This is a genomic window from Yinghuangia aomiensis, assembly GCF_039542225.1.
Classification (GTDB): Bacteria; Actinomycetota; Actinomycetes; order Streptomycetales; family Streptomycetaceae; genus Yinghuangia; species Yinghuangia aomiensis.
The window spans coordinates 111,305-215,177 of record NZ_BAABHS010000017.1 but is presented as its reverse complement, the minus strand read 5'-3'; the positions used below and the strand labels follow the sequence as shown (position 1 = coordinate 215,177).

General features: G+C 72.1%; 100 protein-coding genes, 2 pseudogenes and 2 riboswitches (1 of these 104 only partly in view). Of the genes and pseudogenes, 44 read left to right on the top strand and 58 right to left on the bottom strand.

Translation table 11 applies throughout. The features are described from left to right. On the top strand, positions 1 to 307 hold a 307-nt coding region (locus tag ABEA93_RS42170; RefSeq protein WP_425585065.1), incomplete at its 5' end, for a DUF397 domain-containing protein. 130 nt (positions 308 to 437) lie between these two features. On the opposite strand, the gene ABEA93_RS24220 is transcribed toward ABEA93_RS42170, so the two are convergent. From ABEA93_RS24220 to ABEA93_RS24200, 5 genes are read right to left on the bottom strand one after another with little or no spacing between them, the layout of a single operon-like run. After that, positions 438 to 1,931, bottom strand: coding sequence for an FAD/NAD(P)-dependent oxidoreductase (locus ABEA93_RS24220; protein ID WP_345677828.1), 1,494 nt, complete (start codon positions 1,929 to 1,931; stop codon positions 438 to 440). Beyond that, complete coding sequence (locus ABEA93_RS24215) at positions 1,928 to 2,293, bottom strand: (2Fe-2S)-binding protein (RefSeq protein WP_345677827.1); 366 nt, start codon at positions 2,291 to 2,293, stop codon at positions 1,928 to 1,930. The genes ABEA93_RS24220 and ABEA93_RS24215 overlap by 4 nt, the downstream gene beginning before the upstream one ends. Further along, positions 2,286 to 3,464 (bottom strand): NAD(P)/FAD-dependent oxidoreductase, encoded by a 1,179-nt coding sequence (locus tag ABEA93_RS24210; RefSeq protein ID WP_345677826.1) that lies wholly within the window; start codon positions 3,462 to 3,464, stop codon positions 2,286 to 2,288. The genes ABEA93_RS24215 and ABEA93_RS24210 overlap by 8 nt, the downstream gene beginning before the upstream one ends. Beyond that, the gene (locus ABEA93_RS24205) at positions 3,464 to 4,384 is read right to left on the bottom strand and encodes a dihydrodipicolinate synthase family protein (protein ID WP_345677825.1); all 921 of its coding nucleotides are present in this window, start codon (positions 4,382 to 4,384) and stop codon (positions 3,464 to 3,466) included. Before ABEA93_RS24205 ends, ABEA93_RS24210 begins: the two co-directional genes overlap by 1 nt. A 54-nt stretch (positions 4,385 to 4,438) precedes the next feature. Next, positions 4,439 to 5,251 (bottom strand): cupin domain-containing protein, encoded by an 813-nt coding sequence (locus tag ABEA93_RS24200; RefSeq protein ID WP_345677824.1) that lies wholly within the window; start codon positions 5,249 to 5,251, stop codon positions 4,439 to 4,441. A 175-nt stretch (positions 5,252 to 5,426) separates the two neighbouring features. Between ABEA93_RS24200 and ABEA93_RS24195 the strand changes: the two genes are divergently transcribed. The 7 genes from ABEA93_RS24195 to ABEA93_RS24165 are packed head-to-tail and all read left to right on the top strand — an operon-like array spanning position 5,427 to position 12,829. Then, positions 5,427 to 7,058, top strand: a complete 1,632-nt coding sequence (locus ABEA93_RS24195) for an ABC transporter substrate-binding protein (protein WP_345677823.1) — start codon at positions 5,427 to 5,429, stop codon at positions 7,056 to 7,058. After that, positions 7,039 to 8,172, top strand: a complete 1,134-nt coding sequence (locus ABEA93_RS24190) for an ABC transporter permease (RefSeq protein WP_345677822.1) — start codon at positions 7,039 to 7,041, stop codon at positions 8,170 to 8,172. Before ABEA93_RS24195 ends, ABEA93_RS24190 begins: the two co-directional genes overlap by 20 nt. Continuing rightward, positions 8,169 to 9,122 (top strand): ABC transporter permease, encoded by a 954-nt coding sequence (locus ABEA93_RS24185; protein WP_345677821.1) that lies wholly within the window; start codon positions 8,169 to 8,171, stop codon positions 9,120 to 9,122. Before ABEA93_RS24190 ends, ABEA93_RS24185 begins: the two co-directional genes overlap by 4 nt. After that, positions 9,119 to 10,168 (top strand): ABC transporter ATP-binding protein, encoded by a 1,050-nt coding sequence (locus tag ABEA93_RS24180; protein ID WP_425585064.1) that lies wholly within the window; start codon positions 9,119 to 9,121, stop codon positions 10,166 to 10,168. Before ABEA93_RS24185 ends, ABEA93_RS24180 begins: the two co-directional genes overlap by 4 nt. Next, a complete protein-coding gene (locus tag ABEA93_RS24175; RefSeq protein ID WP_345677819.1) occupies positions 10,165 to 11,139 on the top strand; it encodes an oligopeptide/dipeptide ABC transporter ATP-binding protein in 975 nt (324 codons plus the stop codon). Before ABEA93_RS24180 ends, ABEA93_RS24175 begins: the two co-directional genes overlap by 4 nt. Positions 11,140 to 11,147: 8 nt before the next feature. Continuing rightward, positions 11,148 to 12,329: an amidohydrolase family protein gene (locus ABEA93_RS24170; protein ID WP_345677818.1), complete on the top strand. Its 1,182-nt coding sequence runs from the start codon at positions 11,148 to 11,150 to the stop codon at positions 12,327 to 12,329. A gap of 44 nt (positions 12,330 to 12,373) precedes the next feature. Then, positions 12,374 to 12,829: a DUF4440 domain-containing protein gene (locus ABEA93_RS24165; RefSeq protein WP_345677817.1), complete on the top strand. Its 456-nt coding sequence runs from the start codon at positions 12,374 to 12,376 to the stop codon at positions 12,827 to 12,829. Positions 12,830 to 12,867: 38 nt separating this feature from the next. Here ABEA93_RS24165 and ABEA93_RS24160 read toward each other — a convergent pair whose 3' ends face one another. The 11 genes and pseudogenes from ABEA93_RS24160 to ABEA93_RS24110 all read right to left on the bottom strand — a co-directional run bounded on the left by ABEA93_RS24160 (position 12,868) and on the right by ABEA93_RS24110 (position 22,605). Continuing rightward, the gene (locus ABEA93_RS24160; RefSeq protein ID WP_345677816.1) at positions 12,868 to 14,418 is read right to left on the bottom strand and encodes a glycoside hydrolase family 31 protein; all 1,551 of its coding nucleotides are present in this window, start codon (positions 14,416 to 14,418) and stop codon (positions 12,868 to 12,870) included. A gap of 63 nt (positions 14,419 to 14,481) precedes the next feature. Further along, on the bottom strand, positions 14,482 to 15,837 hold the full coding sequence (locus ABEA93_RS24155) for an ABC transporter substrate-binding protein (protein WP_345677815.1): 1,356 nt from the start codon (positions 15,835 to 15,837) through the stop codon (positions 14,482 to 14,484). Positions 15,838 to 15,937: 100 nt separating this feature from the next. After that, entirely contained in the window at positions 15,938 to 16,870 is a 933-nt protein-coding gene (locus ABEA93_RS24150) for a carbohydrate ABC transporter permease (RefSeq protein WP_425585063.1), read from the bottom strand. After that, on the bottom strand, positions 16,867 to 17,751 hold the full coding sequence (locus ABEA93_RS24145; protein ID WP_345677814.1) for a carbohydrate ABC transporter permease: 885 nt from the start codon (positions 17,749 to 17,751) through the stop codon (positions 16,867 to 16,869). The genes ABEA93_RS24150 and ABEA93_RS24145 overlap by 4 nt, the downstream gene beginning before the upstream one ends. After that, positions 17,748 to 19,118, bottom strand: coding sequence for a GH1 family beta-glucosidase (locus ABEA93_RS24140; protein ID WP_345677813.1), 1,371 nt, complete (start codon positions 19,116 to 19,118; stop codon positions 17,748 to 17,750). The genes ABEA93_RS24145 and ABEA93_RS24140 overlap by 4 nt, the downstream gene beginning before the upstream one ends. A 351-nt stretch (positions 19,119 to 19,469) precedes the next feature. Then, positions 19,470 to 20,105: a TetR/AcrR family transcriptional regulator gene (locus ABEA93_RS24135; RefSeq protein ID WP_345677812.1), complete on the bottom strand. Its 636-nt coding sequence runs from the start codon at positions 20,103 to 20,105 to the stop codon at positions 19,470 to 19,472. Positions 20,106 to 20,506: 401 nt separating this feature from the next. Beyond that, positions 20,507 to 20,920: a hypothetical protein gene (locus tag ABEA93_RS24130; protein ID WP_345677811.1), complete on the bottom strand. Its 414-nt coding sequence runs from the start codon at positions 20,918 to 20,920 to the stop codon at positions 20,507 to 20,509. Positions 20,921 to 20,937: 17 nt separating this feature from the next. After that, positions 20,938 to 21,348 (bottom strand): annotated as a pseudogene (locus tag ABEA93_RS24125) (hypothetical protein); the annotation flags it as partial. After that, on the bottom strand, positions 21,345 to 21,689 hold the full coding sequence (locus ABEA93_RS24120) for an ArsR/SmtB family transcription factor (RefSeq protein ID WP_345677810.1): 345 nt from the start codon (positions 21,687 to 21,689) through the stop codon (positions 21,345 to 21,347). The gene ABEA93_RS24120 and the pseudogene ABEA93_RS24125, both read right to left, overlap by 4 nt. Positions 21,690 to 21,691: 2 nt before the next feature. After that, positions 21,692 to 21,922 (bottom strand): hypothetical protein, encoded by a 231-nt coding sequence (locus tag ABEA93_RS24115; protein ID WP_345677809.1) that lies wholly within the window; start codon positions 21,920 to 21,922, stop codon positions 21,692 to 21,694. Positions 21,923 to 22,188: 266 nt separating this feature from the next. Beyond that, entirely contained in the window at positions 22,189 to 22,605 is a 417-nt protein-coding gene (locus ABEA93_RS24110) for a hypothetical protein (RefSeq protein WP_345677808.1), read from the bottom strand. 498 nt (positions 22,606 to 23,103) lie between these two features. Between ABEA93_RS24110 and ABEA93_RS24105 the strand changes: the two genes are divergently transcribed. The 3 genes from ABEA93_RS24105 (at position 23,104) to ABEA93_RS24095 (ending at position 26,390) form a co-directional block, all read left to right on the top strand. After that, a complete protein-coding gene (locus tag ABEA93_RS24105; protein WP_345677807.1) occupies positions 23,104 to 24,342 on the top strand; it encodes a PucR family transcriptional regulator in 1,239 nt (412 codons plus the stop codon). Between the two features lie 96 nt (positions 24,343 to 24,438). Continuing rightward, the gene (locus tag ABEA93_RS24100) at positions 24,439 to 24,795 is read left to right on the top strand and encodes an ArsR/SmtB family transcription factor (RefSeq protein WP_345677806.1); all 357 of its coding nucleotides are present in this window, start codon (positions 24,439 to 24,441) and stop codon (positions 24,793 to 24,795) included. Between the two features lie 356 nt (positions 24,796 to 25,151). Then, a complete protein-coding gene (locus ABEA93_RS24095; protein ID WP_345677805.1) occupies positions 25,152 to 26,390 on the top strand; it encodes an MFS transporter in 1,239 nt (412 codons plus the stop codon). A gap of 32 nt (positions 26,391 to 26,422) precedes the next feature. Here the strand turns inward: ABEA93_RS24095 and ABEA93_RS24090 are convergent, their stop codons facing one another. After that, positions 26,423 to 26,992 (bottom strand): hemerythrin domain-containing protein, encoded by a 570-nt coding sequence (locus ABEA93_RS24090; protein WP_345677804.1) that lies wholly within the window; start codon positions 26,990 to 26,992, stop codon positions 26,423 to 26,425. Between the two features lie 328 nt (positions 26,993 to 27,320). Here ABEA93_RS24090 and ABEA93_RS24085 point away from each other — a divergent pair, with 328 nt between their 5' ends. The 3 genes from ABEA93_RS24085 (at position 27,321) to ABEA93_RS24075 (ending at position 31,888) form a co-directional block, all read left to right on the top strand. Continuing rightward, entirely contained in the window at positions 27,321 to 29,345 is a 2,025-nt protein-coding gene (locus ABEA93_RS24085; protein ID WP_345677803.1) for an ABC transporter ATP-binding protein, read from the top strand. 177 nt (positions 29,346 to 29,522) lie between these two features. Further along, positions 29,523 to 30,131: a dihydrofolate reductase family protein gene (locus ABEA93_RS24080; RefSeq protein WP_345677802.1), complete on the top strand. Its 609-nt coding sequence runs from the start codon at positions 29,523 to 29,525 to the stop codon at positions 30,129 to 30,131. 122 nt (positions 30,132 to 30,253) lie between these two features. After that, a complete protein-coding gene (locus ABEA93_RS24075) occupies positions 30,254 to 31,888 on the top strand; it encodes an MFS transporter (protein WP_345677801.1) in 1,635 nt (544 codons plus the stop codon). Positions 31,889 to 31,915: 27 nt separating this feature from the next. Here ABEA93_RS24075 and ABEA93_RS24070 read toward each other — a convergent pair whose 3' ends face one another. From ABEA93_RS24070 to ABEA93_RS24045, 6 genes are all read right to left on the bottom strand, one after another. Continuing rightward, positions 31,916 to 32,170 (bottom strand): hypothetical protein, encoded by a 255-nt coding sequence (locus ABEA93_RS24070; RefSeq protein ID WP_345677839.1) that lies wholly within the window; start codon positions 32,168 to 32,170, stop codon positions 31,916 to 31,918. 57 nt (positions 32,171 to 32,227) lie between these two features. Beyond that, positions 32,228 to 33,430 carry a Nickel transporter NicT gene (nicT, locus tag ABEA93_RS24065; RefSeq protein ID WP_345677800.1) on the bottom strand — a complete coding sequence of 401 codons (1,203 nt, stop codon included), beginning with the start codon at positions 33,428 to 33,430 and terminating at the stop codon, positions 32,228 to 32,230. A 111-nt stretch (positions 33,431 to 33,541) separates the two neighbouring features. After that, positions 33,542 to 33,667: riboswitch (cobalamin riboswitch) on the bottom strand. A gap of 183 nt (positions 33,668 to 33,850) precedes the next feature. Further along, positions 33,851 to 34,501 carry a 4'-phosphopantetheinyl transferase family protein gene (locus ABEA93_RS24060; protein WP_425585066.1) on the bottom strand — a complete coding sequence of 217 codons (651 nt, stop codon included), beginning with the start codon at positions 34,499 to 34,501 and terminating at the stop codon, positions 33,851 to 33,853. A gap of 122 nt (positions 34,502 to 34,623) precedes the next feature. Next, on the bottom strand, positions 34,624 to 34,773 hold the full coding sequence (locus ABEA93_RS24055) for a hypothetical protein (RefSeq protein ID WP_345677799.1): 150 nt from the start codon (positions 34,771 to 34,773) through the stop codon (positions 34,624 to 34,626). Between the two features lie 126 nt (positions 34,774 to 34,899). Beyond that, positions 34,900 to 35,442, bottom strand: coding sequence for a hypothetical protein (locus tag ABEA93_RS24050; RefSeq protein ID WP_345677798.1), 543 nt, complete (start codon positions 35,440 to 35,442; stop codon positions 34,900 to 34,902). 55 nt (positions 35,443 to 35,497) lie between these two features. Further along, entirely contained in the window at positions 35,498 to 36,523 is a 1,026-nt protein-coding gene (locus ABEA93_RS24045) for a helix-turn-helix transcriptional regulator (RefSeq protein ID WP_345677797.1), read from the bottom strand. 95 nt (positions 36,524 to 36,618) lie between these two features. Here ABEA93_RS24045 and ABEA93_RS24040 point away from each other — a divergent pair, with 95 nt between their 5' ends. Beyond that, positions 36,619 to 37,020, top strand: coding sequence for a RidA family protein (locus ABEA93_RS24040; RefSeq protein ID WP_345677796.1), 402 nt, complete (start codon positions 36,619 to 36,621; stop codon positions 37,018 to 37,020). Positions 37,021 to 37,247: 227 nt separating this feature from the next. Beyond that, entirely contained in the window at positions 37,248 to 37,817 is a 570-nt protein-coding gene (locus ABEA93_RS24035) for an RICIN domain-containing protein (protein ID WP_345677795.1), read from the top strand. Here ABEA93_RS24035 and ABEA93_RS24030 read toward each other — a convergent pair whose 3' ends face one another. After that, positions 37,818 to 38,864 carry an amidohydrolase family protein gene (locus tag ABEA93_RS24030; protein ID WP_345677794.1) on the bottom strand — a complete coding sequence of 349 codons (1,047 nt, stop codon included), beginning with the start codon at positions 38,862 to 38,864 and terminating at the stop codon, positions 37,818 to 37,820. It abuts the gene before it with no gap. A gap of 54 nt (positions 38,865 to 38,918) precedes the next feature. After that, positions 38,919 to 39,647, bottom strand: coding sequence for a hypothetical protein (locus ABEA93_RS24025; protein ID WP_345677793.1), 729 nt, complete (start codon positions 39,645 to 39,647; stop codon positions 38,919 to 38,921). A gap of 258 nt (positions 39,648 to 39,905) precedes the next feature. Between ABEA93_RS24025 and ABEA93_RS24020 the strand changes: the two genes are divergently transcribed. Continuing rightward, positions 39,906 to 40,619: a nitroreductase family protein gene (locus ABEA93_RS24020; protein WP_345677792.1), complete on the top strand. Its 714-nt coding sequence runs from the start codon at positions 39,906 to 39,908 to the stop codon at positions 40,617 to 40,619. Between the two features lie 34 nt (positions 40,620 to 40,653). Continuing rightward, entirely contained in the window at positions 40,654 to 41,874 is a 1,221-nt protein-coding gene (locus tag ABEA93_RS24015; RefSeq protein WP_345677791.1) for a cytochrome P450, read from the top strand. Positions 41,875 to 42,045: 171 nt separating this feature from the next. On the opposite strand, the gene ABEA93_RS24010 is transcribed toward ABEA93_RS24015, so the two are convergent. From ABEA93_RS24010 to ABEA93_RS23985, 6 genes are all read right to left on the bottom strand, one after another. Continuing rightward, a complete protein-coding gene (locus tag ABEA93_RS24010) occupies positions 42,046 to 43,251 on the bottom strand; it encodes a cytochrome P450 (protein ID WP_345677790.1) in 1,206 nt (401 codons plus the stop codon). Positions 43,252 to 43,315: 64 nt separating this feature from the next. Then, positions 43,316 to 43,906 (bottom strand): GTP-binding protein, encoded by a 591-nt coding sequence (locus ABEA93_RS24005; protein WP_345677789.1) that lies wholly within the window; start codon positions 43,904 to 43,906, stop codon positions 43,316 to 43,318. Then, positions 43,890 to 44,270: a DUF742 domain-containing protein gene (locus tag ABEA93_RS24000; RefSeq protein ID WP_345677788.1), complete on the bottom strand. Its 381-nt coding sequence runs from the start codon at positions 44,268 to 44,270 to the stop codon at positions 43,890 to 43,892. The genes ABEA93_RS24005 and ABEA93_RS24000 overlap by 17 nt, the downstream gene beginning before the upstream one ends. Beyond that, positions 44,267 to 44,692, bottom strand: a complete 426-nt coding sequence (locus ABEA93_RS23995; protein WP_345677787.1) for a roadblock/LC7 domain-containing protein — start codon at positions 44,690 to 44,692, stop codon at positions 44,267 to 44,269. Before ABEA93_RS23995 ends, ABEA93_RS24000 begins: the two co-directional genes overlap by 4 nt. Before the next feature lie 14 nt (positions 44,693 to 44,706). Further along, positions 44,707 to 47,139: a sensor histidine kinase gene (locus ABEA93_RS23990; protein ID WP_345677786.1), complete on the bottom strand. Its 2,433-nt coding sequence runs from the start codon at positions 47,137 to 47,139 to the stop codon at positions 44,707 to 44,709. Between the two features lie 270 nt (positions 47,140 to 47,409). Next, positions 47,410 to 48,927: a carboxylesterase/lipase family protein gene (locus ABEA93_RS23985; RefSeq protein WP_345677785.1), complete on the bottom strand. Its 1,518-nt coding sequence runs from the start codon at positions 48,925 to 48,927 to the stop codon at positions 47,410 to 47,412. A 287-nt stretch (positions 48,928 to 49,214) separates the two neighbouring features. Between ABEA93_RS23985 and ABEA93_RS23980 the strand changes: the two genes are divergently transcribed. Continuing rightward, the gene (locus ABEA93_RS23980) at positions 49,215 to 49,583 is read left to right on the top strand and encodes an SHOCT domain-containing protein (protein WP_345677835.1); all 369 of its coding nucleotides are present in this window, start codon (positions 49,215 to 49,217) and stop codon (positions 49,581 to 49,583) included. A gap of 30 nt (positions 49,584 to 49,613) precedes the next feature. On the opposite strand, the gene ABEA93_RS23975 is transcribed toward ABEA93_RS23980, so the two are convergent. Beyond that, a complete protein-coding gene (locus ABEA93_RS23975) occupies positions 49,614 to 50,387 on the bottom strand; it encodes a TIGR01458 family HAD-type hydrolase (RefSeq protein WP_345677784.1) in 774 nt (257 codons plus the stop codon). A gap of 73 nt (positions 50,388 to 50,460) precedes the next feature. Then, positions 50,461 to 50,901: a VOC family protein gene (locus ABEA93_RS23970; protein ID WP_345677783.1), complete on the bottom strand. Its 441-nt coding sequence runs from the start codon at positions 50,899 to 50,901 to the stop codon at positions 50,461 to 50,463. Between the two features lie 86 nt (positions 50,902 to 50,987). Here ABEA93_RS23970 and ABEA93_RS23965 point away from each other — a divergent pair, with 86 nt between their 5' ends. The 3 genes and pseudogenes from ABEA93_RS23965 (at position 50,988) to ABEA93_RS23955 (ending at position 53,985) form a co-directional block, all read left to right on the top strand. After that, positions 50,988 to 52,643 (top strand): flavin-containing monooxygenase, encoded by a 1,656-nt coding sequence (locus ABEA93_RS23965; RefSeq protein WP_345677782.1) that lies wholly within the window; start codon positions 50,988 to 50,990, stop codon positions 52,641 to 52,643. A 10-nt stretch (positions 52,644 to 52,653) separates the two neighbouring features. Next, positions 52,654 to 53,145: pseudogene (locus tag ABEA93_RS23960) on the top strand (cupin domain-containing protein); the annotation flags it as partial. A 57-nt stretch (positions 53,146 to 53,202) separates the two neighbouring features. After that, the gene (locus ABEA93_RS23955; RefSeq protein ID WP_345677834.1) at positions 53,203 to 53,985 is read left to right on the top strand and encodes an SDR family NAD(P)-dependent oxidoreductase; all 783 of its coding nucleotides are present in this window, start codon (positions 53,203 to 53,205) and stop codon (positions 53,983 to 53,985) included. Positions 53,986 to 54,031: 46 nt separating this feature from the next. Here ABEA93_RS23955 and ABEA93_RS23950 read toward each other — a convergent pair whose 3' ends face one another. The 3 genes from ABEA93_RS23950 to ABEA93_RS23940 are packed head-to-tail and all read right to left on the bottom strand — an operon-like array spanning position 54,032 to position 56,738. After that, the gene (locus tag ABEA93_RS23950) at positions 54,032 to 54,574 is read right to left on the bottom strand and encodes a GerMN domain-containing protein (RefSeq protein ID WP_345677781.1); all 543 of its coding nucleotides are present in this window, start codon (positions 54,572 to 54,574) and stop codon (positions 54,032 to 54,034) included. Further along, positions 54,571 to 56,067 (bottom strand): ATP-binding protein, encoded by a 1,497-nt coding sequence (locus ABEA93_RS23945; RefSeq protein ID WP_345677780.1) that lies wholly within the window; start codon positions 56,065 to 56,067, stop codon positions 54,571 to 54,573. Before ABEA93_RS23945 ends, ABEA93_RS23950 begins: the two co-directional genes overlap by 4 nt. Beyond that, complete coding sequence (locus ABEA93_RS23940; protein ID WP_345677779.1) at positions 56,064 to 56,738, bottom strand: response regulator; 675 nt, start codon at positions 56,736 to 56,738, stop codon at positions 56,064 to 56,066. The genes ABEA93_RS23945 and ABEA93_RS23940 overlap by 4 nt, the downstream gene beginning before the upstream one ends. Before the next feature lie 123 nt (positions 56,739 to 56,861). Between ABEA93_RS23940 and ABEA93_RS23935 the strand changes: the two genes are divergently transcribed. Together ABEA93_RS23935 and ABEA93_RS23930 are read left to right on the top strand one after the other, a co-directional pair. Beyond that, positions 56,862 to 57,836, top strand: a complete 975-nt coding sequence (locus tag ABEA93_RS23935; protein WP_345677778.1) for a D-alanyl-D-alanine carboxypeptidase family protein — start codon at positions 56,862 to 56,864, stop codon at positions 57,834 to 57,836. Positions 57,837 to 58,025: 189 nt separating this feature from the next. Continuing rightward, positions 58,026 to 59,888, top strand: coding sequence for a hypothetical protein (locus ABEA93_RS23930; RefSeq protein ID WP_345677777.1), 1,863 nt, complete (start codon positions 58,026 to 58,028; stop codon positions 59,886 to 59,888). On the opposite strand, the gene ABEA93_RS23925 is transcribed toward ABEA93_RS23930, so the two are convergent. Further along, positions 59,885 to 60,295, bottom strand: a complete 411-nt coding sequence (locus ABEA93_RS23925; protein WP_345677776.1) for a hypothetical protein — start codon at positions 60,293 to 60,295, stop codon at positions 59,885 to 59,887. The two genes, ABEA93_RS23930 and ABEA93_RS23925, sit on opposite strands and share 4 nt — an antisense overlap. Continuing rightward, positions 60,295 to 61,965 carry a hypothetical protein gene (locus ABEA93_RS23920; RefSeq protein ID WP_345677775.1) on the bottom strand — a complete coding sequence of 557 codons (1,671 nt, stop codon included), beginning with the start codon at positions 61,963 to 61,965 and terminating at the stop codon, positions 60,295 to 60,297. The genes ABEA93_RS23925 and ABEA93_RS23920 overlap by 1 nt, the downstream gene beginning before the upstream one ends. Before the next feature lie 235 nt (positions 61,966 to 62,200). Here ABEA93_RS23920 and ABEA93_RS23915 point away from each other — a divergent pair, with 235 nt between their 5' ends. Next, positions 62,201 to 63,268 carry a DUF3533 domain-containing protein gene (locus ABEA93_RS23915; RefSeq protein ID WP_345677774.1) on the top strand — a complete coding sequence of 356 codons (1,068 nt, stop codon included), beginning with the start codon at positions 62,201 to 62,203 and terminating at the stop codon, positions 63,266 to 63,268. Between the two features lie 75 nt (positions 63,269 to 63,343). After that, on the top strand, positions 63,344 to 65,242 hold the full coding sequence (locus tag ABEA93_RS23910) for a hypothetical protein (protein WP_345677773.1): 1,899 nt from the start codon (positions 63,344 to 63,346) through the stop codon (positions 65,240 to 65,242). Between the two features lie 176 nt (positions 65,243 to 65,418). Here ABEA93_RS23910 and ABEA93_RS23905 read toward each other — a convergent pair whose 3' ends face one another. Then, the gene (locus ABEA93_RS23905; RefSeq protein ID WP_345677772.1) at positions 65,419 to 66,288 is read right to left on the bottom strand and encodes a hypothetical protein; all 870 of its coding nucleotides are present in this window, start codon (positions 66,286 to 66,288) and stop codon (positions 65,419 to 65,421) included. A gap of 223 nt (positions 66,289 to 66,511) precedes the next feature. Here ABEA93_RS23905 and ABEA93_RS23900 point away from each other — a divergent pair, with 223 nt between their 5' ends. The 5 genes from ABEA93_RS23900 to ABEA93_RS23880 all read left to right on the top strand — a co-directional run bounded on the left by ABEA93_RS23900 (position 66,512) and on the right by ABEA93_RS23880 (position 71,798). Next, complete coding sequence (locus ABEA93_RS23900; protein ID WP_345677771.1) at positions 66,512 to 67,585, top strand: sugar ABC transporter substrate-binding protein; 1,074 nt, start codon at positions 66,512 to 66,514, stop codon at positions 67,583 to 67,585. A gap of 49 nt (positions 67,586 to 67,634) precedes the next feature. Continuing rightward, a complete protein-coding gene (locus ABEA93_RS23895) occupies positions 67,635 to 68,453 on the top strand; it encodes an ATP-binding cassette domain-containing protein (RefSeq protein ID WP_345677770.1) in 819 nt (272 codons plus the stop codon). Next, positions 68,450 to 69,718 carry a sugar ABC transporter permease gene (locus tag ABEA93_RS23890; protein ID WP_345677769.1) on the top strand — a complete coding sequence of 423 codons (1,269 nt, stop codon included), beginning with the start codon at positions 68,450 to 68,452 and terminating at the stop codon, positions 69,716 to 69,718. Before ABEA93_RS23895 ends, ABEA93_RS23890 begins: the two co-directional genes overlap by 4 nt. A gap of 67 nt (positions 69,719 to 69,785) precedes the next feature. Continuing rightward, positions 69,786 to 70,958 (top strand): ROK family protein, encoded by a 1,173-nt coding sequence (locus tag ABEA93_RS23885; RefSeq protein ID WP_345677768.1) that lies wholly within the window; start codon positions 69,786 to 69,788, stop codon positions 70,956 to 70,958. Between the two features lie 282 nt (positions 70,959 to 71,240). After that, positions 71,241 to 71,798: a GNAT family N-acetyltransferase gene (locus tag ABEA93_RS23880; RefSeq protein ID WP_345677767.1), complete on the top strand. Its 558-nt coding sequence runs from the start codon at positions 71,241 to 71,243 to the stop codon at positions 71,796 to 71,798. 51 nt (positions 71,799 to 71,849) lie between these two features. Here the strand turns inward: ABEA93_RS23880 and ABEA93_RS23875 are convergent, their stop codons facing one another. After that, entirely contained in the window at positions 71,850 to 73,169 is a 1,320-nt protein-coding gene (locus tag ABEA93_RS23875; protein WP_345677766.1) for a flavin monoamine oxidase family protein, read from the bottom strand. A gap of 224 nt (positions 73,170 to 73,393) precedes the next feature. Here ABEA93_RS23875 and ABEA93_RS23870 point away from each other — a divergent pair, with 224 nt between their 5' ends. Both ABEA93_RS23870 and ABEA93_RS23865 read left to right on the top strand, forming a co-directional pair. Further along, complete coding sequence (locus ABEA93_RS23870) at positions 73,394 to 74,443, top strand: siderophore-interacting protein (RefSeq protein ID WP_345677765.1); 1,050 nt, start codon at positions 73,394 to 73,396, stop codon at positions 74,441 to 74,443. A 90-nt stretch (positions 74,444 to 74,533) separates the two neighbouring features. Then, complete coding sequence (locus ABEA93_RS23865) at positions 74,534 to 75,490, top strand: hypothetical protein (protein WP_345677764.1); 957 nt, start codon at positions 74,534 to 74,536, stop codon at positions 75,488 to 75,490. 106 nt (positions 75,491 to 75,596) lie between these two features. On the opposite strand, the gene ABEA93_RS23860 is transcribed toward ABEA93_RS23865, so the two are convergent. After that, entirely contained in the window at positions 75,597 to 75,917 is a 321-nt protein-coding gene (locus ABEA93_RS23860) for a putative quinol monooxygenase (RefSeq protein WP_345677763.1), read from the bottom strand. Between the two features lie 97 nt (positions 75,918 to 76,014). On the opposite strand from ABEA93_RS23860, the gene ABEA93_RS23855 reads away from it, so the two are divergent. Beyond that, positions 76,015 to 76,335 carry an ArsR/SmtB family transcription factor gene (locus ABEA93_RS23855; protein WP_345677762.1) on the top strand — a complete coding sequence of 107 codons (321 nt, stop codon included), beginning with the start codon at positions 76,015 to 76,017 and terminating at the stop codon, positions 76,333 to 76,335. Between the two features lie 112 nt (positions 76,336 to 76,447). On the opposite strand, the gene ABEA93_RS23850 is transcribed toward ABEA93_RS23855, so the two are convergent. Genes ABEA93_RS23850 through ABEA93_RS23830 form a run of 5 tightly spaced genes read right to left on the bottom strand, consistent with a single transcriptional unit; the run spans position 76,448 to position 80,309 of the window. Further along, complete coding sequence (locus ABEA93_RS23850; RefSeq protein ID WP_345677761.1) at positions 76,448 to 77,530, bottom strand: serine hydrolase domain-containing protein; 1,083 nt, start codon at positions 77,528 to 77,530, stop codon at positions 76,448 to 76,450. Then, on the bottom strand, positions 77,530 to 78,435 hold the full coding sequence (locus ABEA93_RS23845) for a DUF6895 family protein (protein WP_345677833.1): 906 nt from the start codon (positions 78,433 to 78,435) through the stop codon (positions 77,530 to 77,532). Before ABEA93_RS23845 ends, ABEA93_RS23850 begins: the two co-directional genes overlap by 1 nt. Before the next feature lie 11 nt (positions 78,436 to 78,446). Further along, positions 78,447 to 79,424: a DUF6895 family protein gene (locus ABEA93_RS23840; RefSeq protein ID WP_345677760.1), complete on the bottom strand. Its 978-nt coding sequence runs from the start codon at positions 79,422 to 79,424 to the stop codon at positions 78,447 to 78,449. After that, positions 79,421 to 80,110: a serine/threonine-protein kinase gene (locus tag ABEA93_RS23835; protein WP_345677759.1), complete on the bottom strand. Its 690-nt coding sequence runs from the start codon at positions 80,108 to 80,110 to the stop codon at positions 79,421 to 79,423. The genes ABEA93_RS23840 and ABEA93_RS23835 overlap by 4 nt, the downstream gene beginning before the upstream one ends. 13 nt (positions 80,111 to 80,123) lie before the next feature. Continuing rightward, complete coding sequence (locus ABEA93_RS23830) at positions 80,124 to 80,309, bottom strand: hypothetical protein (RefSeq protein WP_345677757.1); 186 nt, start codon at positions 80,307 to 80,309, stop codon at positions 80,124 to 80,126. Positions 80,310 to 80,665: 356 nt separating this feature from the next. Between ABEA93_RS23830 and ABEA93_RS23825 the strand changes: the two genes are divergently transcribed. The 3 genes from ABEA93_RS23825 to ABEA93_RS23815 all read left to right on the top strand — a co-directional run bounded on the left by ABEA93_RS23825 (position 80,666) and on the right by ABEA93_RS23815 (position 82,972). Continuing rightward, a complete protein-coding gene (locus ABEA93_RS23825; protein ID WP_345677756.1) occupies positions 80,666 to 80,791 on the top strand; it encodes a hypothetical protein in 126 nt (41 codons plus the stop codon). Positions 80,792 to 80,900: 109 nt separating this feature from the next. After that, positions 80,901 to 82,088 (top strand): acyl-CoA dehydrogenase family protein, encoded by a 1,188-nt coding sequence (locus tag ABEA93_RS23820; RefSeq protein WP_345677755.1) that lies wholly within the window; start codon positions 80,901 to 80,903, stop codon positions 82,086 to 82,088. After that, positions 82,085 to 82,972, top strand: coding sequence for an HTD2 family dehydratase (locus tag ABEA93_RS23815; protein ID WP_345677754.1), 888 nt, complete (start codon positions 82,085 to 82,087; stop codon positions 82,970 to 82,972). Before ABEA93_RS23820 ends, ABEA93_RS23815 begins: the two co-directional genes overlap by 4 nt. Positions 82,973 to 82,980: 8 nt before the next feature. On the opposite strand, the gene ABEA93_RS23810 is transcribed toward ABEA93_RS23815, so the two are convergent. Beyond that, positions 82,981 to 83,571, bottom strand: a complete 591-nt coding sequence (locus ABEA93_RS23810; RefSeq protein ID WP_345677753.1) for a hypothetical protein — start codon at positions 83,569 to 83,571, stop codon at positions 82,981 to 82,983. A gap of 152 nt (positions 83,572 to 83,723) precedes the next feature. Here ABEA93_RS23810 and ABEA93_RS23805 point away from each other — a divergent pair, with 152 nt between their 5' ends. Continuing rightward, positions 83,724 to 84,521 (top strand): alpha/beta hydrolase, encoded by a 798-nt coding sequence (locus tag ABEA93_RS23805; RefSeq protein ID WP_345677752.1) that lies wholly within the window; start codon positions 83,724 to 83,726, stop codon positions 84,519 to 84,521. An 87-nt stretch (positions 84,522 to 84,608) separates the two neighbouring features. Here the strand turns inward: ABEA93_RS23805 and ABEA93_RS23800 are convergent, their stop codons facing one another. Together ABEA93_RS23800 and ABEA93_RS23795 are read right to left on the bottom strand one after the other, a co-directional pair. Continuing rightward, on the bottom strand, positions 84,609 to 85,781 hold the full coding sequence (locus tag ABEA93_RS23800) for a M20 family metallopeptidase (protein WP_345677751.1): 1,173 nt from the start codon (positions 85,779 to 85,781) through the stop codon (positions 84,609 to 84,611). Further along, positions 85,778 to 87,322: an MFS transporter gene (locus ABEA93_RS23795; protein ID WP_345677750.1), complete on the bottom strand. Its 1,545-nt coding sequence runs from the start codon at positions 87,320 to 87,322 to the stop codon at positions 85,778 to 85,780. The genes ABEA93_RS23800 and ABEA93_RS23795 overlap by 4 nt, the downstream gene beginning before the upstream one ends. 155 nt (positions 87,323 to 87,477) lie before the next feature. On the opposite strand from ABEA93_RS23795, the gene ABEA93_RS23790 reads away from it, so the two are divergent. After that, positions 87,478 to 88,527 carry an Lrp/AsnC family transcriptional regulator gene (locus ABEA93_RS23790; RefSeq protein WP_345677749.1) on the top strand — a complete coding sequence of 350 codons (1,050 nt, stop codon included), beginning with the start codon at positions 87,478 to 87,480 and terminating at the stop codon, positions 88,525 to 88,527. A gap of 5 nt (positions 88,528 to 88,532) precedes the next feature. Here ABEA93_RS23790 and ABEA93_RS23785 read toward each other — a convergent pair whose 3' ends face one another. Beyond that, the gene (locus tag ABEA93_RS23785) at positions 88,533 to 90,263 is read right to left on the bottom strand and encodes an N-acyl-D-amino-acid deacylase family protein (protein WP_345677748.1); all 1,731 of its coding nucleotides are present in this window, start codon (positions 90,261 to 90,263) and stop codon (positions 88,533 to 88,535) included. A 245-nt stretch (positions 90,264 to 90,508) separates the two neighbouring features. On the opposite strand from ABEA93_RS23785, the gene ABEA93_RS23780 reads away from it, so the two are divergent. Further along, positions 90,509 to 91,339: a carboxypeptidase regulatory-like domain-containing protein gene (locus ABEA93_RS23780; RefSeq protein WP_345677747.1), complete on the top strand. Its 831-nt coding sequence runs from the start codon at positions 90,509 to 90,511 to the stop codon at positions 91,337 to 91,339. Positions 91,340 to 91,348: 9 nt separating this feature from the next. On the opposite strand, the gene ABEA93_RS23775 is transcribed toward ABEA93_RS23780, so the two are convergent. Further along, entirely contained in the window at positions 91,349 to 91,780 is a 432-nt protein-coding gene (locus ABEA93_RS23775; protein WP_345677746.1) for a hypothetical protein, read from the bottom strand. Between the two features lie 84 nt (positions 91,781 to 91,864). On the opposite strand from ABEA93_RS23775, the gene ABEA93_RS23770 reads away from it, so the two are divergent. After that, positions 91,865 to 92,233: a VOC family protein gene (locus tag ABEA93_RS23770; protein ID WP_345677745.1), complete on the top strand. Its 369-nt coding sequence runs from the start codon at positions 91,865 to 91,867 to the stop codon at positions 92,231 to 92,233. 39 nt (positions 92,234 to 92,272) lie between these two features. Here the strand turns inward: ABEA93_RS23770 and ABEA93_RS23765 are convergent, their stop codons facing one another. After that, a complete protein-coding gene (locus ABEA93_RS23765) occupies positions 92,273 to 92,461 on the bottom strand; it encodes a hypothetical protein (RefSeq protein WP_345677744.1) in 189 nt (62 codons plus the stop codon). Positions 92,462 to 92,666: 205 nt separating this feature from the next. Between ABEA93_RS23765 and ABEA93_RS23760 the strand changes: the two genes are divergently transcribed. Continuing rightward, positions 92,667 to 93,767, top strand: a complete 1,101-nt coding sequence (locus tag ABEA93_RS23760) for an acetate/propionate family kinase (RefSeq protein ID WP_345677743.1) — start codon at positions 92,667 to 92,669, stop codon at positions 93,765 to 93,767. Between the two features lie 226 nt (positions 93,768 to 93,993). Then, entirely contained in the window at positions 93,994 to 96,372 is a 2,379-nt protein-coding gene (locus tag ABEA93_RS23755) for a phosphoketolase family protein (protein ID WP_345677742.1), read from the top strand. 149 nt (positions 96,373 to 96,521) lie between these two features. On the opposite strand, the gene ABEA93_RS23750 is transcribed toward ABEA93_RS23755, so the two are convergent. The 4 genes from ABEA93_RS23750 to ABEA93_RS23735 form a co-directional block, all read right to left on the bottom strand. Further along, on the bottom strand, positions 96,522 to 97,832 hold the full coding sequence (locus ABEA93_RS23750; RefSeq protein ID WP_345677741.1) for a transglycosylase family protein: 1,311 nt from the start codon (positions 97,830 to 97,832) through the stop codon (positions 96,522 to 96,524). 3 nt (positions 97,833 to 97,835) lie between these two features. Beyond that, positions 97,836 to 98,039: riboswitch (cyclic di-AMP (ydaO/yuaA leader) on the bottom strand. Positions 98,040 to 98,398: 359 nt separating this feature from the next. Continuing rightward, positions 98,399 to 99,916: an FAD-binding oxidoreductase gene (locus ABEA93_RS23745; RefSeq protein WP_345677740.1), complete on the bottom strand. Its 1,518-nt coding sequence runs from the start codon at positions 99,914 to 99,916 to the stop codon at positions 98,399 to 98,401. Between the two features lie 289 nt (positions 99,917 to 100,205). Then, a complete protein-coding gene (locus ABEA93_RS23740) occupies positions 100,206 to 101,402 on the bottom strand; it encodes a macrolide family glycosyltransferase (protein ID WP_345677739.1) in 1,197 nt (398 codons plus the stop codon). A gap of 58 nt (positions 101,403 to 101,460) precedes the next feature. Then, a complete protein-coding gene (locus ABEA93_RS23735) occupies positions 101,461 to 102,114 on the bottom strand; it encodes a CatB-related O-acetyltransferase (RefSeq protein WP_345677738.1) in 654 nt (217 codons plus the stop codon). A 99-nt stretch (positions 102,115 to 102,213) separates the two neighbouring features. Between ABEA93_RS23735 and ABEA93_RS23730 the strand changes: the two genes are divergently transcribed. Then, positions 102,214 to 102,843 carry a TetR/AcrR family transcriptional regulator gene (locus tag ABEA93_RS23730; protein WP_345677737.1) on the top strand — a complete coding sequence of 210 codons (630 nt, stop codon included), beginning with the start codon at positions 102,214 to 102,216 and terminating at the stop codon, positions 102,841 to 102,843. 72 nt (positions 102,844 to 102,915) lie between these two features. Here ABEA93_RS23730 and ABEA93_RS23725 read toward each other — a convergent pair whose 3' ends face one another. Both ABEA93_RS23725 and ligA read right to left on the bottom strand, forming a co-directional pair. Next, on the bottom strand, positions 102,916 to 103,350 hold the full coding sequence (locus ABEA93_RS23725; RefSeq protein WP_345677736.1) for a hypothetical protein: 435 nt from the start codon (positions 103,348 to 103,350) through the stop codon (positions 102,916 to 102,918). A gap of 73 nt (positions 103,351 to 103,423) precedes the next feature. After that, positions 103,424 to 103,873, bottom strand: partial view of an NAD-dependent DNA ligase LigA gene (gene ligA / locus ABEA93_RS23720; protein ID WP_345677735.1) — the 3' end only. Its footprint extends 1,647 nt past the window's final position; only the last 450 of its 2,097 coding nucleotides appear in the window; its start codon lies beyond the right edge, outside the window; it ends in the stop codon at positions 103,424 to 103,426.

Below are 103,873 nucleotides of genomic sequence, written 5' to 3'. Positions count from 1 at the left end.
GGTTCCTAGCGACCCGCACGACATCTTCGCGGAACTCATCCGGATAGGGCTTCGGCACAACGACATCCTTCCCACCTACCCCACAGGGCAAGCCAGTTCAGATGTCACCCGATCGTGCATCAGACCCGTGAACGTCGAACTTGCCTGGCGTAAATCCAGTTACAGCGACAGCGACGGTGGCAACTGCGTGGAAGTTGCGAGCCTTCCGGGCGTCGTCTTTCTTCGGGACTCGAAGTTCGTCGCCGGTCCTCGGTTGATGGTCGGTGCGGCCGCTTGGCAAGCGCTCGTTTCGTCGGCCCGTAGCTGACTGCGGGTGCGCATCAGGGTCCGGCCCGGCATGTTCGTGCCGGTTCAGGTCCTGCGGCCCAACCCCGGTAGTGGTCGGTGCCGGTGCACCAGTCGGCTGCGCAATCGCGGGTGGGTGCCGCGAACCTCGCTCACGGATGTCTGCACCGGTCGTGGGCCGCGGCAAGCGCCTCCAGCGGTACCGGCTTGACCGGGGGTCGGGCGGTGAACGGCCCGATGGTGGCTTGCGGCAGGGCCTTTTCGCGGTGGAGCAGGTCAGCGAGTGCGGGGCCGCACATTCTGCCCTGGCAGGGGCCCATGCCGACGCGCGTGATCAGCTTGACCGCGTCGGCGGTGGCCAGCGACGGGTTGTCGGCGAGCGTGGCGCGGACCTCGCCGACGGTGACCTCTTCGCAACGGCACAGCAGGGTGTCGTCGTCGGCGAGCGCGCCGAGTGCGGCGCGGATCGGCGCGCACGTCCGGTCGAGCAGCGTCGCCATGCGTCCGGTGGCGGCCAATTCGCGCCGTACGTTCTTGAGTTCCTGGTTGATGACCGGCTTGTCGACGGCACCGAGGGCATCGCATATGTCGAGCGCGGCGCGGCGGCCTTCGGCGACCGCGCGTTCGGCGCCCGCGACGCCGGTGAGTTCGCCCGCGGCCCAGATCTGCGGACGGGTGGTGCGCATGGCCTCGTCGTGCACCAGGATCCAGCCGCCCGACACGTCGTCCCATCGGGCCTCGCATCCGGCCTGGCGGGCGAGTTCCGTGGCGGGGACGAACCCGAACCCGATGCCGACGGTGTCGCAGTCGACGACCCGTGTGGTGCCGGGCAGCGGCCGCCACTGGTCGTCCACCTTGCTGAGGACGGCTCCGGTGACCCGGCCGTCGCCCTCGGCGCGGACCAGCAGGGTGCGCGTGCGGACGGGTACGCCCGCCCGGCGCAGGGTGCGCAGCGCGGTTGCCCCCTCGGTGAGCTTGGCGCGGTTTCCCGGCAGCGCGGCCAAGGCCGGACCGGCGGTGCCGACGCCGGGCAGTCCTTGCGCGAAGGCGACTTCGGCGATGTCGGCGCCGGCGTGCAGCAGTTGGGCGGCGGCGACGAGCAGGAGCGGGTGCGCGCCGGCCAGCACGATGCGTCGGCCGGCGAGTGTCTGCTGGCCCTTGAGCAGGGCCTGGATTCCGCCGACGGTGAGGAAGCCCGGGAGCGTCCAGCCGGGCATCGGCACCGGAAGGTCGAAGGCGCCGCCCGTGAGGAGGAGGGCGCGCGGACGAAGGACGTCGACGCCGCGGGGCCCGTGCACGGCGAGGCTCAGGCCCTGCTCGACGGGGGTGCCTTCGGGTGCGGCCCACCCGTCGGGCTCGGTCCGCGTGCCGAACACGCCCCAGGCGACGGTGTCGTGCCGTATGCGCAGGCCGGGGGTGTCCGCGGCCTCGGCGAGCAGCGCGCGTCCGGCCGCGTAGGCGGGCGCGTCGAGGGGGTCGGCGGCGCCGAGGGCGGGGTCGGGACGCCGCCAGATCTGCCCGCCGGGGCGGGGCTGTTCGTCGACGATCTCGACATCGACGCTGTGTCGCGCGGCCGTGACGGCGGCGGCGAGCCCGGCGGGGCCCGCGCCGACCACGACGAGGTCGGCGGGCCGGTGGGTGCTCATGTCCGCTCCTCACGGCCGACGGCGGTCGACCCGGCGGTCGACCCGGCGGTCGACCCGGCGGTCGACCCGGCGTGCGGGCCGCGTCCGGTCTGCACGGTCATGCCCGCCCGCACCGGTTCCTGGCAGGCCCGGACCAGCGGGACTCCGTCGACCGTCAGCGCGCATTCGAAGCACACCCCCATCGCGCAGAACGGCGCGCGTGGCCGCCCCGCGCGGTCGTGGCGGGTCACCGGGAGGTCCGCACCGATCAGCGCGGCGGCGAGCGACCGTCCGGGGAGGAGGTCGCGGCGCTCGCCGTCGACGGTCACCGCGACCGGACGGTGGGGGACGTGGGTCGTGACGTGGGTCGGATGCTCAGACAAAGTTCAGGAACCCAAACCGTGCGGGCGAATAGTCGCCGATGGGCAGTTCGGTGCGGCCGGTGAGCACCTGCTGGGCGAGAAGCCTGCTGTAGGTCGGGCCGAGCGTGAAGGCGGAGCCGCCGGTGGCCACATACAGGTCGGGCCGCCGGGGCACGGCGCCGAGGAGGGGGAGTTGATCGGGGGTCAGCGACGTCGCACCGGACCAGATGCGCAGCACCGGGAGCTGCTGCACCGCGGGCACGACCCGGGCGGCGTCGGCGCTGCCGAAGACGGAGTCGAGCCGCAGTTCGGGGCGTTCGTCGAGGTCGAGGTCGCCGCCGTGGTGCACGAACTTGGCGGGCCACCCGCCGCCGACCAGGACGTTGCCCTCCTCCGTCTGCTTGAGCGACAGCCTGCGGCCGACGTGCTGGACGAGGTGGGGTACCAGAGGAGCGGTCGCCGCGGTCACCGTCATGGACAGGGCGACCGGGATCACCGGGAGCCGCACGTCGGCCATCGCGGCGACCTGCGCCGTCCAGATCCCGGCGGCGATGACCACGGCCCGGGCCCGCATCGGTCGTTCGCGTCCGTCCCGCGTGACGGTGGCGATCCACTCGCGCCCGTCGTGGCGCAGGGCGCGGAGCCCGGTGCCCGCCGCGATGTGCGCGCCGTTGCGGGCGGCCGCACGTGCGTAGGCGTGGGTGACCAGCCGCGGGTTGGCTTTGCCCTCGCCGGGGCACCAGGCCGCGCCGAGGACGTGGTCGGACAGATAGGGCGCGAGCGCGTGGGTCTCGTCGGTGTCCAGGACGCGCACGTCCAGTCCGTGCGCGCGTTCCAACGCGGTCTTTCGGGCGAGGAGTTCGAGCTGTTCCGGGGTTTCGGCGAGCATCAGTCCGCCGCGGCGGCGGACGCCGCACGGCTCGCCGATCTCGTCCTCGAGGGAGGCCCACGCCCGCATCGCGTCGAGGTGCAGCGGCAGTGCCTCGGCGGCGCGTGCGGCGACCTCCGGGCCGTGCTGGATCATCCGGTATTCGAGTTGGAAGTGCAGGCTGCCCGCGTTCTGCCCGGACGCGTGCCGGTTGAGCTGGTCCTTCTCGACGAGCGCGACCGTCGCGCCGGCCCGGGTGAGATGGTGCGCGAGGGCGCAGCCGAGCAGTCCCCCGCCGATCACCAGGACGTCGTGGCGCTCCATCAGGAGACGAGTCCGAGTTCGGCCATCGTGTGGTGGACGAGGTCGCGTTCGGCGCCGGTGAGCGGGAGCAGGGGGCGGCGCGGGTGCCCGGCGGGGACGCCGCGCAGGCCGAGGGCGTGCTTGAGGATGGCGGGCGCGCTGCCGAAGCGCGGGCCGTAGTCCTTGGTGAACCAGGCGGACATGAGCACCCGGTCGCGGGCGCCGACGGCGAGCGCGGCGGCCTCGTCGCCGGCTGCCAGGTGCCGGAAGAACGCGGGGTGGTCGTTCCCGAGGACGGCGCCCGCGCCCATCAGTCCGTCGCCGCCGATGCCGCGCATCAGCGCGGCTCCGACCGCATCCGTGGTGATCCCGAAGTAGCGCACGCGGTCGTGGAGGGCGACCAGACCGCGTACGAAACCGCCGAAGTCGCCGGTGGAGTTCTTGACCGCGACCACGTTGGGGAGGTCGGCGAGGAGGCCGAGGGTGTCGGTGTCCAGGTCGATCCCGCAGCCGCGGGGCCAGTTGTACACGCACGTCGGGATGTCCACCGCGGCGCCGACCTCGCGGTAGTACTCGACGGTCTCGCGCGGGTTGGGCACCACGTAGGGGGGCGGCGTGAGCAGGATGCCGTCGAGTCCCGCTTCCCGGGCGGCGCGCGCGTGGCCGGCGGCCTCGGCCGCGGTGTAGGCGTTGCAGCCGCCGATGAGGGTGTACCGGCCGCGGACCTGCCGTGCCGCGCGGGCGAAGAGCGTGGCGCGCTCGGCGGCGGAGAGGGTGTACCACTCGCCGGTGGTCCCGGCGATGACGACGCCGTCCAACCCCTCGGCGGCGAACCACTCCAGCTGCGCGTCCCACGCGGCCAGGTCGAGGTCGCCTTCGGCGGTGAAGGGTGTCGTGACGGCCGGGATGTAGCCGTGCCAGTCGACGGTGTGGCGGTCCATGCCCTCGGTCCTTTCGAGGCACAAACGCGGGGATCCGGGCCGCCCGCCGCGCCGTCAGGGCATCGGAGGGGTGACCGCGACCAGCAGCCGGGCCGGCTCGTCGGAGCTGTTGACGAAACGATGCGGCAACCGGGAGTCGAAGGTGATCGCGTCGCCTTCGCCCAGCCGGTATACGCGGCCGTCCACTTCGACGTCGAGACACCCGGCGAGCACCGTCGCGCATTCCGTGGACGGATGGCTGTAGGGCTCGTCGGAGGACGCCTGGCCGGGTTCGATGTCCGCCTCCAGCACTTCGAGATCGCCTGTTCCGGGGGTGAGCCTGGAGTAGGTGATGTGCTGGCGGGCGGCACCGAGCCGCATGCGGTTCTCGCGGGTGGTCACCGCGACACGTGGTACGTCGGGATCGTCGAACAGCGTGGCGATCGAGGTGTCGAAAACACGGGCGAGTTTCCGGAGCGTCGACAGGCTCGGTTCGGTGCTGCCGTTCTCCAACTGACTCAGCATCCCGGCGGAAATGCCTGCCTCCGCCGCCAACTGACGAAGGCTCAGATCGTGTGCCTGACGTAGTTCGCGCAGTCGGTCGCCCAACATGGTCGTTCCCCGTTCGTTCCGCTGTCCGCCACCCCGACGCGCGGATCCTAGCTTGTGCGTGATGGTGTGTTCAGTGAGATTGAACGTCTGGCGCCGAACATAAGCACGCCCGACGTCTTTCGTCAAGGCTGCTGCCGGCCCGGCTGTTCGCTGACCTGATTCCTTCATCCGCTGGTCGGTTCCCGGCGTGGCCGAAATGTTCCGCGCGACCCGCCCGGTATGTCGAGAACCGCTGCTCTGTCCGGTGATCCAACCGTTATGAATGCGAAGAATCATCGCTCTTCGTGGACTCCCGATCACGGAATCCAGCCATCTGATCCCACATCACGAGACCGAAAAAATGACCATTGACCGCCGGGTCGATCGCCGCCTACCTTCAGGGCCACTGTTCAGTCACATCAAACACCCGGTCTCGTCCGCTCTTTGACCGGGCGCCCGAGGAAGGTGCGCCATGCAGGCCAATCACCCCAACGGGGCCAGTCGCGGCGGGATCGGCCGCCGGGCCCTCGCTCCGCTCGCGGTGACCGTGGTCGCCGCTGTGACACTGTCCGCCTGCGGCGGCGCGAAGAAGTCCTCCGACGGCGCGGGCGGCAGCGGCGGCGGCAACGACACCCTGGTCGTCGACACGTCGTTCAGCCTCAAGACCGCCGACCCGAGCCGGACGTTCGAGCCCACCGGGATCTTCGTCACGCGCGCCGCGTACGACACGCTGCTCACCTTCGCGAACGGCGACGTCACCAAGCCGGTGCCGCAGCTCGCCGCGTCGTACGAGGTGTCGCCGGACGGCAAGACGTTCACGTTCCCGCTGCGTCCGGAGGCCAAGTTCAACGACGGCACCCCGGTCACCGCCAAGGACGTGGTGTTCTCCTTCAACCGCGTCAAGAACCTCAAAGGCAATCCGTCGTTCCTCCTCGACGGCGTGACCGTGTCCGCGAAGGACGAGCACACGGTGGTCCTCACCACCGAGAAGCCCGACGCCTCGCTGCCGTTCCGCATCCCCACCCCGGCGCTCGGCATCGTCAACTCGACGGCGGTCACCGCCCACGGCGGCTCCGACGCGGCCGGCGCGGACCAGAGCGACAAGGCCGAGCAGTACCTCAACACGGACTCGCAGGGCTCCGGCCCGTACAAGATCACCAAGTACGACGTGTCCACCGAGGTCGTGCTCACCCGCAACGACAACTACTGGGGCGCCAAGCCCAAGTACGGCAAGGTCGTGATCCGCAACGTGCCTGCGAGCACGCAGCAGCTGAACATCCTGTCCGGCGAAAGCCAGCTGTCCCTGGACATGTCGGCGGACCAGGCGGCCAAGGTGAAGGGCCAGGCCCAGGTCCTGCAGAAGCCCACCCCGACCACCGCCTTCCTGTTCAGCAACGACAACCCGGCGGTCTCGAAGATCACCTCGAACAAGGACTTCCAGGAGGCCGTGCGCTACGGCGTGGACTACCCGTCCCTCCTCGACGTCGCCGGCGAGGGCTCGGCCCAGGCGGCCGGCATCGTGCCGGGCTTCTTCACCGGCGCGCTCGACGCCTCGGCGGCGATCAAGCGCGACATCCCCCGCGCCAAGGCGGCCCTGGCCCGCGCCGGACTGAACAACCCGACCGTGGACCTGTACTACGCGTCCGACGTCACCATCAACGGCATCAACTTCGGTGACCTCGCCGCCCGCATCCAGGCGAACCTCAAGGACGTCGGCATCACCGTCGCGCTCAAGCCCGCGCCGACCCAGACCGCCCTGGACTCCTACCGCAACGGCACCGAGGCGCTCGGTCTGTGGTGGTGGCAGGCGGACTACCCGGACGCGTCGGACTACCTGGCCTTCGCCCCCGGCGAGCTGGTCGGCAAGCGCGCCGGCTGGAACGAGGGCGCCAACCCGGCGGTGACCGCACTCGCCGAGCAGGCCCGCACGGCGACCGACGAGGCCGCGCGCGTCGACGCCTTCCGCAAGCTCCAGGAGGCCATGCAGCAGACGAGCCCGTTCGTCCCGCTGCTCCAGACCGCCCAGGTCATCGCCGCGAACAACTCGGTGAAGAACGTGTACTACAACCCCATCTGGTACGTCGATGTCGACAAGCTCGGCTGACACCGGGGTCGACCGGGGCACCTCCCGGCCGGGGTCCGCGCCCGTCAAGGGCGCGGCCCCCGGCCGGGGAACCGCGTCGGCCAAACGGCGCTCCCACCCGTTCGCCCGGTTCGTCCTCGTGCGCCTCGGCGTGGGCGTGCTCCTCTGCCTCGGCATCACGATCCTGGCCTTCGGGCTCACCCACGCCGTCCCGGGCGACCCGGTCGCCGCGAACCTCGGCCAGCGGGCGCTGAACGACCCGGCCGCGGTGGCCGCGTTCAAGGCGAAGAACGGGCTCGACGACTCGCTGCCGTCGCAGTACTGGACCTACCTGACCAACCTGCTGCACGGCGACATGGGCACCTCGCAGCAGACCCACCGCCCCGTGTGGGACGACCTCGGCGACAAGATCCCGGCCAGCCTCGAACTCGCGCTGGCCGCCATCGTGCTCGCCCTGGTGATCGGGGTCGGCCTGGGCATCGTCGCGGCGGTGACCCGCGGCCGCTGGCCGGACCGGATCATCCGCGTCGTCTCGCTCGCCGGCGTGTCCGTCCCGGTGTTCTGGCTGGCCCAGGTGGCGTTCTACGTCTTCTCGTTCAAGCTCGGCTGGATCCAGGCCGGCGGGCGGCTCTCCCCCGGGGCGATTCCGCCGGACGACATCACCGGGCTGTACACCGTCGACTCGCTGCTGACCGGCGAGTGGGGCACGTTCGGCGAGGCGTTCTCCCGGATGGTCCTGCCCGCGTGCGTGCTGGCCGCGTTCAACATCGGCGTGCTCACCAGGTTCACCCGGGCCGCCGTACTCGAAGCGCTGGGCAACGACTACGTGCGCGCCGCACGCGCCAAGGGGCTCCCCGAATCCACCGTGATCCGGCGGCACGCGCTGCGTCCGGCACTGACGTCGATCCTGACCGTCGCCGGCCTCACGTTCGGCGGCATGCTCGCCGGCACCGTGCTGGTGGAGAACGTGCTGTCCTGGCCGGGGCTGGGCCAGTACGCGTACAAGAGCGCGCTCAACCTCGACCTGCCGTCCATCATGGGCGTCTGCCTGTTCGTCGCGGTCGTGTACGTCGTCATCAACCTCCTCGTGGACCTGCTCTACGGGGTCATCGACCCGAGGATCCGCCTCTCGTGAACGCCACGCGCATATTCCTCGGCGACCGGCTCGGCGCCGGCCGCGGCAACCGCAGCGACCCCGGCCGCACCGGCGCACCGGACGCGGCCGACGAGCGCGCCGCGCGGCGCCGGCGCCGCCGGGCGAACAAGTCCCCGTGGCGCAGCCCCCTCGCCGTCACCGGCCTCGTCATCATCGGCGTGTTCCTGGTGGCCGCGGTCTTCGCCTCGGTGATCTCGCCGGAAGACCCGCTCGCGCAGAAGTGGCCCAAGTACCAGGCTCCGTCCGCCGAGCACTGGTTCGGGACCGACCAACTCGGCCGGGACATCCTGTCCCGGGTCATCCACGGCACCCGGGTCTCCCTGCCGCTCGCCCTGCTGCTCGTCGTGCTGGCGATGGTGATCGGCACGGTGCTCGGCGCCGTCGCGGGCTACTTCGGCGGCTGGATCGACATGGTCGTGATGCGCTGCGCCGACCTGGTGCTGGCCTTCCCCGCGATCATCCTGGCGATGGCCGTCGTCGCGGCGCTCGGACCCAACCTGACCAACGCGGTGCTCGCGGTCGTGGTGGTCAGCTGGCCGACGTACGCACGCGTGGTCCGCGGACTCGTGCTGAGCCTGCGGCAGTCCGACTTCGTGCAGGCCGACCGGCTCCTCGGCGCGTCCGGATGGCGGGTGCTCGCCGTGGACCTGCGGCCGAACCTCGCCGGTCCGGTGGCCGTGCTCGCCGCGCTCGACCTGGGCAACGCCGTACTGCTGCTGTCCGGTCTCTCCTTCCTGGGGCTCGGCGCACAACCCCCCGCGGCCGAATGGGGCGCGATGGTCAACGCCGGGTCCGCCAACTTCGACGCGTGGTGGGTCGCCGTGTTCCCCGGCGCGGCCATCCTGCTCTCCGTGCTCGCCTTCAACTTCCTGGGCGACACCCTGCGGGACGCGCTCGACCCCCGTACCGCACGGGCCATCCGAGGGTGACGACGATGAACGACACGATCTCCGCACGGGCCGGCGGCCCGCTCCTGGACATCCGCGACCTCGTGGTGGAACTTCCCGGCCCGGACGGCACGCCCCTGCGCGCCCTGGACGGCGTGAACCTGACCGTCGAACGCGGCGAGATCGTCGGCCTGGCCGGCGAGTCCGGATCCGGCAAGACGATGACCGCGCTGGCCCTGCTCGGCCTGCTTCCCCAGGGCGGAACCGCCCGCGGCGAGATGCGCGTCGAGGGCCGGGACGTCCTGTCCATGACCCCGCGCCAGGTCCGCGACCTGCGCGGAAACAAGGTCGCCATGGTCTTCCAGGACCCGATGACGTCCCTGCACCCGATGCTCTCCGTCGGCAAGCAGCTCACGGAACACCTGCGCCACCACAAGAAGCTCGGCAAGAAGGCCGCGAACGCACGTGCCGCGGAGCTGCTGGCCACGGTCCGCATCCCGGACCCGGAACAGGCCCTGAAGCGCTACCCCCACCAGTTCTCCGGCGGTATGCGCCAGCGCATCGCCATCGCCGTCGCGCTGGCCTGCGACCCGGACCTGCTGCTCGCCGACGAACCGACGACCGCCCTCGACGTGACCGTGCAGGCCGGCATCCTGCGGCTGCTCGACCGGCTCCGCCGGGAGAACGGCCTGTCCGTGCTGATCATCACCCACGACCTCGGCGTGATGTCGGCACTCGCCGACCGGGTCTCCGTCATGTACGCGGGCCGGATCGCGGAGACCGGGCCCCGCGCCGAGGTGCTGCGCACGCCGCGCCACCCCTACACCCGCGGATTGCTGGACGCTCTCCCGCATCCGGGTGCCGGCACCACCGCACTGCTGCCGATCCCCGGCTCGCCTCCCAAGCTGGGCCTCGCGCCGAGCGGGTGCGCGTTCCACCCGCGCTGTCCGTTCGCCGTCGACGCCTGCGCGGGCGACCGCCCGGAACTGCTGCCGCTGACCGAAGCGCACGCCACCGCCTGCCCGGTCGACCCGCTCGCCGACCGCACCTCCCCGGAAACCGAGACCACGGAAGCGGGTGCCCGATGAACGCGACCCCGGACGCCAGCCTGGTGCTGCGCGACCTGACGGTGTCCTACCACTCGCCCGGGCGCCCCGCGGTGCGCGCCGTCGCCGGTGTCGATCTGCGGGTCGAGCCGGGCCAGGTGGTCGGGCTGGTCGGCGAGTCCGGATGCGGCAAGTCGACCCTCGGCAAGGCCGCGGTGGGGCTGCTGAAGCCCGCCTCCGGGAGCGTGGAGTTCGCCGGCGCGCCGGTCACCCCGCTGGGGCTGAAGCCCCGGCCGCCCGCGCAGCGGGGCCTCCAGATGGTGTTCCAGGACCCGTACGCGTCGCTGAATCCACGGCGCAAGATCGGCGAACAGATCTCCGACGCCGTGGTCCTGTCCGGCGGCACCCGCGCCGACGGACGCGCACTGGCCCGCGAACTGCTCGACCGCGTCGGCCTGTCCGCGGAGTTCGCCGAGCGGTTCCCGCACGAGTTCTCCGGCGGCCAGCGCCAGCGCATCGCCATCGCCCGGGTCCTCGCCGCCGACCCCAGCTGCATCGTCGCGGACGAGCCGATCGCCGCGCTCGACGCGTCGGCGCAGGCCTCCATCGCGAACCTGCTGCTGGACTTGGCGCGCGAGCGCGGCGTGGGTCTGCTGTTCATCTCGCACGACCTGTCGATCGTCCGGCAGATCGCCGACACCGTCGCCGTGATGTACCTGGGGACCGTGGTCGAGAGCGGCCCGACGGACCAGGTGTGGGACGACCCGCGGCACCCCTACAGCCGGGCACTCATCTCCGCCGTGCCTCGGGCCGACGGCAACGGCGAACTGCCCCAGGACCTGCCCGGCGACGTGCCCGACCCGGCGTTCCCGCCGAGCGGCTGCCGGTTCCACCCGCGTTGCCCCATAGCCGTGGACGCCTGCGCGGACGCCGAACCCGAGCCGACCGAATTCCTGCCCGGCCGACGCGCGGCGTGTTCCGTGCTCGCGCCGGCTCTCCTCAAGATCGGGTGATTCCTGCCATGTGGCTGACCAACTGCCATGTCGTCGACGTGCTGTCCGGAGAGCTGCTGCGCGACCGCAGCGTGCGCATCGAGGGCGGCACCATCGCGGAGGTGCGCGGGGCACTCCCGCCGGGCGCGGACGCGCGCGATCTCGGCGGCAGGCACCTGCTGCCCGGCATCATCTCGTGCCACTCCCACTTGTCCGTGGTGTTCCCGTTCTCCGAAACCAGCGAGGACGAGTCGCCCGCGCTGACGGCGTTCCGGGCCGCGCAACGCGCCGGCGACGCGCTGCGGGCCGGCATCACGACGCTGCGCTGCGTGCACGAGCAGAACCAGATCGACCTGGTGCTCCGCGACGCGCACCGCCGCGGCTGGATCGACGCGCCGCGCATCTTCGGAGCGGGCCGGGCGCTGTCGACTCCGCAAGGCCACGGCGCGGGTGCGGACTGCTCGTACGCGAGCGGGCCGGACGCCTTCTACCGTGCGGCGCTCGGCGAACTCGCCGCGGGTGCCGATCATCTGAAGATCTTCATCAACTCCGGCCTGGCCCGCGAAGGCGAGGACTTCGAGCACGCCGAGATGACCCCGGAGGAAATCGCCGCGACCGTCAAGGCCGCGCACGAGCACGACTCGTACGTCGTCGCCCACTCGGGAGAGTCGGCCGCCATCCGCGAGGCCCTGTACCAGGGCGTCCGGTCCTTCGAACACGCCTACGCGCTGGACGCCGACACCGCTCGCCTGCTGGCCGAGCGCAACGCGTTCGTCACGCCCACACTGTGCGTCACCAACTCGCTGAGCTGGATGAAGGAGAACCGGTTCGACGAGGCGTCGATGGCCAACGCGCAGAACGCGATCGAGCCGCACAAGGCCTCGTTCCGGCGCGCCGTCGAGGCCGGCGTGCAGCTGGTCAACGGCACCGACATCCCGCCCGCCGACCTGGTCGAGGGGGTGCCCGCCGCGGTGTACGAGATGCTCCTGATGGCGGAGGGCGGCCTCGACAACCTGCGGGTCCTCCAGTCCGTCTCCACCACCGCGGCCCGCCTCGTGCAGGCCGAGGACCGCCTCGGTCAGATCGCCCCCGGCTTCACCGCCGACCTGATCGCGGTCGACGGCGACCCGCTGCGCGACATCTCGGCGATGTCCCGTCTGTCGTTCGTCATGCAGTCGGGCGTTGTTGTCCGCGACGACCTCGCCGCCTGAACCGCCGCCCGTTCTCCTTGTACCCCAGGAAAGGTGCCCGCTCCATGAACTCCGTGCCCGACCGGTCCGACTCGCGTGCCGCATACCGGCCTTCCGGCGACGCCGACGACCGCGCGGCCGTCTGGTCCGCGCTGCTGGACATCTACGCGGGGTTCACCGCGTCCGACCGGGACCGGATCGACGCACGCATCCACCCCGAGGCGACCGTCTGGGACTCGGCCGTGCCGGAGCTGCTGTTCGGACGCGCCGACCTCGACCGGATCCGCGCCGACCGGCCCACCGGCCCGGATGCCCCGAAGGTGGTCGCCATCCACGCGTTCGACGAGGTGATCGACGTCTGGGGCGACGTCGCCTTGGCGCGCTACGAGCTGCGCGTCGAGTTCGCCCCCGCGGCGGACGGCACCGTTGCCGCCCCCGAACGCATCCGCAACACGGCGGTGGCCCGCCGGTTCGGCACCGAGTGGCTCGTCGTCCACAACCACGAGGATGTCCTGGCCTGATCGCGCCCGCGTCACGCGTCCGGCACCGGCATGGCGCGTTACGCGGTCACCGCCCGGAAGTAGGGGAGGCGGGCAAGCGGCGCCGCCACCGTCACCGTGTCGGGCCCTTCGTAGACCGTCCCGTCGTCGGCACGCCAGCGCCCCGGCGGGATCCGGACCTCGCGCACGGAAGCACCGGGAGTCGTCACCGGCGCGACCATCAGGGTGTCGCCGATGAGGAACTGGTCGGTGACGTCCTCGTAGCCGCCGTCCGGGTACGCCCACGCCAGCGGCCGCTGCACGGGATCGCCGGTCGCCGCCGACGCCTTCGCGACCGCCAGGATCTCCGATCCGAACTCGGCGTGCAGCAAAGCCGCTTCACGGACGATGGCGAGGTGCTCGGCGTCCAGCACCCGCCACGGCGCCGCGGAGAACTGCATCATCGGGAACAGTGCGGCGATCTGCGCGTAGCGGACGAAGAGTTCCTGGTCGTAACCGTTCTCGGCCGGGACGAAGCGGAACTCGCCGCCGCCGATCATGTCCGGGCAGGTGAACGCGTGCCCGGTCACCGCCTGCGCGAGCGCGTTCGGGATCAGGCTCTCGACGCCGAACCGCCCGTCCCACTGGTGGTACTTGTCCTGCTGCCGCTGCGCGAGCGGCAGGCCCGCGGTGCGCCACGCGTCCCGGTACTCGTTGAGCGGCCACGCGAGCCCGAGCCGGTTCCAGGTGTGCGTGTACGCCTCCGGATCGGCCACTCCCAACTGCCGCCACCATTCCGCGTCGCCGCCGTCGAACTTGAAGCCGTCGATGCCGAAGTCGGTGTGCAGACGCTGCAGCGTCTCCTGGAACCACGCCACCGCATCCGGGTGGCCGAGGTCGAGCGAGGCACTGAGGCCGTTCCACCACAGCCCGACCGCCGCGGGATAGCGCTCGGCGGGATCGGGCAGCAGGTAGCCGGCCTCGAAGAGGGTGCGGGCCGTGGGGGAGTCGGGGGTGACATAAGGCACCAGCCACAGCATGACCTTGAAGCCCAGGTCGTGGAGTCGGGCCACCATCGCGGCCGGGTCGGGGAAGCGGCCGCGGTGGAACGTCCAGTCGCCGTAGCTCGCGCTCCACTGGTCGTCGATCATCAGCACGCCGGGTGGGAAGCCCTCGGCGAGCAGGCGTTCGGCGTAGTCGAGCACCTTCTGCTGGGTGGGCTCGAAGACCGTCTCGATCCACAGGTTGTACTGCGGTGCGGTGAACAGCAGCGGGTCGGGCAGCGCGCCGGTGGCGGGGTAGCAGCGGGACATGACGTCGCGGTAGGCGCCGCGCAAGTCGTCGAAGCCGTCGGCGTGTTCGATGACCGACGCCTCGGCGTGCGGGGTGACGGTCAGGGCCTCCGCGCCGACCTCGAAGGTGAACGTGCCGGTGCTGTGCACCCAGCGTCCGCGGTTCGACAGCAGCAGCGGCATGCCCTGGTTGCCCCGCAAATCGCGCAGGTCGAAGGAGTAGTCGGCGGCGTACGGCATGCTCCGGCCCTCCGCCGCCGCTCCTCCCCACCAGCGTTCGCCGGGGAGGAGCGGCAGGCGGAGGACGGCGCCGGGGGCGGCGGCCACGACAGGGTTCACGGTTGGCGTTCCTGTTCTGCGTGGGCGGGGACGACCGGTGGGGCGCTTGCCGAACCGGATGACCTACTTGACGGTGAAGCCCTGTTCCTTGCCGTACGTCTTGAGCCGGTCCTGCCACGCCGCCAGCGCGGCGTTCAGATCGCCGGCGTGCTGGATCGCCTGGCCGACGGTGTCCTTGAAGATGCTGTCGGCGTACACCTGGTACGGCAGGTACTGGAAGCCAGGGCGGACCGCCTTCGACATATCGGCGAAGACCTCGTTGGGCTTCTCGCCTGGGAAATACGGCAGTTCGGCCGAGCGGAACGCCGGGTCGTCGAGGATGGCCTTGGTGGCCGGGAACAACCCGACCTCGGCGTTCAGCGACTTGACGGCCTCCGGGTCGGAGTTGAGCCACTCGCTGAACGCGACCGACGCCTCCTTGTTCCTGGCCTGCGTGGTGACCGCGACCGCCGAGCCGCCGTTCTCCGCGCTGACCCCGCCGGGCATCGGCGCGACGCCCCACTGGCCCTTGCCTCCGGGGAGGTACTTGTCGAGGACGGCCGGGGCCCAGGCGCCGGTCATCCACACCGCGTACTTGCCGGCGGTGATCGACTGGAACCAGTCGCTGGTGAAGCTCGCGTTGCCGTCGACGAGCTTGTCCTTGATCAGTTGGCCGAAGAGGTCCGCGTACGCCTTGGTGCCCGCATCGCCCTTGAGGTCCACCTTCACGTCGGTGCCGTCGACGGCGAACGGCTTGCCGCCGAGGTCCGCGATCATGCTGCTCGCCGAGCCGGAGTCGGACGGGTCCGCGAAGGTCATGAACACCGACGGGTCGGCGTCGTGGATCCGCTTCGCGATCGCGGTGAACTCCTCCCACGTCTTGGGCGGCGCCGCCCCCAGCTTTTGGAAGATGTCCTTCCGGTAGAACATCGCCATCGGCCCCGTGTCCTGCGGCACGCCGTAGATGCCCCCGGCCACGTTGACCTGCGACCACGCGGACGGCGCGAACGCGTCCTTCAGCCCGGCGGCGCCGTAGTCGGCCAGGTTGACCAGCGACTCGGTGAGCGCGAACTGCGGCAGCGCGGAGTACTCGATCTGCGCCACGTCCGGAGCGCCCTTGCCGGCCTTCAGGGCGCCGGTGAGCTTGGTGTACTGGTCCTTCGACTCGCCGACGTTGACCACGTCGACCTTGATGTTCGGGTACTTCTTCTCGAACAGGTCGACGGTCTTCGCGATGTTCGGCACCCAGGTCCAGAACGTGATCTCGGCCGGCTGGTCCAACGCGGCCTTCACGGCCGACGGGTCGACCTTGCTGCCGGACGACGCGTTGCCGCCCCCGGAACCCCCGCCGCACGCGGTGAGCGCGAGCGCCAGGGCGGCGGCGGTGACCGCGGTCGAACCACGGCCGATGGAGCGGATATTCGGGGGCGAAGTACGCATTTCGACGGCTCCTGGCGCAGGCGGATCGGACAGGCGGATCGGACAGGGGCGGGACTACTGGTGGGGCGGCCCGGGTGCAGCTGTGGTCGGGAGTGCGCGGCTACTGCTTGACGCCGCCCGCGGTCAGGCCCGACTGCCAGAACCGCTGGAGGAAGAGGAACGCGGCGATCAGCGGCAGGATCGCCAGCAGGCTGCCGGTCAGGACGAGCGGCAGCGTGGGCGTGCCCGCTCCGCCGCCGCCCTGCGCCATGGTGTTCCACTGGTGCAGGCCGACCGTCAGGGGGAACAGGTCGGGGTCGTTGAGCACGATGAGTGGCAGGAAGTAGTTGTTCCAGGTCGCCACGAGCGTGAACAGCAGCACGGTGACGAAGCCGGGGACGAGCGGGCGCAGCGCGATGGTGAAGAAGATCCGCAGCTCGCCGGCGCCGTCGATGCGGGCGGCTTCGAGCATGGCGTCGGGGACGGCGTCGCGGGCGTAGACCTGCATGAGGTACAGGCCGAACGGGCTGGCCAGACTCGGCAGCAGGACCGCCCACGGGGTGTTCACGATGCCCATGTCGGTGAACAGCAGGTAGGTCGGCACCGCGATTGCGGTGGCGGGGATGGAGATTGCGCCGAGGACGAGCGCGGAGAGGAACCGGCGGCCGACGAAGTCGAACTTCGCGAGCGCGTAGCCGCCCATGGTGGCGATCAGCGCTGCGCCGCCCGCTCCGACTACGGAGTAGAGGAGTGTGTTGCCGAACCAGCGCAGGTAGATGCCGTCGTCGTAGGTCAGCACGTCGTGGATGTTGGAGAACAGGTGGAACCCGTCGCCGAACCACAGGCCGGGGGAGTCGAACAGGGTGCGGTTGGACTTGGTGGCGCTGATGAACAGCCACACCAGGGGGATCAGCGTGTAGACCAGCATCAGGCCCATGGCCACGGTCAGCGCGGTGCTCTTGGCGCGCCGCCGGGGCCGACGGCTGAGCGGGCGAATCGCCTTGCGGGGACGGCTGCGTGCTTCCGGTATGCGGGTGCTCGCGTCGACGCTCACAGCATCCGCTCCCTTCGGGCCGTCACGAGCTGGACGGCGTAGGCGACGAGGACCGTCACCAGCCCCAGCACCACGGCGATCGCCGCGGAGTAGTTGAACTGGCGGCCGTCGAAGGCGAGGCTGAACGCGTACATGTTGGGCGTGTAGTTCGTGGTGATGACGGCGGGCGACAGCGCTTGGAGCACGCTCGGTTCGTTGAACAGCTGGAACGTGCCGATCACCGAGAAGATCGTGGTCAGGAGCAACGCCGGGCGCAGTGCGGGGAGTTTGATGCTCCAGGCCTGCCGGATGCGGCCCGCGCCGTCCATCTCCGCGGCCTCGTACAGCTCGTCGGGGATGGCCCGCAGGGCTGCGTAGAGGATCAGCATGTTGTAGCCGACGTACGACCAGGTGACGATGTTGCCGATCGAGGCGAGCATCCAGCCTTGGGACAGGAAGTCCGGCAGGTCGACGTGCAGCAGGTCCTCGATCTCGCCGACCAAGCCGAACCGGTCGCCGTACAGGTAGCCCCACATGAGGGCGGCGACGACGCCGGGCACCGCGTACGGGATGAACAGGCCGACCCGGAACAGCCCGGGCGCCCGAAGCCGTCCGCTGTCGATCGCCAGCGCTGCGGCGAGCGCGAGCAGGAGCATCAGCGGGACCTGGACGACGAAGAACAGCGCCACCCGGCCGAGGCCGACGTGGAACAGGTTGTCCTTGAACGCCTTTGTGTAGTTGTCGAAGCCGGTGAAGGTGGTGCCGCCGATCATCTTGTCCTGGTACAGGCTCAGATTGATCGCGTACGCCAGCGGCGCGATGACGGCGAGGGCGAAGACGATGAGGAACGGCAGGAAGAACGCGTGTGCGGTGAGGTTGCGCCGGAGGGCGGCGCGTCTCATTGCCCGCCCCGGTGGGCGGCGATCAGGTCGCGGTACCACGCGAAGCTGGCGCGGGGCGTGCGGGCTTGGGTCTCGAAGTCGACCTCGACGAGGCCGAAGCGCTGGTGGAAGCCCTCGGCCCACTCGAAGTTGTCCATCAGCGACCAGGTGAAGTAGCCGCGGACGTCGACGCCTTGGTCGACGGCGTCGGCGATGGCGCCGACGTGCCCGGCGAGGAAGTCGATGCGGGCGTCGTCCTGCAAGCCGGCCGGTTCGGAGCAGCCGTTCTCGGTGATCCAGATCGGCGGGAGCGCGGCGCCGTAGCGGGCCTTGAGGTCCGTGAGGAGCTGGGTGAGGCCGTCGGGGACGACCGGCCAGTCGAACGCCGTGCGGCGGTACGGCTCGTCGGGTTCGACCGCGTCGAAGGGGAGTCCGGTGGTCTCCGCGGGGGCGGTGAGCCACGTCGGGTTGTAGTAGTTGATGCCGAGCCCGTCGAGGGGAGCCGAGATGGCCTTGAGGTCGCCGTCGTGGACGAGCCCGCCCCAGGACGGGTCGGTGAGGCCGAACGCCGACAGGTCGGGGTAGGTGCCGAGCAGCAGCGGGTCGTTGAACAGCCGGTTGTGCAGGGCGTCGTAGGCGTCGGCGGCGGCCGCGTCGGCTTCGGTGCGGGCGTCGGGGCGCAGGCGCACGGGGGAGCAGTTGTTGGCGACCAGGATCTCGGCCTGCGGAACGGCGGCGCGCAGCGCGGGGGTCGCGAGGCCGTGGCCGAGGAGCTGGTGGTGGCCGACCGGCAGGGCGTCCAGCATGAGCGTGCGGCCGGGGGCGTGCGAGCCGAAGCCGTAGCCGAAGACCATGTGCACGAAGGGCTCATTGAGGGTGATCCAGCTCTTCACGCGGTCGCCCAGGCGCTCGGCGGTGACGTGCGCGAACTCCGCGAAGTGGTAGGCGGTGTCGCGGTTGAGCCAGCCGCCTTCGTCCTCCAGGACCTGGGGGAGGTCCCAGTGGAAGAGCGTCGGGGTGGGGGTGATGCCGGCGGCGAGGAGACGGTCGACGAGGCGGTCGTAGAAGTCGAGGCCGCGCGGCTCGACGCGGCCGGTGCCTTCGGGGAGGACGCGCGCCCAGGAGATCGAGAACCGGTAGGCGTCGAGGCCGAGTTGCCGCATGAGGTCGACGTCTTCGCCGAGCCGGTGGTAGTGGTCGCAGGCGACATCGCCGGTGTGGCCGTCACGGACGGCCCCGGGGCGGCGGACGAAGGTGTCCCAGATCGACGGGCCCTTGCCGTCCGCGTCGGCTGCACCCTCGATCTGGTAGGCCGCGGTGGAGGCGCCCCAGACGAAGGACGCGGGGAGCCGGGGCGGTGTGGCCGGGCGGGGCGAGGGGGCCGACATGCGCACCACTTTCCTGGGGGACTGGCCTGGGGTACGGGGATCTTCGTGCACGGGGGTCTTCGTGCCCTGGATGACGCCGCGGTTCCGGTTTGCGGTCGAAGGCCCCGGGCGGGACGCGGACCGCAAAACATGAACCTGTGTTCGCGTATTGTCTACAGGGCGCAGTGGTGGGTTCACCATGTGATGTGGGTCACATGGTGATGGGCTGCTCGACGGATTGATTGCGGAAGGGCGTGCAACACGCGGGCGCGGCGGAACAGGCCTTGCAGTGTCGGGGGTTGCCGACGGCATCAAGGAGCATTGCAGGGCCGTTCGGGGCTCTGCTGACCTTTGCGGGGCCTCGTGGGAGCTCTACGCGCCCGTCAGCTCGGTGCTCAAGTCGGCCCAGTAGAGGCGCAGCATGCGCTTCAGCTCGTCGAGGGTTTCCGGGCTTGCCGGGCTGTCCGGCCGGGAGACCTGGTGGAGGACGGCGTCGGCGACCCAGACGACCATGCGGGAGGCCCGGGCCGCGCGTTCGTCGTCCGCGATGCCGGTCAGGTGCTCGACGATGCGGCGCACGCCGTCGGCGACGACCGCGTTCGTGGCGTCGTCGGCGCGCGCGAGTTCGGGGCTGAGGCGGCGGCCGGACCACAGGGCGACGCCGCCGGGCTGGCGGCGGAACAGGTCGGCGTAGACGTCCACGATGGTGTCGACGGGATCGCGGAGGTCCCCGGTGGTGGCGCGGGCGACCAGCTCGTCGATGGCGGCCTTGAAGTTCGCGAGGTACTGCTGCCCGAGCGCGTCCACGACGGCGCCCTTGTCCGGGTAGAACTGGTAGATGCTGCCGACCGGGACGGCCGCCTCCTCGGCGATCCGCCGCATCGTCAGCGCCTCGAAGCCGTCCCGCGCGAGGATCCGGTCCGCGGCGGCCAGCACCGCCTCGACCCGGGCGCGGCTGCGCGCCTGCTGCGGCTGACGCCGCAACCTCGGCTGCGCTGCTTCGTTCACCACGGCTCCCGGGTCGTCGGTCGAGGGCGACCGTAGCAGGTGGCTGGTGCGCGGGCCGTCGAGGCTCGGGGGCGCGGCGGGGGTGGGTGGGGGCGACTTGTGGCTTGGGGCTGCCCCGGTCGCGTGGGGGAGCGGCTCGCTGCTTCCGGCTTTCACGGGCTCTGGTGTGGGCGGGATTCCGGCTGTGTCCGGGGCCGACCGTGGCGATGGCGCCGATGGGCCGGATCACCTCGGCGTCGTCCGTCGTCCGTCGTCCGCGAACCGCCGCGATGCACGCCGGCCGTGCGGCCGATGCGGAGGGCGGGCCGGGAGCCACGCCGCGTGGTGACGGGAACGGTCGCGCGGCCCCGCGGCCGGTTCGCCGTCCGGCACGACGGCAAGACCTCTGCTGCGAGCCGGCGTCAGCCGCCGCCGTGGCCGCTCAGGTAGATGGCCAGCCAGATACCGCCGCCGATGAGGTGAGTGGCGAAGAAGAACACGAACATCCAGCGGATGATGCCGCGTTCGATGTCGCGCTGGGATTCGCCGCGGCGGGGTGGGCGAGGCGGCGTGGGGGAGGCTTGTTGCTGCCGGGTGTTGGTTTCGGCTCCCGCCTCCCGCGATGCTGCGGCCTCGGCCATGGCCTCGGCTTCCTCCTTGGTTATGGCCTCCGCCGCGGCCATGGCCGCCTCCGATACTGCCCGGGTCACGGCCACCGTCTCGGTCGCGGTTACCGTCTCCGCCTGGGTCTCCATCTCCGCTTCGGCCTCCCTCGTCGGATTGGCCCGCGGTGCGGCTGCGGTTTCGGTGGTGGGCTTGGCGGGCTGATCACTCATGACGGTTGTTCCTCGGCGACGGCGACCAGGGAGAACGGGATGGTGGGACGCCGCCGGGCGCCCAGCAGCATCACCGTCGCGACCCCGACGGCCAACGCGAGCGCTGCGCCGTGGGGTTCGGCCGCGAACGTGCGTACCGCACGCCACGCCACCACCGCCGTGTTGTCGCCCCCGGGCGTCGGCACGCCGAGCGCGGCGGGGACCTGTTGGAGGCCGATGACCCCGGCGACGACAGCGGTCGCGAGCCCGGCTTCGGCACCCAGCCCGGAGGAGATCCCGAAGCCGAGGGCGAGCGGCAGTGCGACGATGGCGACGGTGAAGTCGGCCAGGAGGTCGCGGCGCGGTTGCCGGCGCATGGCGGCGGCGTCCGCACGTCCGGGCAGCAGGGCACCCAGCCGGGACCCGGCCCGGCGCGGCGGCGTGCTCACTGGGCGGAGGCCTCCGCCTCGCGGAGTTCCTCGAGCAGTTCGTGCTGGCCGGCGAGCATTTCGGTGAGGATGCGGCGCGCGGCCCGCATCAGGTCGGCCACGTCGCCGCCGGCGAGTTGGTAGACGACCGTGGAGCCGTCGCGCGCCGACGTGACGATGCCGGACCGGCGCAGCACGGCAAGCTGTTGGGACAGGCTGGACGGTTCGATCTCGATCGCGGCCAGCAGGTCGCGGACCGGCATCGGACCGTTCTGCAGCAGCTCCAGGACGCGAATGCGGACGGGATGCCCGAGCATCCGGAAGAACTCCGCCTTCGCCTGATAGAGCGGGACCGGTCCCATGCTCAGCCCCGCTCCCCGTCGGCCGCGTCGTCGTGGGCGGCGGTGGCCGGGGGAACGTCGACGCCGTGCGCGCGGGCGGCGGCGAGGGCGTCCTCCAGCTCGTCCATGGCAATCTGCACGATGGTGCCCTCCGGGTGCGCGGCGGCGTCCGCGAGGTCGGCCCGCGCCTGCCGCACACGCGCCCGCAGCGCCTCGGCGAGGTCCTCCGTGGTCCCGTCGTCTTCGGCGCTCACGCTGTCACCCGCTTTCTCGGGACGCTCGGGCCGCGCCCCAGTAGTCGACATCACGGCGCGCCGGCGTACACGCCGGCGCAACGCCGCCGCGTGCCCGACAAACGCGGTCGGCAGCGCGCTCCAAGGCCGGACGCCCCTCATGGCCCATCGGGCGGCCCTTCCGGAACCCGCGAATACCATGATGTAGCGAATTGAAGAATTTTTCAATTAGTGACACGAGGTGCTCGGCTGCCTGCCCGCCGCGACGATCCGTCTTCGAACCGGCGTCAGCACCCTCGGGTGCGTTCGCGGTAGCCCCGGAAGTCGAAGAAGCGCAGGCCGTCGACCGTTGCGCCGGATTCGATCTCCCGCAGCGTCCAGGGGTGCTCGGTGTAGTCGTCAAAGGCCACGCCTCCGTGCGCAAGCAGCAGCGCCGCCATGTGCCGGATCTCGGCGGTGCCGTCGATCCGCCCGGAGATGCCGATCTGCACCGCCCACGTGGGGTGATGCCCGACGGCCGCGTCGAGCAGCGCAACCTCCGCGGGATCCCAGTCGGAGAAGAGGCAGCCGGTCCGTTCGTCGTCGATGTCGATGTACAGGCCGTCCTCCAGGTACCACGGGTGGCGCTGCGCGGGCAGGTGCCGGTCGAGGACGGCGACCGTCGAGGCTCGCTCCCCTGCGGGGAAGAAGAACACGGAGCGCATGGGTCGGAGCGTAGGTGACGCCCCGTCAGGCCGACCACGGATTTGCCAGGGCGGCGCCGTCGGCTAGGGGCTCACACCCACTGCGGATGCTTCGGCGGTCCCTGCTGCCCCTGGCCCCCCGGTCGTTGCGACCCGTCCCGGCCCGGGCCGCTGCGTGTGGTGTCGCCCGGGCGCCCGGATCCGCGGCCCCGGCTGGTCCGGTCACCGTGTCCGCCACCCTGCGGGCGTTTGCAGCCGACGTCCTTCACCGCGCCTCCCCGACGGATCGTTCCCGACGGGAAAATCCTCCGGGCTGACCGGCGCGGACGGCGATGTACGGCGCAACAGTGTCGCCCCGGGAGTCGCTGTCCGTCGGAACAACGGTGCCGCCGAAGGAGTGAGAGTTCCGCAAACCGACCGCACGCGTGTCCTCGGTCGACCAGACTTGTCCACTCTTGTGAAGGCGGCGGAACCGATGGCGGGACGCGGCCGCGGTCGAACACCAAGTGAGGCGCAGGCGTGGGCAACGCAGTTCCGGATCCGATCGTCACCGGCCTCGCGCAGGCGCTCGCCGCCCGCCTGGAGACCGTCGTCACGGTCATGGGCGAGGTCATCGTGCGCGAGATCGACCTGTACCGGAACGCCGACGTCAAGCTCGACGACCTCCACGCCAGCCTGCGCCACAACGTTTCGCTCACCATCGCGCACCTGGTGTCCGAGGAGCCCCTCGACGTGACCGCGCCCGTCGCGATCGGGCGGCTCCGGGCCGCCCAGGGCGTCCCGCTGCACGACGTGCTCCGTGCCTACCGCGTCGGCTTCGCCAACTTCTGGGACCAACTGCTCGCCGAGGCACGGCACTCCGGAACGCGAGCGGAAGCGGCGCTGCTCGACGCCGCGTCCCGGATCTGGGACATCGCCGACAGCTACTCCACCGCCATGGCGAGTGCCTACCGCGACACCCTCGCCGAACGCATGCTCGAGACCGACCGGCGCCGCTCGGCGCTCGTCGCGGCGCTGGTCGACGGGCCGCCGCCGGGCAGCGACACCGCGTGGGAGATCGCGCACCTGCTGGGATTCCCGTACCGCGGCACGTTCGTCCTCGTCATGGCCGAAGTCCTCGCCGTCGGCGAACCGCCGCTCCCCGGGCTGGACGCCAAACTCCGGGCGATCGAGATCGGTTCGGCCTGGCGCGCGCAGCCCGGCCACGAAGTCGGCGTGCTGACCTGCCCCGAACGCGGCCTCGCCGACCGCGCCCTGGACGCCGTCCGAGCCTCGGCGACGGGCCGCGTCGGCGTGAGCCCGGCGTACGACCAGCTCGAACACACCCCGCGCGCGCTGCGCTACGCCCAGGTCGGCCTCGAATCCCTCCCCGAAGGCCTCCCCGGCGTCCGCCAACTCGACGACACGCCCCTCACCGAAATGGTGATGACCAACCTCGAAACCACCCGCCGCGCCGTCAACCGCATCCTCGGCGGCCTCCTCTCCCTCCCCGAGGACGACCGCACCACCCTCCTCGCCACCGCCCGCGCCTGGCTCGACGCCCACGGCTCCGCCGCCGACGCGGCCCCCGCGCTCTACTGCCACCCCAACACCGTCCGCTACCGCATGCACCGCATCGAGGAGTACCTCCGCGGACCGCTGCACGACCCGAAGATCGTCGCGGAACTGACGATGGCGTTGGACGCGGTGGGGACGTTCCCGGCCCTCCTCGGCCACGCCGGCACGGGCACGGTGGGCAGCCAACGCAGCGCCGGATAGCCGAGGCGCCGACCTCGATCGTCTTCGACGGGATGCGGGCGGGTGCCGCCCGGTAAGCCCGGCCGGTCCGCCCGAGCCGGGCCCTACCATGGGCGCATGACTTCGGGCCGACCGACCGCACCTGCGCACGATTCGCACGAGCAGCCCGACGGCGACCGGCTCGACGCCGCGGCATCGCTGCTCGGACTGCTCTCCGACCGGACGCGGCTGGCCATCATGCGGCGGCTCGGCGAGGGCGAGGCGGACGTCACCACCCTGACCGAGGACTGCGGCGCGCCGCGCCCCTCGGTCAGCCAGCACCTGGCCAAGCTGCGGCTGTCCGGACTGGTCGTCGCGCGGAAGGACGGACGCCGGGTGGTGTACGCGCTGCGGCACGGGCATCTGCGCCGCTTGGTGGACGAGGCGTTGAGCGCGGCCGACCACCAGATCCGGTCGCTGCCGCCGCACGACTGAGTCCTGCCGCGTCGCTGCCGGTCAGCCCCCGCCTCACCTTTGCCCGACCACGTTTCCCCGTCGGACCCTGCCGCTCCGGCCCGCCCGCATTGGCGCCCCACCCGGTCGTTCCGCTCCCATGCCGACTTGCCTGGTCTGCCCCTGCCTCACCCCCGCGCGGCCGCGGGTCTCGTTCGGCTCCGCGGGCCCGCCCGTGCCCCAGTGGCGCGCCTCTCCCGAGCCGTCTCCCTCCTGTGCCGTCCCCGCTTCAGCCTCCTCGCGCGGCAGCGGTCCCGATGTCATGTGCATACGTACGCACATGTTGTTCTAGAGTGGAGAGGTCATCCCTGCGCCCCAGGACGGGAGGACCCGGCCTCATGCTGTCCGTGCTCCGGAACCGCACCTACCGCCGCCTGTTCACCGCGCAGGTCGTCGCGCTGGTCGGCACCGGGCTGGCGACGGTCGCCCTGAGCCTGCTCGCGTACGACCTCGCCGGGGCCGACGCGTCCGCGGTGCTCGGCACGGCGTTGGCGATCAAGATGGTCGCCTACGTGGCGGTCGCCCCGCTGGCCGGCGCGGTCGCCGGCCGCATCCCGCGCCGGGCGCTGATGGCCGCCATGGACCTCACCCGCGCCGCGGTCGCACTCGCGCTGCCGTTCGTGACGCAGGTGTGGCAGGTGTACGTGCTGATCTTCCTGCTCCAGGCCGCGTCCGCGGCGTTCACGCCGACGTTCCAGGCGACCATCCCGGAAGTGCTGCCGGACGAGCGGGACTACACGGCGGCGCTGTCGATGTCCCGGATGGCGTACGACCTGGAGAGCCTGTTCAGCCCGGCCCTGGCCGCCGGGCTGCTGGCCTTCGTGTCCTACGGCTGGCTGTTCGCGGGGACCGTGGTCGGCTTCGCGGCCTCCGCGGCCCTCGTGGTCTCGTCGGTCCTGCCGAAGCCGGCGGCGGGGGAGCGGTGCGGCGGCGGGTACGCGAAGGCCGCCTCCGGCGTACGCCTCTTCCGGGCGACTCCACAACTGCGCGCGCTGCTGGCCTTGGACCTGGCGGTGGCCGCGGCCGGAGCGATCGTCTTCGTGGACACCGTCGGTGTCGTCCGCGACCACTTCGGGCGGTCGACGGGCGCCGTGTCCGTGGCGCTGGGCGCCTACGGCGCCGGATCGATCGCGGTGGCGTCGCTGCTGCCGCGGGTGTTGGCGCGGTGGGGCGACCGGGCGGTCATGCTCGGCGCGGCGTACGCATTTCCCGTGGTGCTGGCGGCGGTTGCCGCGGTGACGGCCGGATCGGCGGGCACCGGCGACTGGTGGGGGCTGCTCGGCGCGTGGGCCGCGATCGGGGCGGCGAGTTCGGCGGTCCTGACGCCGGGCGGCCGGCTGATCCGCCGGTCGGCGGGGGACGCGGACCTTCCGGCGGCCTTCGCCGCGCAGTTCTCGCTGTCGCACGGCTGCTGGCTGCTCACTTACCCGCTGGCCGGGTGGCTCGCCGCGGCGGCCGGAGTCCCGGCGACGGCCGGGGTGTTGGGCGGCGTGGCGCTGGCCGCCGCGGCGACGGCCACGGTGATCTGGCCGGTGCGCGATCCGGCGCCGACGGCCGCACCGATGGTCCCGGCCTGAGGCATCAGCCAGGCCGCCACGCCGCCGCGCTGCTACGTCGCCGGGCGCCGCCGCCGGTGGAACAGCGCGCGGATCGTGTCCACGAACTGGATGCTGGCGCCGGAGAGGAGGTCGTACTCCGGCGGGGTGTCGCGGGTCTGGAGGTGCGGGTGCGTGCGCGCGTACTTCATGGCGCGGCGGACCTCGTCGCCCATCGTCTCCAGGTCCGCGGCCGAGAACGCCTCGTGGAGGCGGACGAACAGGCGGTCTTCGTCGTCGTGCTCCTGGCGCACGACGGCGGCCTCGAGTTCGGCGACGAGGCGGTCGAAGTCGGCGTCCGAGGCCTCGTGGGTCTCCAGTTCGGCCAGGATCCGTTCGATCTCGCCGAGGTCGTGCATCTCCCGGTCGACGAGTTCCTTGCCGTCCGGGGCGCGCTCGCGGACGGCCGGGAGGACGCACTGCTCCTCCGCGACGGCCAAGCGGACGAGTTCGGTCGTCAGCCTGTCGACCAAGCGCTTGCGAACGGGGTCGTGGGGCGGGGCGGCGTCCAGTTCTTCGATCGTGTGGTCGACGTCGCGGTGGTCCGCCGTCAGTTCGTGGATGACATCGCCGTCGTGGTTCATGGCGGGCAATCCGTCTCGTCGCCGAGGGTGCGCGAAGCGCTACTGAGCACCGGCCCGAAAAGGGCCGATTGGTTTCCGCCTACCCAGAAGACCACGCCTATAACAGCCTCCGGACCCCGGACGCCCCAGAAGCCCCGCGGGCCGCACGGGCACCACCGGGTCGTGTGCGCGTTCGAGCCGTGCGCCCGGTGGCCGACTCCGTGCGCCCTGCCGTGCTCCCGCCGCGAGGCCGCAGGCTGACTTGTTGTTCGCGGGCAAATCCCGCTCCCTGCAGCGCACTTGGGAGGACTCACGTGACCGGCAGGCGCCACGACGTACGGGACGCGCGATGACGCGGCGGGGTCGGCGGGACCAGGCCGCCGAGACCATCGCCGCCGGGGTCGAATCCGGACAGGAGCTGTTCGGCGGAAAGCTGGACTGGGACGACGGGTACTTCAGCCACCGGGGCGCGGCGGTGGAACTGTCGCTCACGTCGACGTTCCGGCGGCTGCCGCAGCTCGTCGCGGCGTCCGCGCGCCTCGCGTGGCGGGCGGACCGCGTCGCGCTGGCCATGGTGGCCGCGGCCGAAATCGGCCGCGGGGTGACCGGCGCGTTCAGCCTGCTCGCCACCAACCAGGTCCTGATCCAGCTGTTCGCCGCCGGACCGACCCCCGGCCGGGTCCGTGCCGCGCTGCCCGCGCTGACGGCCGTGGCGATCTCCGGCATCGTGACCGCGCTGCTCCGGGCCGCGTCCGCGGTGGCCGCCGGGCGGCTGGAGCCGAAGGTGGAGCGGGCCGCGGAAGTCGCGCTGATGACGAAGGTGTCGCGCGTCGAGCAAGCCACCCTGGAGGACGGGGACTTCAAGCGGCTGCTGCAGTCCGCGCGCTGGGGCACCGACGCGGCCCGGCGGATGATCGGCAACGCGATCGGCATCGCCACCGCGCTGGTGTCGCTGGCCGCCACCGGCACCGTCCTGACCGTGCTGCACCCGGTCCTGCTGCCGCTCATGGTGCTGATCACGCTGCCGCAGGCGTGGGGCGCGGTGCGCGACGCGCGCCGCCGCTACGCCTCGGTGCAACGCTGGATCGACCACAACCGGCAGCAGCAAGAAGTGGAATGGCACCTGGGGAACCTCGGGTCGGGCCCGGAGATCCGGGTGCACGGTGCGGGCAAGTACCTGCTGCACCACTACCGGCGGATGGCCGCCGCGAGCGAGGCCGAGGAGACGCGGCTCGTGCGGGCGGAAGCCGTCACCGACCTGGCGTCGGCGGCGCTGGCCGGGCTCGCGGCCGGGCTGACGTACACGGTGCTGGGCTGGCTGGTGTGGACGGGGCGCACCGACCTGGCCGCCTCCGGCACCGCCGTGCTGGCGATCCGGATCGGGACGGGGGCGCTGGGGCAGCTCGTCCAGCAGGTCCAAGCCGCCTACAAGCAGAGCCTGTTCCTGGGCGATTACGACCGAGCGTGCGCCATCGCCGAGGAACACGCGATCCCGGTAGGCGGGATGGCCGTCGAGCGGTTCCCGGACGAGATCCGGCTGGAGAAGGTCAGCTACAGCTACCCCGATCGCGACGCGCCCGCCGTCGACGCGGTCTCGCTGACCATCCCGCGTGGCAAGATCGTCGCGCTGGTGGGGGAGAACGGCTCCGGCAAGACCACCCTCGCCAAGATCGTCGCGGGGCTGTACCGGCCGCACGCCGGCCGCATCCTGTGGGACGGCGTCGACGACACGGAACTCGACCGCGACCAGGTGTTCGACCGGGTGGCGCTGGTATCCCAGTCGTTCGTGGAGTGGCCGTTCACCGCGGCGGCCAACGTCCGCATCGGGCGGGCGGTCCCGGAGGCGGACGGCCGCCGTCCGGTACTGCCCGAGCCCCGATCCGGCGACGCCGCCGAGTCCGCCGGCCCCGGCGCGCCCGTGGGGGTCCCCGACGGCCTGACCGCCGCTGCCCGCTACGCCGAAGCCGACCAGGTCGTCGACGAACTCCCGAAGAAATGGGACACGTTGCTCGACCGCTCGTACGTCGGCGGAGTCGCCCTCTCCGGCGGCCAGTGGCAGCGCATGCTGCTCGCCCGCGGTGTGTTCCGCGACGCCGAACTCGTCATCGCCGACGAACCCACCTCGGCCTTGGACGCCAAGGCGGAGATCGCCGCGTTCACCAAGATCCGCGCCCTGGCCGACCGCGGCCACACCGTCATCCTCATCACCCACCGGCTCGCCAGCACCCGGCTCGCCGACCGCATCTACGTCCTCGACCACGGCCGCCTGATCGAGGAGGGCACCCACACCGAACTCCTGGCCCAGGGCGGCCAGTACGCCACGGCGTACCGCATGCAGGCCGACCAATACGACACCGGTCCGCGCGCGGGCTAGGGTCGGAGGGAGCGGGCGGCGTGGCGGCGGTCCCGGGCGCCCGGAGTCCCGCGCGTGCCCGAAGCCGCGGGTGGCGCGAAATCCCGGCGGAAATCCCCGGCGGCGCGCCGATGAGTTTGCCGCCGTCCCGGGGTCTACCCCGATGACCGCGACACCACGATGCATGGGGAGTAAGCCATGGGTCTCATCCACCTCGAATTGTTCGCCACCCTCGACCTGGTCGGCCAGGCGCCCGGCGGCCCCGACGAGGACCCCGAGGGGTTCGCGTTCGGTGGCTGGCAGGCGCCGCTGATCGAGGAGACTTTCGGGGCGCAGGTGCTGGCCGCCTACGAGGGCACCGACGCGCTGCTGCTCGGGCGGCGGACGTACGACATCTTCGCCGCGTACTGGCCTCATCAGGACGACGAGTTCGGCAAGCTCTTCAACCGGGTCCCGAAGTACGTCGCCTCCCGCGGCAAGCCCGACCTCCCGTGGGACGGCTCCACGCAGCTCGGCCCGGACCTGCCCGCCGCGGTGCGCGAGATCCGCGACCGGCACGAGCACATCAAGGTCGTCGGCAGCCTGGACCTGGTGCAGACACTGCTGCACGAAAAGCTGTTCGACCGGATCGACCTGTGGGTGCACCCGCTGATGCTGGGCACCGGGAAGAAGGTGTTCGACGGCGGCACGGTGCCCACCAACCTCACCCTCCTCACCCCGCCGGTGGCCGCCCCGAACGGCACCCTGTACCTGCGCTACGCGCGCGGCGAGGGCATCCCGGCGACAGGGGACATGACCGCACGGTAAACGCCTCGGCTGTGCGGCGGAGGCGGCTTCGGTGCACGGCGGCTCGCCGGTCCGACGCGTCGGATACTTCCGCCCGGCGGGTCTGCGGCGGAATCGGGCGCCCGATTTGCGACGATCCGGGGATGGCTTCGAATCCGGCGGCTGACCCGGACCACGGACCGGCACGGGAACCGGGCGGCGCGCGCGGCGTCCTGGTCACCCTGGCCGCCGCCCAGTTCCTGATGACGCTCGACAGCTCCGTCATGAACGTGTCCATCGCGACCGTCGCCGACGACGTGGACACCACGGTGACCGGGATCCAGGGCGCGATCACCGCGTACACGCTGGTCATGGCGATGCTGATGATCCCGGGCGGCAAAGTCGGGGCGCTGATCGGCCGCACCCGGGCGTTCGGCATCGGGTGCGCCATCTACGGCTGCGGGTCGCTGGTCACCGCGCTCGCCCCGAACCTGCCGGTGCTGCTGCTCGGCTGGTCGTTCCTGGAAGGCGTCGGCGCGTCGCTGATCCTGCCCGCGATCGTGTCGCTGGTCGCGGGCAACTTCCCGACCGCGCGCCGTCCCGCCGCCTACGGCCTGGTCGCCGCGGCGGGCGCGGTCGCCGTCGCGCTCGGCCCGCTGATCGGCGGGATCGCCACGACGTACTTCTCGTGGCGCTGGGTCTTCGTCGCCGAGGTGGTCGTGGCGATCGCGATCCTCGCGGCCGCCCGCCGGATGGCCGACGCGCCCGCGCCGGGCAAGCCGCACCTCGACGTCCCCGGCGTGCTGCTGTCCGCCGCCGGGCTCGGCGTCTTCGTCTACGGCGTCCTGCGCTCCGACGAATGGGGCTGGTTCCGCCCCAAGAGCGGCGCCCCGGCCTGGCTCGGCGTCTCGCTCACGGTGTGGCTGATGATGGCCGGGCTGCTGCTGCTCTGGCTGTTCCTCGCATGGGAGCGGTACGTCGCCAAGCGCGGCCGGGAGCCCCTCGTCGACCCGGCGCTGCTGCACAACCGGCGTCTGACCGGCGGCCTCACCATGTTCTTCTTCCAATACCTGGTGCAGATGGGCGTGTTCTTCGTCGTCCCGCTGTACCTGTCGGTGGCGCTCGGGCTGTCCGCGCTGAGCACGGGTGCGCGCATCCTGCCGCTGTCCGTCACCTTGCTGGCCGCCGCGATCCTCATCCCGAAGCTGCTGCCCGGCGCGTCGCCGCGGCGCGTCGTCCAGGTGGGCATCCTCGCGCTGTTCGCCGGGTCGGTGGTGCTCATGGCCGCGCTCGACGCGGATGCGGACGCGAGCGTCGTGACGATCCCGCTGCTCCTCATCGGCCTCGGCATCGGCGCGCTGGCCTCGCAGCTCGGGGCGGTGACGGTGTCGGCGGTCCCCGACGAGCAGAGCGCCGAAGTGGGCGGCGTGCAGAACGCGGTGACCAACCTCGGCGCGTCGATCGGCACCGCGCTGGCCGGCTCGATCCTCATCGCGGCGATGACCGGCTCGTTCCTGAGCAGCGTCGAGAACAACCCGGCGGTCCCCGCCGACGTGAAGAGCCAGGCATCGGTGCAACTGGAGAGCGGCGTCCCGTTCCTCAGCGACGCCCAGCTCCGCGACGCCCTCGACGCCGCCCGGGTCAGCCCCGAAGTCGCCGACGCCGCCCTCGACGCCAACACCTCGGCACGCCTCGACGGCCTGCGCGCGGCCTTGGCCGTCCTGGCCTTCATGTCGATCGTGGCGCTGTTCTTCACCCGCCGCATGCCCACGCGACCGGTCGGGGCTCCCGGGGGCTGAGACCGTCGCGGAGCGGCAGGGGCCCGGTCAGCCGACGTGGACGTGCGGGCGGCGGGACGGGTCGGGCTCCGCCTCGCGGAGCACTTCGCGGGTCACCGGGGCGACTTCGCCTTGTCCGAAGAGGAAGAACCGCAGGAAGTCGGCGAGCGGGTTGCCTTCCGTCCACAGCTGGGTATGGCGGGCGCGGACATGGCGGTGGCGGATCTCCTGTCGAGCGTGCGGGTCCGGCGGGTCCGGGAGCCCACGCCGCCGACCGGCGGCTGCGCGACGTCGAACGTACACACGGAGGAGCGTCGGGAACCCCCGTCCGGGCGTCAAGATCACGTCAGGATTCGGCCCCTAACATTGCTTGACCGTCCCTTGGTCCTCGCTTGAATCGACCGTGCCGATCGGGTCGACGGCGCCGATCGGGTCGGCCGCGCCCCCGTCCGCCGCGGGTGCGGTGCGAAGCCCCTGCGTCCACTTCTCCTCGATCCGGCCGAAGCGCCACACCGCGACCGCGACCGCCCAGGTGGCGAAGAAGAGCCCCACGATCGCGTAGCCGACGAGGTTGAGGTCCACCCCGCTCACCCGGTCCCAGAACGGGCCGTGCAGGTCGAAGCGGTCGGCGAGCAGGGCGAGGATCTCGACGCTGCCGATGATCAGCGCGACGGCGACGGACAGCGCCGTGATGGTGAGGTTGTAGTAGACCTTCCGCACCGGCTTGGAGAACGCCCAGCCGTAGGCGAAGTTCATGAACGTGCCGTCGATCGTGTCCAACAGCGTCATCCCGGCGGCGAACAGCACCGGCAGGCACAGGATCGCGTACCACGGCAGCCCGGACGCGGAGCCGGAGCCGGCCAGCACCAGCAGCGACACCTCGGTGGCGGTCTCGAAGCCGAGGCCGAAGAGCAGGCCGACCGGGAACATCTGCCACGGCTTGGTGATCGACTTCATCACCCCGCCGAGCAGCCGGTTCATGAAGCCCCGGTTGTTCAACCGGTCTTCGAGCGCGGCTTCGTCGTAACTGCCGCCGCGCATCGTCCGGAAGACCTTCCAAATACCCACCAGGATCACGATGTTGACGATCGCGATGACGTACAGGAAGGTGCCGGATATCCCGGTGCCGACGACCCCGGTGACGTCGTGCAGGGTGGAGTCGTCCGCCAGCGGTCCGACGAACACCTTGATGCCGAGCGACAGCAGCAGCGCCAGGCCGAACACCACCGACGAGTGCCCCAGCGAGAACCAGAACCCCACCGACAGCGGCCGCTTGCCGTCGTGCATCAGTTTGCGGGTGGTGTTGTCGATCGCCGCGATGTGGTCGGCGTCGAACGCGTGCCGCATGCCCAACGTGTACGCGGTGACGCCGATGCCGATGCCGAACGTCTTGGTGCCGACGCTGTAATGCTCGGGGGCGACGAGCACCACGAGCACGAACCAGCCGACGACGTGAAGCCCGACGACGACGCCCGCCATCGCGGCCAACCGCAGCCACTCGGCCCGGTCCAGCGACCCCACCGCGCCACGCCATCCACCGGTGGCGGGTGTTGCGCTGCTCATCGGGAAACCCCCGTCGTACGGGGGACGTTCGGGCGCGGCACAACAGACACGGCGAATCACCGGCCTCTCTCGGGGAAATCCGCCCCGGGTTGTCGAGGGAGGCGACGACGTGAGTCTCCTGGCTCTCGGATCAACGCTCGTCCCGGCCTTCCAACCCCTGGGTGGGGCCGTGGCCGTCGCGGGATTCGCTCCCCGATCACAGTGGCGGGACCGCACCGGATTCGCACCGGTTTCCTCGGGCCGCCGTCGCCTTGCGCCCGTAGCATCGCACGCCGCGGTGCCCAGGCGACGCGGGGGGAGTGCCGGGGCGGCGCACGGTGCATGCGCACGTGGCCTCGTCGGCGGGACCATCTCCGGGATCCGGCCGACGAGCCACTCGGGTTCTACGAGGTTGCCATTGGTGCCGTGCCGCGGGGAACGTCAGTCGGCGCGCACGGCGATCGCGGTGACGACGATGCCGCCGGCGACCGCCCACCGCCCCGTGAACCCGTCCAGGCCCGCGGGGCGGTCGTCGGGCAGCAAACGGGCGTGGAAGGTCCCGGCGGCCGGGTCGAACCGCACCTCGGCGTCCTCGAAGCCGAGCCAGCGGCGGGTGAGGGGGAACCAGGCCTTGTAGACGGCTTCCTTGGCGCTGAAGAGCAGGCGGTCCCAGGGGACTCCCGGCACGCCCGCGGCCAACCCGGCGAGCGCGGTGCGCTCGCCGGGGGAGGAGACCGAGCCGAGGACGCCGCCGGGCAGCGGTGCCGCCTCCTCGGCGTCGATGCCGAGCGTGCGGATCCGGGCGGCCGGTGCGACCGCCGCGGCCCGATACCCCGCGCAGTGCGTCATGCTGCCGACCAGCCCGTCCGGCCAGGCCGGGGCCCCGCGCTCGCCGGGCAGCAGCGGCGCCGCCGGCACGCCCAGGAGGGCGAACGCCTCCCGGGCGCACCGGCGTACCGTCGTGAACTCCCGCCGCCGCTTGTCGACGGCGCGGGCGATCGCGGCTTCCTCCTCGGGGAACAGCACCGTCCCGGGCGGGTCGTCGAAGCATGCGACGGCCACCACGTCCGGCGGCAGCACGCCGGCCAGCAGATCACCGGCGGCATGCACCGGGGCGGCTTCCGACGTCACGATTCCCCCTGGCTCGGGCTGACTCGATGTGGCTCTGTTTTCCGGCGGTGGCCCCGCGGTGGCGGCGCCGTCGTCAGAGAAGCCTAGGCCGCCGGACCCTCCGGCCCCGGCCCGACCTCCCGGACGACCGTGTACGTCGGAACGCCGCTCATGCGCGACTCCGCCATCCCCGTCAGCCCTTCCAAGGCCTTTCCGATGGCCGCCATGCGGCCCTCGGTATCGGACGTCTCCACGAAGTGGCGGTAGTCCGCATCGCTTTCACGTGAAGTCGGTTTGAAGCCAACGGATCCGACCTGCGTGTGGTCTGGTTGCCCTGTCCCTGTCCCTGTCCCTGTCCCTGCTGCGTCCGACCCCCGGCGTCAGGCCGCGTCGCGGGACAGCCAGATTCCCCGGTTGCCGTCCTCGCTCGTGACATGCCACCCCAGCGGACGGGCGAGGGCGGCGACGTCGTCGGCGGTGAGCGTGCGCCGGTCGCACGCCATCAGCGAGATCTTCGGCTGAGGCAGCGGCTCGTCCCCCGACGCGGTCTTCGCCCGCTTCTTGGCGTCGGCGGCGGCGGCCTTGGCGGTGGTGACCCGCAACTTCTCGGCGGCCCACGCGCGCCACTCGGCGTCGGTCCCGCGCAGTTCGAGCCGCAGGCGGCGGCGCCCGATCCACACATTGGAGGACGAGGTCCGGCTGACCCCGGGGCCGCTCGAACCCGACCCGGGCGAACCGATATTGCCGAGCGCCGCGACGACCACCCACGCGAGGATCAGCACACAGCCGACGACGATGCCCAGCACGATCAAGGGCTGGCCGTAGAACTGTGCGCGCACCCCGGCGGGAGACCGGCGCGGCGCGGCGCCGCGGGTGGGGGAGTCGGCCGGTTCCCCCGGCGGGACCGGCTGCGTGATCGACATGCGGCCATGCTGGCAGCTGGCCCGGGCTGCGGAAGGGGATTGGGTCAGCGATTGGTCAAGCCGGGTTCTCGGGTGTGCCGGGCGGCGGCGCCGGGTCCTGGACCGTGCCGCTCGCGTAGCGGGCGGCGAGTGCGGTGGCGCGTTCACGCAGCGCTTCCCGCAGCCATTCCGGGGACAACGCTTCGGCGCCGGCGGCGAGTTGCCAGAGGGCCCACTCGGCGTGCCGGGCGTCTTGGAAGGTCGCGTGGAGGCGCAGACGGCCGTCGTCGTCGGCCTCCGCGCCGTCGACGGTCAGCGCGGTTCCCGCCAGCTCGTCCCGGCGGGCCGGGTCGAGCCGCAGCACCACGGTGACTTGGTCGCCGCCGGTACGGAACCGCGTACTGCGGTCCCGCCACGCGCGGTCGAGGTCGACCCGGTCCGGCCGCTGCGCCGGTTCGCCGAGTTCCTCGGCGGCCGCGATCCGGGACAGCCGGTAGGTGCGGTCGGCACCGGACCGTGCGGCCAGGAGGTAGCCCTGGCCGCGGACGGTGACCAGGCCTAGGGGGTCGACGGTGCGCCAGGCCGGAGCCCGGTCGCCGTCCGCCGCCGCGTACCGGATGCGCAGCTTGTGCCCGGCGAGGACCGCGCGCCGGACTTCGGCCACGACCGCGTCCGGCAGTTCCTCGTCGACCGTGCTGCGGGCCAGCAGATCGGTCTCCGGGTCGACGAGGAGCCGCCGCGCCGCTCCGGCCGCGGTGGCTTGCTGGTCCTCCGGAAGCGCGTCGAGGACTTTGCGCATGGCCGAGGCCAGCGCCGTACCGAGGCCGAACGCCTGGGCGCCGCGGCGTGATCCGGCGACCAGCAGGGCGAGTGCCTCGTCGTGGTTCAGGCCGGTGAGTTCCGTGCGGAAGCCGGGCAGCAGCGTGAAGCCGCCGTTCCGGCCGCGCTCGGCGTACACGGGGACGCCGGACGCCGACAGCGCCTCGATGTCCCGCAGCACCGTCCGCGTGGACACTTCCAGCTCGCGGGCCAGCGCGGTCGCGGACAGCCGGCCGTGCCGCCGCAGCAGCAGGACCAGCGAGACCAGCCGATCGGCGCGCATCCGAAAACGCTACCGGAATACATGACAGTCGATGTCGTGTATTCGCTGCGAGGCTTCACCCGACTCCCGTTCACCACCCAGGAAAGGTGACTCGCATGGCCCACACCCTCGTCAACCCGGACGGCCTGCACGACCCGACCCCGTTCGGCTACGCACACACCGCCGCGGTCCCGGCCGGTGCCGAACTGGTCCTGATCGCAGGCCAGTACGCCTCGGACCCGGACGGCGCCGTCGTCTCCGCCGACTTCGCCGAGCAGGTGAAACGGACGTTCCACAACCTCGGCACCGCCCTCGCCGCGCACGGCCTCGACTTCGCCGACGTCGTCCAGCTGCGGACCTACGTAGTCAACCACGACGTCACCAAGCTGGGCCCGATCGCCGGCACGGTCGCCGAGCTGTGGCGCGGCAAGCCACCGGTCCAGACCCTCCTCGGCGTGGCGAGCCTGGCGACCCCGGACGTGCTGTTCGAGGTGGAAGCGGTGGCGGTACGGGCATAGCGCCGCAGACGACGGCCCCGCAGGTGCGGCACCTGCGGGGCCGCCGTGCGATCCGGGCCGCGGGCAGCTCGCGCCTGCCCCGACTGCTCGGCCCGGCTGCGTAGGGGGCGGTTCGGGTGACGCACCCGACACGCTGCCAACCATCTGGCTTTTTGGTGATCGCGCCATTACGTTCTGTGATCGCCGCGGCTGTGCGGCGACCCTACGTGGAGGCAAAGAACGTGAAGATGCGCAAGCAATGGGCCGTGGGCGCCGCGGTGGTCGCGATGTCCACCGGGCTGGTGGCGGGTTCGGCCGGCGCCAGTGACTCCGCGGACGAGGCGGCTGCGGCCCCGGCGTCGCAGGCGCGGTCCATCGTGGCCCAGCAGTTCACGCTGCGGCTGGCGAGCGACGCCAAGCAGGTCGCGAACGTCCGAGGCGCGGGTACCGAGGACGGTGTGCCGGTCATCCAGTACCCGTGGTCCGGCACGACCAACGAGCGCTGGGAGCTGGACTCCGCGCTCGGCGGCTACTACCGCCTCAAGGCGGTCAACAGCGGCAAGTGCCTCAACGTGCAGGGCGGCGGAAACGCCAACGGCACGCAGGTGATCCAGTACACCTGCGGCAGCTCCGACAACGAGCTGTGGAAGTTCGTCCCGGTCGGCACCGGCTACCAGGTCGTCGTCAAGTCCAGCGGCAAGTGCCTCAACGTGCAGGGCGGCGTCGGCTCGGGCCGGAACCTGATCCAGTACGACTGCGTCTCCGGCGGCGCCCCGAACGACGTCTGGCTGCCCGTCTGGGAGCCGAACAACCTCTGATCACCGGCCGGCCCCGGCCCGTCGTTCCGGGCCGGGGCCGGAACCGGCCTCCGCCCCCGCGCCGAAGAACCGGAGCGCGTTGCCGCCGAGGATCATGTCCCGCTCCGCGGCGCTCAGCCCGGCGCATTCGCGCACGACCCGCCCGGGCTCCTGCTCGCCCAGCGGGAACGGGAAATCCGTGCCGAGCATGACTCGTTCGGCACCCATGACATCGACGAGCAGGCGCAAGGCGCGCGGGTCGAACACCGCGGAGTCGACGGAGAATCGGTCGACGTACGCCGACGGCGGCTTGGGTGAGTCCGCCCGCACCAGGTCGCGGTGGTGCCAGGCGTTGTCCGCCCGCCCGAGCAGGTACGCGAAGCTCCCCCCGCCGTGGCAGAAGCACAGGCGCAGGCTCGTCGGCAGCTTCTCGAACGCCCCGCCCAGCGCCATGCCGAGGATGCTCAGCTGTGTTTCCGCGGGCATCCCCACCAACCACGCCAGCATGTGCCGGGGCATGCGCTCCGGAGCCAGCATGTCCCACGGATGCACGAGCACGGGGATGTCCTCGTGCGCGCAGTGCGTCAGGAACGCGACGATCGCCTCGTCGGCCAGGTAGCGCTCGCCCACGTGGTTGCCGATGTGCACGCCGCGGTGTCCGGCGGCCTTGGCGGCCGAAGCCGCCGCGCACGCCGACGCGAGGTCTTGCAAAGGGACTTGGGCGAGCGGCAGCAGCCGCGCCCGGTCCGCCGCGCAGAAGGCGAGAATGCGGTCGTTGACGAGATCGCACCACTCGGCGGCCCGCGCCGGATCGGCGTCGTAGCCGAACATCAGCGGCGTCGGGGACACGACCTGGACGTCGACGCCGGCCGCGGCCATGTCCGCCAGCCGCCGGTGCGGATCCCACAGCGGCGCGACGACCGGGCGGTACTCGTCCTCGCCGCTCATCATCATCCCCGTGCCGTCCCCGTGCACGCGCAGCCACGGCTCGCCCGCGCCCGCGAGGATGCGCGACTCGGTGCGGGACAGGCGCGGGAAGACGTGCGTGTGGACGTCGATGATGGTCACGGAACCTCCGGGTTGTGCGGTTGCGGCATGCGAGGGGGGACGGGGCGGAGCGGGTCAGACCGTGCGCCCCGTCGAAGGCCGCATCTCCTCCGGCCAGGTGCGTCCGGGATGCTCGGCTCCGCAGTGCCCGCACGTCCGGTCGCCGCCGTAGAACGCCTCGAACACCGGCGGCAGATCCGTCACGATCGACCGCGGTCGGATCTCCGCCCGGTGCACCAGCCGGTGGCAGGCGACGCAGTACCACTCGAACGCGTCGAGCAGGCCCGCGGAGCGGGCGAACTCCACGACCAGCCCGATGCTCCCCGGCTCCGGGCGCTGCGGCGGGTGCCGCACGTGCGGCGGCAGCAGGAACACGTCCCCTTCCCGGATCGGCACGTCGACCGGCAGGCGGCCTTCCTCGGACGACCCGGCGGCGACCGGGCGGCCGTCCACTTCCATGACCAGGCCGAGGTTGCCGTCCGCCACGCTGTCCGGCGCGTGCCACGGGCCGACGCCGAACGCGCAGGCGGAGGCGTTGTCCGCGACGACATCCGGGAGGGTGAAGCGGAAGTCGGCGTACCGCGAGTCGATCACCTCGTACGCGACCGCGATCCCGGCCGCCGCCCGCGCCGCCTCGGCGGGGGTGATCCGGCCGGACAGCGGCTCCCCGACGAGGAACGCGATCTCCGGCTTCCGGACAGGAACGCCCCGTCGACGTAGTGCGCGACCTGCCCGGCCCGGATGCCGGATGTGTGTGCCATGCCCGTTCCCCCTCGTGGCCCGCCGCGGGTTCGCCGCTGCCACGAGGATGCCGAGTCGGGGGTATGACCGTCTAATGCTCTTTGGCGGACTGTGTATAACCGTTCCGCTATAGCGTGAGCCGTCCCCAGGCGCGACGGGGAACGTGCGCGAGGGGTCGGTGCCGAGCAGGCCGCCGGTCGAGGCTCTTTCCTGTCCAGGTCTCGACTCGGTGATAAATCATAGCTATAAAAAGCATCTTAGCTATGACAGGCGCCGGTCCGGGCGGAGCGTGCCCCGGGTCCGGCGGAACGGAGGCCCGCCGTGACCGAAGCATCGCCCATCCTGGACCTGACCGCCGAGGAGGTGCTGACCACCACGCGCACCGTCCGCCGCCGGCTCGACCTCGCGCGCCCGGTGCCCCGGGACGTCGTCGAAGAGTGCCTGCGCATCGCGTTCCAGGCGCCGAACGGGTCGAACGTGCAGAGCTACCGCTGGGTCGTCGTCGACGATCCGGCGGTCCGCGCCGGCATGGCCGCGATCTACCAGGCGTCGCTGGCCGACCAGTTCGCCGCGTCGCGGCGGGCGCGGGAGGCGGGCAAGCGGTCCATCTATCCCAGCAGCCCCGCGCAGGACCGCATCTCCCGCTCCGTCACCCACCTCGTCGACCACCTCCACGAGGTCCCGGTCCTGGTGGTCCCCACGTTCACCGGCCGCGTCGAGCGGCGCGCCATGTTCGACCAGGCCAGCGCGTGGGGGTCGGTGCTGCCCGGCGTCTGGAACTTCATGCTCGCGCTGCGCACCCGCGGCCTGGGCAGCGCGTGGACGACGCTGCACCTGCACCGCGAGAAGGAGATGGCCGACCTGCTCGGCATCCCGTACGAGCGCACCAGCCAGGCCGGCCTGTTCCCGGTCGCCTACACCCTCGGCACGGACTTCCGCCCCGGCCCGCGCGCCGACCTGGAGCGCCACGTGCACTGGAACCGCTGGTCCGACGACGACCGCCCCGACGCGGTCGCCTTCGGCCACGACAGCTGAGCTGCCCCCGTCCCCGGCCCGACAGGAACCGACCATGGAACGCATCGACTTGATGGACCCGGACGTGTTCGTCTCCGGCGTCCCGCACGACTACTTCACCTGGCTGCGCGCGCACGACCCGGTGGCCTGGCACGACGAGAAGGACGGCACCGGCTACTGGCTGATCGCCCGCTTCGACGACGTGGTCGAGGTCAACCGCGACTGGCGGCGCTACTCGAACTGGCTGCGTGCGTCGTCCTTGGAAGACCCGGTCAGCGAAGAGGAACTGCGGGTGCGGCGCCTGGTGTTCGTCAACCAGGACCCCAAGCAGCACACCCGCACCCGCAAACTCGTCCGCGGCGCGTTCACGCCCCGCAGGCTCCAGCAGCTCACCGGACAGATCGAGGCCATCTGCGCCGACCTGGTCGACGACCTGCTCGCGGCGGACGAGGTCGACTTCGTCCACGACATCAGCCGGCACCTGCCGTTCCGGATGGTCGCCCGGATGTTCGGCGTGCCGGAGGCCGACTGGGACATGGTCCTGCCGTGGGTCGAACAGGTCACCAACAACCAGGAGCCGGCGCACAACCCGGGGCTGTCCTCGCGCTTCGAAGTACAGCGCAAGGCACTCGAGTACGGGCACGAACTCATCGCCCGGGCCCGTCGCGACGGAGGCGACGGGATCCTCGCCGAGCTGCTCGACGCCCGGATCGAGCGCGAGGACGGCACCTTCGACCAGTTGTCGGACGACGAGATCGCCTCGTTCATCCTCGTCGTGGTCATCGGCGGCGTCGAAACCACCAGCCACACCGTGGCCGAGGCGATCGGCCTCTTCGCCGACCGGCCGGACCTGTACGACCGGCTCACCGCCGCGGGGGAGTGCCCGCCCAGCCTCGTCGAGGAACTCGTGCGCTGGGGAAGCCCCGCGATGAACTTCCGCCGCACCGCCACCGAGGACCACGAACTCGGCGGCCGGACGATCAAGGCCGGCGACAAGGTCGTCATGTCCTTCTCCTCCGCCAACCGCGACGAACGCCACTTCGCCGACCCCCACACCTTCGACCCCTGGCGCACCCCCAACGACCACATCGGCTTCGGCGGCGGCGGTCCGCACTTCTGCGTCGGCGCCCAACTCGCCCGCCTCGACGTCCGCCTCATGCTGAACGAGATCCTCCGCCGGGTAACCCGCTTCGAACGCACCGGCGAGCCCCAGCGCCTCCGCTCGAACGCGTTCGCGGGCTGGCTCCGGCTCCCGGTGACGGCCACCGGGCGGTGACGGGGGAGCCGTAGGGGAGCCGCCCGAAAACGGCTGTGCGGCACCACCGCAGACCGGTGGTGCCGCACAGGGCCGTTCAGGCCCGTTCAGGTCGTTCGGGTCGTTCGGGCCGTTCGGGTCGTTCAGGTCGTTCGGGTCGTGCGAAGCCGGATCGCGGCCGAGGCTTCCCGGTCAGCCCTGCGGCCGGACCGTCACCCGGTCCCAGACCCGGAGCACGTTGTTCAGCACGCGCTCGGGGGCCGTGTCCGGGTCGGCGGCCAGGTTGGGGCAGTGCTTGCCGAGTGCGGTGAAGATCGCGTCGAACTCCATGAGCGCCAGGTGGTTTCCGGCGCACAGGTGGGCGCCGAAGCCCAGGGCGAGGTGTTGGTCGGTGCCCGGGCGGCGCACGTCGAAGCGGTCCGCGTCCGGGCCCCACTTGTCGGTGTCGCGGCCCGAGGAGCCGAACATCAGCCAGACCTGGTCGCCCGCCGGGACGGTGACGTCGCCGATCTTCGTGTCGGCGGTGACGCGGCGGCCGAAGCCCTGGATCGGGGCGTCGTAGCGGAGCGTCTCGCCGAAGAGCGCCTCGTACGACGCGTCGCCGTTGCGCACCAGCTTCCACTGCTCGGGGTCGGCGGTCAGGTGGTGCACGGCCGTCGCGATGGAGTGGATGGTGGTGTCCATGCCCGCCGTCAGGTAGGCCGCCATGGTCATCACGCACTCGTGCTCGGCGATCTCGCCGCGGTCGGCGGCCGCGTGGGCGGCGGCGAGCCAGCTGCCCGGGCGGACGTTCTCGCGCGTGGCCACGGTCTGCAGGAACTCGAACATCGCCTGCGCGGCCGGAAGCCCCGCGTACACCCGCGGGTTCGGGGCGCCGAAGGTGTCGAAGACCGACTCGATCTGCTTCATCAGGTCGCCGGGGTCGACGTCCGGCAGGCCCATCAGCTCGAAGATCACGTCGGTGACGTACGGCGCGGCCAGGTCGCGCACGGCGTCGAACGACTCGCGCTCGGCGAGCCCGGCGACCAGCGCGTCGGCGCGCGCCCGCAGGTCGTCCCCGAGGTCCTTGATGGCGCGCGGCGCGAGTTCCTTGGACAGGACGCGCTTGAGGCGGGCGTGCTCCAGGCCGTCGGTGGCGAGGACGGAGTTCGCCGTCACCCACTGGTTGCCCTCGGGGTTGAGGTGCAGGCCGTTGACGCTGGAGAACGTGTCGGGGTCGCTCAGCGCGGCCTTGACGGACGCGTACTGCGGCAGCGCCCAGGTCTGCGCGCGCTCGAGGTAGACGACCGGTCCGAGTGCCCGGAGTTCGGCATACGTCGGATACGGGTCGGCGACGACGGCATCGTCGAAGAGGTCGACGGGCGTGGATATCGCGGAAGAGGCGTCAAGGGGAGGCATGGCGGTCGTACTTCCTTTCGGAGAGCCGAAACAAGCAATGGAGGGTGGACGGAAGCACGGAGGATCAGACCCGGGCGGCGGATTCGGCCCGGGCGATGACCCGGTCCATGAGGGCGAGCATCACGTCGCGGGCCGAAGCCCTCTGCCGGGCGTCGAGCATGAGGACGGGGGTCGTGGGGTCGACGAGGTCGAGGGCGTCGCGGATCGCGTCGGGGGTGTACGCCTGCTTCCCGTCGAAGCAGTTCGCGCCGATGACGAACGGCGTGCCGCGCTTCTCGAAGAAGTCCACGGCGGCGAAACTGCGGTCCAGCCGGCGCGTGTCGACGAGGACGATCGCCCCGTACGCGCCGCGCAGGAGGTCGTCCCACATGAACCAGAAGCGGTCCTGGCCGGGCGTGCCGAAGAGGTACACGGTGGCGTCCGGCAGGGTGATCCGGCCGAAGTCCATGGCCACGGTGGTGGCCGTCTTGTTCTCGACGCCGTGCAGATCGTCCACGCCGACGCCGGCCGCCGTGAGGCGTTCCTCCGTGCGCAGCGGGCGGATCTCGCTCACGGTGCCCACGTAGGTGGTCTTTCCGACCCCGAAGCCCCCGGCGACCAGGATCTTGATCTGCGGTACGCCGGACGCCGTCGCGGCGTCATAGTTTGCGGGCAAGGCCGTCCCTGACTCGGTGGAGGAGGTGGATGTTGGAGGCGTGGTCCGCGCTCTCCGCGGGCTGGTGCGTGATCAGCCCACGGGCGAGCAGCTCGCCCAGCATGGCGCTGAGCGGCGTGACGAACACGTGCAGCCGGGCCGCGAGTTCGGTGACGATCACGGTCTGCGCGGGGGCCGAATGGCACACCGCGAGGACCGCGCGCCATTCGTCGGGCAGGGTGTTCGTCGCCTCGGCGGGCACGGCGGCGGTCACCAGGGAGTTCATGGTGATGCGCACCGCGTCGGACCGGGCGGGGGTCCCGGCCAGGGCGAACGGGCGGGTGCGCCGGGCGGGTATGCCGTCGCCGGTGTGCCGCCCCGTCATGTGGCCGCCGCGTTCGACCGGGGCGCGGTGCCCATGAAGTCGCCGACGGCGCGGGCGACGCGGAGCACTTCGTACATCACGGCGCCCATGTCGGCCTTGGCGCCGGTCACCACGACGATGGTGCTGCCTTCGCCGCAGTTGGTGATGATCATGGTGCGGTCGGCCATCTTGATCACGCTGTGCAGCAGCGGTCCGCCCTGGATGCCGTTCGCGAGGCCGCGTCCCAGGCTGGCGTAGCCGGTGCCGGCGGCGGCCAGGTGCTCGACCGTCTCGCGGTCGAAGCCGAACGAGGACTTGGCCAGGCCGTCGTCGGACAGCAGGACGGCGCCCAGGAGTTCCGGGACGTCCGCAAGGTTCGCGTGCAGCATCCGGTAGATCTGCTCGTCGAACGGATTGCTGGAGTAGGAGTTGTCGCTGAACATGCGTTTTCCGTTCCCTATCGCGGCGCCGGGGTGTCCTCGGCGCTGTCTGCGTTGTCGATCCGGTCGGGCTGCTCGGCCTGGTCGAAAGCAGCCTGGAGGCCGCGGTACATGTCGCGAGCCGCCTCGGGCGAGTCGGCGGCGAAGGCGGCCTGCTCCACCTCGCCGGTTTCGTCGCGCAGTTGCGTGGCCAGGTGGGTGCCACGTGCCCGCCGGGGGAGCGGGGCGAGACCGGTGTCCTCGGCCGGACGGTACGTCGCGGCATCGGCCACCGGGGTGGTGGGGCGCTGCTCCGGGACGGCCGCGTGCCGGGGACCGGCAGGGGCGGCGGGAGCGGCGGCCTGGTGCGGAACGGCGGCGGCCGGGGACGGGGCCGCCGCGGCGTGCGCGGCGCGGGGGACCAGCGGCCGCACCGGGAGACCGTTCTGCGTCTCCGGCCGGTCGTGCTGCACTGTGGGTGCCTGCGGCACCTCCGGCTCGTCGCCCGCGTGGGCGAGCAGCGAGCGCGGGATGAGCACGATTGCTGCGGTGCCGCCGTACACCGAACGGCGCAGGGTGACTTCGAGACCGATCTGGGCGGCCAGGCGGCCGACCACGAACAGGCCGAGCTGGGCGGCGTTGTCCGCCATCTCGGCGTAGAGCGGGACCTTGGCGAGACGCGCGTTCAGCGCCTCGTACTGGGCGGGGGTGAGGCCCATGCCGCGGTCTTCGATCTCGACGGTGAGGCCGTGCACGGCGTGCTGCGCGCGTACCACGACCTTGAAGTCCGGCGGCGAGTAGCGCGCGCCGTTCTCGATCAGTTCGGCGAGTACGTGGGTGAGCTGGCTCGCCACCGACGGGATGACGCGCGCGTCGGCGAGGAAGTGCTTGTCGACGCGCTCGTGGCCGGCCGCTTCGCCGGCCGCGTCCATGAGGAGGTTCGCGATGTGCGCGGGCTCCTCGTGCGGGCTGCTGATCGCACCGCCGGACAGCACCTGGAGGTTCTCGATCTGGCGGCGCAGCCGGACGGTCTGGTGGTCCAGGCCGTAGAGCTTGCCGATCAGTTCGGGGTCCCGGTCGTGCTCGCGCATGAGTACTTCGAGCTGGTGCAGCTGGACGCCGATCAGCACGACCGCGCGGCCGGTGACACCCTCGGCGAACCGCTCGAAGCCCTGGCGCTCGCGGTACACCAGTTCGGCGCCGTCGGACGCCTGCCGGGCCAAGGTGGCCACCGCGTCGCCGATCTGGCCGATCTCGTCCTTGGCGTGCGTGGGCTCCGGGAGGACCGAGGTGTCGACCTCCTCGCCGCGCTGGAGCGCGGTGACGATGCCGGGCAGCTGGTGCTCCGCCAGATCGAGGGCGTGCTTGCGCAGCGTGTTGGTGCGCCGCAGGACGGTGCGGATGGTGAGCAGGACCAGCAGCACGATGAACAGCACCGCGGCGGCGCTGGCGCCGGCCAGCCACCATGCGCCGTGGCGCAGGTCGGCGGCCTTGCCGAAGGAGTTGTTCAGCAGGCCTTGGACACGCGTGACGTTCAGTCCGGTGCTCGGACCGCGCAGCTGGTCGCGGGCGGTCTGCCACTGGTCGATCTCGTTCGGCAGGACGACCCCGCCGTTCGGGGCCGCCTTGTGCCGGGAGATGACGAGGTCTTCGATGCGGGTCTGGGTGGCCCACGCCGGGGACGACACCAGCGCGTCGTAGATCGCCTTGTCCTTGGCGGGCAGGTACGGGGCGACCCAGGTGCCGTAGACGAACCGCTGCACACCGGCGCTGCGGGCGAACTCGGAGTACTGCGCCTCGGTGAGGATGCGGTTCGGGCCGGACAGCGCGATCAGCGCGTCCTCACGCGACAGCGCCTCGGTGGCGTGCATCAGACCGACCAACTGGCGGGTCTCGTAGGTGAGGTGCCCGTCGTCCATGTTGGACATTTCCTGGTACAGCCGGATCGTCTGGTCGATCGCGACGGTGTAGAAGTCCAGGATCTTCTGCGGGTCGCCGGTGCGGCTGTCGGCCAGGCGGCGCTGCTCCTGGAGGCCGACCAGCTTGTCCTTGACCATCACGATGTAGTCGTAGACGTACCGGTCGGACTCCGGGAGTTCCGGGCCGGACAGGCGCTGGAAGTCCGCCTCGGCCTTGTCCGTCGCGGCGCGCTGCTTCTCCAGGTCCTGCTGCGCCACCGGGCTGCCGCCGAGGCGGGCCGCGGTGAGCCGGCGTTCCGCCTGCATCTGGTCGAGCAGCATGTAACTCGGCAGACCGGCCTTGTTTCCCGTGACCGAGTCGTCCCGAATCCTGTCTGCTTGATCGAGCAACCGCATGGCCGTGATCGCCACCTGGGTGCCCAGCGCGGCCGTGACCACGAGCGCGACCAGGACCAGCAGGGTGCGGATCCGCACCGCTCGCGGCGCCTCGGACTTGCGGGTTCCGTGAGCAGCCTCGGCCTGCTCACCGGATTTTTGGGGACGAAATTTCATAGGCCCTCGTCTGAGCTCGGATGGGCTTGCCAAAGACCCTCGCCGCATGGCGGCAAGCGCCCGCACCGCGTTCCGGCCGACGTCCGCACTTCACGCGCTTGGCCCTCCCGTTGCTGCGGCGCGTGGATCGGTGAACTCTACTGCGCCGGCAACGGGAGTTGCCAATGGTGAACAAGTGACAAGCGGGGCAGAAGGTGAACTCCTGGGCTTACAGCCCTGGTCAGACAGCGATCACATCCTCGACCAATACCGGCCGAATCCGCTCACGGACTATCCGTCAAGCGCCGTGGTCAAGTCCGATTCACGCGTATAGACCGCGGTGGCGCGCGACTTGTGGTCGAACACCATGCCCTGGCGCTCCGTCCGGTCGTAGGACGGCCAACCCGGGTCGCCGTCCCGGATGAACGCGACCCACGCGGCGTGCGCGGTGTCCGCGAGGTGCTGCGGCGGGTTCGGACCGGCGCTCGCCGCGACGTTGTCGCTCTCCAGGCAGTCCCACGTGAACGGCAGCTCGATGCAGTGGCCGGCGATGCCGTCGTCCGGGTTCGTGAAGCGGAAGTCGTACGCGAACGTGCCGGCGTCCCGGTTCCGGTCGCGGGCCGCGAGCGCGCGCGCCACGAAGAACCGGAACACGAAGTCGGTCATGATCCTGCCCAGCAGCAGCCGCGGCTTGCCCGGCGTCGCCGCCCCGTACGTCTTGCCGCGCGCCCCCGACAGCCCGGACATGCGCAGCGCCAGACCGCGCGGCAGCCAGTCGAGCGGCGCGGGCATCATCGTCGACACCATCTCGAACTCGCCGGCCGTCGCGCCGATGAGCAGCGCCTTGTCGGCGCCGACGCCCTTCTCCAGGGCCTGCTCGATCGCGTACGGCACCAAGTCGCCGTCGACGAACGGCGCCCACGCCGAGAGTTCGCCGCCGCCCGTCAGCGTCTTGGCCATCTGCGGGCCCATCTCCTCGTCGGTCATCTTCTTCTGCTCGGTGAAGACGGCCTCTTCGTCGAGGGCGGCGAACGCCTCGCGTGTCGCCGCGACCCCGAGGCGCCGGGCGAACGCGGCGGCCCGCTCGGCGGCCGCCGAGCGGCTCGACCCGAAGGCGCCCGGGGACTCCGCGATCGCCGCCCGGAACAGGTGCTGCGCCTGCGGCATCCCGAGCAGTGTCAGCACCGCGCTGCCGCCCGCGCTCTGCCCGCCGATCGTCACCTTCCCCGGGTCGCCGCCGAACGCCGCGATGCTCTCCCGCACCCACTCCAGCGCCAGCAGCCAGTCCCGGACGCCGCGGTTGTCGGGCGCCCCTTCCAGCCGCGCGAACCCGTCGAAGCCGAGGCGGTAGGACACCGACACGACCACGACGCCGTCGCGCGGGAAGGCCCCGCCGTCGTACCACGGCGACGAGGGCGAGCCGCTCATGAAGCCGCCGCCGTGGATCCACACGAACACCGGCAGCTTCGCCTCGGGGTCGTTCGGCTTCGGGGTGAACACGTTGACCAGCAGGGTGTCGTCGCCCGGGAACGACGGCTCGGGGATCAGCGTCACGCCGGTCATGTACATCCGCTGCGGCGTGGCGCCGTAGCGGGACGCGTCCCGCACCCCGTCCCACGGCGCGCGTTTGACCGGCGCGGCGTAGCGCAGATCGCCGACCGGCGGCTCGGCGTAGGGGATGCCCAAGTACGCGGCGCCGGCCTCGGTGAGCATGACCCCGCGGACCGCGCCGGCCGGGGTTTCGACGACGGGCGCCTCGCCCAGCGGTTCGGAGGGCTGGGCGTCCGGGCTGTGCGGAATGGCGGCCATGGTGGTCCTTTCGAACGGCACCGGATCCGGGTGCCTCGGTCTGCGGCGTCGGGCGAGCGCGAGGCGAGAATACCGAGTGATCGGTAGGTTTTGATATGGGTGGGCGCCCGGCGTCTTCGCGGCGCATTCCGCACGCCTGATCCGCTCCCCGAAACGGAGCAGTTGCCCCGCGGGCTCAACGGGCGGGTGGGCGTATTGTCTGATTTACTCCCGTTCATTCCTCCGTTTTGTGGAGGCCGGGTCGAGGAGTCGCTGTGGATTACCCCCTGCTCAATGCGTTCTGGACCATGATGATCTTCTTCCTGTGGATCATGTGGTTCTTCCTGCTGTTCAAGATCCTCACGGACGTGTTCCGCAGCGAAGACCTCGGCGGCTGGGGCAAGGCCGGATGGACGGTGCTGGTCATCCTGCTGCCGTTCCTGGGCGTGCTGGTCTACGTCATCGCCCGCGGCCGCGGCATGCACGAGCGCGACGCCGCGTACGCCCAACGGGCCGACGACGCGATGAAGGACTACATCCGCGACGCGGCCGGCAGCGACAAGCGCCAGACCGTCACCTGGTCGGCCGACGAACTCTCCAAGCTCGCCGACCTCCGCGCGAACGGCACGCTCAGCGAAGAGGAATTCCAGCAGGCGAAGACCAAGCTGCTCGCCTGATCCGGTGCGCCGTTCAGGTGAACCGGGGGTTCACCCCCTCAGCACGTCCGGGAGATCCGCCACGGAGTCGATGACGTGGTCGGGTCTCCCGGACGCGTTCCGGTGCGTCTCCGGCAGGTACTTGCCGGTGCGCACCAGGACGCCGGTGATGCCTGCCGCCTGCGCGGCGAGCACGTCGGTCTCGATGTCGTCGCCCACCATCAACGCCTCCGCGGGCCGCACGCCGACCGCGTCCAGCGCCGCCGCGAAGAACTCCGGCGCGGGCTTGCCCACCACCTCCGCCCGCACCCCCGACGCCGCCTCCAGCCCGGGCAGGAACGCGCCGACGTCGAGCTGGAGACCCTCAGTGGTACGCCAGTAGAGGCCCCGCTGCATCGCGACCAGCCGCGCCCCGCCGCGCAGCCAGCCGAAGATCCGGTCGAGCATGGCGTAGTCGAACACCGGGCCCGCGCCGCCGAGCACCACCACCTCGGGGTCGTCGTCCACCAGCGTGACGCCGTCCAGGTCCTCCCGGACGTCGCCTTCGCTGACCAGCACGCACCGCGCGCCGGGATACGTGTCGCGCAGGTAGCGGGCGGTGGCGGTAGGCGCGGTGAGGATCTCGCCCGGGGCGACGTCGAAGCCCGCGGCGCGGAGCCGCTCGGCGATCTCGGCGCGGGTGCCGACGGTGGTGTTGGTGACCAGGCGCAGTGCGAACCCGGCCGCGCGCACGCGTTCCAGTGCTTCGGGCGCGCCGGGCACGGGGTGCCAGGAGACCGTCAGGACTCCGTCGATGTCGAAGAGGACCGCGCGGAGGGAGGGCATGGAGTCGACGGTACGGGGCCGGGACGGCGCGGCGGCGGGGACGCGCGGGGGCCGGCGGCGCGGGGAATGCGGCTCAGCCGAGTTGTTCGGCCAGGCCGACGACGATGTTCTCCGGGCCGCGGATGTAGCAGAGGCGGTAGATGTTCTCGTACTGGACGATTTCGCCCACGAGTTCGGCTCCGTCGGCCCGGAGGCGGGTGACCACGTCGTCGATGTCGTCGACGGCGAACATGACGCGGCGGATGCCGAGGGTGTTGGCCGGGGCGTTGTGGGGCTCGGGGGTGATGGCCTTCGGACGGTGGAACTTGGCCAGTTCGATGCGCCCGGGGGCGTCCGGGATGCGCAGCATGGCGACGTCCTGCCGGACGTCCTCGACACCGATCACCCGCTCGGCACCCTGCCAGTCGAGCGGGCCCCTGCCTTCCAATTCCATCCCGATTCCGACGAAGAACGCGATGACAGCGTCCATGTCGTCGACCACGATGAGCACGTTGTCCATCCGCTGAATCGCCATACCGGTCCTCCCTCGCGCGGCACGGCCACGGTAGCCGGTCGGGGTGACCGCGTGTCGGCGGCGTACCGGGACGAAGGGGTGAAGTCATGGCACAGCAGCAGCGAGCCGACCACGTGGACGTGCTCGTCGTGGGGGCCGGATTCGCGGGGATGTACCAGTTGCGGAAGGCGCGTGAACTGGGGCTGCGGGTACGGGTGGTCGAGCGCGGGGACGGGGTTGGGGGGACCTGGTACTGGAACCGGTATCCGGGGGCGCGGTGCGACGCGCCGAGCCTGTTCTACTCGGTGTCGTATCGGCCGGATCTGGACCAGGAGTGGCACTGGTCGGAGCGGTTCGCCGGGCAGGCCGAGATCCTGGCGTACATGCGGGAGGTGGCGCGGCGGGAGGAGATGGAGAGCGACATCTCGTTCGGGACGAGTGTCGTCGGGGCCGAGTGGAGCCCCGAGAGCGGGACTTGGACGGTGACCACCGATGCCGGCGAGCGGATCACCGCGCGCTATGTGGTTCTCGCGACCGGGTGTCTGAGCCAGTCGCGCGTGCCCGAGATACCCGGCCTCGAACGCTTCCGCGGCCGGTGGTTCCACACCGGGCGCTGGCCGCACGATCCGGTGGAGCTGGCCGGGCGGCGGGTCGCCGTGGTCGGGACGGGGTCGACCGGGGCGCAGGTGATACCGGCCGTGGCCGACGTGGCCGAGCAGGTGACGGTGTTCCAGCGGACGCCCAAGTTCGTGCTCCCGGCGCGGAATCGGCCGATGAGCGAGGCCGATGCCCGGCCGGTCAAGGACGCCTATCCGGCGCTCCGGGCCGCGGCGCGGCAGCGGGACTACGGGATGCCGACCGTGCCGATCGAACACCGGCTGGCCGAGATGCCGTCCGCCGAGCGCGAGGAACTGATGGAGCGGATGTACGAGGACGGCGCCTTGGCGTCGTTCGTGTACTCGTACGCCGACCACCTCGGACTCAAGAACCAGGCCGTCAACGACTTGGTCGCCGACTTCGTGCGGCGGAAGATCCGCGAAGTGGTGCGCGACCCGGGCACGGCCGAGGCGCTGACTCCCTACGGCTACCCCATCGGCATCAACCGGATCATCCTCAGCACCGGCTACTACGAGAGTTTCAACCGGGGCAACGTCGTCCTGCACGACGCCCGAACCGATCCGATAGCGGAGCTGACCGAGACCGGGCTGCGGACCGCCGACGATGCCGAATACACCTTCGACGATCTGATCTTCGCCACCGGATACGACGGCATCACCGGGAGTTTCACCGCGATCGACGTCCGCGACGGATCCGGCGGGACGCTGAAGGAGGCCTGGGCGGAAGGGCCGCGCGCCTACCTCGGCCTGCAAGTCGCGGGATTCCCCAACATGTTCACGATCACCGGTCCGGGCAGCCCCTCGGTGCTGGCCAACGTCATCACGACGATCGAGCAGCACGTGGAGTTCGTGACGGACCTGATCGCACACGCGCACGAGCACGGCGCCGAGGTCGTCGAGGCGGACGCGGCAGCGGAGGAGAAGTGGATGGAACACGTCGCGGACGTCGCACAGAACACCCTCTTCCGGCACGCCGCCAAAGCCAACTCCTGGTACGCGGGCGCGAATGTGCCGGGGAAGCGCGTCGTCTTCATGCCGTACGCCGGGGGCGTCGGAACCTTCGACGCGATCCTGACCGACGTGGCCGCCGACGGATACCGGGGATTCCGCCTGTCGGGCGGCGATGGAGGGCGCCTGGCGATCTAGAGTCGACGCCATGCCGCCCCCGCAACCCGATCCCACGGCCCGCGACATCGCCGCCGCCTACGGTCTCGAACCCCTGCCCGCCGAAGGCGGGCTGTTCCGCCGGATGTGGGCCGGTCCGGCGGATCGGACCGGCCGTCCGGCGGGCAGCGCGATTCTGGTGCTGCTGACCGCCGAGGAGGACGGCTTCTCGGCGATGCACCGGCTGCCCGTCGACGAGGTCTGGCACTTCTACCGCGGTGACGCGGTCGAACTCCTGCTCCTCGCGCCGGACGGCACCGGCCGGATCGAGACACTCGGCGGCTCCGACGGCCACCCGGTCGTGCAGACCGTCGTCCCGGCCGGAACCTGGATGGGTGCGCGCCCGGCCGCCGGTGGGAGTTGGTCGCTGTGCGGCACCACGATGGCGCCCGGCTTCGTCAACGCCGATTACGAGGGCGGCGAGGCGGAAGAACTTGCCGCCCGATACCCGGAGTTCGCTTGCACCATCCGCGCGCTCTGCCGTGCGGACGCGCCGACGGCCATGCCGGACACCGCGCCCGACACCCGGGAAACGCGGCCGATGGCCGTACCGGATCCCCGGCTGCCCTCCCTGGCCGGCGCCGTCGCCCTCGTGACCGGTGCCTCCGGCGGGATCGGCGCGGGCATCGCGGCCACGTTCGCCCGGGCGGGCGCGGCCGTGGTCGTGCACGGCCATCGCGACGAGCGGGCCGCCGAGGCGACCGCGCGGCGCATCCGCGATGCGGGCGGCGAGGCTCTCGTCGTCATCGGCGACCTGACCGACGAGGCCGCGTGCGCAAGGCTGATCGACGAGGCGGCGGCGTGGCGCGGCCGACTCGACGCGGTGGTCAACAGCGTCGGAATCCAGCCCGTCCAGCAGCTGGACGGGATGACGACCGCCGACTGGGATGCCGTCCTCCGCGCCAACGCCACTGCCGCGTTCATCTGCACGCAAGCCGCCGCCCGGGTCATGGCGGCCCGGGACGCGGGCGGGAGCATCACCCACATCGCCTCGATCGAGGGCTCCCACCCCGCCGCCGGACACGCGCACTACAGCTCGGCGAAGGCCGCCCTGATCATGTTCGCCCGCGCCGCGGCCCTGGAGTACGGGCCACGCGGCATCCGCGTCAACACCGTCTCGCCCGGGCTCGTCGACCGTCCCGGCCTCGCCGAGCAGTGGCCCGAGGGCGTCGGCCGGTGGCTCCGCGCCGCCCCGTCGGGACGCCTGGGTACGCCGGAAGACATCGGCGCCGCCTGCGTGTTCCTTGCTTCCACGGGCGCCTCGTGGCTGACCGGGCACGACTTGGTGGTGGACGGGGGAGTGGGCGCACACCCGACGTGGTGAGGCCGGACGAGCCCCGAACCGTTGCCGGACGGTTGTGCCCGCGCGTTTAGGGGGCTGCGTCCGCCGACCCGCATCCCAACTGTTCCAGCCGCCATCCCGGCGCCGAGATCGTGACCACCGGGCGCGGCGACGGGACCGACGTCGCGGCGGGGGAGGCCTTGCTGCGCACCCTCGCTCCGGTGACCGTGCAGACGATCTGCTCGACGGCCGGTTTGGTCGGCTGGGCGACCGCCGTCGGGATGTCGATGCGGATCACCCCGCCGTCCGATGTCACCCGCGCCGCGACCAGGTCGGCGGGAACCGCCGTCACCAAGCCCTTCCGCCGGTCCTCCGGCATCAGTCCCGCCAGCAGCAGGTTCAGCGCCTGCTGCGGCCCGCCGTCGCCGGGCGTCGTCCGCGGGACCGCGATCAGACTCCGCTCGTCGATCAGGTACACGTACACACTCGCGGGTTGCCCGGACGCAGCCGGCCGCAGGATCCCGGTGCCGGGAATGCCCGCGTCCACCGGGCCCGTCGTCGGAAGACCGCAGCCGAAGGTGCAGAAGAGGGCCGCCGCGACGGGGACCACCCGTCGGCCGGGGGCGCTCATGCCGGGTCCCGCGGGGCGTGGTGCGGGTGCTGCGGGAGTTCGACGGTGAACTCGGCGCCGCCGTCCGGCCGGTTCGCGGCGTGGATGCGGCCGCCGTGCAGCAGGACGTTCTCCCGGGTGATCGCCATGCCGAGGCCGCTGCCTTCCGAACGGGTGCGCGCGACGTCGGCTTTGTAGAAGCGTTCGAACACCCGGTCGAGGCGGTCGGCGGCGATGCCGGGGCCGCGGTCGTGGACGCGGAGCAGGACCCAGGCGCCGTCGGCGCGGTGTTCGGAGTCCACCCGGATGCCGACCGGGGGCGCGCCGTGCCGCAGGGCGTTCTGGACGAGGTTGGCGAGCACCACGTCGAGCCGTCGCGGATCGGCCTCGATGCGGATACCGGGCGGGACTTCGAGCCCGACCGTGTCCTGCCATCCGCGGGTGGCCAGGCACCTGCGGACGGCTTCCGCCATGTCGAACTCGTCCAGGTGCAAGGCCGCCGCGCCGGCGTCGAAGCGGGAGATCTCCATCAGGTCGTCCACCAAACGGGTGAGCTTGCCGGTCTCCCCGGAGATGAGGCGCAGCGCGGCCGCGGTGTCCTCGTCCACGTTTCCCGCCGCGGCGTCCTCGTCGAGGAGGTCGGTGACGGCGGCCATGGCGGCGAGCGGGGTGCGGAGTTCGTGGGAGACGTCGGCGGCGAACCCGCGGGCTCGGGCTTCCATCGTCCGGAGCTGGGTCACGTTCTGCTCCAATGCGGCCGCACTGTGGTTGAAGTCCCTGGCCAGGTCCGCAAGTTCGCTGGTGCCTTGGACCTTGAGCCGGGTGTCGAGATGGCCCCGCGCCAAGCGCCGCGTCGCGTGCTGGATCGCCCGGACCGGACGCAGCACGCCCCCGGCCGCGAGAAAGGCCGGGATCAGCGCGAACAGCACGGCCGGGATGGCGCCGGCGCGGGCGGCCTTGACCAGTGCGGCCTCGTCCTGCGCCTCGGCACGCATGGGGGCCAGCAAGTACACCTGGACGCCGGACGGCGAAGGATTCTCCGGGGTCGCGAACGTGATCGGGACACCGACCCCCAGCCAGACTTCCCCCTTGTGGGAGAACCGTTGGAACACGGTCGCCGTCCGATTGTCGACGGACGCGCGCAGGGAAGCCGGGATGTCGATGTCGTCCATCCGCAGCCCGCTCTCGCCCCGGAGGCCGCGGTACACGACGATGACGATCGAGCCGCCGGTGCCCACCTGTTTGTCGATGCTCTGGGCGGTCGCGTCCAGCGCGGCCTGGTCCGGGGGGAACGGGATCGACGGCGCGGTCGTGTCGACCAGCGTGCGCAGATCGCCGACGATGCGGTCCTGGCTGCGCTGGAGAAGCCCGGCGCGGGCCTCGCGGTAGGTCAGGGCTGCGGTGACCAGCGACGCGAAGGCGGCGACGAGGACGAACGCGACGACGAGGCGGAGGCGCAGGCCGCCGAGGCGGGGGAGGCGTCTGGCGCCGGGGCTCTTCCGTGCGCCGCTCACAGGGGGCCAAACCGGTAGCCGAAGCCGCGCACGGTCTGGATGTACCGCGCCGACCGGGCCTGCTCCTCGATCTTCAACCGCAGCCGTTTGACGCACGCGTCGACCAGCCGCCCGTCACCCAGGTACGGATGCCCCCACACGGTCTCCAGCAGCTGCCCCCGGGTGAACACGCGCCCGGGCGCCGAGGACAGTTCCAGCAGCAGCCGCAGCTCGGACGGGGCGAGGGCGATCGGCCGCCCGTCCCGCGTCACGGTGAGCGCGGCCCGGTCGAGGACGAGGTCGCCGTGGACTTCGAGGTGCGCGCCGGCCCCGGCGGACCGCCGCAGGACCGCCTGGATCCGCGCGGCCAGCACGCGGACCTGGGCGGGTTTGACGACGTAGTCGTCGGCACCGGCCTCCAGGCCGAGGACGATGTCGGCGTCGTGGTCGCGCGCGGTGAGCATGATGATCGGCAGCGTCCGGGCGGCGCGTATGCGGCGGCACACTTCGAAACCGTCGATGCCGGGCAGCATGAGGTCCAGCACCACCAGGTCCGGGGGGAACGCGTCCACCCGGGCCAGGCCGTCCTCGCCGCACGGCGCGACGTCCACCTGGTACCCCTGCCGACGCAGGCCGAGGGCCAGTCCCTCGGCCACGGCGGGGTCGTCTTCGATCAGCAGCACACGGACCATCGGATCAGTATCGGGCAGGCCGAAGGCGCAAAATCGGGCAAATTCGGTCACGGCTTCGGGTTGTGACAAGACGGTCTCGTAGCGATCCCGACGCGGTCATGCCGTTTCGCGACGGTCGAGCCCATGACCACGATCCGCCGTTTCCGGACCCGTCCCCGACGCAACAGACTTGCCGCCTTCGGTGCCGCGGCGCTGCTCACGGCGGTGGCCGCGTGCTCCTCGTCACCGTCGCAGACCGCCCCGCCGTCGTCGCCGTTCCCGGCCTCGGTCGCGGGCGCGCCGACGGCCGGCGCCGCCACGACCGCGCCGAGGGGCGCCCCGCCCGCGGCGTACGACTGGCCGGACGGCGGCCAGGCGGCGCTCCTCGTCGACGGCCAGGCCGTCCCCGTGTCGTCGGGCGAGACCAAGCCGACGCCGACGGCGAGCGTGGCGAAGGTGATGACGGCGTACGTCTTCCTCAAGACGAAGCCCCTCGCCCCCGGCGCCTCCGGCCCCACGTTCACGATCTCCGCCGAGGAGGCGAACCGCTACGGCGAACGCGCCCGCCGCTTCGAAAGCCTCACCCCGGTCACGGCCGGCGAGCGCTTCACCCAGCGCCGCGCCCTCGAAGCCCTGATGGTGGTGTCCGCGAACAACATCGCCCACGAGATAGCCCGCTGGGTCGCCGGCGGCGACGCCGCCTTCGTCGCCCGCATGAACAGCACCGCCCGCGAGCTGGGCATGACCGCCACGACCTATACCGACCCGAGCGGCTTCGACCGGACCACCGTGAGCACCGCCGTCGACCAGGTCAAACTCTTCACCGCCGCGATGCGCGACCCGGCCTTCGCGGAAATCGCCGGCGTCCGCACCTACACCGCCCCCGGCAACCGCACCCAGCCGAACGGCAACACCCTCCTCGGCAAGGACGGCGTCATCGCCGGCAAAACCGGCTTCACCACCCCGGCCGGCGCCAACCTCGTCTTCGCCGCGGAACGCGAGATCGACGGCGTGCAGCGACGCGTGGTGGGGGCGGTGATGGCCCAGCACACGGGCAATACGGCAGCGGCGGCGATCGAAGCGAGTGACGAGCTGATTCGCTCGGTGGGGGAGGAGTAAGGCCGGGCTCGCGTCGCGTGCGACCGGGTGCTCGGGAGCCGGCTCGGTCGGGCGGTGAGCGCCGGAGGGCGGGTGGCGATGAGGCGCTTTCGTTTCCGCTCGGGTCGTGCGCGGTCGGCACGACCAAACTCCGGCACGTTCGGGCGCGTGGGACGATCGTGCCCCGTCTCACTCTGGGGGTCCGGCCGGATGTTGGAGTTGGTGGCCGCGTTGCGGGTGGCGCCCGCGGAGGTGGGCAACGCGCTGGCCGGGCGGCTTCGGGGGCAGTTGGTACGGGGGTTTGCGGCGGAGTTCCGGTTGCCGGAGCCCGCCGCGGCGAAGGCGCTGGGGGATGCCGGGCCGGCCGAGTTGTTCGGTCCCGAAGGGCTGTGGTCGCTCGAACTGCTGCGGCGGACGGCCGCGGTCGGGCACCCCGAGGCGTCCGCGCGGCTGGTCCGCGGCTACCTGCCGCACTACCCCGAACTGGCCGACGCCGTCTTCGCCGCCATCACCGACCCCGAGGATCCGCGCTGGCACGTCCGGCTCGGCGTCGCCCACGAGCTGGAATTGCGGGCCGACCTCCTTCCGCTCGTCGTCGCGCGCGGTCCTTTCCGGCAACTCGCGTTCGACTTCGCGGCCCGCAATTGCATGCAACTGCCCTATGCGGCGGCCGTGGACCTCTGCACCGCCATAGCCGCCGACGGCGCGGACGCGCTCCTGCGCCTGGCCGCCGAGGACCTCGGCCACGACGGCCTCCCCGAACTGCTCCGCACCGCGGCCACCGCACCGGACCCGGCCACGCACCTCGCCGTCCACCGGACGCCCGGCGAATGGACCGACCCGCGCGCGGTGGCGCTGCTGCTGAAGCTGCGCCGCCCGACCAAGAGCCGCTACGGCGAACCCGAGCTTCCGGACAGGGAGTTGCTCGTGCGCGAACACGCCCGCCGGCCGTTCCCCGGCGACGCGCTCGCGTACCTCGCCCGATCGCCCGCGTGCCCGCCCGAACTGGTCGCCGCCGCGCTCGAGGCGGATTTCGTCAGGACCGTCGCGAGCGGCCGCAACCTGCCGCTCGAGGTGCTGTCCGGGACGACGCCGTATCAACTGCCGTCGCTGCTCCGGCGGATCATGGCGGACGAGGTGATCCCGATCGAGCGGCTGCTGACCGAGGTACGTCCCGCCCGCGCGGTCCTGGCCGCGATGCCGTACCAACACGCGGCAGTCGGCAAAGCGTTGTCCGGCGCCTGCGCGGGTCTCGGGGACGACGTAAACGCGTGGCTGACGGCCTACCGCCTGCTCGCCGCCGACTTCCCCGGATCCGTCGCCGAGCTGGTCACCGCGGCCTGCGCCGATGCCGCCCCCGCACCATGGCCCGACCCGGAACCTGCCGTCTTCCCCGTCGTCTACGCCACCGACGCCCGCATCGCCTTCGCGACGCTGCTCGCACACGCCCACACCGACATCGCGATCACCCTCGCACCGCACATCGACCAGCGCACCGCCCAGCACCTGCTCCTCAACCCCCACTGCGGAGAGCGGCTACGCGGGGCCCTGCTTGCCGTCCACGCCCACCCCGCAGATCGCGCCGACCACGTACGCGACATCTGCGGCGCGCCCGTCCCCCAAGCCGCGCTGCGGCACTTGGTCCGCCAGTGCGTGGTGTTGCCCTGGTCGGAACTCACCACGGCGGTCATGGCCGACGACCTGCCCGCCGGAGCGATCCGCCTGCTCGTCAAACACCCGGGCTGCCCTCGGGAGTTCGCCGTAGCTGCCGCCAACCGTCTCAACAACTGGCACGACTCCGAATGGCGTGGCATAGGCGCCTACGACAAGGCCGACTTCCTCCGCCACGCCCCACACCCCGGCCGCGCGATCGAGTGGCTGATCCGACCCCCGGGCGAACCCCGCAGCGCCCACCTCCCCGAACCCTGCGCCGAAGCACGCGCCTTGACGGCACGCCACCTCGGCGACGACATCGACGCCTGGACCATCGCGATCTCCCTCTTCCGCGACTTCCCCGGCACCCTGACCGAACTCCTGCAGACAGCCCGCGCGGCGGCGACCGGCGGACGCTAGACCGCGCCGTCGCGGCCCGTCACTTCGGCGCGGTCCGCCTCGTCACGGGCCCCGTCGTCGGCCTCGCTCTCCCGCAGCGCGAGATACTCGTCGATCAGCTGGAACAGCCTGGCCACCGCTCGTTCGTTCTCCTCTGCGGTGAACGAATCGATCCTCCGCCCCAGGTCCGGGCCGACGAGCATCAGCACGTGCGCAATCCAGCCGAGATTGCCGGTCTCGCCCACACGCTGATGGAGCCACTGCTGCCATCCCGGGAGCCATGAGCCGCCGCGGCGTGCGGCGCTCTGCCCATAGCCCTCCAGGAAGCAGATGGCCGCGCGGTAGCCCGTTCCGGGGAAGAACATCGAAGGGCGTTTGGCTACGTTCGCGAAGTACTCTCGTTCGCTCATCGCGACCCAGTCGATCATCATGCGATTATCGCCGAAGTGTCGGCCCATCGGCAGGAATCGCCGCCTGGCGGACCCGCGAAGCCGCACTCCGCGATGCGTCCATCCACCGTGCCGACGACCACCCGCCCCGGCCCCACCACCGCGAGCGACAGCGGGTCCGCGATCTGGCCGTCGAGGCGCAGCAGTCCCCGTGCCCGCACGGTGCCGTCGCCCGCGTCGAGCGCCACGATTTCGCCCGAGCCGAGGGCCACGTACACGGTGTCCCCGTCCGCATCGACGGCGGCCGGGGCGGCGTCCGCGCCGAATACCCACACCGGTTCGCCGGACGGGTACGCGCGCCGCACCACATAGCCGCTGCCCGACCGCGCCTTCCGGTCGCGGTAGACCCCGCCGCCGTGGATGAGCGCCCTGCCTCCCGCGTCGTCCGTGTGGAAGACGGCCGGTCCGCCCGCGACTCCGTCGCCGAGCCCGGGATCCCAGTCCAGGGGGAACAGCCGCCGCACCGTCGCCGCCCCACCCGACGTCGGCGGGTCGACCGCGACGACCCACCGGTCCACCGTCCCCTGCACCCCCTCGCCCCGCAGGAACAGCAGTTCGGGCGAACGGCGCACCGGGAAGTGGTGCGCGAACAAGCTGTACTCGCCGACCTCCGCACGCGCCGCCTCGGCGCCGTCCGGCCCCACCAGCACCGTCAGCGGATTCTCGACGTGTACGCGGCAGTCCCGCAGCGCCAGCCACCCGTCCGTGCGCATGACCGCGGCGACCGCGAAGCCCGGGTCCACCGTGCCGAGCACCGCGCCGTCCCGCACCGCGATCAGATCCACCGGGTACGGTTGCGGCTCCCACCCGCTGAACCCCCAGGTCGTCCGCGTGGTGCCGTTGACCCACACCGCCGAACCGTCCGGCGTACGCAGCAGCTCACGGCCGCCCTCCGCCTTCGCGACGGCCCACCGCAGTGTTCCGTCCGGGTCCCAGCGCTCGACCTGGGCGCCGTGGTGCGTGGCCAGCAGCCCGCCGTCGGGCAGCGACTCCACGGCCCACACCGGCCCGCGTGGGTCTCCGGCCGCCTCGATCTCGGCGTGCAGGCGCACCACTTCGCCGGCGCTCTCGGCGGGCGGCTCCAAGGGCATGAACTCCGGCGGAGCATAGGGGAGGTCGTCGACAGCGACAGACCGGCCGGCGACCCGCGACCAGTCCTCCCGCACCAGCAACTCGCGTACTTCGGAGGGGCCTTCCTCCGTCAGATCCTCGTCCTCGGAGGTGGCCATCCGGACGTCGAGCGTCCGCGCGTCGAGCCAGCGCAGTCCGGACACGTCGCGCTCGCCGTCGAACACCGAGACCACCCGGCCGGAGCCGAGGTCGACGAGGAGCAGTTCGCCCTCGTAGTACCAGCCCCCGGTGCCGATCGCGAGCAGCGGCAGCTCGGGGTGGAAGGCCAAGGCCTGCACCCGGTACCGGGTCCGCAGCAGGTGGCGGAGTCCGTCGCGCGTGTATACCCCGACCCGGTGTTCGGCACGTCCCCCCGACGCGTCCCGCCCGGGCCACTGCATGCCGCCCAGGTACCCGGCGGCTGCGAACACCCTCGTGCGGTCGTCGCGCGCGGCGAGGAACGGCCGGCCGATCTCCGCGTACGGGCGACCGCCCAGCACGCGGTGGACGACAAGCGGGTCGAGCGGTGCAGACGGCATACGAGGCGACTCCCGGGATCGATCGGTTTCCGTCCCCACCCTTTCAGACCCGAACCGCCGCGCCGCGCTCCGACCGCCACGACAACCCGCGCCCCGCCACACCCCATGCCCCGCCACACCCCACGCCCCGCGACACCCCGCCCACCGGAATACCCGCCCCCGCCCGCGGGCACAGAAGCCCCTCGACCGGACGACGGATCCGGACGAAACGGTCGGTCGGCGAGTGAGGGAGCGCATGGCGGCGGAAGAGGATCGTGTGGAAGCGGTGGGGCACGGCATCACCCGGCAGCTGCGGGACGCCATCACCCTCCGCGCCGCGCTCATCATGGCCGGCGTGCTCCTGCTCCAGCTCGGCTTCGCGCTGTCGTACATGGGCGCCTTCCACAATCCCAAGCCCCACAATGTCCCGATCACCGTGGTCGCACCGCCGGCCGTCGCGCAGCAACTCGTCGCACGGCTCAACACTCTTCCGGGTGATCCCGTCACCGCCGTGGCCGTCGCCGACGCCGCCGATGCCCGCGAACGGCTGCTGAACCGCGACACCGACGCCGCGTTCCTCCTGAATCCGACCGGCCAGGTGGACACCCTGATGATCGCCTCGGCGGGCGGGCCCGCCGCCGCGTCGGCCGCGACCCGGGTCGTGCAGGCGCTGGAGCAGGCGGAGAACCGGCAGGTCCGGATCGACGACATCCGGCCGCCCGCGCCCGGCGACAACGGCGGACTGTCGTCGTTCTACCTGGTGCTGAGCTGGACCATCGGCGGCTACCTCGCCGCGTCCGCGCTCAACATGGCGGCGGGCTCGAAGAAGCCGACGCTGCCCCGCACCGCGGTCCGGGTGACGTCGATGCTGCCGTACGCGTTCATCTCCGGCATCGGCGGCGCGATCATCGTCGGCCCCGTCCTGGACTGCCTCCCGGGCGCGTTCTGGGACCTCGTCGGGATCGGAACGCTGGTGGTCTTCGCGTCCGGCGTGACGGCCGTCGCGCTGCAGTCCGTGGCCGGGACGATCGGGCTCGGCATCACCATCCTCGTCTTCACGATCCTCGGCAATCCCAGCTCCGGCGGCGTCTATCCGGCGTCCCTCCTCCCGCCGTTCTGGCGCGCGATCGGCCAGGCGCTCCCGCCCGGAGCGGGCACGACCGTGGTCCGCAACACCGTCTACTTCGACGGCGCCGCCACGACGGGTGCGCTGTGGGTGCTCGGGGCCTGGGCGTTCGGCGGCCTGGTCGTCGCGATCGTGGCCGCGATGGTACGTGGCCGGCGGCAGCGCGCCGCGGCACCGCAGGCCCCCGTGACCGTCTGACGCCTGCCCGGGGGCGGGCCGTGCGGGTGTGGGACGGTGGGCCCGGACCGAAGCACGCGCGGGCAAGGGAGCGGCATGACCACGTCGGGTATCGAACTCCTGCTGCACAGCGCGGATCCGGAGATCGCCGCGCAGGTCCGCCGACGGGTGGCCGAAACCCGCGACGCCGCCCCACCGCCCGCCACCGAACCCCGGGTCGACTGGCCCGTCCTGGCCGCCAAGCACCTCGCCCACCCGCTCACCGCTCCCGAATGCGCCGCGCTGGTCGCGCGCCGCGACTGCCCTCGCGACGCCGCGCTCGTGCTCGTCGCCGCCCTCGCACCGGGGCGGCGCACCCACGCCACCGACGCCCTGGAAGCCGCGCTGCGCCGGGGCATCCTGACCCCGCGCGACGTGCTGTGGGAAGCGAGGCCGGGCTGGTCGGCGATGCGCACCGTCGAGCATTACGCGAGCGTGCGGGACGGCGAACTGCTCGCGCCCGTCGACCGGCTCCTCGACGAGCTGGCCGAGCTGCTGCCCGGCAACGGCGGCTCGCCGCGCGACGCCGAACTCTCCGAAGACGACGCCGTCGCCGCCTGGCTGTGGCTGATCACGCACGCCCCGACCTACTCCGGCACGTTCCCGGAGCTGTGCGCGCGGGCGGTCGAGGAGGGCCTGACCCGAGATCCCGGCAAGCCCCTGGCGCTCCAAGAACACGCACTGCCCCGAGTGCAGGGCCTGACCCAGGAGCCGTGGCGGGCCCACACCCCCGCCGGCATGCTCGGCCGCGCACAGCCGAGCATCGTCGACCGGGTCGTCGCGTTCCTGCCGGTGTACGCGATCAGCGGGATCATCGAACACCGCCGCCTGCCGCCGCACGTCGCGGTCCCGGTGATCCGGCACCGGCCCGACCTGGCCGGCCCCGTGGCCGGACGGATCCGCCGCACCCCGGAAGCCGTCGCCGAGATCCTCGCGCTGCACCTGCCGCACGTGCACGGCGGACTGCTCTACTACGCCCCGGACATCGCCGGCGCGCACCGCGTCCACCTCGCGACCCGCATCAACGCCCCGGACCGCGTCCGGCTGGCGTCCTTCGACCGGCAGCGCATGCGCCACCTGGCGGAGGCCGAGGACCCCGCGGACCCGGTAGCCCTCAGGTGCGCCTTGGCGGTGTACGGGCACCACCCCGACCTGATCCGCGAAGCCCTGCGCCTCCACCAGGAACGCCTCGGCACCGCCGGCATCCTGCGCGGCCTGCTCAGCCTGTGGCAGTGCCGCGGCCGCACCGCGCTCCTCGACCCACGCGTGTCGCGGCTGCTGACGGGGGAATGCGCGGACATCGCCCAAGCGGCCCTGCGAAGCCCGCTCGGCTACCGCCGCCTCCGCGCGGCGCTCGCCGAACACGAAGCGCCGCTCGCGCTGGCAGCCGCAATCCGCCGCACCCCGCGCCAGGCCTACCGGCCGTTCCCGGCGTCCTTCTGGCCGGTCCTGATCGACGAACACGCCCGCGACCCGCTCCCCAAAGCCGCCGCCCGCATCCTCGCCCTCAACCCCGACGCCCCGGCCGCCTTCAGCCTCGGCGTCTGCACCGCCGACCCCGACGCCGCCCCGGCCCTGGCCCGCCGCTCCGGCGCCCACGCCCAAGCGGCGCTGCGCCACCACCCGCTCCCGCCACCGGAGCCGTTCCGCCGACCCGACCGTGGCGACCCCGATGCTCCCTGGTATGTGCGGGAGTTGACGCACAAGACGATCACCCTGGGCGAGTTCGCCGATCTGGCCTTCCCCGCCCAGCGCCTCCTGCAGGCGATCGACGCGTTCGCCCCCTACTTCCCCGACGGGGCAGCAGAAGCCCGCGACCACCTCACCGCCCGGGCCGACACCACCCTGGGCACCGACCCGGAAGCGTGGGTGATCGCCGCCCGCATCCTCCCGGACTTCCCCGGCACCTTCCCGGAACTGGTCACCACGGCCGCGGCGGCGGCCTACCACGCATAACGCGTCCGGCGGCTAGGGCGCGTCTGGTGGATCTTCACACCCCTCACGCCGCCTGGCACCGCACCTCGCGGCGTTGCAGGCCCTTGCGAGTACGACCGAGTACGAGCTGCGGGCCTGCGCCTTGCGATGCACGGCACCAGACGACGTGAGGGGCGCGAATATCCACCAGACACGCCCTAGAGGCCCTTGTCCTCGGACTCGGCGAGACTGCCGGGCGGGTCCGCCGGCAGGTCCGCCGCCTCCCCGCGCGGCCCCGGCAGGGCCGCATCGCCGCTGTCGTCGCCGTCCGCAGGCTCGTCCAGGCTCCCGCGCACCGCGGCCAACTTGGCGGCCAGGGAAGCCGATCCGGCACGCAACGCCTTGCCGCGTTCGGTCTTGGCGCCGGCGCGCGGCGAGGCGGCCTGGGTGACGGGGATGCCGTGTGCCGCCGCCGTGGCGACGAGGCTTTCGCCGACCTCCGGCAGGTTCGTCATCACCGCCGCGGCGAACAAGCCGCCGGTGAGGGTTTTGGTGCGCCCGAGTGCGCCCTTGGCCACGATCTCGCAGGGGAGCAGCCGGTCCTGCCGGTCGGCCTGCTCGCTCGCCGCCAGCACCAGGGTCAGCAGGCCCTCGGCAGCCATCGCCACCAGCCGCTTGCGGCCCGGGATCGGCGGGAACAGGCCGCGGATGCGGTCGACTTCGTGGTCGATCATGGCGTCCGGCAGCAGGTCGGCGGCGCTGTGCACGCGTACCTCGACGACCTTGTCCCACGACACGTCCGCATCGTCGAAGCCGACCGTGTCCGGGCCGATCGCGATCCTGCCGAACCCGTCGAGCCCGCCGAGCAGCTTGGCGGCGGCGCCGGGCGCCCGGGGGTGGCTTGCCACGATCGTGCCGAACGACAGCTCCCACGGCTCGGCGACCGGCAGCCCCGGACGCGGCTGCGCATCCAGGGTTTTGCGCACCCACCCGTCGTCGGTTCCGCTCCCCAACGTCGCCCGCTTCGCCGCCGCCAGCCCGGAGACCGCCTGACGCCCCGCCCCGCGAGCCGCGTCCCGTATACCCATTGCCCTACCCCGAACCCCGATGCGCGCGGGCCCTGGCCGGACCCGGAACCCTGCCGATGAACCTCCGTAACCTACCGCCGGTCCGCGTCGGCCGCGCGACCGGTTGCTGCCTCCCACAACTTAATAACCCAACGCATCGCAACTCTGGTGCAGATCCCGGCGAGCTATTACGTTGTCGCCAGCAACATACTCGGACTGGCCCGCCCAGAAGGGAAGTTGCACCATGCGTACGAGAACCCTCGCCCTGGCACTGCCCCTCGGCCTCGTCGCGGCATTCGGTGTCGCCGCCTGCTCCGACGACGGCGGCGACAAGCCCAAGGTCGGCGTGATCCTCCCGGACAGCAAGTCCTCGGCGCGGTGGGAGACCGCCGACCGCAAGTACCTGAGCGAGGCCTTCAAGGCCGCCGGCGTCGACTACGACATCCAGAACGCCCAGGACGACAAGGCGCAGTTCCAGACCATCGCCGACCAGATGATCACCAACGGCGTCAACGTCCTCATCATCGTCAACCTGGACAGCGGCACCGGAAAGGCCGTGCTGGACAAGGCCAAAGCGCAGGGCGTGGCGACCATCGACTACGACCGCCTGACCCTCGGCGGCAACGCGCAGTACTACGTCAGCTTCGACAACGTGAAGGTCGGCACCCTCCTCGGCCAAGGCGTCGTCAAATGCCTCACCGACGCCAAGGCCACCAAGCCGGTGATCTCGTACCTCAACGGCTCCCCGACGGACAACAACGCGACGCTCCTCAAACAGGGCTACGACGGCGTGCTCAAGCCGAAGTTCGACGCGGGGGAGTACGTCAAGGGCCCCGACGAGGCGGTCCCCGGCTGGGACAACCCCACAGCCGGCACCATCTTCGAGCAGATGCTCGTGCAGAAGCCCGACATCGCCGGCGTGGTGGCCGCCAACGACGGCCTCGCCAATGCGGCCATCGCCGCACTGAAGAAGCAGAAGCTCAACGGCAAAGTCCCGGTCACCGGACAGGACGCCACCACCGAAGGCCTGCGCAACGTGCTGGCCGGCGACCAGTGCATGACCGTCTACAAGCCGATCAAGCAGGAGGCCGACGCCGTCTCCCGGCTCGCGATCGGACTCGCCAAGGGCGAGAAGCCCACCGCGCCCGGCACCGTGCACGACCCGGAAGGCAACCGCGACGTGCCCTCCGTCCTCCTGGAACCGCAGTCGATCTTCAAGGCGAACGTCAACGACGTCGTCAAGGACGGCTTCGCCACCAAACAGGACGTGTGCGCGGGCGATTTGGCCGCCACGTGCGCGGAAGTCGGTGTCAACTGACGCTCGCACCCGCGAAGATGCACGGACCGCGCGAGGAGGGCCGACCGTCGTGCCGACACCGCAACCGCACCGCCGTGAGGAGCCCGGACACCCCGGGAAACCCGCACCGATCCTGCAACTCCGGGGCATCAACAAGAGCTTCGGACCCGTCCACGTGCTGCGCGACGTCGACCTGACCGTCCGCGCGGGCGAAGTCACCGCGCTGGTGGGCGACAACGGCGCCGGCAAGTCCACGCTGGTCAAGTGCATCGCGGGCATCTACCCGACGGATTCCGGCGCTTACCTCTTCGAGGGGCAGCCGGTGAAGGTGGACAGCCCGCGCGCCGCCGGAGCGCTCGGCGTCGAGATCGTCTACCAGGACCTCGCGCTGTGCGACAACCTCGACATCGTCCAGAACATGTTCCTCGGGCGCGAACGCACCCGCGGGCTCGTCCTCGACGAACCCACGATGGAGGAGATGGCGGCCCGGACCCTGGAGAGCCTGTCGGTGCGCACCGTCGCGTCCGTCCGGCAGCGGGTGTCCGGGCTGTCCGGCGGCCAGCGGCAGACCGTCGCCATCGCCAAAGCCGTGCTGTGGAACAGCAAAGTGGTGGTGCTGGACGAGCCCACCGCCGCGCTCGGCGTCGCCCAGACCGCCCAAGTCCTGGACCTGGTGCGGCGCTTGGCCGACAACGGGCTCGCCGTCCTGCTGATCTCGCACAACATGAACGACGTGTTCGCGGTCGCCGATCGCATCGCCGTGCTGTACCTCGGCCGCATGACGGCCGAGGTCAGCACGTCCGACGTGACGCACTCCCAAGTCGTGCAACTCATCACCACCGGGCGCGGCGGGACCCTGACCCGCGACGAGAACGGAGACCCGGCATGACCACCGGAGCGCTGCCCCGCGACGCCGCGGACCCGCCGGCCGCGTCGCCGCCCCCGTCACCGACCGCCGACTACCTCCGCGGCTACCTCGCCAAGCTTCGGGGCGGCGACATGGGCGTCCTGCCCGCCCTGCTCGGCCTGGTCATCCTGGTCACCGTCTTCTCGGTGATGCGCCCCCGGTTCCTCTCCGCGGGCAACTTCGCCAACCTGTTCACCCAGGGCGCCGCCGTCACGGTCATCGCCATGGGCCTGACCTTCGTCCTCGTCCTCGGCGAGATCGACCTGTCCGCCGGCTTCGCCAGCGGCGTGTGCGCCGCCGTCGCCGCGGTGCTCATGGACAGCCACGGCGCGCCCTGGTACCTGGCCACCGCGGCGGCGCTCCTCACCGGAGCGGTCATCGGCATGGCCATCGGCGTGCTGGTGGCCAAACTCGGCATCCCGTCGTTCGTCGTCACGCTCGGCGGGTTCCTCGCCTTCCAAGGCGTCCTGCTGATGATCGTCGAGAACGGCAAGAACGTCCCGGTCCGCGACAAGACGATCCTCGCCGTCGCCAACAACAGCATGCCGCCGTGGCTCGGCATCGTCCTCGCCGCCCTCGCCGTCGGCGCCTGGGGTGCCGCCCAGTTCGCCCGCGACCTCGGCCGCACCCGACGCGGCCTCGCCGCGCCGCCGCGCACCGTCACCGCCATGCGGGTGGGCGCTCTGGCGGTCGCCGCGGGCGTCGGCGTCTACGCGCTCAACCTGGAACGCAGCCACAACGCCGCCCAAGTCTCCCTGCGCGGCGTCCCCATCGTCGTACCCGTCATCGTCGTGCTGCTGGCCGCCGGCACGTTCCTGCTGCGGCGCACCGCCTTCGGCCTCAGCCTCTACGCGGTCGGCGGCAACCGCGAAGCCGCCCGGCGCGCGGGCATCGACGTCGACCGCGTCCGGATATCCGCCTTCGTCATCTGCTCGACCCTCGCCGCCATCGGCGGGATCATCGCCGCCTCCCGCGCCAACTCCGTCGACCCGAACACCGGCGGCAGCAACGTCCTGCTGTACGCGGTGGGCGCCGCGGTCATCGGCGGCACCAGCCTCTTCGGCGGCAAAGGCCGGGTCCTCGACGCGGTCGTCGGCGGCGCCGTCGTCGCCGTCATCGACAACGGGATGGGACTCATGGGGTACAGCGCGGGCGTCAAGTATGTTGTCACCGGCTCGGTGCTGCTGCTCGCGGCCGGGGTGGACGCGCTGTCCCGGAAGCGGGCCGAAGCCGTGGGCCTGCGGTAGCCGGCGCCGGGCAGCGGCGACGGCCGACGGCGGGGGATCACGGCAGGAAGGACAGGACCGCAACCGCATGCGCGCAGCACCGACGCAAGAGGACATCCGCCGCCAGAACCTCGGCGCGCTGCTGCGCCGCGTCCACCTCCTCGGCCCGGTCTCCCGGGCCCAGCTCACCGCCGGCATGGGCCTCAACCGCAGCACCATCGGCGCGCTCACCGCGGACCTCACCGAAGCCGGCCTCGTCCTGGAGGAACTCCCGCGCGACACCGCCGGACGCGGCCGCCCCTCGCTCGTCGTCCGGGCCCGCTCGCAAAGCGTCTACGCGCTGGCGTTCGCGGTCGGCGCGGACCGCCTCGTCGCCGCCCGCGTCGGCCTCGGCGGCGTCGTCCTCGACCGCCGCGAAGTGGAACGCCCCGGCGGCACCTTCGGCCTCGACGAAGGCGTCGAACGGCTGGCCGACTTCGCCGCCCACCTCACCGCCTCCGCGGAACCGCAGGCGCTCTGCGTCGGCGCCGCCGCCGCGGTCCCCGCCGCGATCGCCCGCGACGACGGCCCGGCACACGCCCGGTCCGGCACCGAACGCTACGGCGCGCTGCTCGCCGACGCCGCCGGCCGCACCGTCCGGGTCGGCACCACCGGCAACCTCGGCGCCCTTGGCGAACACACCCGCGGCGCCGCCGCCGGCCACGACGACGCGGTCTACCTGCACGGCGACGGCGGCATCAGCGGCGGCATCATCGCCCGCGGCCGCCCGCTGACCGGCGCCGACGGCTTCGCCGCGGAACTCGGCCACATGGTCGTCAACCCGCACGGCCGCCGCTGCTGGTGCGGCTCCACCGGCTGCTGGGAAACCGAGATCGGCGAACCGACGCTCCTCACCCGCGCCGGACACCCCGGCACCCGCGGCCGCGACGCCGTCCACCGCGCCGTCGACGCCGCCGCCCGCGGCGACAAGGACGCCGAGGAAGGCCTCCGCAGCGTCGGCGACTGGCTCGGCATCGGCGTCGCCAACCTGGTGAACATCCTCAACCCCAGAATCGTGGTCTTCGGCGGCACCCTCCGCCTGGTGTACCCCGCAGCCGCCGCCCAGGTCCGCAGCCGCATCAACCGCACGACCCTCCCCACACACCGCGAACACCTCCGCCTGCGCACCGCCCTCCTCGCCGACGACGCCCCCCTCCACGGCGCCGCCGAACTGGCCTTCACGGAACTGTTCGAGAACCCTTTGGAGTTCACGTCGGCGTGAGAGGCAGCGGGCCGGACTCGTCGACCGGCTGACCCGTGGACCACTTCCGGCCCACCGAACCTAAGAACGATCGTCTCGCGGCCTCGCGGCCTCGCGGCCTCGCGGCCTCGCGGCCTCGCGGCCTCGCGGCCTCGCGGCCTCGCGGCCTCGCGGCCCCGCCGGAGGGCTTCGGACCGGGCCAGGCCGTCACCCTCCGGCCGCCGCCCCCTTCTCGGCCGCCGCCCGCCTGCCGCCTGACTATCCTTGCCCGGTCACCCGTCGCACCCCGCCGAGGAGGACCGCATGCCCGGTGACCAGCCCAGAAGCCTCTCCACCGACCGCCTCCTCCTCCGCCAGTGGCAGCCCTCCGACGCCGAGCCGTTCGCGCGCCTGAACGCCGACCCCGCGGTGATGGAGCACTTCGTCGCCCCACTGGACCGGGCAGCCAGTGACGCCATGGCCGGGCGCTGCCGTGCGGCGATCGAACGCGACGGCTGGGGGTTGTGGGCGGTGGAGGTGCGCGCCACGGGGGAGTTCATCGGGTTCACCGGGCTCGCGCGGCCCGTAGTCGACGCGCCGTTCATGCCCGCGGTCGAGATCGGCTGGCGCCTCGCCCGGTCCGCGTGGGGCCACGGCTACGCGACCGAGGCGGCCACCGCGGCGGCCGCCTTCGGCTTCGACGACGTCGGCCTGTCCGAGATCGTCTCGTTCACCGCCGTGCGGAACCTGCGCTCCCGCGCGGTCATGGAGCGCCTCGGCATGACCCACGACCCGCACGACGACTTCGACCACCCCCGCATCCCCGAAGGCCACCCGCTGCGCCGCCACGTCCTCTACCGGCTGCGCCGCCAAGTCGGCTAGCGGGAACCCCCCGTCAGGCGCCGCGACGCCGGCTAGCGGCCAAGCCTCCGGTCAGGCGCCGAGCACCTCGCGGATCCGCTCCGCCGCCGCACGCCCCGACACTACCGCGCCGTCCATGTAGCCCAGCGACGTCGGACTGATGTCGCTGCCGGCGAAGACCACCCGCCCGTGGGGCTGCAGGAACGCCGCGAGCAGCGCCCACTGGCCGGGCTTCGGCGCGAACCACGCGCCGCGGGCATACGGGTCGGCGTTCCAGTCGTGGCAGGCCACCTCGACGACCCGGGCCTCCGGGAAAACCCGGCGCAACTGCGCGGTGAGAGCGTCCGGGTCCGTCGGGTCGAGGGTTTCCGGCAGGCCGAAGCAGATGACCAGGGCGTCGTCCCAGCCCGCCACCGCGGTGCCGATGCCGATCGCGCCGGTCAGCGCGGGCGGCCACATGCTCAGCGCCGCGTCCCCAGGCATCCCGGCGACCCGCGCGATGGCCTTCACCGCCTGCCCGGAGTGCTTCTCCGCAGCCAGCAGCGCGATGTCCGCGGGGAGTTCCGGGCGGAAGGCGATGTCCGCGAGCGTGTTGACCGGGACCGCGGACACCAGTCCGCGCGCCCGGTGCGCCGTCCCCTCGGCCAGCGTCACCTCGACGCCGTCGGCGTCCTGAGCGACCGCGGCGATCGGCGCCCCCAGGAACAGCCGGGCTTCGAACGTCGCGGCGATGCGGTCCGCAAGCTGCCCGACCCCGCCCTCGACCCGCCGCTGCGACGATCTCGCGAAGCCGTTCTCGCCGTCCTCGCCTGGTTCCGGCTTCGCGCCGATCTCGGCCATGTCGTCGAGCATCCCGACCACGGAGACGTCCGACGGCAGCGCACCCATCACCGACGTGGCGAGCGACGACAGCACCGCGGCGACCCGCGGCGGCAGCTCCGCGAGCCGGTCCGCGAACGGGACCTCGATCCCGGGCGACGACGTGAAGGCGGGTTGGCCGGTGAGGACTTCCGCCTCCGCCACCAGGTCGCCGATGAACGCCTCGAAGGCGGCGCGTTCGGCGTCGTCGAGCGGCAGGTCCCCGGACAGCGTCTCGCCGTCCAGCAGCCACGTCCGGGGGAGTCCCGCTTCGCCGTCCGGCAGCAGCTCGATCCCGTACCGCTCGTACTCGGCCACGAGCGCGGCGTGGTGCCCGGGCGCGACCCACTCGGCGCCCAGGTCGACGGTCGTCTCCGTCCCCGGGAAGGCGCACGACCACGTACGGCCGCCGACCCGCTCACGCGCCTCGAACACCGCGACGGACAGCCCCTGCGCGGCCAGTTCGCGCGCGGCGACGAGCCCGGCCAGTCCGGCGCCCGCCACGATCACGTCCCAGGGCTCGGCCGTGCTCATCAGTCCTGCTCCTCGCGCTGTGCGGTTGCGGTCCCGGTCCGGCCGCGGACCGGCCGCCCGGTAGGGGCGAGTATCGGCGCGGGATCGTTCCCGCGCAAGGATGCGGGCTCCGTCTCGTGTCCGGGCCGGCTCCTGGTGGCCTGGTTTCGGCCGGCCACGGAGGGGCGGCCTCGCGCCACCTCGTGTTACGTTAGGCCAGCCTAACCTGAATTGATCATGAGGTCGTGGAGGCTTTCATCGCCGCCGAACGCGTTCAACGGGCCCAGGCGTACCGCCCGTTCCACGTCACCGTCGCCGCAAACCGACCGCTCTCCCCGAACGCCACCCGGATCACGTTCGCATCCGCCGACCTGGCCCACTTCGTCGTCGGCGGGCCGGACCAGCGCGTCAAGCTGTTCGTGCCACGCGGTCCCGGGCCGGCACCTCGCATCGCCCCTGGCGCGGCCACCTGGCGCGAGGCGCTGGAGGCGATCCCCGAGGAACTACGCCCGTACCAGCGGACCTACACCGTCCGGGCCCACCGTCCGGATCCGCCGACGATCGACATCGACTTCGCGCTGCACGACCCCGGCGGCCCGGCCTCACGATGGGCACGCAACGCAGGCCCCGGCGATGAACTGGACCTCCTGGGGCCGACCATCGCCCGCAACGGCGGCTACGGCTTCGCCCCCTCCCTCGGCAGCCACCTTCTGCTCGTGGGCGACCAGGCGGCGCTCCCCGCCGTCGGCGCCGTCATCGAGTCGCTGCCGGCCGACGCGCGCGGCCACGCCTTCGTGTCCGTCCCCACGGCCGCCGATATCCAGCACCTGGCGGCACCGCGCGGCGTGAACCTGACCTGGCTGCCCGGTGCCGACAGCCACCGGATCCTCGAAGCCGTCCAGGGCGCGGATCTGCCTTCGCCTACCTACGCGTGGCTCGCCGGAGAAGCCTCCGGCGTGCGCGCGCTACGCCGGCACCTCGTCGGCGAACGCGGCGTGGACCGGCGTTCCGTGGCCTTCCAGGGCTACTGGCGTATCGGCCACACCGAGGAGACCGCACACGACACCCCAGGCCGCGCCCGAGAAGCCCAGGCCACGAGGCCGACCACCACCGCCGGCCTGCGCCCCGTCTCGCGGATGCCGCAAGACCTCGGCCCCTCCCCGGGCCGCTCCACCCCGCGCCGGACCGACAGCCGCCCGGACCCCGAACTGCGCTACCACAAGGGATTCCGCGGCGGCAGGGCCGCCGCGACCCGAGCAGGCGACGGCGGCCTCGACCTCGCCCTCAGCCCATGACCGAGACTGCCGACACACGGCATGTCCGGCGAGAACAGGGGTTCCGGCCGACGACGCCCGAAATTCCCGTCGGTCACAGCTGGACCTTCCGTGTATGAAAAGAGGCCCGACGCCGCCAAACAGCCGCCGAAGACCGCCACGCCGTCGTGGGCCGGCGGGGCCGCTGCCAGCCGCCAAGAGATCCGGGACAAGGGGGACTGGCTGGCGGTGGGTGCCCTGATCCTCCGGGTCGCCGACCCGGGTGCCGCCGCTCTGCGGCCGGAGGCGCCGCGGATGGAAACCCGAACCGGCCCCGCCGCGCTCCGGGAAGGCTTCGCGCTCGGAGTGCGGGAGGGAAGGCTCCGCGGCGGCCGCGACGCGCGGCACCTCAACCCGACATGGCTGAGCCACCGCTTGATGGAGAAGAAGACGATGGTCTATCTGGCCGACGACCATCATCGACTCGGCCGCAGACACAACCCGTGGCACCGCAACTCAGACATGTCGATGAACCGTCACGCCAGTGACGAACTAGCAGAACTCGTATCCGTGCGCGACCCGGCCGTGGGGGCGGCGATCAGCCGGCTGCGCGCCCACGCCCAGGGGTCGTCGTCCGCCCGCGCCGTGTACGAGGAGGCCTACCGGCTCGGCATTCGCACTGGCCACCGGGCCGCCTGGCTCGAAGCAACCGCACGCGCGGTGCTGGACGCCGCCATCGCCCAAAAGGCACTCGTCGACGAGCGGGTCACCCCCGCGAGCCTGAACGCTGCACGTGCCACGAGCCTTGCCGCCGCGGTGGCACACGCCCTTCCCCCGGCCCGCGCCCTCCCGCACCGCGCCGTCCCCTGGCACAGGACGAACAGCGACGCCGCGCACACCGGATCCGACCCCACACCCGCGATCGACACGCAGCCGCGATCTCAACCTGCCCCAAGACCCAGGCAGGTGAGACAGCCTCCCCGACCCCGAACGCACCGGGTCCGCAGCGTTCCGGCGCTGCGATTGCCGGCTGTATGCGGGCGCCGACGCTTCGACGCGTACTTGTTCGGCCGCCTGCATCCCGTCTGACTCCGAACGGCCTTGAACCTGTCCCTCTGGCCCGGGAGGCCCTCGGGGCGGGAGCGCGAAGGGGTCCGTGCCTGCCGTGGCCGCGTCCCCTTTTCGCGCCACCCGCTCACGCCTCGATCGTCCGTGGGTATGGGCTGTGCATCTCCAGGAAGCGGATCTCCAGGTCCGACGCGAGGTACTCCATGCGCCGTTCCCAGAACGCCCGCATGTGCGGCAGTGCCAAGTGGGCGTCGAGGTCGGCTTGGGAGCGCCAGGCTTCGTAGAACACGAAGACGCCCGGCTCGGCGCGGTCTTCGTGGAAGTGGTACTCCAGGCAGCCCTCCTCGGCGCGGGTCGGGGCGACGAACGACAGCAGTAGTTCCTTGAGTTCGGCGGCGCGCTCGGGCTTGGGGCGGGCGAGACCGACGAGCGTGAGTGGATGGGGCATGCACCCTCCTCGTTTAGGTACGACCAAATTCGTACCTGTGCGACGCTAGACGCACCTAGAGGTACGATGCAACTCGTACCTACATGGAGGTGTACGCATGCCGGACAGCGAAGGCCACCCGTCCGCAGGCGAAATGACGCTGAGTGCGGTTCTCGCGGCCTTGGCCGACCCTTTGCGCCGCAGGGTCGTACGTGAGCTGGCCTCCGCACCCGACGGCACAGCTCGGACCTGCGCTTCCTTCGCACTCCCCGTCTCCAAGGCCACCGTCACGCATCACTTCCGCACGCTGCGCGAGGCAGGACTCATCCGACAGGTCGACCGCGGCAACAGCCGGATGGCCGCCCTCCGCCGCACCGATATCGAGACGTGCTTCCCGGGCCTGCTGGCCCTCGTCACCGCCGAGACGCCGGCCCCCTGAGGCCTTTACCCCACCCAACGCCCCCCTGCGGGCAGTACGTCTTGGATGTCTTCGGCGGGGTCGTGGGGGAGGGGCAGCCGTCCGCCGGCCCGGGCAACGCGAGACCGGCAGGTCAGCGCGACCGCGCGACCGGCTCCCCGGACTCCGCCAACGCGTACAGCAGTTCATACGCCGCCTGCACCACACGGCAGGACCGTCCCCGCCGGGTCGCCAGCGCGACCAGGGCCGTGCCGGTCGGCGGATGGAACCCGGCGTAGGCCTGCTGTCCGAACGTCGCCCCCGGGTGGAACAGCAGCGGACCCTGCTCCGCCGGATGCCGGATCCACCCGAGCGTCTGACCGCTGCGCCGCGGCCACCCGTGCTCCAGCTGCAACGCACACGCGCTGCGCAAGGCCTCGGCCAGCGGAGTCGCGTCCGGCGCCAGATGCGCCTCGGCGTACGTGAGCAGATCACCGGGCGTGGCCCGGACCGCCCCGGCCGGCGCGAACGCCCCCATCCCGGTGGACGGGACGACGGTGGTGCCGTCCCCGGCTCGTCCCACGGCGTCCCCGGGTACGTCCGCGCGTCCCAGGTCCGCCGCGGTGTCCGTGAGCCCGAGCGGCCGCAGCACCCGTTCGTCCAGTAGTGCGTCATAGGGCTTCCCGGCCGCCTCGGCGAGCGCCCGTCCCAACAGCGCGATACCGAAGTTGGAATAGTGCCAGCGTCGGCCCGGTGCGCTCCGGAGCCGGGCCCCGGCGAACGTCCGCAGCAGTCGTGCGTCGCCGTATCCGGTGTACGGGTTGTGGTGCGGCCGCGTCAGCGCGCCGAGCACCAGATCGCGCGGAATCCGCGGCAGCCCGGACGTGTGGGTCACCAGGTGCCGCAGGCTCATCCCGGGCGCCCGTCGATTCCCCGCCGGCAGGTAGTCGGCGACCGGGTCGTCGAGCCGGATCACCCCGCGCGCCGCCATCTCGCACGCCAGCAGGCAGGTGAACGTCTTGGTCAGCGAACCGAGTTCGTAGCGCTGGCCGGTCCGGGGCACCGTCGGCTCCGGCGCGCTCCCGCCGGACACCACCGTTCGCCGGCCGCGCACCGAGACGGCGACCACGACATCGGGGGCGTCGACCGCGCGCAGCATAGCGGCGAGGCGCTCGTCGAGTTCGCTCGGACGGGCCGGGGCCGGGGCGGCGGTCGGTGCGGGTGCGGTGCTCGTCATCAGGCGTCCATCGCCCGCGACGTGGCCATCGCGGACGCGAACGCGGCCACCAGCGTGGGGTGGTGTACCTGGTCGAACACGTCGTCCGCATCGCCCTCCGGCATCCCGCCCCGCACGGGCATCGCCCCGGACGCGTCCTGTGCGGCCGCGTACCGCTCCCACACCGAGGCGTCCAGCACCGGCCGCGGCAGGCAGGTGTCGACGACCAGCAGCTCGCCGAGCAGGTCCCAGTGCCGCAGATCGGCCCAGTCCTCGAGCCACGCCGGCAGGTACAAGGTGAGGTACTCGGCAAGCCGTGGCGGCATCCGGTCCCGGCCCTCGCCCCAGTTGGTGATGTGGAAGACCGTGTGCGTGATGTCGTACCCGATGTGCAGCTGCACCGTCCACGGCTCCGGAAGCCGTCCCAGCCACGTCCGGCCGAGCGCCTCGTCGAAGTCGCCGCTGGGTTCGAGCCCGATCCGGGCTTCCGCGCCGAGCACGGCCAGCCGACGGGCGGGCTGCATCTCCAGCGCCGCCCAGGTGCGGGTCCGCTGCGACGCGGCGATGGACGCCTCCAGACCGGGGTGCCGGTAGCCCTCTTCGTGGAACGGCGCGTAGATCTCCAGCGGGATCGGCGAGAACAGCTCGTCGTCCTGCAGCCGGGCGAGCACGTTGCCGCCGTCGAGCAGCTCGCGCCACGCGAAGTCGAGGAGCGCGCCGCCGCGGGCGCGCTGCCGCGACCCGGCCACCCCTTCGCGGAACAGCACGCGCATGTTGACGGCCAGCTCGCCGATCGGCTTGAGCCGGTCGACCAGGTCGACCGGCGTGGTCTGCTCGTCCTCGCGGAGCCGGAAGTACTCGCGGTGCGCGTCGAGCCAGTCCAGCGCGCGTTCGCCCACCTGGTGCAGCAGGGCAGGGGATGCCATCGTCGTCGTGGTCACCGTGCCGCCTCCGTCGCGACGAGCGCCGGTACCGGCGCGGTTCGGGCCAGCGTCGCGGCGAACGCCGCGACCAGCGTGGAGTGGTAGCAAGCAAGGAAGTCCGCGGCCGGGTCGGCGGGACGCGGCTCCGCGCCGGTCTCCGGGAGCCCGCCGTCCGCGTCCTGCGCCGCGGCGAGCCGCCGCCAAGCCGCCGCGATGTCGACGGAACCGGCCGCGTCCAGGACGTCCACACATGCGGCGACCGCGAGCAGTTCCCCCGCCAAGTCCCACGACCGCTCGTCGAGCCAGCAGTCGAGCCACGTGGGCAGCCACAGCCGCAGGTAGCCGGCGGCCTCCGCAGGCAGGCGGTCGCGGTGGCGCCCCCAGTCGGTGACGTGGAAGACGTCGTGCGTGAGGCCGTACGCGGCGCGCCGGTCCAGCGCCCAAGGCTCCGGCAGCAGCCCGAGCCACGTGCGGGCGTAGTCGGCGGCGAAGTCGTCCTGCCAGGCTTCGGACGCACCCCCGCGGGTGCGGTCCTCGGCATTCAGTACACCCAGCGAGCGGGTCGGGTCCGAACGCGGTACCCGCCAGCTCAGCGGCCGGGTGAGGGCGTCCACCAGCGCATCGGTATCCGGGTGGCGCAGCCCCGCCCGGGCGAACACGCCGTAGATCTCCACCGGATAGGTGGCATGCGGCTCCGCGCGCAGCAGTTCGGCGAACACCCCGCCGTCCACGGTCTGCGCCCATGCGAAAGCGAACAGGCCTTCGGCCCGCGCCCGCAGCTCCGGGCGCGGGTGTACGGACGCGATCAACCCCGCCAGCTCCGCCAGTTCCCCCAGCGGCTTCAACGTCCGATCGACGTCGACACCCGGCTCGGCGATGTCGGCGGGCAACCGGAACCGGTCGCGCCGCGCGTCCAGCCACCCGAGCGCACCATCGGCCACCCGATCGACCAGGTCCGCGCCGTCCGAGTCCTCCGGGGCGCCCGCCGTCACCGGCCCCGCCCGAAGAACCGCTGCGCCGCCGCCACATGCAGGTCGACGCGCGGGTCCGCGGCGCCGAGGCGGCCGACGAACACCAGCCCGGTGTCCAACCCGAGGGTCTCCGGGACGTCCGGCAGCCGGGCCAGCCACCGCCCGACGCCCGCGGCCTGCAGCCAGTCGCGGCGCCGCACCGCGCGCACGAAGCCGCGGGACAGGTCGTCGACACGCGGCGCGAGGTTGGCCGCGAGACCGTCGGCCAGGCCCGGAACGGCGAGCGCGGCAAGTTGCGACACCCGGTGCGCGAGGCGCTGCCACGGGTCGGTGCCGGTCCACGCCATGTCGGCGTCGGGGACCGGCGGCAGCGCGCCGTCGGCGGGGAGGAAGCGGCGCGCGGCCTCGGCCAGTCCGCCGTAACTCCACACGGACACTTCGGACGCGTCCGCACCAGGCGGGTAGGCGGCCAGCGCCATGCGCACCGACTGCGCATCGCCGGCCTCCGCCGTCGGCGGCGGGTGGCCCAGCGCGTAGGGCGCCAGCACGTCCGCGCCGAGGACGCGTACGGCCGCCGGCGCGAAGGGGTTGTCGGGATGCAGGATGCCGGACACGGCATCGGGGCCGCCCCCGCCCCGAAGGGCGAGGGCGACCCCGGAGGCCGCATCGGCGATCACGGAGCGCAGAGCGTCTGCGTTACCGGCCAACGCGGGTTACTCCTCAGCTGCGGGACGGCTTCTTCGGACGCGGCGTCGGCGGAGCGATGAGGAGCAGCCCCAGCGCCAGCAGCGCGCCGGCGCATTCGCGGGTGTCGTGGTAGATGCCGTCGGGTTCCGGGCTGTCGACGAGGCTTTCGACCTCGATCGCCAGAGCGGCGCTGTCCGTCTTCGTGTGCTGAATGCCCATTGCCGTTCCACTCCTTCAGGTGGGGGGGACATGTCCCACCTTTGGGAACCCCGCCGGGGAGCGCAATCGGACAGTCGGGTGACGGCCGAGAGGCCCAATACGGCGTCCGTATACGGTGTTTGGCCCGGCGCATCGGGGCGGGAAGACGCTGTAGGTGCTTCGCTACACCTGCAGGTGGACCCGACTGTCACCCCAAGAGTTACGCCATGTGGGTTACGCCGCGGACGACCATGGCCATGAGGCGGCGGCGGAGGAGGGCGGCGGACTCCCGAAGTTCGCGGCCGCGGGCGCACAGGGCAGCGAAGGGCCTGGCTCACCGCCATGGGCTACGGCGACTGGCTCATGGCGACTGGCTCATGGCGATGGCCGACGGCGGGGAGGGCATGCGGTTCTTCGGCCATGACTGGAACGACGACCGGGAGATGACCGTCGTTCCGTGGGACGGGGACTTTGACGTGCACGGGGACGGGGACGGGGCATGAACGCGATGGCGAGGGGTGATGGTCCTCGCGCGTGACTCTTCCGTATTTGCGCGGGCACCAGTGGGATGCAGGGGCCGGTTGTCGGCCGCTCACGGTGCGAGGAGTAGGTGTGGCCCAGGAACGTATCCCGTTGTCTGCGCGTCTCGACGACGACGAACGTGCTGTTGTCGAGGTGGTTGCGGACTTCGTGGACCGGCAGGTCCGGCCGGTTGCCCGGGATCTCGAACACGCGAACGCCTACCCGGAGGACCTCATCGAGCAGATGAAGCGCCTGGGTGTGTTCGGGCTGCTCGCTCCGGAGGTGTACGGGGGTGTGGACGTGTCCACGGCGTGCTTCTCGCTGGTGACGGCCGAGCTGGCGCGGGGGTGGATGTCGCTCGCGGGGGCGATGGGCAGCCACTCGGTGGTCACGTATCTCGTCAAGACGTTCGGTACGGCGACGCAGCGAGACACCTACCTCCCGCGGCTGGCCACCGGGGAGATCCGGGCGGCGATGGCGCTGACCGAGCCGGGCGGCGGGTCGGACCTGCAGGCGATGCGTACGACCGCGGTGCTCGATGGCGATGTGTGGCGGATCTCCGGGAGCAAGACGTGGATCACGTCGGCGCGGCGCGCGGGGGTCATCGCGTTGCTGTGCCGGACGCGGCCCGCGGAGGGCAAGGGCTTCTCGGTGCTGCTTGTGGACGCGGGCTCCGGCTACGAGGTCTCGCGGGACCTGCCCAAGCTCGGGTACAAGGGCGTGGAGAGCTGCGAACTGCTGTTCGAGGACGTGCGGGTGCCGGCCGATGCGGTCTTGGGCGGGGTGGCGGGGCGCGGGTTCGCGCAGATGATGCGCGGGCTGGAGATCGGACGGGTGCAGGTCGCCTCGCGGGCGGTGGGTGTTGCGCAAGCCGCGTTGGACGACGCGGTGCGCTATGCCCAGGAACGGCACAGCTTCGGGCAGCCGATTTGGCAGCATCAGTCGGTGGGGAATCTGCTCGCCGACTCCGCGACCAAGCTGCGGGCTGCGCGGCTGCTCACGTTGGATGCGGCGGCGTCGATCGACGCGGGGCGACGGGCCGACATGGAAGCCGGGATGGCGAAGCTCTTCGCCTCGGAGGTGTGCCTGGAGGTCGCCACCAACGCTCTGCGCGTGCACGGCGGGCACGGCTACTCCACCGAATTCGACGTCGAACGCTACTTCCGCGACGCGCCGTTGATGATCGTCGGGGAAGGAACCAACGAGATCCAGCGCGGGGTCATCGCCAAGCAGCTCATCGCCCGCAATCCGGCGCCGGGGGCGGGGGAAGACCGATGACCCGCAGGCAAGCCGACACCGGCAGCGGCTACGCGGACTTGTTCGCCGACATCGCGGCGACGTGGCGTCCGGACCCGATCGAAGTCACCGAGACCATCACTGCCGGCCCCGCGCGTGATCTCGCCGCTCTGCTCGGCACCGACCCGCCGGACGACGTGCTGCCGCCGCTGTGGCACTCCGTCTACCTGCTCGACCGCCCGACCCGCGCGGAACTCGGCGACGACGGCCATCCGCGGGACGGCTACCTGCTGCCGCCGCTGCCGGAACGCCGGCGGATGTTCGGCGGCGGCGTGGCGGAGTTCGTCGCGCCGATCCGGATCGGGGAGACGGTGACGCGCCGGTCGACGGTTGCCGATGTGCGGGTGAGGGACGGTCGTTCGGGGGCGTTGCTGCTGGTCGCGGTACGGCACACGTATCTCGTCGACGGCGTCGAACGCGTCGTCGAGCAGCACGACTTGGTGTACCGCGATCCGACTGCGGCGCGTGCTTCGTCCGCTCCGGAGCCGGAGGATGCCGAAGGGCCGACAAACGTCCTGTGGCGGTTCACTCTCCCCACCGATCCCGTGACCCTGTTCCGGTTCAGCGCCCTCACCGCGAACGCCCACCGCATCCACTACGACCACCCATACGCCACCGAGGTCGAGGGGTACCCCGGACTCCTCGTGCACGGCCCGCTGCTGGCGCTGGCACTGCTCGAACTGCCGCGTCGTCACGCCCCGCAGGCGAGCGTGCGGACCTTCGCCTACCGCTTGCACCGCCCTTGCCAGGCGGGCGCGCCGGTGGAGGTTACGGGACGACCCGACGGCGCGGACGTCAACCTGTCCGCCGGACCGTCCTCGAACATCAGCGGCACCGCATCCCTGACCGGCCCGCCGCCGCGGTAGTGGACAGGTCAGCCGTCGACCAGGTCGCTCCAGAACGCGACGTGCGCGGCTTCGACCGAGCCGGTGGCCGCCGCCGTCCCGAACTCCCGTGCCAGATAGTCCGCCAAAGACGTGCCGCGCACCTCGACCGCGCTGCGCCGCACGGCGAGCACCGGCTGATCCCAGGTGTCCGCGACGCCGGGCAGGTAGCAGTTGCCGTGGACCGGCACCAGACGCGGTGCCTTGGCGAGGTGCCAGCGGGCCGACTTGAGGACGTGTTTGCGCTGCGCCGGCTTGGCGCCCCAGGCGATGGGCCAGAAACCGGCGTTCTCGACGTCGAAGACGACGCCCTCGGCCGGCAGGCCGAGCTGCATGCGGAGAGCGGCGGGACCGCCCTCGCGCCAGTCCGGCCAGCCGGGGCCCAGGGGCAGCGCGGCGGTGAGGAGCAGGCGGTGTTCGGGGGCGAAGGTGAAGCCGTAGGACTCCTCGGCCGCGCGCAACTCGGCCGGGTCCAGGCCGGGGGCATACGCCACACCGCCTGCGTCGAGCAGCTTCCGCAGGCTGTCACCCGTAGGGCGGCGGTCGGAGGAATCGGGCGGGGGAGGAGCGGTGCCGGTCACAGGGACAGAGCGTAGTTCCCGGCGGCGGTGGGGGGCGGACGGCGCGGAGCCGCGCCGATCTCGCCGGGTCCCGGATGTTCGGTCCAAGGGAATCCGGGCAACCTTGACGCGCCACCCGGCGCCCCTGCCCCCCGAGATCGGAGAAGGCGGCCATGACGAGTCCCAAGCCCGTCCTGTTCATTCACGGCCTGTGGTTGCACGCGTCGTCGTGGGAGCCGTGGATCGGGCTGTTCGAGCGTGAGGGGTACGCGCCGTCGGCGCCGGGCTGGCCCGGCGATCCGGCGACGGTCGCCGAGGCCCGTGCGAACCCGGACAGCATCGCCGACCACGGCATCGACGACGTCGTGGAGCACTTCGCCGGGATCATCCGGGGGCTGGACGCGCCGCCGATCCTGATCGGGCATTCCTTCGGCGGCATGATCGCGCAGAAGCTCCTCGGGCAGGACCTGGGCGCCGCCGCGGTCGCCATCGACGCCGCGCAGATCAAGGGCGTGCTGCCCGTGCCGTTGTCCGCGCTGCGGGCCACGCTGCCGGTGTTCAAGAACCCGGCGAACCGGCACCGCGCGGTGTCGCTCACCGCCGACCAGTTCCGCTTCGCGTTCGGCAACGCGGTGTCCCCGGAAGAGTCCGACGCACTGTTCGAACGCTGGACGATCCCCGCCCCCGGCAAACCCCTGTTCGAAGCCGCCGCGGCCAACTTCAACCCGCACTCGCCCGCCAAGGTCGCCACCGGCAACGCCAACCGCGGTCCCCTCCTGCTGATGAGCGGTGGCAAGGACCACACCGTCCCCCAGTCGGTCACCCGCGCCACCCTCAAGCAGTACCGCCACTCCGAAGCTGTCACCGACATCGTCGATTTCCCCGACAAGGGCCACTCGCTGACCATCGACAGCGGTTGGCGCGAGGTCGCGGACACGGCACTGACGTGGCTTCGAGGGCAGGGTTTGTAGCGTCGGTCCGGCTTGGCCGCGCACACGAGAGACCCTGCCCCCGAGCCCCGCCTCGGGGGTGACGCCGCCGCGTCACCCCCGAGCCGGTCAGCGTCCCGCGACGCCGGTCAGCAGCCGTTCGCGGGTCGTGTCCGCCGTGGCGAGTTCGATGGCGGTCCAGGCCATCGCGAGGCCGCCGTCGAGGACGGCCTTGTCGGCGCCCGGGGTGGTGCCGTAGCGGGTGAACTCCGGGTTGTGCATGATGGTTTCGCCGCAGTCGTAGCCGATGCTCGGGTGGATGGTCGGCAGGACGTGGGAGACGTTGCCCATGTCCGTCGAGCCTCCGCGCATGCCGCTGGGGACATGGTCGAAGCTGCGGCCGAGTGCCTCGGCGGCGCGGCGGTACGCGTCGCCGAACTCGGCGTCCTGGCGGAGGTCGGCGTAGTCCCGCCCGACGTCGGTGAGTTCGAGGTCGGCGCCGGTGGCCAGGGCGCCCGCTTCGAAGCAGGCGCGGATGCGGGCCTTGAGCTCGTGCAGGTCGTCGGCGGTTTCCGCGCGGCAGTCGTAGTCGGCGGTGACGCGGCCGGGGATGACGTTGGGGGCTTCGCCGCCGTGGGTGACGACGCCGTGCACGATGCCGCCGGGGATCATCTGCTGCCGGTACGCGCCGATGGCGACCTGGGCGACCGTCATCGCGTCGGCGGCGTTGATGCCTCTGTGCGGCATGGCGGCGGCGTGCGCGGTGCGGCCGGTGTAGGCGACCTTCCAGCTGCTGATGGCGTGGGACGTGAAGCCGAGGCCGTCGATGGGCGCGGCGTGCACCATCATCGCGGCGGCGACGTCGTCGAACGCGCCGCGTTCGAGCATGTAGACCTTGCCGCCGCCGTACTCCTCGGCCGGGGTGCCGAGCAGTTTGACGGTGATGCCGAGGTCGTCGGCGACCGGGGCCAGGGCGAGGGCCGCGGCGACGGCGGCGGCACCGTTCACGTTGTGGCCGCAGGCGTGGCCGATGCCCGGCAGGGCGTCGTACTCGGCGGTGATGCCGACGACCAGCTCACCGGAGCCGAACGTGCCGCTGAAAGCGGTCGGGAGGTCGCATATCCCGCGGGCCACGTCGAACCCGGCGCCTTCCAGCAGGTCGGCGATCTTCTTCGCCGACTTGTGCTCCTCGAAGGCGAGTTCGGGTTCGGCGTGCAGGCTGTGGCTGAGCGCGAGGACGTCCTCGCGGCGGGATTCGAGGCGGCGGCGGGTGATGTCGCGCGGGTCGGAGGTCGTGCTCACAGCAGAAGGCCCTTCGAGTCGTCGGCCGCATCGGCGGCATGTGCGGGTGCGGCAGGTGAGGCGGCTCGGTGTCCCGGCGCGGGCAGGTCGACGGGGAGCGCCGGGCGCGGCCGGTAGAGGCAGGCGACGACGCCGGCCAGGACGGACACCGCGGCGGCGAGCCACCACGAGTTGGTGAATCCGGCTTCCTTCGGGAACAGCGCCCCGTCGGCCGTGTTGGCGGTCATGATCGCGCCGACGACGGCGGAGCCGACCGAACCGCCGACCGTGATCATCAGCTCGTTGATGCCCGAGCCGACCGCGGTCTCGTCCTCGGCGACGGCCTCGACGGCGATGGTGCGGGTGCCCTGCTGGAGCAGGCCGATGCCGAAGCCGGATACCGCGCCGAACAGCAGGTAGGGGACGAGGCTGTCGTGCGCCAGTGCGGTGAGGCCGTAGCCGACGGCCATCAGCACCGAGCCGGCCACGAGCATGCCCCGGTCGCCGACCACCTTGGCGACCGACGGGGCGGCGATCGCGCCGAGGGCCATGCCGCCGACCGCGGGCAGAGCCGCGAAGCTGATGGCGAGGGCGCCGAGGCCCAGGCCGTAGCCGACCATGTCGTCGGGCAGGCTGCTGAAGATGGCGCCGGGCACGGTCAGGCTGAAGAACACGAACGAGAACAGCAGCGCCACCACCGAGACGACCAGCACCGGGATGCGGGTGAACATGCGGACGTTCACCATCGGCTCGGGGTGCTTCAGCTCGACCGCCACGAACGCCGCCAGCAGGACGAGGCCGCCGAGGCCGTAGCCGAGCGTGCTGCCCGCCGTCCAGCCCCACGCCTCGCCCTGGCTCAGTGCCAGCAGGACGCCGACCAGGCCGGTGCCGATGAACAGGCCGCCCGCCCAGTCGATCCGGCCGCCCGGCCGGTCGGTGGTCTCCGGCAGCGCGAACTGGGCGATCAGCACCGCGACCGCGACCGTGGCGACGGGCACCCACAGCGCCGAGGTGGGGTTGTCCGCGTACTCGGCGACCAGGCCGCTGCCCACGAGCCCCAGGCCGCTGCCGACGCCGATCGCGGCGACCATCAGGCTGATGCCCCGGCGGTTCTCCGCCTCGCCGCCGTGGTTGCGCAGGATGCCCACGAGCAGCGGGAACAGGCCGGAGAGCGACCCCTGCAGGACCTGTCCGGCGAGCAGCACCTCGAAGCTGCGCGCGAGGGCGACGAGCAGGGAGCCCACGAGGATGATCGCGAGGTTCACACGCAGGATGCGTCGGTGGCCGTACAGGTCGCCCATGCGCGACAGGATCGGCGCGAAAACGGCGCTGGCCAGCAGGTTCGCGATGCTGACCCAGTTGAGCTGCGCGGCGGTGACGTCGAGGGTCTTCGCGAGGGTGCCGAACAGCGGGGTCAGGAAGCTCTGCAGCGAACCGCTGACGAGTTCGACGCCCATGACCGACGCGAGGATGACGCCCGCGGACGTCGCGCGGCGGACGGGCGCGGACGCCGGGGGTCTGCCCGGTTCCGGGGGCAGCGGCGAAGAGGTTGTCCCGGTCATGTGAACTCCGTGAGGCGAAGAGCGCGACGGCTCGGCCGATGGCGGATGCGGTCGCGCCGCCCCGGACCCCGGGGAGCGACCCGCGTCGCACGAACATGGCCGGAACACGAACGTTGTCCTACGATTCGGATCCTCTGCGCAGGAAAGGAGCAGCGATGCCGTCTGCCACGCAGGAAGTGCACCCGCTCGACGACGCCGACCGGGCCTTGATCGAGGCGCTGCAGGTCAGCCCGCGGGCGAGCTGGGCGGCGGTCGGCGAGGTGCTCGCGTTGGACCCGGTCACCGTGGCGCGGCGCTGGAAGCGGCTGTCCGCGGAGGGAGTGGCGTGGGTGACGGCGTACCCGGCACCGGACGCGTACGGCACCGCCGCCCTGGTCGACATCGCCGTCGCCCCGCGGGACCTCGACGCCGTCGCGGCGGCCATCGCGGCCGACCCGCACGTGTTCACCCTGGAACGCACCACCGGCGCGCACAGCCTCACCGCCATCGTGGGCGCGGTCGACCTGGGCGACCTCACGGCGAACTGCCTCGACCGGATCGAGCGCATCGCGGGCGTGCGGGCGGTGGAGATCCACCTGGCCACGCGGATCTTCCTGGAGGCCTCACGGTGGCGCATGCGCGGGCTGACGCCCGGTCAGGTCGCCCGGCTCAAGCAGATCGCGCCGCCGCCCGCCGCGTCCGGCAGCCACGGCAGCCCGGCGGGCGACGACCTCGACACGCGGATCAGGGCCGTGCTCGTCGCCGACGGACGCGCGGGCGGCGCGGACGTCGCGGCCGCGCTCGGCATCGGCGTCCACACCGCGCGGCGGCGGTTGGACCGGCTCCTCGGGTCCGGCCGGCTGGTCTTCCGCTGCGACGTGGCACAGGCGTACACCGGCTGGCCGATCTGCGCGACGTTCCGGGCCGCGGTCGCCCCGGCCAAGGTCGTCGCGACCGCACAGACACTGTCCACGCTGCCGGAGATACGCATGTGCATGGCCACCACCGGCCCGCACAACCTGCACATCTCGGTGTGGCTTCACGCGGTCGACGACGTCCACCGGCTCGAGAACCTGCTCGCCGACCGGCTGCCGGACCTGCGGATCGCCGACCGGGTGGTGGTGCTGCGGCCGTACAAGTCCAGCGGGCGGACGCTCGGCCCCACGGGGCGGGCCTTGCCCGCCCCCGGTTCGGCGACCGAGGGCGGGCCGGTTTCGTTCGGCTAGCAGCGTTACGCGCGGCGCGTGCCGGCCGGGCCCGAACCGTCCAGGACACGGCCGGGCAGGTGGCCGGTGGGCGTGCCGCCGGTCTGCACGCAGACGCCGTCCACGACGGTCGCGCGGTAGCCGCCTTCGGGGCGGCGCAGCCGGGCGCCGCCCGCGGGCAGGTCGTGCACGAACTCGTCCTTTTCGTAGTGGAGTTCGTCGAGGGCGAAGACGGCGAGGTCGGCGATCGCGCCCGGCGCGACGACACCGCGGTCGGCGAACCCGAAGACCTCGGCCTGCCGCCCGGTGAGTTCGTGGACGGCGTGTTCGAGGGTCATGTCGCCCCGGTCGCGGACATGCCGCGTCAGCAGCAACGTGGTGTCGCCCGACGCGCACAGCATCTGCATGTGCGCGCCCGCATCGGACGAACTCACCAGCACCGCCGGGTCGGCGAGCGTCCGCGCGACACCGTCCACATCGGCGTTCGAGACGCCCACCGCCACGACCCCCGGACGGCAGTCGTTGGCGGCGACGAAGTCGGCGAACACGTCGGACGGATGGCCGCCGCGCTCGGCGACCAGCTCCGCGAGGGTACGGCCGAGCCACGGCTCGTTCTCCTTGCCGACCACCTCGACGAACCGCACGGTCTCCAGCCTGCGGTGCGGGAACATCGCCTTCTCGGTGCGGTCCCATTCCTCGCGCGCCGCGGCCCGCCACGCCGGATCCCGCAGCAGCCCGGCCTTCGCCTCGCCGGAGGCCGCGATGACCTTGTGCCAGCCCTGCGGCATCGACATGAACATCATCGACGAGTCCCAGTTGATGCGGAAGTCGACGGTGCGCGGGGAGAGTTGCGGGTAGAAGCCGATGCCTTCGGCGCGTAGTTCGCGGGCGAGGTCGATCCAGCGCTGCGTGCTCGCGGGATTGGTGTCGGAGTACAGGAAACCGGTCCAGGTCAGCGGTATGCCGCGGGCGCCGCAGCGCCGCGCGAGGTCTTCGAGGCGCTCCGCCGGGTTCGCGCCGAGGAGCTCGGGGACGAGTTCGACGACGCCGCGGCCGGACCGGGCCAGCACGTCGAAGAGCGCGTCGAACTCGTCGTTGTCGGCGGCCCGCGACGGCACCGGGCGGCCGTGCTGGTCGACGTCGAGGAACGACGACGACAGACCCCAGGCACCGGCCCGCATGGCCTCGTCCAGCAGCGCGGCCATGCGCGCGTTCTCGTCCGCGGTGGCGGCGCGGCTCCACGCGTCGTCGCCCATCACGGTCAGGCGCAGCGGGCTGTGGCCGACGAGCGCGGCCAGGTTGATGCCGGTGCCGACGGCGTTGACGGTGTCGCGGTATCCGGCGAAGTCGTGCCAGGTCCACGGCACGTTGTCGTCGAAGAGGTGGCGGGGGACGTCCTCGATGTACGAGAACAGATCGGCGATGCCGGCGCGGCTGGCGTCGGTGACCGGGTAGAGCGACAGACTGCAGTTGCCGACGAGCATGGTCGTCACCCCGTGCAGCGGGTCGGGGTCGAGGCCGGGGTCCCAGAAGACCTGGGGGTCGGTGTGCGCGTGCGTGTCGATGAACCCGGGGGCGACCACGGCGCCGCCGGCGTCGATCTCGGTCTCCCCGTCGGGCACGAGGTCCGGGCCGACCTCGGCGATGCGGCCCCCGCGTACCCGCACGTCGCCCCGGAAGCCCGGCGCCCCCGTTCCGTCGACGACGTGCCCTCCACGAACGATCAGGTCCTTGCTTGGCTGCGCGGGCTGAGACATGGTGCCGTCCTCCGTCGGAGCGGTTTGGTGGTGCGACGGTACGGGGCGGTCCGGCAAATCGGGAGGGCGATGGCGGGGCGTTCTCGCGCGTGCGCGGGTTCCTTGTGACAGAGCCGTTGCGTGCGCGGCTCGGGCCGGGGATGTCCCGGCCGTAGGCTGCACGGCAGTGCAGGCGTGCCGCGACCGGGTGGGGGGAGACCAACCGGCGGGGTGCGCATCCATCGGCTTCCCTGGGGGGATGAACCATGTTCGGCACAGCAATGCGGCGTGCGCTGGTGGCGGCGGTCGCCGTCGGGGTCCTGGGCGGATCGCTGGGGGCGTGCGGCGGCGACGGTGACGGAGGCGGGACCAAGCCGGCCGCCTCGGGCGGCGGGCGGGACGCGTCGTCGGGCGAGGTCGAGGCCGGGGTCGTCAAAGGCCGCGTGACCGACTCGGCGGGCAACCCGATCAAGGGCGCCGAGATCGTCGTGGACAACCAGTTCCTCTACGACAGCAACATCGTCCTGACCACCGACGCGAAGGGGAACTACCGGGCGGAGATGCCGGGAGCGGCCGCCACGTACAACGTGACGGCGAGCTTCAAGAAGACCTACAACAACGCGAAGTACACCTTCCGACTCGCCCCGGAGAACCCCGAGCCGTTCGCCGGCCCGGACGGCGCCGTACGCGACTTCACCTGGAAGCTGACCGGCGAACAGCCCGACGCCCCCGACACCTTCTACGGCGGCACGGTGCTGTTCAACCTGAGCCCGATCAACCCCGCCGACGACAGCTACGTCGACTCCGCCGGAGTCACCCTCACCCTGACCCCGACCGGCCCCCTCGTCGACGGCACCCCGGGCAAGCCCGTCACCAAGCGCGCGGAGAACACCGGCGACGGCTGGGCCGTCCGCGACATCCCCGTCGGCCCCTACAAAATCACCGCCACCCTGACGACCGGCTCCGGCCGCAAACAACCCCTCGCCATCCGCACCCGCGACGAAGCCGGCCCCTACACCGCCGACGTCACCGCCGACTTCAAGCCCTTCCTCACCGACCACCAGCGCATCGAACTGGAATTGGCCCTCCGCGGCTGACCTCTCGGGCTAAGTCAGCCGCAGATCCCCACCCCGACTCGCACAACGCACCCGGCCGCTCCGAAACACCAGCTCGAGCGCGACGCGCCCGGTATTCGGGTGATGCTCTTCGCGCACGCCCACGACGCACTCTCCGACGTACTCCGAGAACGGTGTCTCGTCGTCGGCGGCGTCCACCCTGATCCGCCCCGACGCGCCCATGTCATAGCCGGCATCGGGCTGTGCTGCCTCGACGACGAGACACCAATCGGACCCGGTCGTGACATGAACGGATCCCCCGCCCTCGTCGATCAACCACACATCCAGCGGCCCTACGTCCTCGTCCCCGCCGGCTTCCTGCCACGCCGCCACGACCTCGACCAGCCGCCGCCCCACCAGGCTCTCCACCCGCAACCCGCCACCGTGCAGCGGGCAGCCCTCCGGCCTTTCGTGGTCGCGCATGGGCGCACCGTAGCTCGCGCCGATGAGTTTTCGGAGTGGGGGCGGTCTACCCCTGGACAGGAACCATTTTCGACAGGAGTGCTCATGTCCACGATTCAGCCGGTGATCACCACGGCCGCGCCCGATGCGGTGATCGGGTTCTACACCGAGATGTTCGGGGCCGAGCAGGTTTTTCGGGTGCCGGAGGAAGGGCCGTTGTTCTACCTCGGGCTGCGGATCGGGGACTCCGACCTCGGGGTGGTGGTCAAGGACGAGGCGGGGGGTGAAGGAGCGCCGCGGATTCTGCTCAGTGTCGAGGTCGACGATGTCGCGGAGGCCCTTGGGCGGGTGACGGCGTTGGGAGGTTCGGTGTCCGGCGGGCCGAACGACATGCCGTGGGGACAGCGTGTCGGGCACATCAAGGATCCGGACGGGAATCCCGTGAACCTCACTCAGCCGATCCCGGTTCCGTAGCGGGCGGAACGTCGGGCCGGGGCGTGTCCGCGCCCCGGCTCAGCCGACGGCGGCGGTGCGGCGGCCCATGGCCGCCCCGGCCTGGTCGGCGAGGACGACGGCGGCTTGGCGGGCGCCGCGGTCCGGGACGGTGGCGCGGGACGCGGTCAGCATGAAGCGGCCGTAGGCGTGGCCGTCGGCGCGGACGAGGAGTTCGATCTCCCCTTGCGGAAGGCCGTGGGCGGCCACGTCCACCGCAGGCCCGCGGCGGACCGGGAGGGGGCGTCAAGACGGCGTGAAAATCGCGCCTCGGGGCAGAGGGGAGAACGCCCATGCCCGGGACAGCCCGGGCGACGCGCCCGGCGAGGTAGAGCCGTCTGGCCCTTTCGCCCTTCCCGGCCTGTGCGCGAGGCTCGACAAAGACCCGGGCAAGCCCACCGAAGGTGAAGGTGCCATGACACGCGTACTGGTGGTCAACGCCGGATCGTCGAGTCTGAAGCTGTCGGTGGTCGTCCCGGACGGTACGACCGCGCAGGAAGCGAACATCCACTGCCCGGACGCCATCCCGCCCGGCGCCGTCGCCGGGTTCGTGCGCGGCGCCGGTGCCGTGGACGCGGTCGGCCACCGGGTGGTGCACGGCGGCGGCGACTTCGACGGCCCGGCCCGGATCACCCCCGACGTGGTGCGCCGCATCGCCGCGCTGGCGCCGCTCGCGCCACTGCACCAGGGGCGGGCGCTCCAAGCCGTCGACGCCGTCCGCGAAGCCCTGTCCGGCGTCCCCGCGGTCGCCTGCTTCGACACCGCGTTCCACCGCACGCTGCCGCCCGAGGCCTCGACCTACGCCCTCCCGGAACGCTGGCGCACCAAGTGGGGCCTGCGGCGCTTCGGCTTCCACGGCCTGTCGCACGCCTACGCCGCCCGGCGCGGCGCCGAACTCGCCGGGCTCGACCCGGCGGCCGCCCGTATCGTCACCTGCCACCTCGGCGCGGGCGCGTCGCTGGCCGCGGTGCGCGGCGGCACGTCCGTCGACACCACGATGGGCTTCACCCCGGCAGAGGGCCTGGTCATGGCGACCCGGCCGGGCGACGTCGACCCGGGAATGCTGGTGTGGCTGCTCAGGCAAGGCGTGTCGGCCGACGAGCTGGACGAGGCGCTGGAGCACGGCTCGGGGCTGGCCGCGCTGGCCGGCCACGGCGGCGACATGCGGGCGATCCGCGACGCGGCGGAGCACGGCGACGAGGCCGCCGCGCTCGCCCGGCGGGTGTACGCGTACCGCATCGGCACCCGAACCGCCGCCATGGCCGCGGCACTCCGCGGACTCGACGCCGTGGTCTTCACCGGCGGCGTCGGCGAACACGACGCCCCCATCCGGGCGGCGGCCTGCGCGGGACTGGAGTTCCTCGGCGTGGCCCTCGACAGCGGCGCGAACGACGCCGCACACGCGGACGCGGACGTGTCGGCACCCCGCGCGCCCGTCCGCACCGTGGTCGTCACCGCCCGCGAAGACTTCGAAGTCGCCCGCCAAACCCGCGAACTGCTGGCCCGTGACGGTTGACGAACGCTCACGCGAGAAGAGCCGACCTGCACAAGCCGGCGAACGCCCACCCGAGCCCACCGCCGAAACCCGGCGAACCCCCGCACAACCCCACCGACTTTCCGGAATCCCGGATTCCGCAGGCCGTTCGGCCCTGACTATCGGTCCGCCGAACGGGAACCGTCGTCAGCGACGCACAGCCATGTCGTGCGGCGTCGGCGCCGCGCGGTCTCCGAGGGGGAAAGCCATGACCGACCTCGTCCCGGCCACCGGCCCGCAGCCCGGCGGACTCGACACCGTCGACGCCTGGTGGCGCGCGGCGAACTACCTGGCCGTGGGCCAGATCTACCTGATGGACAACCCGCTGCTGACCGAGCCGCTCCGGCCCGAGCACGTCAAACCGCGGCTGCTCGGCCATTGGGGCACCTCGCCCGGCCTCAACCTCGTGTACGCGCACCTCAACCGGGTGATCCGCGAGCGCGGCACCACGATCATGCACGTCACCGGGCCCGGCCACGGCGGACCCGCGGCGCTGGCCGGCGCGTGGCTCGACGGCACCTACACCGAGCGCTATCCGGACGTGCCGCAGGACACCGCGGGCATGCGGCGGCTGTTCCGGCAGTTCTCGTTCCCCGGCGGCGTGCCCAGCCACATCGCGCCGGTCGTGCCCGGCTCCATCCACGAGGGCGGCGAGCTGGGCTACAGCCTTTCGCACGCGTTCGGCGCCGCGTTCGACAACCCGGACCTCGTGGTCGCCTGCGTGGTCGGCGACGGCGAGGCCGAGACCGGGCCGCTGGCGACGTCGTGGCACGGCACCAAGTTCCTCAGCCCCGTCGGCGACGGCGCGGTGCTGCCCATCCTGCACCTCAACGGCTGGAAGATCGCCAACCCGAGCGTGCTCGCCCGCCTACCCCGGGAGGAACTCGACGCCCTCCTGACCGGCTGCGGATGGCGGCCGCACTATGTCGAAGGCGACGAGCCGGACGCCGTGCACGTCGCGATGGCCACCGCCCTCGACACCGTCCTCGACGACATCGCCGCGATCCAGGCCGGCGCCCGCTCCGGCAAAACCGTCGGACGCCCGCGCTGGCCGATGATCGTGCTGCGCACCCCGAAAGGCTGGACGGGCCCCCGCGAAGTCGACGGCCTCCCGGTCGAAGGAACCTGGCGGTCCCACCAGGTCCCGCTCCCCGCGGTCCGCGAAAACCCGGACCACCTCGCCCAGTTGGACTCCTGGCTGCGCTCCTACCGCCCGGACGAACTGTTCACCGCCGACGGGCAGCCGGCCGCCGCCGTCCTGGCGAACGTCCCCCGCGGCGACGCCCGGCTCGGCGCCGTCCCGCACGCCAACGGCGGCACCCTGCTGCGCGCCCTGCCGCTGCCCGACATCCGCGACTACGCCGTCAAGGTCCCCGAGCCCGGCGGCACGATGTCCGAACCGACGAGGGCGCTCGGCGCCTGGCTGCGCGACGTCACCGCGGCGAGCGCCGCCCGCCGCGACTTCCGGGTGTTCGGGCCCGACGAGACCGAGTCGAACCGCCTCGGCGCGGTGTACGAAGCCACCGCGAAGGCCTGGCAAGGCCCCTTCCTGGACGTCGACACCCACCTCGCGGCCGGCGGCCGGGTCATGGAGATCCTGTCCGAACACACCTGCCAGGGCTGGCTGGAGGGCTACCTCCTCACCGGCCGCCACGGCGTGTTCTCGACCTACGAGGCGTTCACCCACATCGTCTCGTCGATGTTCAACCAGCACGCCAAATGGCTCCACGAATCCGCCAAGCTGGGCTGGCGGCCGCCGATCGCGTCCCTCAACTACCTGCTGACTTCGCACGTCTGGCGCCAGGACAACAACGGCTTCTCGCACCAGGACCCCGGCTTCGTCGACCACGTCGTCAACAAACGCCCCGAAGTCGTGCGCGTCTACCTGCCGCCGGACGCCAACACCCTCCTCGCCGTCAGCGACCACGTGCTGCGCAGCCGCGGCCTGGTCAACGTCGTCGTCTCCGGCAAGCAGCCGTCACCCGACTGGCTCGACCCGGACGCCGCCGTCCTGCACTGCGCCCGCGGTGCCGGGATCTGGGAGTTCGCCTCCAACGACGCGGGCACGCCGGACGTCGTCCTCGCGTGCGCGGGCGACGTGCCGACCCTGGAGACCCTGGCCGCGGCCGACCTGCTGCGCCGCCACCTGCCGGAACTGCGGGTGCGCGTGGTCAACGTCGTCGACCTGATGCGGCTGCTGCCGCACGAGGAACACCCGCACGGCATGCCGGACGCCGACTACGACGCGCTGTTCGGCACCGACGTGCCGGTGATCTTCGCCTACCACGGCTACCCGTGGCTGATCCACCGCCTCGCCTACCGGCGCGCCAACCACGACCAGCTCCACGTGCGCGGCTACAAGGAGTTCGGCAGTACGACGACGCCGTTCGACATGGTCGTCCTCAACGACATGGACCGCTACCAGCGCGTCGTCGACGTCATCGACCGGGTGCCGTCCCTCGGCCGCAACGCCGCCGCGCTGCGCCAGCAGATGCTGGACATGCGGGCCCGGCACCACGCCTGGATCCGCGTGCACGGCGAAGACCTGCCGGAGGTACGCGACTGGACGTGGCCGACGGGTCATTGAGGCCCCGGTCGGCAACCGCGCGCAAACGCGCGAACGCCGGAAGGCCCGGCTGGAGTTCCAGCCGGGCCTTCCGGTTGTCCTGCTCACGCGGCATCAGGTGGCTGCCCCGGCCCCACCCGGGAACGGTCGCCCGCCGCGCTGTCGTCCGATCAGACGTTCACGCCGTGGGCGCGGAGGTAGGTGATCGGGTTGATGTCGGAGCCGTAGTTGGGGCCGGTGCGGACCTCGAAGTGGAGGTGCGGGCCGGTGGAGTTGCCGGTGGAGCCGGAGAGGCCGATCTGCTGGCCGGTGGAGACCTTCTGGCCGACCGAGACGGAGATCGAGGAGAGGTGGCCGTACTGGGTGTACTTGCCGTCGGCGTGCTTGATGACGACCTCGTTGCCGTAGGCGCCGCCCCAGCCGGCGGACACGATGGTGCCGGAGGTGACGGCCTTGACCGAGGTGCCGGAGGCGGCGGTGAAGTCCTCACCGGTGTGGCCGTGCGACCACAGCGAGCCCGAGTTGCCGTAGGAGCCGTGCGGGGCGCCCGGGACCGGGCGGACGTAGCCGGTCGACGACGCGGTCGAGGAGGAGCTGCTGCTGTCCGAGGACTTCGCGGTGCTGCTGCTCTGCGACTTGACGGTCGAGCTGCTCGAACCCTTGTCCTCGGTCAGCTTCGACGCCGACGAGGAGGAGGACGAGGAGGACGAGGTGGTGGACGTCGAGGCCGTGGCCTTGGTGTCCTCGGTGAGCTTCGCCGCGGCGGTCTTGCCCGACACGCTCAGCTTCTGACCGATCTTGATCAGGTTCGGGTTGCCGCCGATGACGCTGCGGTTGTCCTGGTAGAGCTTCTGCCAGCCGCCGGAGACGTGCTGGGAGGCGGCGATCTTCGACAGCGTGTCACCGGAGACCACGGAGTACGTGGCGGCGGTGGTCGTCGCGGCCGGCGCGGACGCCTGCGGACGGGCCTCGGAACGCGACGCGCGGTCCTCGCTCAGCTGCGAGCTGCCCGAGTTGGAGGCCGAGTTGGCGGCAGCCTTCGGGGCGGCCTGCTGGGTGGTCTTGGCAGCCGACGCCGAGGAGCCGGTGTCGAGCGACGGGGTGCCGCTGTTCTTGGTCAGGCCCGCCTTGACGGAGCAGACCGGCCAGGCGCCGGGGCCCTGGCTGGCGAGCACCTTCTCGGCGATCGCGATCTGCTGGTCCTTGGTGGCCAGGTCGGCGCGCGGCGCGAACTGCGTGCCGCCGAACTCCTGCCACGTGGAGTTGGTGAACTGGAGGCCACCGTAGAAACCGTTGCCGGTGTTGATCGACCAGTTGTTGGTCGACTCGCACGCCGCGACCTTGTCCCACGTGCTCACCGGTGCGGCGGAGGCGCTGGTGGCGCCGATCATCGGCGCGGCGATCGCGGCGCCGGTGACACCGGCGGCGGCGATGGCGAAACGGGACTTGGACGTAAGGCGCTTGCGGGTCGCAGACAGCATGAAGTAGTTCCTCTCCCACGCCTGCGAGGTGAGCTGTCGGATTCGGGCTGGAGTTGCCCGGCCAGCCTTCGATGGCCCTGTTCAGGGCGTTCGAGGCATGGCTTCACCCCAAGCCGTCCCGGGCGCGCCGCAGCGCACCGCCGGTCCGGCGGATTTCACCTGGTTCCCCCGCTTCTGCCGTCATCGCTTACTCAGCGGTCCCAGCCCGGCCGGCGGCAGAATTCGGCGTTCCGGCGAGTGGGGTCGGCGTTGCACCGACGAGGACGAAGCTAAACGACGCTTCGCTGAATACCCAAATGCCTTGTCGTCGAAGGCAATCCGAGAAATTTCGGGAATACGGAATATCTCACGGAGGGCGACACGGGCCCTCCGCAGCGTGCGGAAATTCTCACGCACGGCGACGGGCCCTGTATCGGCTGTTCGGGAGCGCGACACAGGGCACGTGGACGGTCACACAGGATCAAAGGGTAAAGAGGTAGCAAAGAGCCCAAATCGGATGTTTTCCCACGGTTCATCCGGGCATGACAGGCCCTGCACATGCTGCTCGGCGAAGCGCCGAGCGGGGGTCAAGCACGTGCCACCGACTGGGGGAAGGCGAACACCTGGTCCGGGTCGTAGTGCCGCGCCACCTGCTTCAGCCGCGGCAGATTCCGGCCGTAGTAGGCGGTGCCCCAGTCCGGGAGACTCGCGTCGATGTAGTTGACGTACGCGCCTGTCGCGCCCAGCGCGGCCAGCCCGTCCCGGATCGCGTCCACCGCCTCGGTCGCCTCTTCCTGGCCGCCAGGGGTGGTGCCGACGTAGACCTGAGCGGTGGCGAGCGCGGAGCGGTGCGGGAAAGCGGTGGCGTCGGGGGCGAGCTGCGCGACGGCGCCGCCCATCGAGTCCAGCAGCAGGTCGATCCCGGTCCGCCCGTCCATCAGCTGCACCATCCGCTGCGGGTCCAGGGCGCGGGGGAGCACCCGGGAGACCGCGACGAAGGCGGCCCGGGTCAGTACGCCGCCCTCGGACTGCAGATGGCACTGCTCGATGGTGTCGTTCGCGCAGCCCGCCATGTACTTCATCGCGTCGAGATAGGTCTTGGCCTGCACCGAGCGCGACGTCGGCGGCGTGCCGGCGGCGGCCACCAGCCGGTCCAGCAGCGGGTCCAGTTCGCTCTGCGGCCCGACGTAGCAGCCGCCCACCCGGCAGGTCGGGGGCGTGCCGCCGGAGACCACGCAGTTCGACCACAGCTCCGGCCGGGCGTCCGCGATCCACTCCTGCCACGCGCCGACCACCGACGGCGTCGAGCCGGGCGGGAAGTGCAGCGAGAAGACGGTGAGCGGGGGAGCGGGCTCGGTCCGGAAGGTGAACTGCGTCACCACCCCGAAGTTGCCGCCGCCTCCGCCGCGGAGCGCCCAGTACAGGTCGGGCTCGGAGCACTCCGATGCGGTGAGCACGCAGGAATCGGCGGTGACCACCTCGGCCGCGACCAGGCGGTCGCAGGTCAGGCCGTACTTGCGGGCCAGCACGCCCACGCCGCCGCCCAGGGTGAGGCCGCCGACGCCCACCGTCGGACAGGACCCGGCGGGCAGCAGGCGCCCGGCCTCCGCGAGCGCGGCGTAGACCTCGATCAGCCGTGCGCCCGCGCCGACCTGCGCGGTGCCGTCGTCGAGCACGCGGACCTGCGCCATCGGCCGCAGGTCCATGACCAGGCCGTCGTTCGGCACGCTGTACCCGAGATAGCTGTGGCCGCCGCTGCGGGCCGCGATCGGGACGCCGTGGCCGCGGGCCGCGTCGAGGCAGATCTGCACGTCCTCGGCGGAGGTGCACTGCGCGACAGCGGCCGGGTACTGGGTGTCGTACAGCTCGTTGAAGCCGAGCCGCGCCACGGCATAGCCCTGGTCCTCCGGCAGCAGCAGACGCCCGTCCAGCCGCGCCTTCAGCGCGGACCAGTCCGGCGGTTCGACCGGAGCGCCGGGGACGCGACGGCCGGGGATGCTCCGCACCGACGGCGTGCCGGTGGCCGCCGCACCGGCCGCGCCGGTGACGACCATCGCGCCGCCGAGCCCGAGGGCGGTCAGGAAACCGCGTCGATCGATCGTCATGCGCTCACAGCTCCCGGCGATCCGCGCCCACCACGTGCCAACCACGAGGTTTCGTCATTCTGGCCGCCGCGACCCCGGAAAACCGGGCACGGCGCGCGGAATTGCACCCTTTGGCGGAAGGCCTGATCACTGTTGTGCGGAGCCGTCCGAACTTTGTGCCGTGCCCGCAGCCCGCTGCTGGTGGGCCGGCGACGCGACGACGGTTGCGCCGCCTCCCGGTCGTCCAGGAGCAGCGGCGGCAAGTCCTGCCCCGGACCGAGCCGGTGGCCGCCGTCCACCCCTGCCCGGTTCAGCGCGCCGGGTCCCGGGCCGCGTCCAGCATGGTCTCGATCAGGTCGGCCGCGTGCCGGGTGCCGCCCTCGGTTCGGGCGGCGGCCTGCAACTGTCGTGACCTTTCGGCTCGTTCCCGGTCGGTCATGAGAGCGTGCAGGGCCGCGCGGAGGGCTTCGGGGGTGGCGTCGGGGGTGTCCAGGCGGTGGGCGATGCCGAGTTCGACCAGCCGGTCGGCGTTCATGAACTGCTCGGCGCCCTGCGGGACGGCGATCATCGGGACACCGGCGAGGAGCCCTTCGCCGCAGCCGCCCATGCCCGCGTGGGTGACGAACGCGTCGGCCTGGGCGAGGACGGCTCGCTGCGGGATCCAGGAGTGTACGTCGACATTGGCCGGGATGCCGCCGAGTTCGGCGACGTCGGTGTGCTTGCCGATCTGGAGGACGATATGCCAGCCGGGCAGGTCGCCGAAGGCGGCGAGGCACTGGCGGTAGAAGGCCGGGCGGTGCGTGTAGGCCGAGCCGAGCGAGATCAGCAGGATCTTGGCCGTGCCCGCCGGGCGGTCCCAGGCATCCGTGTCCGCGCGGGTGTCGAAGCAGGGGCCGACGAAGGTCACCCGGCCGGGGTCGACACGGTCGGCGTGCGGCTGCATCGCCCGCGGGATCAGGGCGAGGGCCCGCGGGGGCCGGCCGGAGAAGGCGTCCACGTCCGTGGTGGTCGCGCCGCACGTCGCAAGCCAGCGCGCGAACCGGTCCCGGTAGGCGTCGGCGCCCGGCAACGTGCGTAGCTGGGCGCCGACTTCCTCCTCGTAGCCGTCCCAGCCGACGAACGTCGGGGACAGCTGGAGCAGCGGGCGGCCCTGTGATTCGGCGAGGGCGCGTGCGGCGTAGGCGCCGATGTCGTACAGGTACAGGTCGGCCGGATCGTCGTCGTAGGCCGCGTGCAGTTGCGGGAGCGCTCGGACGGCGTCGTCGAGGAAGAGGCTTGCGGCGGCGATGGGGTCGTCGGGCCACGCGTTGGTGGCGACGGGCAACGTCGAGGTGCACCGCACCGGTTCCGCGCCGCTGGACGCGATGTGGTTTGCGACGGACGGGTCGTTGGCGTAGGTGACCCGGTGCCCGCGGTCCACCAGCTCGCGGATCAGCGCGAGGCTCGGCAGGACGTGGCTGACGACGGGGATGCCGACCATGGCGATGTGGGCGCGGCGAGGGGGCATGGGGGCGCTCGTTTCGGTTGCGGAGCGGGGGCGGAGCGGCGCGGGTCGCGGGGCGGGGTCAGGGGCGGTCGAGCTGCGCGGCGGCCTCTTCGAGGTCGGCGACCGTCCCCGACATGATCGTCCGGACGTGGCGGGTGATGTGCTCCACGGGCCAGTCCCACCATGCGACGGCGAGGAGCCGCTCGACGTCCGCGGCGTCGTAGCGGGTGCGGATGAGCCGGGCGGGGTTGCCGCCGACGATGCCGTAGTCGGGGACGTCGGCGGTGACCATGGTGCCGGCGGCGATGATCGCGCCGTGGCCGATGCGCACGCCGGGCATGACCGTGGCGCCGTGCCCGAACCACACGTCGTTGCCGACGACGGTGTCGCCCCGGCCCGGCAGGCCGGTGATCAGGTCGAAGTGCTCCGCCCAGGACCCGCCCATGGTGGGGAACGGGAAGGTGGACGGGCCGTCCATGCGGTGGTTGGCGCCGTTCATGACGAACCGGGTGCCCGTGGCCAGCGCGCAGTACTTGCCGATGACCAGCCGCTCGGGACCGTAGTGGTAGAGGACGTTGCGCGTCTCGAACGCGGTCGGGTCGTCCGGATCGTCGTAATAGGAGAAGTCACCGACGTCGATCAGCGGCGACGTCACCAGCGGCTTGAGCAGGACGACGCGCGGGTGCTCGGGCATCGGGTGGAGCACGGTCGGGTCGGCGGGAATCGGGGGCATCGGGGAGGCGGACCCTTTCCGGTGGCGTTAGAGCGACAACTGTCGCGTTAAGATGCTGGCATGCTTCCGATCCCTTGATCAACCGGATAATCACTGCCGATGACGAACCCACCCGCCCCTGTCTCCGCCGAGCCCGCGCCGGACCGCCGCCCCGGCGGCCGCACCGCCCGCGTCCGTGCCCAGGTCCTCGACGCCGTGCGCGCCGAACTCGCCGAAGGCGGCCATGAGGGCCTCACGATGGAGGGAGTCGCGACCCGGGCCGGCGTGCACCGCGCCACGGTCTACCGGCGCTGGCGCGACGTCGGCGGCCTGCTCGCCGACCTCATGGCCGCGGCCGGCGAGATCGACTGGCAGCCGCCGGACACCGGCTCACTGCGCGGCGATCTGACGGCGCTCAACACGGAGATCCAGGAATCCCTGGTCGTCGAACCGTCGTTCGCCGTGGCGCTGATGGCCGCCTCGTTTCACTCTGCGCAGGCCGCGCAGGCCCAGACGCGGCTGTGGGAGGACCGCTACGCCCAGTGCGAGATCCTCGTCGAACGCGCCCTCGCACGCGGCGAGTTGCCCGCGGTCCCCACGGACGCCCGAAGCCTGTTGATCGCCGCCACGGCACCGGTCTACCACCAGCTCGTGCTCATGCGCACCGACCCGGACCCGAGGCTCCCGGAGCGGGCCGCCGAGACGGCGGTGTCGGCAGCGGCGGCGGGTGCTTTCGCGCTCCGGCAGTGAGCCGTTCGGTGTCGGCGCCAGCCCATCGTCCCGCAGCCGATCGACTTTGCCGATGACCGCCGTCGTGGGTCCCTATTCCTCCCGGTCGGCGGCGAGTTCGTCCCACGGGAGGGCGCGGAGCGCCGGGAGGGCGCTCTCGCCCTGGGGTACTTCGGGGGTGTCCTGGTACCACACGACCGCGAGCCACGAGTTCCAGAGGAACGGCTCGTTGGCGGGGTCCACCGGGTCGGAGAGCAGCAGGCCGGTACAGGTGACCGCGGGCAGCAGCTCCGGCCGGCCCAGCGGGCCGACCCGGCGCCCCTCGACCGGCCGCCGCACCGGCGGCAGGAGATGCACCGGGAAGTGCGGGTACGTGCGCTCCGCCTTGCGCAGCCGATACGCGATCGACCGGTCGTTGGAGCGCTCCGTCGGATGGCCTGCCAAGAGTCCGTCGTAAGTCCCGGACATGGACAGCGAGGTGAGTTCGACCCTACGGCCGGACAGCAGGGTGAAGCGGGACAGAGGCATGCGCCGATCCTGGCAAAGGAGAGAGGCCCGCGCTGAGCCCGGGCCTCCCTCCTGCGTGTGCCGACTCGGCACCCTACGCCAGCAAGTCGGCGAGGCGGTCGGCGAGTTCCTCCGGGGTGATCGTCTCGATGCCCAGGGACTCGGCCTTGGCGAGTTTGCTGCCGGCCTTTTCGCCCGCGACGACGAGGTGGGTGCGGGCGGAGACGCTGGAGGAGGAGCGGCCGCCGGCCCGGGTGATCAACTCGGTCATCTCGGTACGGGAGTAGGCGGCGAGGCGGCCGGTCATCCCGCCGGTGACCACGACCGTCATCCCGGCCAGCGGCAGGGCGGTCGTGGACTCGTCGGCGGCGGCTTCCGGGTCGGCGTCCGCGGGGGCCGGGGGGACGAAGCCCGGCTGGTCCATGTTCACGCCCGCGGCGACGAGCTTGTCGATGAGCGGGGCCAGGTCGGCCAGTTCCGCGACGATCACCGGGGCCTTCTCGCTGCCGATGCCGTCGACCAGCTCCAAGGCGACCGCGTCGGC

What these genes read in the sequence shown, in the direction of transcription:
- ABEA93_RS24220 (WP_345677828.1), bottom strand. Translation starts at nt 1,931, where the DNA reads ATGAGCACCCACCGGCCCGCCGACCTCGTCGTGGTCGGCGCGGGCCCC.
- ABEA93_RS24210 (WP_345677826.1), bottom strand. Translation starts at nt 3,464, where the DNA reads ATGGAGCGCCACGACGTCCTGGTGATCGGCGGGGGACTGCTCGGCTGC.
- ABEA93_RS24205 (WP_345677825.1), bottom strand. Translation starts at nt 4,384, where the DNA reads ATGGACCGCCACACCGTCGACTGGCACGGCTACATCCCGGCCGTCACG.
- ABEA93_RS24200 (WP_345677824.1), bottom strand. Translation starts at nt 5,251, where the DNA reads ATGATTCTTCGCATTCATAACGGTTGGATCACCGGACAGAGCAGCGGT.
- ABEA93_RS24195 (WP_345677823.1), top strand. Translation starts at nt 5,427, where the DNA reads ATGCAGGCCAATCACCCCAACGGGGCCAGTCGCGGCGGGATCGGCCGC.
- ABEA93_RS24190 (WP_345677822.1), top strand. Translation starts at nt 7,039, where the DNA reads ATGTCGACAAGCTCGGCTGACACCGGGGTCGACCGGGGCACCTCCCGG.
- ABEA93_RS24175 (WP_345677819.1), top strand. Translation starts at nt 10,165, where the DNA reads ATGAACGCGACCCCGGACGCCAGCCTGGTGCTGCGCGACCTGACGGTG.
- ABEA93_RS24170 (WP_345677818.1), top strand. Translation starts at nt 11,148, where the DNA reads ATGTGGCTGACCAACTGCCATGTCGTCGACGTGCTGTCCGGAGAGCTG.
- ABEA93_RS24165 (WP_345677817.1), top strand. Translation starts at nt 12,374, where the DNA reads ATGAACTCCGTGCCCGACCGGTCCGACTCGCGTGCCGCATACCGGCCT.
- ABEA93_RS24155 (WP_345677815.1), bottom strand. Translation starts at nt 15,837, where the DNA reads ATGCGTACTTCGCCCCCGAATATCCGCTCCATCGGCCGTGGTTCGACC.
- ABEA93_RS24145 (WP_345677814.1), bottom strand. Translation starts at nt 17,751, where the DNA reads ATGAGACGCGCCGCCCTCCGGCGCAACCTCACCGCACACGCGTTCTTC.
- ABEA93_RS24140 (WP_345677813.1), bottom strand. Translation starts at nt 19,118, where the DNA reads ATGTCGGCCCCCTCGCCCCGCCCGGCCACACCGCCCCGGCTCCCCGCG.
- ABEA93_RS24130 (WP_345677811.1), bottom strand. Translation starts at nt 20,920, where the DNA reads ATGAGTGATCAGCCCGCCAAGCCCACCACCGAAACCGCAGCCGCACCG.
- ABEA93_RS24120 (WP_345677810.1), bottom strand. Translation starts at nt 21,689, where the DNA reads ATGGGACCGGTCCCGCTCTATCAGGCGAAGGCGGAGTTCTTCCGGATG.
- ABEA93_RS24110 (WP_345677808.1), bottom strand. Translation starts at nt 22,605, where the DNA reads ATGCGCTCCGTGTTCTTCTTCCCCGCAGGGGAGCGAGCCTCGACGGTC.
- ABEA93_RS24100 (WP_345677806.1), top strand. Translation starts at nt 24,439, where the DNA reads ATGACTTCGGGCCGACCGACCGCACCTGCGCACGATTCGCACGAGCAG.
- ABEA93_RS24095 (WP_345677805.1), top strand. Translation starts at nt 25,152, where the DNA reads ATGCTGTCCGTGCTCCGGAACCGCACCTACCGCCGCCTGTTCACCGCG.
- ABEA93_RS24090 (WP_345677804.1), bottom strand. Translation starts at nt 26,992, where the DNA reads ATGAACCACGACGGCGATGTCATCCACGAACTGACGGCGGACCACCGC.
- ABEA93_RS24085 (WP_345677803.1), top strand. Translation starts at nt 27,321, where the DNA reads ATGACGCGGCGGGGTCGGCGGGACCAGGCCGCCGAGACCATCGCCGCC.
- ABEA93_RS24080 (WP_345677802.1), top strand. Translation starts at nt 29,523, where the DNA reads ATGGGTCTCATCCACCTCGAATTGTTCGCCACCCTCGACCTGGTCGGC.
- ABEA93_RS24075 (WP_345677801.1), top strand. Translation starts at nt 30,254, where the DNA reads ATGGCTTCGAATCCGGCGGCTGACCCGGACCACGGACCGGCACGGGAA.
- nicT (WP_345677800.1), bottom strand. Translation starts at nt 33,430, where the DNA reads ATGAGCAGCGCAACACCCGCCACCGGTGGATGGCGTGGCGCGGTGGGG.
- ABEA93_RS24050 (WP_345677798.1), bottom strand. Translation starts at nt 35,442, where the DNA reads ATGTCGATCACGCAGCCGGTCCCGCCGGGGGAACCGGCCGACTCCCCC.
- ABEA93_RS24045 (WP_345677797.1), bottom strand. Translation starts at nt 36,523, where the DNA reads ATGCGCGCCGATCGGCTGGTCTCGCTGGTCCTGCTGCTGCGGCGGCAC.
- ABEA93_RS24040 (WP_345677796.1), top strand. Translation starts at nt 36,619, where the DNA reads ATGGCCCACACCCTCGTCAACCCGGACGGCCTGCACGACCCGACCCCG.
- ABEA93_RS24035 (WP_345677795.1), top strand. Translation starts at nt 37,248, where the DNA reads ATGCGCAAGCAATGGGCCGTGGGCGCCGCGGTGGTCGCGATGTCCACC.
- ABEA93_RS24015 (WP_345677791.1), top strand. Translation starts at nt 40,654, where the DNA reads ATGGAACGCATCGACTTGATGGACCCGGACGTGTTCGTCTCCGGCGTC.
- ABEA93_RS24010 (WP_345677790.1), bottom strand. Translation starts at nt 43,251, where the DNA reads ATGCCTCCCCTTGACGCCTCTTCCGCGATATCCACGCCCGTCGACCTC.
- ABEA93_RS24000 (WP_345677788.1), bottom strand. Translation starts at nt 44,270, where the DNA reads ATGACGGGGCGGCACACCGGCGACGGCATACCCGCCCGGCGCACCCGC.
- ABEA93_RS23995 (WP_345677787.1), bottom strand. Translation starts at nt 44,692, where the DNA reads ATGTTCAGCGACAACTCCTACTCCAGCAATCCGTTCGACGAGCAGATC.
- ABEA93_RS23990 (WP_345677786.1), bottom strand. Translation starts at nt 47,139, where the DNA reads ATGAAATTTCGTCCCCAAAAATCCGGTGAGCAGGCCGAGGCTGCTCAC.
- ABEA93_RS23985 (WP_345677785.1), bottom strand. Translation starts at nt 48,927, where the DNA reads ATGGCCGCCATTCCGCACAGCCCGGACGCCCAGCCCTCCGAACCGCTG.
- ABEA93_RS23980 (WP_345677835.1), top strand. Translation starts at nt 49,215, where the DNA reads ATGATGATCTTCTTCCTGTGGATCATGTGGTTCTTCCTGCTGTTCAAG.
- ABEA93_RS23975 (WP_345677784.1), bottom strand. Translation starts at nt 50,387, where the DNA reads ATGCCCTCCCTCCGCGCGGTCCTCTTCGACATCGACGGAGTCCTGACG.
- ABEA93_RS23970 (WP_345677783.1), bottom strand. Translation starts at nt 50,901, where the DNA reads ATGGCGATTCAGCGGATGGACAACGTGCTCATCGTGGTCGACGACATG.
- ABEA93_RS23965 (WP_345677782.1), top strand. Translation starts at nt 50,988, where the DNA reads ATGGCACAGCAGCAGCGAGCCGACCACGTGGACGTGCTCGTCGTGGGG.
- ABEA93_RS23955 (WP_345677834.1), top strand. Translation starts at nt 53,203, where the DNA reads ATGGCCGTACCGGATCCCCGGCTGCCCTCCCTGGCCGGCGCCGTCGCC.
- ABEA93_RS23950 (WP_345677781.1), bottom strand. Translation starts at nt 54,574, where the DNA reads ATGAGCGCCCCCGGCCGACGGGTGGTCCCCGTCGCGGCGGCCCTCTTC.
- ABEA93_RS23940 (WP_345677779.1), bottom strand. Translation starts at nt 56,738, where the DNA reads ATGGTCCGTGTGCTGCTGATCGAAGACGACCCCGCCGTGGCCGAGGGA.
- ABEA93_RS23935 (WP_345677778.1), top strand. Translation starts at nt 56,862, where the DNA reads ATGACCACGATCCGCCGTTTCCGGACCCGTCCCCGACGCAACAGACTT.
- ABEA93_RS23930 (WP_345677777.1), top strand. Translation starts at nt 58,026, where the DNA reads ATGTTGGAGTTGGTGGCCGCGTTGCGGGTGGCGCCCGCGGAGGTGGGC.
- ABEA93_RS23925 (WP_345677776.1), bottom strand. Translation starts at nt 60,295, where the DNA reads ATGATCGACTGGGTCGCGATGAGCGAACGAGAGTACTTCGCGAACGTA.
- ABEA93_RS23920 (WP_345677775.1), bottom strand. Translation starts at nt 61,965, where the DNA reads ATGCCGTCTGCACCGCTCGACCCGCTTGTCGTCCACCGCGTGCTGGGC.
- ABEA93_RS23915 (WP_345677774.1), top strand. Translation starts at nt 62,201, where the DNA reads ATGGCGGCGGAAGAGGATCGTGTGGAAGCGGTGGGGCACGGCATCACC.
- ABEA93_RS23910 (WP_345677773.1), top strand. Translation starts at nt 63,344, where the DNA reads ATGACCACGTCGGGTATCGAACTCCTGCTGCACAGCGCGGATCCGGAG.
- ABEA93_RS23905 (WP_345677772.1), bottom strand. Translation starts at nt 66,288, where the DNA reads ATGGGTATACGGGACGCGGCTCGCGGGGCGGGGCGTCAGGCGGTCTCC.
- ABEA93_RS23900 (WP_345677771.1), top strand. Translation starts at nt 66,512, where the DNA reads ATGCGTACGAGAACCCTCGCCCTGGCACTGCCCCTCGGCCTCGTCGCG.
- ABEA93_RS23890 (WP_345677769.1), top strand. Translation starts at nt 68,450, where the DNA reads ATGACCACCGGAGCGCTGCCCCGCGACGCCGCGGACCCGCCGGCCGCG.
- ABEA93_RS23885 (WP_345677768.1), top strand. Translation starts at nt 69,786, where the DNA reads ATGCGCGCAGCACCGACGCAAGAGGACATCCGCCGCCAGAACCTCGGC.
- ABEA93_RS23880 (WP_345677767.1), top strand. Translation starts at nt 71,241, where the DNA reads ATGCCCGGTGACCAGCCCAGAAGCCTCTCCACCGACCGCCTCCTCCTC.
- ABEA93_RS23875 (WP_345677766.1), bottom strand. Translation starts at nt 73,169, where the DNA reads ATGAGCACGGCCGAGCCCTGGGACGTGATCGTGGCGGGCGCCGGACTG.
- ABEA93_RS23860 (WP_345677763.1), bottom strand. Translation starts at nt 75,917, where the DNA reads ATGCCCCATCCACTCACGCTCGTCGGTCTCGCCCGCCCCAAGCCCGAG.
- ABEA93_RS23855 (WP_345677762.1), top strand. Translation starts at nt 76,015, where the DNA reads ATGCCGGACAGCGAAGGCCACCCGTCCGCAGGCGAAATGACGCTGAGT.
- ABEA93_RS23850 (WP_345677761.1), bottom strand. Translation starts at nt 77,530, where the DNA reads ATGACGAGCACCGCACCCGCACCGACCGCCGCCCCGGCCCCGGCCCGT.
- ABEA93_RS23845 (WP_345677833.1), bottom strand. Translation starts at nt 78,435, where the DNA reads ATGGCATCCCCTGCCCTGCTGCACCAGGTGGGCGAACGCGCGCTGGAC.
- ABEA93_RS23830 (WP_345677757.1), bottom strand. Translation starts at nt 80,309, where the DNA reads ATGGGCATTCAGCACACGAAGACGGACAGCGCCGCTCTGGCGATCGAG.
- ABEA93_RS23825 (WP_345677756.1), top strand. Translation starts at nt 80,666, where the DNA reads ATGGCGATGGCCGACGGCGGGGAGGGCATGCGGTTCTTCGGCCATGAC.
- ABEA93_RS23815 (WP_345677754.1), top strand. Translation starts at nt 82,085, where the DNA reads ATGACCCGCAGGCAAGCCGACACCGGCAGCGGCTACGCGGACTTGTTC.
- ABEA93_RS23805 (WP_345677752.1), top strand. Translation starts at nt 83,724, where the DNA reads ATGACGAGTCCCAAGCCCGTCCTGTTCATTCACGGCCTGTGGTTGCAC.
- ABEA93_RS23795 (WP_345677750.1), bottom strand. Translation starts at nt 87,322, where the DNA reads ATGACCGGGACAACCTCTTCGCCGCTGCCCCCGGAACCGGGCAGACCC.
- ABEA93_RS23790 (WP_345677749.1), top strand. Translation starts at nt 87,478, where the DNA reads ATGCCGTCTGCCACGCAGGAAGTGCACCCGCTCGACGACGCCGACCGG.
- ABEA93_RS23785 (WP_345677748.1), bottom strand. Translation starts at nt 90,263, where the DNA reads ATGTCTCAGCCCGCGCAGCCAAGCAAGGACCTGATCGTTCGTGGAGGG.
- ABEA93_RS23780 (WP_345677747.1), top strand. Translation starts at nt 90,509, where the DNA reads ATGTTCGGCACAGCAATGCGGCGTGCGCTGGTGGCGGCGGTCGCCGTC.
- ABEA93_RS23775 (WP_345677746.1), bottom strand. Translation starts at nt 91,780, where the DNA reads ATGCGCGACCACGAAAGGCCGGAGGGCTGCCCGCTGCACGGTGGCGGG.
- ABEA93_RS23770 (WP_345677745.1), top strand. Translation starts at nt 91,865, where the DNA reads ATGTCCACGATTCAGCCGGTGATCACCACGGCCGCGCCCGATGCGGTG.
- ABEA93_RS23760 (WP_345677743.1), top strand. Translation starts at nt 92,667, where the DNA reads ATGACACGCGTACTGGTGGTCAACGCCGGATCGTCGAGTCTGAAGCTG.
- ABEA93_RS23755 (WP_345677742.1), top strand. Translation starts at nt 93,994, where the DNA reads ATGACCGACCTCGTCCCGGCCACCGGCCCGCAGCCCGGCGGACTCGAC.
- ABEA93_RS23750 (WP_345677741.1), bottom strand. Translation starts at nt 97,832, where the DNA reads ATGCTGTCTGCGACCCGCAAGCGCCTTACGTCCAAGTCCCGTTTCGCC.
- ABEA93_RS23745 (WP_345677740.1), bottom strand. Translation starts at nt 99,916, where the DNA reads ATGACGATCGATCGACGCGGTTTCCTGACCGCCCTCGGGCTCGGCGGC.
- ABEA93_RS23740 (WP_345677739.1), bottom strand. Translation starts at nt 101,402, where the DNA reads ATGCCCCCTCGCCGCGCCCACATCGCCATGGTCGGCATCCCCGTCGTC.
- ABEA93_RS23735 (WP_345677738.1), bottom strand. Translation starts at nt 102,114, where the DNA reads ATGCCCCCGATTCCCGCCGACCCGACCGTGCTCCACCCGATGCCCGAG.
- ABEA93_RS23730 (WP_345677737.1), top strand. Translation starts at nt 102,214, where the DNA reads ATGACGAACCCACCCGCCCCTGTCTCCGCCGAGCCCGCGCCGGACCGC.
- ABEA93_RS23725 (WP_345677736.1), bottom strand. Translation starts at nt 103,350, where the DNA reads ATGCCTCTGTCCCGCTTCACCCTGCTGTCCGGCCGTAGGGTCGAACTC.